This window comes from Rhizorhabdus histidinilytica (genome assembly GCF_900167915.1).
GTDB lineage: Bacteria > Pseudomonadota > Alphaproteobacteria > Sphingomonadales > Sphingomonadaceae > Rhizorhabdus > Rhizorhabdus histidinilytica.
Genome location: NZ_FUYM01000009.1, coordinates 1 through 111,886, shown reverse-complemented (window position 1 = coordinate 111,886; position 111,886 = coordinate 1). Strand labels below are relative to the sequence as shown.

103 protein-coding genes (1 of these 103 cut by a window edge) are annotated in these 111,886 nt (G+C 68.4%); 53 read left to right on the top strand and 50 right to left on the bottom strand.

Features of this window, described 5'->3' with window-relative positions; genetic code table 11:
- On the top strand, window positions 1–1,036 hold the end of the coding sequence (gene metH / locus B5X82_RS18705; protein WP_079649698.1) for a methionine synthase. It extends 1,562 nt beyond the left edge of the window; the window shows 1,036 of its 2,598 coding nt (coding positions 1,563–2,598); its start codon lies beyond the left edge, outside the window; its stop codon occupies window positions 1,034–1,036.
- A gap of 145 nt (window positions 1,037–1,181) precedes the next feature.
- A complete protein-coding gene (locus B5X82_RS18700; RefSeq protein WP_079649697.1) occupies window positions 1,182–2,186 on the top strand; it encodes a right-handed parallel beta-helix repeat-containing protein in 1,005 nt (334 codons plus the stop codon).
- Between the two features lie 3 nt (window positions 2,187–2,189).
- Here B5X82_RS18700 and B5X82_RS18695 read toward each other — a convergent pair whose 3' ends face one another.
- Genes B5X82_RS18695 through B5X82_RS18685 form a run of 3 tightly spaced genes read right to left on the bottom strand, consistent with a single transcriptional unit; the run spans window position 2,190 to window position 6,455 of the window.
- A complete protein-coding gene (locus B5X82_RS18695) occupies window positions 2,190–3,845 on the bottom strand; it encodes an alkaline phosphatase family protein (RefSeq protein ID WP_079649696.1) in 1,656 nt (551 codons plus the stop codon).
- Between the two features lie 49 nt (window positions 3,846–3,894).
- Window positions 3,895–5,589: an amidohydrolase gene (locus B5X82_RS18690; protein ID WP_079649695.1), complete on the bottom strand. Its 1,695-nt coding sequence runs from the start codon at window positions 5,587–5,589 to the stop codon at window positions 3,895–3,897.
- Entirely contained in the window at window positions 5,586–6,455 is an 870-nt protein-coding gene (locus B5X82_RS18685; protein ID WP_079649694.1) for an NAD(P)-dependent oxidoreductase, read from the bottom strand. Before B5X82_RS18685 ends, B5X82_RS18690 begins: the two co-directional genes overlap by 4 nt.
- A gap of 72 nt (window positions 6,456–6,527) precedes the next feature.
- Here B5X82_RS18685 and B5X82_RS18680 point away from each other — a divergent pair, with 72 nt between their 5' ends.
- Together B5X82_RS18680 and B5X82_RS18675 are read left to right on the top strand one after the other, a co-directional pair.
- The gene (locus B5X82_RS18680) at window positions 6,528–7,775 is read left to right on the top strand and encodes a threonine ammonia-lyase (protein ID WP_079649693.1); all 1,248 of its coding nucleotides are present in this window, start codon (window positions 6,528–6,530) and stop codon (window positions 7,773–7,775) included.
- A 346-nt stretch (window positions 7,776–8,121) separates the two neighbouring features.
- Window positions 8,122–8,922, top strand: coding sequence for an arginyltransferase (locus tag B5X82_RS18675; protein WP_079649692.1), 801 nt, complete (start codon window positions 8,122–8,124; stop codon window positions 8,920–8,922).
- A gap of 111 nt (window positions 8,923–9,033) precedes the next feature.
- On the opposite strand, the gene B5X82_RS18670 is transcribed toward B5X82_RS18675, so the two are convergent.
- Complete coding sequence (locus tag B5X82_RS18670) at window positions 9,034–10,383, bottom strand: PQQ-dependent sugar dehydrogenase (RefSeq protein ID WP_079649691.1); 1,350 nt, start codon at window positions 10,381–10,383, stop codon at window positions 9,034–9,036.
- Window positions 10,384–10,486: 103 nt separating this feature from the next.
- Window positions 10,487–11,380 (bottom strand): hemolysin family protein, encoded by an 894-nt coding sequence (locus tag B5X82_RS18665; RefSeq protein WP_176152620.1) that lies wholly within the window; start codon window positions 11,378–11,380, stop codon window positions 10,487–10,489.
- A gap of 216 nt (window positions 11,381–11,596) precedes the next feature.
- On the opposite strand from B5X82_RS18665, the gene B5X82_RS18660 reads away from it, so the two are divergent.
- Window positions 11,597–13,237 (top strand): FAD-dependent oxidoreductase, encoded by a 1,641-nt coding sequence (locus B5X82_RS18660; protein ID WP_079649689.1) that lies wholly within the window; start codon window positions 11,597–11,599, stop codon window positions 13,235–13,237.
- 176 nt (window positions 13,238–13,413) lie between these two features.
- Here the strand turns inward: B5X82_RS18660 and ybeY are convergent, their stop codons facing one another.
- The 10 genes from ybeY to B5X82_RS18610 form a co-directional block, all read right to left on the bottom strand.
- Window positions 13,414–13,923 (bottom strand): rRNA maturation RNase YbeY, encoded by a 510-nt coding sequence (gene ybeY, locus B5X82_RS18655; RefSeq protein ID WP_079649688.1) that lies wholly within the window; start codon window positions 13,921–13,923, stop codon window positions 13,414–13,416.
- Window positions 13,920–14,918 carry a PhoH family protein gene (locus tag B5X82_RS18650; protein ID WP_079649687.1) on the bottom strand — a complete coding sequence of 333 codons (999 nt, stop codon included), beginning with the start codon at window positions 14,916–14,918 and terminating at the stop codon, window positions 13,920–13,922. The genes ybeY and B5X82_RS18650 overlap by 4 nt, the downstream gene beginning before the upstream one ends.
- 371 nt (window positions 14,919–15,289) lie before the next feature.
- On the bottom strand, window positions 15,290–16,651 hold the full coding sequence (miaB, locus tag B5X82_RS18645; protein ID WP_079649686.1) for a tRNA (N6-isopentenyl adenosine(37)-C2)-methylthiotransferase MiaB: 1,362 nt from the start codon (window positions 16,649–16,651) through the stop codon (window positions 15,290–15,292).
- A 32-nt stretch (window positions 16,652–16,683) separates the two neighbouring features.
- On the bottom strand, window positions 16,684–17,409 hold the full coding sequence (locus B5X82_RS18640) for a lysophospholipid acyltransferase family protein (RefSeq protein WP_079649685.1): 726 nt from the start codon (window positions 17,407–17,409) through the stop codon (window positions 16,684–16,686).
- A gap of 7 nt (window positions 17,410–17,416) precedes the next feature.
- Window positions 17,417–17,839: a Fur family transcriptional regulator gene (locus tag B5X82_RS18635; protein WP_079649684.1), complete on the bottom strand. Its 423-nt coding sequence runs from the start codon at window positions 17,837–17,839 to the stop codon at window positions 17,417–17,419.
- A 102-nt stretch (window positions 17,840–17,941) separates the two neighbouring features.
- Complete coding sequence (locus B5X82_RS18630) at window positions 17,942–18,355, bottom strand: MucR family transcriptional regulator (protein WP_047166949.1); 414 nt, start codon at window positions 18,353–18,355, stop codon at window positions 17,942–17,944.
- Window positions 18,356–18,486: 131 nt separating this feature from the next.
- Window positions 18,487–18,948: a GNAT family N-acetyltransferase gene (locus B5X82_RS18625; protein WP_079649683.1), complete on the bottom strand. Its 462-nt coding sequence runs from the start codon at window positions 18,946–18,948 to the stop codon at window positions 18,487–18,489.
- Window positions 18,945–19,565: a tRNA (adenosine(37)-N6)-threonylcarbamoyltransferase complex dimerization subunit type 1 TsaB gene (gene tsaB / locus B5X82_RS18620; protein ID WP_079649682.1), complete on the bottom strand. Its 621-nt coding sequence runs from the start codon at window positions 19,563–19,565 to the stop codon at window positions 18,945–18,947. Before tsaB ends, B5X82_RS18625 begins: the two co-directional genes overlap by 4 nt.
- A gap of 6 nt (window positions 19,566–19,571) precedes the next feature.
- Window positions 19,572–20,177, bottom strand: a complete 606-nt coding sequence (locus tag B5X82_RS18615) for a malonic semialdehyde reductase (RefSeq protein ID WP_079649681.1) — start codon at window positions 20,175–20,177, stop codon at window positions 19,572–19,574.
- A gap of 38 nt (window positions 20,178–20,215) precedes the next feature.
- A complete protein-coding gene (locus B5X82_RS18610; RefSeq protein ID WP_176152619.1) occupies window positions 20,216–20,785 on the bottom strand; it encodes a NifU family protein in 570 nt (189 codons plus the stop codon).
- A 107-nt stretch (window positions 20,786–20,892) separates the two neighbouring features.
- Here B5X82_RS18610 and B5X82_RS18605 point away from each other — a divergent pair, with 107 nt between their 5' ends.
- Window positions 20,893–22,398 (top strand): hypothetical protein, encoded by a 1,506-nt coding sequence (locus B5X82_RS18605; RefSeq protein WP_079649679.1) that lies wholly within the window; start codon window positions 20,893–20,895, stop codon window positions 22,396–22,398.
- A gap of 6 nt (window positions 22,399–22,404) precedes the next feature.
- Here B5X82_RS18605 and B5X82_RS18600 read toward each other — a convergent pair whose 3' ends face one another.
- The gene (locus B5X82_RS18600; RefSeq protein WP_079649678.1) at window positions 22,405–23,856 is read right to left on the bottom strand and encodes an FAD-dependent oxidoreductase; all 1,452 of its coding nucleotides are present in this window, start codon (window positions 23,854–23,856) and stop codon (window positions 22,405–22,407) included.
- Entirely contained in the window at window positions 23,853–24,050 is a 198-nt protein-coding gene (locus B5X82_RS18595) for a hypothetical protein (protein WP_079649677.1), read from the bottom strand. Before B5X82_RS18595 ends, B5X82_RS18600 begins: the two co-directional genes overlap by 4 nt.
- 167 nt (window positions 24,051–24,217) lie before the next feature.
- Between B5X82_RS18595 and B5X82_RS18590 the strand changes: the two genes are divergently transcribed.
- Window positions 24,218–25,546 carry an oligosaccharide flippase family protein gene (locus tag B5X82_RS18590; RefSeq protein WP_235862726.1) on the top strand — a complete coding sequence of 443 codons (1,329 nt, stop codon included), beginning with the start codon at window positions 24,218–24,220 and terminating at the stop codon, window positions 25,544–25,546.
- On the opposite strand, the gene B5X82_RS18585 is transcribed toward B5X82_RS18590, so the two are convergent.
- On the bottom strand, window positions 25,543–26,580 hold the full coding sequence (locus B5X82_RS18585; protein ID WP_235862725.1) for a glycosyltransferase: 1,038 nt from the start codon (window positions 26,578–26,580) through the stop codon (window positions 25,543–25,545). The genes B5X82_RS18590 and B5X82_RS18585 overlap by 4 nt on opposite strands.
- A gap of 64 nt (window positions 26,581–26,644) precedes the next feature.
- On the opposite strand from B5X82_RS18585, the gene B5X82_RS18580 reads away from it, so the two are divergent.
- Window positions 26,645–28,198, top strand: coding sequence for a hypothetical protein (locus B5X82_RS18580; protein WP_079649674.1), 1,554 nt, complete (start codon window positions 26,645–26,647; stop codon window positions 28,196–28,198).
- 98 nt (window positions 28,199–28,296) lie between these two features.
- Here the strand turns inward: B5X82_RS18580 and B5X82_RS18575 are convergent, their stop codons facing one another.
- Together B5X82_RS18575 and B5X82_RS18570 are read right to left on the bottom strand one after the other, a co-directional pair.
- Entirely contained in the window at window positions 28,297–29,439 is a 1,143-nt protein-coding gene (locus tag B5X82_RS18575) for a glycosyltransferase (protein WP_079649673.1), read from the bottom strand.
- Window positions 29,436–30,416 carry a glycosyltransferase family 2 protein gene (locus tag B5X82_RS18570; protein ID WP_079649672.1) on the bottom strand — a complete coding sequence of 327 codons (981 nt, stop codon included), beginning with the start codon at window positions 30,414–30,416 and terminating at the stop codon, window positions 29,436–29,438. The genes B5X82_RS18575 and B5X82_RS18570 overlap by 4 nt, the downstream gene beginning before the upstream one ends.
- Window positions 30,417–30,512: 96 nt before the next feature.
- On the opposite strand from B5X82_RS18570, the gene B5X82_RS18565 reads away from it, so the two are divergent.
- Window positions 30,513–32,102 (top strand): tetratricopeptide repeat protein, encoded by a 1,590-nt coding sequence (locus B5X82_RS18565; RefSeq protein ID WP_235862724.1) that lies wholly within the window; start codon window positions 30,513–30,515, stop codon window positions 32,100–32,102.
- Window positions 32,096–33,562: an undecaprenyl-phosphate glucose phosphotransferase gene (locus B5X82_RS18560; RefSeq protein WP_079649808.1), complete on the top strand. Its 1,467-nt coding sequence runs from the start codon at window positions 32,096–32,098 to the stop codon at window positions 33,560–33,562. Before B5X82_RS18565 ends, B5X82_RS18560 begins: the two co-directional genes overlap by 7 nt.
- Window positions 33,563–33,714: 152 nt before the next feature.
- On the opposite strand, the gene B5X82_RS18555 is transcribed toward B5X82_RS18560, so the two are convergent.
- Window positions 33,715–34,578 (bottom strand): SurA N-terminal domain-containing protein, encoded by an 864-nt coding sequence (locus B5X82_RS18555; RefSeq protein WP_079649671.1) that lies wholly within the window; start codon window positions 34,576–34,578, stop codon window positions 33,715–33,717.
- Window positions 34,579–34,688: 110 nt separating this feature from the next.
- On the opposite strand from B5X82_RS18555, the gene B5X82_RS18550 reads away from it, so the two are divergent.
- The gene (locus tag B5X82_RS18550) at window positions 34,689–34,958 is read left to right on the top strand and encodes an XrtV sorting system accessory protein (RefSeq protein WP_079649670.1); all 270 of its coding nucleotides are present in this window, start codon (window positions 34,689–34,691) and stop codon (window positions 34,956–34,958) included.
- 6 nt (window positions 34,959–34,964) lie between these two features.
- Here B5X82_RS18550 and epsI read toward each other — a convergent pair whose 3' ends face one another.
- Together epsI and xrtV are read right to left on the bottom strand one after the other, a co-directional pair.
- The gene (gene epsI, locus B5X82_RS18545; RefSeq protein WP_079649669.1) at window positions 34,965–35,711 is read right to left on the bottom strand and encodes an exosortase-associated protein EpsI, V-type; all 747 of its coding nucleotides are present in this window, start codon (window positions 35,709–35,711) and stop codon (window positions 34,965–34,967) included.
- Window positions 35,708–36,640, bottom strand: coding sequence for an exosortase V (gene xrtV / locus B5X82_RS18540; RefSeq protein ID WP_223811173.1), 933 nt, complete (start codon window positions 36,638–36,640; stop codon window positions 35,708–35,710). The genes epsI and xrtV overlap by 4 nt, the downstream gene beginning before the upstream one ends.
- A 225-nt stretch (window positions 36,641–36,865) precedes the next feature.
- Between xrtV and B5X82_RS18535 the strand changes: the two genes are divergently transcribed.
- Window positions 36,866–37,366: a PEP-CTERM sorting domain-containing protein gene (locus B5X82_RS18535; RefSeq protein ID WP_079649667.1), complete on the top strand. Its 501-nt coding sequence runs from the start codon at window positions 36,866–36,868 to the stop codon at window positions 37,364–37,366.
- 89 nt (window positions 37,367–37,455) lie between these two features.
- Here the strand turns inward: B5X82_RS18535 and B5X82_RS18530 are convergent, their stop codons facing one another.
- From B5X82_RS18530 to B5X82_RS18520, 3 genes are all read right to left on the bottom strand, one after another.
- Entirely contained in the window at window positions 37,456–37,998 is a 543-nt protein-coding gene (locus B5X82_RS18530; RefSeq protein WP_079649666.1) for a CAP domain-containing protein, read from the bottom strand.
- Between the two features lie 461 nt (window positions 37,999–38,459).
- Entirely contained in the window at window positions 38,460–39,830 is a 1,371-nt protein-coding gene (locus tag B5X82_RS18525) for a glutamate--cysteine ligase (protein WP_079649665.1), read from the bottom strand.
- A 41-nt stretch (window positions 39,831–39,871) separates the two neighbouring features.
- Window positions 39,872–40,618 (bottom strand): 16S rRNA (uracil(1498)-N(3))-methyltransferase, encoded by a 747-nt coding sequence (locus B5X82_RS18520; RefSeq protein ID WP_079649664.1) that lies wholly within the window; start codon window positions 40,616–40,618, stop codon window positions 39,872–39,874.
- Between B5X82_RS18520 and ubiA the strand changes: the two genes are divergently transcribed.
- The 3 genes from ubiA (at window position 40,617) to B5X82_RS18505 (ending at window position 44,015) form a co-directional block, all read left to right on the top strand.
- Window positions 40,617–41,576 (top strand): 4-hydroxybenzoate octaprenyltransferase, encoded by a 960-nt coding sequence (gene ubiA / locus B5X82_RS18515; protein WP_079649663.1) that lies wholly within the window; start codon window positions 40,617–40,619, stop codon window positions 41,574–41,576. The genes B5X82_RS18520 and ubiA overlap by 2 nt on opposite strands.
- 320 nt (window positions 41,577–41,896) lie before the next feature.
- Entirely contained in the window at window positions 41,897–43,243 is a 1,347-nt protein-coding gene (locus B5X82_RS18510) for a TldD/PmbA family protein (protein WP_079649662.1), read from the top strand.
- Window positions 43,236–44,015, top strand: a complete 780-nt coding sequence (locus tag B5X82_RS18505; protein WP_079649661.1) for a 3'(2'),5'-bisphosphate nucleotidase CysQ — start codon at window positions 43,236–43,238, stop codon at window positions 44,013–44,015. Before B5X82_RS18510 ends, B5X82_RS18505 begins: the two co-directional genes overlap by 8 nt.
- A 9-nt stretch (window positions 44,016–44,024) precedes the next feature.
- Here B5X82_RS18505 and B5X82_RS18500 read toward each other — a convergent pair whose 3' ends face one another.
- Together B5X82_RS18500 and B5X82_RS18495 are read right to left on the bottom strand one after the other, a co-directional pair.
- Window positions 44,025–44,441 (bottom strand): CoA-binding protein, encoded by a 417-nt coding sequence (locus B5X82_RS18500; protein ID WP_079649660.1) that lies wholly within the window; start codon window positions 44,439–44,441, stop codon window positions 44,025–44,027.
- Between the two features lie 24 nt (window positions 44,442–44,465).
- Entirely contained in the window at window positions 44,466–45,467 is a 1,002-nt protein-coding gene (locus B5X82_RS18495) for an Mrp/NBP35 family ATP-binding protein (RefSeq protein WP_079649659.1), read from the bottom strand.
- Between the two features lie 71 nt (window positions 45,468–45,538).
- Between B5X82_RS18495 and hflK the strand changes: the two genes are divergently transcribed.
- The 3 genes from hflK (at window position 45,539) to B5X82_RS18480 (ending at window position 49,204) form a co-directional block, all read left to right on the top strand.
- Complete coding sequence (hflK, locus tag B5X82_RS18490; protein WP_377266468.1) at window positions 45,539–46,597, top strand: FtsH protease activity modulator HflK; 1,059 nt, start codon at window positions 45,539–45,541, stop codon at window positions 46,595–46,597.
- Entirely contained in the window at window positions 46,594–47,463 is an 870-nt protein-coding gene (gene hflC / locus B5X82_RS18485) for a protease modulator HflC (RefSeq protein ID WP_047166973.1), read from the top strand. The genes hflK and hflC overlap by 4 nt, the downstream gene beginning before the upstream one ends.
- Before the next feature lie 184 nt (window positions 47,464–47,647).
- Complete coding sequence (locus B5X82_RS18480) at window positions 47,648–49,204, top strand: Do family serine endopeptidase (protein WP_079649807.1); 1,557 nt, start codon at window positions 47,648–47,650, stop codon at window positions 49,202–49,204.
- Between the two features lie 254 nt (window positions 49,205–49,458).
- Here B5X82_RS18480 and B5X82_RS18475 read toward each other — a convergent pair whose 3' ends face one another.
- From B5X82_RS18475 to B5X82_RS18465, 3 genes are all read right to left on the bottom strand, one after another.
- A complete protein-coding gene (locus tag B5X82_RS18475; RefSeq protein WP_079649657.1) occupies window positions 49,459–50,280 on the bottom strand; it encodes an outer membrane protein in 822 nt (273 codons plus the stop codon).
- 144 nt (window positions 50,281–50,424) lie between these two features.
- Complete coding sequence (gene trpE / locus B5X82_RS18470; RefSeq protein WP_079649656.1) at window positions 50,425–51,936, bottom strand: anthranilate synthase component I; 1,512 nt, start codon at window positions 51,934–51,936, stop codon at window positions 50,425–50,427.
- Window positions 51,937–51,949: 13 nt separating this feature from the next.
- On the bottom strand, window positions 51,950–53,887 hold the full coding sequence (locus tag B5X82_RS18465) for a peptidylprolyl isomerase (RefSeq protein ID WP_079649655.1): 1,938 nt from the start codon (window positions 53,885–53,887) through the stop codon (window positions 51,950–51,952).
- Between the two features lie 135 nt (window positions 53,888–54,022).
- On the opposite strand from B5X82_RS18465, the gene tpiA reads away from it, so the two are divergent.
- The 3 genes from tpiA to B5X82_RS18450 all read left to right on the top strand — a co-directional run bounded on the left by tpiA (window position 54,023) and on the right by B5X82_RS18450 (window position 57,002).
- Entirely contained in the window at window positions 54,023–54,775 is a 753-nt protein-coding gene (gene tpiA, locus B5X82_RS18460) for a triose-phosphate isomerase (protein WP_079649654.1), read from the top strand.
- 76 nt (window positions 54,776–54,851) lie between these two features.
- Window positions 54,852–55,226, top strand: coding sequence for a preprotein translocase subunit SecG (gene secG, locus B5X82_RS18455; protein WP_079649653.1), 375 nt, complete (start codon window positions 54,852–54,854; stop codon window positions 55,224–55,226).
- Window positions 55,227–55,367: 141 nt separating this feature from the next.
- Window positions 55,368–57,002 (top strand): CTP synthase, encoded by a 1,635-nt coding sequence (locus B5X82_RS18450; RefSeq protein WP_079649652.1) that lies wholly within the window; start codon window positions 55,368–55,370, stop codon window positions 57,000–57,002.
- Window positions 57,003–57,137: 135 nt separating this feature from the next.
- Here B5X82_RS18450 and B5X82_RS27260 read toward each other — a convergent pair whose 3' ends face one another.
- Window positions 57,138–57,266, bottom strand: a complete 129-nt coding sequence (locus tag B5X82_RS27260) for a hypothetical protein (protein WP_268878247.1) — start codon at window positions 57,264–57,266, stop codon at window positions 57,138–57,140.
- A gap of 451 nt (window positions 57,267–57,717) precedes the next feature.
- On the opposite strand from B5X82_RS27260, the gene proS reads away from it, so the two are divergent.
- The 6 genes from proS (at window position 57,718) to B5X82_RS18420 (ending at window position 63,955) form a co-directional block, all read left to right on the top strand.
- Window positions 57,718–59,031, top strand: coding sequence for a proline--tRNA ligase (gene proS / locus B5X82_RS18445; RefSeq protein ID WP_079649651.1), 1,314 nt, complete (start codon window positions 57,718–57,720; stop codon window positions 59,029–59,031).
- Between the two features lie 163 nt (window positions 59,032–59,194).
- Entirely contained in the window at window positions 59,195–60,445 is a 1,251-nt protein-coding gene (locus tag B5X82_RS18440; RefSeq protein WP_079649650.1) for a lipoprotein-releasing ABC transporter permease subunit, read from the top strand.
- Window positions 60,438–61,109 carry an ABC transporter ATP-binding protein gene (locus B5X82_RS18435; RefSeq protein WP_079649649.1) on the top strand — a complete coding sequence of 224 codons (672 nt, stop codon included), beginning with the start codon at window positions 60,438–60,440 and terminating at the stop codon, window positions 61,107–61,109. The genes B5X82_RS18440 and B5X82_RS18435 overlap by 8 nt, the downstream gene beginning before the upstream one ends.
- A 91-nt stretch (window positions 61,110–61,200) precedes the next feature.
- Window positions 61,201–63,054: a pilus assembly protein TadG-related protein gene (locus tag B5X82_RS18430; protein ID WP_235862723.1), complete on the top strand. Its 1,854-nt coding sequence runs from the start codon at window positions 61,201–61,203 to the stop codon at window positions 63,052–63,054.
- Complete coding sequence (locus tag B5X82_RS18425) at window positions 63,051–63,551, top strand: TadE/TadG family type IV pilus assembly protein (RefSeq protein ID WP_079649647.1); 501 nt, start codon at window positions 63,051–63,053, stop codon at window positions 63,549–63,551. Before B5X82_RS18430 ends, B5X82_RS18425 begins: the two co-directional genes overlap by 4 nt.
- Window positions 63,548–63,955 (top strand): TadE/TadG family type IV pilus assembly protein, encoded by a 408-nt coding sequence (locus tag B5X82_RS18420; protein WP_079649646.1) that lies wholly within the window; start codon window positions 63,548–63,550, stop codon window positions 63,953–63,955. Before B5X82_RS18425 ends, B5X82_RS18420 begins: the two co-directional genes overlap by 4 nt.
- Before the next feature lie 52 nt (window positions 63,956–64,007).
- On the opposite strand, the gene B5X82_RS18415 is transcribed toward B5X82_RS18420, so the two are convergent.
- Window positions 64,008–65,363 carry a cytochrome B6 gene (locus B5X82_RS18415; protein ID WP_079649645.1) on the bottom strand — a complete coding sequence of 452 codons (1,356 nt, stop codon included), beginning with the start codon at window positions 65,361–65,363 and terminating at the stop codon, window positions 64,008–64,010.
- A 211-nt stretch (window positions 65,364–65,574) separates the two neighbouring features.
- Here B5X82_RS18415 and dnaE point away from each other — a divergent pair, with 211 nt between their 5' ends.
- Window positions 65,575–69,042 (top strand): DNA polymerase III subunit alpha, encoded by a 3,468-nt coding sequence (gene dnaE, locus B5X82_RS18410; RefSeq protein ID WP_079649644.1) that lies wholly within the window; start codon window positions 65,575–65,577, stop codon window positions 69,040–69,042.
- A 169-nt stretch (window positions 69,043–69,211) separates the two neighbouring features.
- On the opposite strand, the gene B5X82_RS18405 is transcribed toward dnaE, so the two are convergent.
- The 3 genes from B5X82_RS18405 to B5X82_RS18395 form a co-directional block, all read right to left on the bottom strand.
- Window positions 69,212–69,865, bottom strand: a complete 654-nt coding sequence (locus B5X82_RS18405) for a DUF4136 domain-containing protein (protein ID WP_079649643.1) — start codon at window positions 69,863–69,865, stop codon at window positions 69,212–69,214.
- A 128-nt stretch (window positions 69,866–69,993) separates the two neighbouring features.
- Window positions 69,994–71,313 (bottom strand): dicarboxylate/amino acid:cation symporter, encoded by a 1,320-nt coding sequence (locus tag B5X82_RS18400; RefSeq protein WP_079649642.1) that lies wholly within the window; start codon window positions 71,311–71,313, stop codon window positions 69,994–69,996.
- A 201-nt stretch (window positions 71,314–71,514) separates the two neighbouring features.
- Window positions 71,515–72,816 (bottom strand): glutamate-5-semialdehyde dehydrogenase, encoded by a 1,302-nt coding sequence (locus B5X82_RS18395; protein ID WP_079649641.1) that lies wholly within the window; start codon window positions 72,814–72,816, stop codon window positions 71,515–71,517.
- A 98-nt stretch (window positions 72,817–72,914) separates the two neighbouring features.
- Between B5X82_RS18395 and B5X82_RS18390 the strand changes: the two genes are divergently transcribed.
- Complete coding sequence (locus tag B5X82_RS18390) at window positions 72,915–73,979, top strand: DUF3667 domain-containing protein (protein WP_079649640.1); 1,065 nt, start codon at window positions 72,915–72,917, stop codon at window positions 73,977–73,979.
- 6 nt (window positions 73,980–73,985) lie between these two features.
- Here B5X82_RS18390 and B5X82_RS18385 read toward each other — a convergent pair whose 3' ends face one another.
- The 3 genes from B5X82_RS18385 to B5X82_RS18375 all read right to left on the bottom strand — a co-directional run bounded on the left by B5X82_RS18385 (window position 73,986) and on the right by B5X82_RS18375 (window position 74,947).
- Entirely contained in the window at window positions 73,986–74,336 is a 351-nt protein-coding gene (locus B5X82_RS18385) for a hypothetical protein (RefSeq protein ID WP_079649639.1), read from the bottom strand.
- 75 nt (window positions 74,337–74,411) lie between these two features.
- Entirely contained in the window at window positions 74,412–74,594 is a 183-nt protein-coding gene (locus B5X82_RS18380; RefSeq protein ID WP_079649638.1) for a DUF1328 domain-containing protein, read from the bottom strand.
- Between the two features lie 68 nt (window positions 74,595–74,662).
- The gene (locus tag B5X82_RS18375) at window positions 74,663–74,947 is read right to left on the bottom strand and encodes a BolA family protein (protein WP_079649637.1); all 285 of its coding nucleotides are present in this window, start codon (window positions 74,945–74,947) and stop codon (window positions 74,663–74,665) included.
- Between the two features lie 99 nt (window positions 74,948–75,046).
- On the opposite strand from B5X82_RS18375, the gene B5X82_RS18370 reads away from it, so the two are divergent.
- The 4 genes from B5X82_RS18370 to cobT are packed head-to-tail and all read left to right on the top strand — an operon-like array spanning window position 75,047 to window position 79,296.
- Window positions 75,047–75,649: a J domain-containing protein gene (locus B5X82_RS18370; protein WP_079649636.1), complete on the top strand. Its 603-nt coding sequence runs from the start codon at window positions 75,047–75,049 to the stop codon at window positions 75,647–75,649.
- A 43-nt stretch (window positions 75,650–75,692) separates the two neighbouring features.
- Entirely contained in the window at window positions 75,693–76,697 is a 1,005-nt protein-coding gene (cobS, locus tag B5X82_RS18365) for a cobaltochelatase subunit CobS (protein ID WP_079649635.1), read from the top strand.
- Window positions 76,694–77,458, top strand: a complete 765-nt coding sequence (locus B5X82_RS18360; RefSeq protein WP_079649634.1) for a tyrosine-protein phosphatase — start codon at window positions 76,694–76,696, stop codon at window positions 77,456–77,458. The genes cobS and B5X82_RS18360 overlap by 4 nt, the downstream gene beginning before the upstream one ends.
- A complete protein-coding gene (gene cobT, locus B5X82_RS18355; RefSeq protein ID WP_079649633.1) occupies window positions 77,458–79,296 on the top strand; it encodes a cobaltochelatase subunit CobT in 1,839 nt (612 codons plus the stop codon). The genes B5X82_RS18360 and cobT overlap by 1 nt, the downstream gene beginning before the upstream one ends.
- A 387-nt stretch (window positions 79,297–79,683) precedes the next feature.
- Here cobT and B5X82_RS18350 read toward each other — a convergent pair whose 3' ends face one another.
- Window positions 79,684–80,073 (bottom strand): YMGG-like glycine zipper-containing protein, encoded by a 390-nt coding sequence (locus B5X82_RS18350; RefSeq protein ID WP_079649632.1) that lies wholly within the window; start codon window positions 80,071–80,073, stop codon window positions 79,684–79,686.
- Window positions 80,074–80,287: 214 nt separating this feature from the next.
- Here B5X82_RS18350 and B5X82_RS18345 point away from each other — a divergent pair, with 214 nt between their 5' ends.
- Window positions 80,288–81,235, top strand: coding sequence for an esterase-like activity of phytase family protein (locus tag B5X82_RS18345; RefSeq protein WP_079649631.1), 948 nt, complete (start codon window positions 80,288–80,290; stop codon window positions 81,233–81,235).
- Window positions 81,236–81,466: 231 nt separating this feature from the next.
- Here the strand turns inward: B5X82_RS18345 and rpmB are convergent, their stop codons facing one another.
- On the bottom strand, window positions 81,467–81,757 hold the full coding sequence (rpmB, locus tag B5X82_RS18340; protein WP_079649630.1) for a 50S ribosomal protein L28: 291 nt from the start codon (window positions 81,755–81,757) through the stop codon (window positions 81,467–81,469).
- 151 nt (window positions 81,758–81,908) lie between these two features.
- Between rpmB and B5X82_RS18335 the strand changes: the two genes are divergently transcribed.
- From B5X82_RS18335 to B5X82_RS18325, 3 genes are all read left to right on the top strand, one after another.
- Window positions 81,909–82,229, top strand: coding sequence for a hypothetical protein (locus B5X82_RS18335; protein WP_223811176.1), 321 nt, complete (start codon window positions 81,909–81,911; stop codon window positions 82,227–82,229).
- On the top strand, window positions 82,226–82,438 hold the full coding sequence (locus tag B5X82_RS18330) for a YqaE/Pmp3 family membrane protein (RefSeq protein WP_079649628.1): 213 nt from the start codon (window positions 82,226–82,228) through the stop codon (window positions 82,436–82,438). The genes B5X82_RS18335 and B5X82_RS18330 overlap by 4 nt, the downstream gene beginning before the upstream one ends.
- 192 nt (window positions 82,439–82,630) lie before the next feature.
- Window positions 82,631–83,083, top strand: a complete 453-nt coding sequence (locus B5X82_RS18325; RefSeq protein ID WP_079649627.1) for a nucleoside deaminase — start codon at window positions 82,631–82,633, stop codon at window positions 83,081–83,083.
- Between the two features lie 3 nt (window positions 83,084–83,086).
- Here the strand turns inward: B5X82_RS18325 and B5X82_RS18320 are convergent, their stop codons facing one another.
- On the bottom strand, window positions 83,087–83,755 hold the full coding sequence (locus tag B5X82_RS18320) for an OmpA family protein (RefSeq protein ID WP_079649626.1): 669 nt from the start codon (window positions 83,753–83,755) through the stop codon (window positions 83,087–83,089).
- 112 nt (window positions 83,756–83,867) lie between these two features.
- Between B5X82_RS18320 and B5X82_RS18315 the strand changes: the two genes are divergently transcribed.
- Window positions 83,868–85,208, top strand: a complete 1,341-nt coding sequence (locus B5X82_RS18315) for a hemolysin family protein (RefSeq protein ID WP_079649625.1) — start codon at window positions 83,868–83,870, stop codon at window positions 85,206–85,208.
- Window positions 85,209–85,408: 200 nt separating this feature from the next.
- Window positions 85,409–85,684, top strand: coding sequence for an HU family DNA-binding protein (locus B5X82_RS18310; RefSeq protein WP_047167009.1), 276 nt, complete (start codon window positions 85,409–85,411; stop codon window positions 85,682–85,684).
- Window positions 85,685–85,889: 205 nt separating this feature from the next.
- On the opposite strand, the gene B5X82_RS18305 is transcribed toward B5X82_RS18310, so the two are convergent.
- Window positions 85,890–86,759 (bottom strand): SDR family oxidoreductase, encoded by an 870-nt coding sequence (locus B5X82_RS18305; protein ID WP_079649624.1) that lies wholly within the window; start codon window positions 86,757–86,759, stop codon window positions 85,890–85,892.
- A 195-nt stretch (window positions 86,760–86,954) separates the two neighbouring features.
- On the opposite strand from B5X82_RS18305, the gene B5X82_RS18300 reads away from it, so the two are divergent.
- Window positions 86,955–88,016: an amidohydrolase family protein gene (locus B5X82_RS18300; RefSeq protein WP_079649623.1), complete on the top strand. Its 1,062-nt coding sequence runs from the start codon at window positions 86,955–86,957 to the stop codon at window positions 88,014–88,016.
- Between the two features lie 293 nt (window positions 88,017–88,309).
- On the opposite strand, the gene B5X82_RS18295 is transcribed toward B5X82_RS18300, so the two are convergent.
- The 3 genes from B5X82_RS18295 to B5X82_RS18285 form a co-directional block, all read right to left on the bottom strand.
- Entirely contained in the window at window positions 88,310–89,509 is a 1,200-nt protein-coding gene (locus B5X82_RS18295) for an acyl-CoA dehydrogenase family protein (protein ID WP_125726586.1), read from the bottom strand.
- A gap of 177 nt (window positions 89,510–89,686) precedes the next feature.
- Window positions 89,687–90,691, bottom strand: a complete 1,005-nt coding sequence (locus B5X82_RS18290; protein WP_079649621.1) for a VOC family protein — start codon at window positions 90,689–90,691, stop codon at window positions 89,687–89,689.
- Window positions 90,672–91,760 carry an aromatic ring-hydroxylating dioxygenase subunit alpha gene (locus B5X82_RS18285; RefSeq protein WP_079649620.1) on the bottom strand — a complete coding sequence of 363 codons (1,089 nt, stop codon included), beginning with the start codon at window positions 91,758–91,760 and terminating at the stop codon, window positions 90,672–90,674. Before B5X82_RS18285 ends, B5X82_RS18290 begins: the two co-directional genes overlap by 20 nt.
- Window positions 91,761–91,973: 213 nt before the next feature.
- On the opposite strand from B5X82_RS18285, the gene B5X82_RS18280 reads away from it, so the two are divergent.
- Both B5X82_RS18280 and B5X82_RS18275 read left to right on the top strand, forming a co-directional pair.
- On the top strand, window positions 91,974–92,360 hold the full coding sequence (locus tag B5X82_RS18280; RefSeq protein ID WP_235862722.1) for a nuclear transport factor 2 family protein: 387 nt from the start codon (window positions 91,974–91,976) through the stop codon (window positions 92,358–92,360).
- Window positions 92,361–92,371: 11 nt separating this feature from the next.
- Window positions 92,372–93,436 carry an amidohydrolase family protein gene (locus B5X82_RS18275; RefSeq protein WP_079649619.1) on the top strand — a complete coding sequence of 355 codons (1,065 nt, stop codon included), beginning with the start codon at window positions 92,372–92,374 and terminating at the stop codon, window positions 93,434–93,436.
- 162 nt (window positions 93,437–93,598) lie between these two features.
- On the opposite strand, the gene B5X82_RS18270 is transcribed toward B5X82_RS18275, so the two are convergent.
- Both B5X82_RS18270 and B5X82_RS18265 read right to left on the bottom strand, forming a co-directional pair.
- Window positions 93,599–94,483, bottom strand: a complete 885-nt coding sequence (locus tag B5X82_RS18270; protein ID WP_079649618.1) for an SDR family NAD(P)-dependent oxidoreductase — start codon at window positions 94,481–94,483, stop codon at window positions 93,599–93,601.
- A gap of 25 nt (window positions 94,484–94,508) precedes the next feature.
- Window positions 94,509–95,297 (bottom strand): SDR family oxidoreductase, encoded by a 789-nt coding sequence (locus B5X82_RS18265; RefSeq protein WP_079649617.1) that lies wholly within the window; start codon window positions 95,295–95,297, stop codon window positions 94,509–94,511.
- A gap of 186 nt (window positions 95,298–95,483) precedes the next feature.
- Between B5X82_RS18265 and B5X82_RS18260 the strand changes: the two genes are divergently transcribed.
- From B5X82_RS18260 to B5X82_RS18225, 8 genes are all read left to right on the top strand, one after another.
- Window positions 95,484–96,434, top strand: coding sequence for a LysR family transcriptional regulator (locus tag B5X82_RS18260; RefSeq protein ID WP_079649616.1), 951 nt, complete (start codon window positions 95,484–95,486; stop codon window positions 96,432–96,434).
- Between the two features lie 174 nt (window positions 96,435–96,608).
- On the top strand, window positions 96,609–97,538 hold the full coding sequence (locus tag B5X82_RS18255; protein WP_079649615.1) for a BKACE family enzyme: 930 nt from the start codon (window positions 96,609–96,611) through the stop codon (window positions 97,536–97,538).
- A complete protein-coding gene (locus tag B5X82_RS18250; protein ID WP_079649614.1) occupies window positions 97,535–98,572 on the top strand; it encodes an SMP-30/gluconolactonase/LRE family protein in 1,038 nt (345 codons plus the stop codon). The genes B5X82_RS18255 and B5X82_RS18250 overlap by 4 nt, the downstream gene beginning before the upstream one ends.
- A gap of 38 nt (window positions 98,573–98,610) precedes the next feature.
- Window positions 98,611–99,642, top strand: a complete 1,032-nt coding sequence (locus B5X82_RS18245; protein WP_079649806.1) for a fumarylacetoacetate hydrolase family protein — start codon at window positions 98,611–98,613, stop codon at window positions 99,640–99,642.
- Window positions 99,643–99,987: 345 nt separating this feature from the next.
- Window positions 99,988–102,177, top strand: a complete 2,190-nt coding sequence (locus tag B5X82_RS18240; protein WP_079649613.1) for a TonB-dependent receptor — start codon at window positions 99,988–99,990, stop codon at window positions 102,175–102,177.
- A gap of 340 nt (window positions 102,178–102,517) precedes the next feature.
- Window positions 102,518–104,710: a TonB-dependent receptor gene (locus tag B5X82_RS18235; RefSeq protein ID WP_079649612.1), complete on the top strand. Its 2,193-nt coding sequence runs from the start codon at window positions 102,518–102,520 to the stop codon at window positions 104,708–104,710.
- Window positions 104,710–105,723, top strand: a complete 1,014-nt coding sequence (locus B5X82_RS18230) for an MBL fold metallo-hydrolase (protein WP_079649611.1) — start codon at window positions 104,710–104,712, stop codon at window positions 105,721–105,723. Before B5X82_RS18235 ends, B5X82_RS18230 begins: the two co-directional genes overlap by 1 nt.
- 19 nt (window positions 105,724–105,742) lie before the next feature.
- Complete coding sequence (locus B5X82_RS18225) at window positions 105,743–107,485, top strand: FAD-dependent monooxygenase (protein WP_079649610.1); 1,743 nt, start codon at window positions 105,743–105,745, stop codon at window positions 107,483–107,485.
- Window positions 107,486–107,609: 124 nt separating this feature from the next.
- On the opposite strand, the gene B5X82_RS18220 is transcribed toward B5X82_RS18225, so the two are convergent.
- Complete coding sequence (locus B5X82_RS18220; protein ID WP_223811178.1) at window positions 107,610–108,380, bottom strand: TetR/AcrR family transcriptional regulator; 771 nt, start codon at window positions 108,378–108,380, stop codon at window positions 107,610–107,612.
- 197 nt (window positions 108,381–108,577) lie between these two features.
- Between B5X82_RS18220 and B5X82_RS18215 the strand changes: the two genes are divergently transcribed.
- From B5X82_RS18215 to B5X82_RS18205, 3 genes are read left to right on the top strand one after another with little or no spacing between them, the layout of a single operon-like run.
- Complete coding sequence (locus B5X82_RS18215) at window positions 108,578–109,003, top strand: nuclear transport factor 2 family protein (protein ID WP_176152617.1); 426 nt, start codon at window positions 108,578–108,580, stop codon at window positions 109,001–109,003.
- The gene (locus tag B5X82_RS18210) at window positions 109,000–109,896 is read left to right on the top strand and encodes a fumarylacetoacetate hydrolase family protein (protein WP_079649607.1); all 897 of its coding nucleotides are present in this window, start codon (window positions 109,000–109,002) and stop codon (window positions 109,894–109,896) included. The genes B5X82_RS18215 and B5X82_RS18210 overlap by 4 nt, the downstream gene beginning before the upstream one ends.
- A 37-nt stretch (window positions 109,897–109,933) precedes the next feature.
- Complete coding sequence (locus B5X82_RS18205) at window positions 109,934–110,890, top strand: quinone oxidoreductase family protein (protein ID WP_079649606.1); 957 nt, start codon at window positions 109,934–109,936, stop codon at window positions 110,888–110,890.
- 135 nt (window positions 110,891–111,025) lie between these two features.
- Here the strand turns inward: B5X82_RS18205 and B5X82_RS18200 are convergent, their stop codons facing one another.
- A complete protein-coding gene (locus B5X82_RS18200; protein WP_223811179.1) occupies window positions 111,026–111,694 on the bottom strand; it encodes a GntR family transcriptional regulator in 669 nt (222 codons plus the stop codon).
- Between the last annotated feature and the right edge of the window lie 192 nt (window positions 111,695–111,886).

Below are 111,886 nucleotides of genomic sequence, written 5' to 3'. Positions count from 1 at the left end.
GTTGTCGGACACGCAGCGCGACGATTTCGTGGCGAAGACGGCGGCCGACTACGAGGCGGTTCGCAAGGCCCGCGAGGGCAAGGGGCAGAACGAGCTGGCGACGATCGAGGAGGCGCGCGCCAACGCCTTCGTCGCCGATTTCGCGCTCAAGCCCGACGCCCCGAAGCAGCCCGGCACCCATGTCTTCACCGACTGGCCGCTCGAGGACCTGCGCGAGATCATCGACTGGACACCGTTCTTCCGCGCCTGGGAACTGGCGGGCAACTATCCCGCGATCCTCGACGACGCGGTGGTGGGGGAGAGCGCGCGCAGCCTGTTCGCCGACGCGCAGAAGATGCTCGACCAGATCGTCGCCGAGAAATGGCTGACCGCGAAGGGCGTCGCGGCGCTGTGGCCGGCGCGTGCCGAGGGCGACGACGTGATCGTCCGGGCCGACGGCGGCGAGGTCCGCCTGTCCTTCCTCCGCCAACAGATCAGGAAGCGCGAGGGGCGGGCGAACATGTGCCTGGCCGACTTCGTCGCGCCGGCCGACGACTGGCTGGGCGGCTTCGCGGTCGGCATCCACGGCATCGAGCCGCACATCGCGCGGTTCAAGGCCGACCATGATGACTATCGCGACATCCTGCTCAAGGCGCTCGCCGACCGTCTGGCCGAGGCCTTCGCCGAGCGGCTCCACCTCCACGTCCGCACCACCCTGTGGGGCTATGCCGAGGGCGAGCAGCTCACCAACGAGGCGCTGATCAAGGAGCAGTATCGCGGCATCCGTCCGGCGCCCGGCTATCCGGCCTGCCCCGACCACAGCCAGAAGCCGATCCTGTTCGACCTGCTCAAGGCCGGCGACGCGACCGGCATCACGCTGACCGAGAGCTTCGCTATGCTGCCGACGGCGGCGGTCTCCGGCTTCTATTTCGGCCATCCCGAGGCGAGCTATTTCGGCGTCGCGCGGATCGGCCGTGACCAGCTCGAGGACTATGCCGCGCGCCGCGCGATCGACCTTGCCACGGCGGAGCGCTGGCTGCGGCCGAACCTGGATTAGGCAAAGCCCCGGATTGCCGTCATGCTGAACTTGTTTCAGCATCCACCGCGCCACGAGCCTGGACGGTGCGGATGATGGGTGGATGCTGAAACAAGTTCAGCATGACGATAGGGATTTCATCAGCCTTTCGTGCCTATGGGGACGGATGCGTTTCGCCGTCCCGTTCCTGCTGACCCTGGCCGCCCCGCTCCCGGCCGCGCCGTTCACCGTCGAGGAGACGGGCGCGGGATTCGCGACCCTCGCCGGGGCGGTCGCGGCGGTCGGTGATCGCACCGCCACCATCCGCATCGCCCCCGGCCGCTATGGCGACTGCGTGGTGCAGACGGCGGGACGGATCACCTATCGTGCCGAACGGCCGCTGACCGCGATCTTCGACGGCGGCATCTGCGAGGGCAAGGCGGTGCTGGTGCTGCGCGGGCGCGGCGCGGCGGTCGACGGGCTGGTGTTCCAAAACCTGCGCGTCGCCGACGGCAACGGCGCCGGCATCCGCATCGAGCGGGGGCCGCTGACGGTCGCCAACAGCCTGTTCCGCGATTCGGAGGAGGGCATCCTCGGCGGCGGCGACGATCCGGCGAGCGACATCGTCATCGACCGGTCGACCTTCATCGGGCTCGGCCGCTGCGACCGCGGGCTCGCCTGCGCGCATTCCATCTATCTCAGCGCCTTCCGTTCGGTGACGGTCCGCCGCAGCCGCTTCGAGCAGGGACGTGGCGGCCATTATGTGAAGAGCCGGTCGCCGCGCATCCTGGTCGCCGATTGCAGCTTCGACGATAGCCAGGGACGCGCCACCAACTATATGATCGACCTGCCCGAGGGCGCGGCCGGGCGGATCGAGCGCAACATCTTCGTCCAGGGCGTCGACAAGGACAACCATGCCGCGCTGATCGCGGTCGCGGCCGAAAGCCGCCGCAATCCCTCGGCCGGGCTGGAGGTGGTGCGCAACCGCGCCCAGCAGGTCCCGGCGGCCGCCTGGCCGACCAGCCTGGTCGCCGACTGGAGCGGATCGCCCAAGGCTGTCGAGGGCAATGTGCTGGGCCGGCGGATCGATCCCTATCTGGCGGTCAAGCCCGAGACGCCGTCCTTCGCCGCGCGGGTGAAGCGCCGGCTGCGCGCCTATGCGGTCCGCTTCAAGGATTGGCTGGGCGGCTGACGATCATTGAATGGGGCAGTTGCCGCCCAGGTCGAGGCAATGGCCGTCGACCGGCACCGGCGGCTTGATCCCCGCCACCGCCGCCAGGGTCGGGGCGATGTCGACGACCTGCGCGGGCTGGTCGCGCGAGGCGGCGGCGGCGCCCGGCCACCAGAACAGGATCGGCACCTGCCGGTCATGGTTCCAGGGCGAGCCATGGCCCGCGACCGAGTCGCCCGGCTTGGTCGGAACGCCGAAGCTGGTCCGCTCCGCGAACACGGTCAGGATGTCGCCCGACCGCTCGGGATCGAAGCTCAGCCGCATCCGCTGCGGCAGCGTCAGCATCTCGGGCGGCGTGCCGGCGGGCACCGTCGCCGCCTCGATATCGGCCTGGGTGAAGGTCGCGACCACCTCGGGCTGCTGCTTGATCCAGGCGAGCGCCGCCACGCGGATCCGCTCCGCCAGCGCGGCGTCGTCGCCGGCGCGGACGTAGAGCTGGTCGGCGTCGCCGACCAGCGGGTCGTCGCCTGCGCCGAGGCCCAGCTCGGTCTTGATCGCGGCGTTGAGCCGCTTGACGAAGCCGCGGCTGTCGAGCCGGCTGGCCTTGCCGTCATGCTCGTGCTGGCGCTCGGCGGCGTCGGTCGATCCATGGTCGGCGGTGAGGACGACGACGAACGGCACCTTCTGCGCCTCGACCGCCTTGATCAGCCGGCCGATCGTCGCGTCGAGCGCGGCTTGCTGCGCGCACATCTCGGCGCCGCCATTGCCGAAGCGATGGCCGACATAATCGGTCGCCGACAGGCTGACCGCCAGCACGTCGGTGGCCGGACCATGGCCGAGCTTCTCGCGTGCGATCAGTCGCGTGGCGAAATCGACGGTCAGCGAATCGAACAGTGGCGAGGCGCGCAGCGCCGCCTGGAAGGCGCGGCCGTCGAGATAGTCGCCGGCCTTCATCGCCTCGATCTCGGCTTCGGGCGGGACATTGCCCGAGACGTCGAGCTGGCCGAAGCGATGCGGCTTGCGCAGCGCGGCGCAGCGCTTCGGCAGGGTCGGCCACAGCGTCGGCCGCACCGTCTTCCACCGGCTCAGCAGCGGCGCGTCGAAGGCCGCGGCTGGCTCGGTCACCGCCGGGGTCGCGGGACCGGCGAAGGAGGAGGTGCCGAAGCCCTCGCCGTCGTTCCACCAATAGACGCCGTCGGCGGTCTTGCCCGCCATGGCGATGGCGGCGCGGTCCTTGCCCGACACGGCGAAGCTGCGCGCGCCGGGTTCGGCCGCCTTGATCCAGTCGCCCAGTGTGGTGACGCGGATATTCTGCGGTCCGCGCGCCTTCGGATCGGACTGGGCGGGCACCGAGACGCAATAGACCGACTTGCCCGTCTTGCGATCGATCCAGCTGTTGGCGACGATGCCGGTGCCGGCGGGGAAGCGGCCGGTCAGGATCACCGAATGGCCGGGGCAGGTCTCGGTCGAGGCATGGCTGTGATAGGCGACCGGATAGGCGACCCCGCGCGACAGGGTGGCGAGGCCCGCCCGGTAGCTCGACCGGTAGCGGTTGAACACCTCGCTGGAGAACTGGTCGACCGAGATGGCAAGGATCAGCTTCGGCTTGGGCGGCGGCGCCGCCTGGGCGGCTGCGGCAAGGGCGAGCAGGGCGGCGGCGAACAGCGTCTTCATGGTCATAGGTTGCTTCTTTCGGGCGTGCGGACCATCGCGTTGCCCGCGCTCCATGTCAGTTTGATGATGCCTGCCCGCCCTGGGGAGCAGTCCAGGCGCGCTTGCCGCCGATCCAGGTCTCGAGCGGCCGGGCGGTGCGCAGGTCGGCGATTCCGGCGGTGAAGATGTCGCGATCGAGGATCAGGAAATCGGCCATGTGGCCCGGCGTCAGCGTGCCGATCCGGTCCTCGGCGAAGCCGGCATAGGCGGCGGTCGCGGTGAAGGCGCGGAACGCCTCGGCCAGGGTAACGCTCTGCTGAGGCTGCCAGCCGCCCGGCGGCTGTCCCGCCGCGTCCTGCCGGCTCACCGCCGCCGCGAGCGCGGGGAAGGGGTTGGGGCTTTCGACCGGTGCGTCGGAGCCGAAGGCGAGCGGCACCTTGTTGTCGAGCATCGCCTTCCACGCATAGGCGCCGCCGAGCCGCGCCTGCCCCAGCCGCGCCTCGGCCATCAGCCGGTCCGAGGTCTGGTGGACGGGCTGCATCGAGGCGACGACGCCGTGCTTCGCGAAGCGCGACAGATCGGCTGGATCGATGATCTGAGCATGCTCTATCCGCCAGCGACGGTCGCCCTTGTAGGTGGCGGCGAGCTCGTCGATCGCGTCGAGCACCTGTGCGTTGGCGGCATCGCCGATCGCATGGACAGCGGTCTGGAAGCCGTCCATCGCGGCGCGGCTCATCAGGTTGCGAAGCTTGGTGTCGTCGAGGAAGCTCAGGCCGGTCTGGCCGGGCGCGTCGGCATAGGGCGCCTTGAGCCAGGCGCCGCGCGAGCCGAGCGCGCCGTCGTCGTAGAGCTTGACGCCGATCATCCGCAGCCGGCCGTCATAGAGCCACGGCGTCGGCCCGGTGCCGGCGACGGCGAGCAGCGTCGGGATGCCCCCGGCATAGGAGATGATCCGCACCCGCAACCGGCCGGCGTCGCCGGCGCGGCGCATCACCAGCCAGTCCTCGCCCGACGTGCCCATATCGGCGATCGCGGTGATGCCGAAGCCAAGCAATATCTCCTGCGCCTTGGCGAGCGCGGCGTCACGGTCGCGCGGCAGCATCGGCGGCACGGCCTTGCGGATCAGCTCCTGCGCGGCGTCGACGAACACGCCGGTGGGCTTGCCCTTCGCGTCGCGCTCGATCCGCCCGCCGGCCGGGTCCTTGGTCGCGGCGGTGATCCCGGCGGCCGCCATCGCCGCCGTGTTGGCGAGCAGCGCATGGCCATCTACCCGGTCGAGCACCACCGGCCGGCCGGGCGTGATCGCGTCGATGTCCGCCGCCGTCGGGAAGCGGCCCAGTCCCCAGCGCTCCTGGTTCCAGCCGCGCCCGCGGATCCAGGGCGGGGTGGGGCGATCGGCGGCATAGGCGCGCAGCGCTGCCTGCGCCTCGGCAAGGCTGTTCGTCCCCGACAGGTCGAGCGACAGGGCCGCCTCGCCCAGCCCCATGACATGGCCGTGCGCGTCGATCAGGCCGGGGACGACGGTGCGCCCCCTCGCATCGAGCCGGAAGTCGAGCTTCTCGGGCCGCTTGTCGTCGCGGTCGAGCAGCCTGGCGACCTTGCCCTGATCGTCGATCAGCAGGCCGTTGAAGCGGACGAGCTGGCCCTTGCCGTCGAAGGTGTAGCCGTTGGCGTTGTCGATCAGGCCGTCGGCGAGGGCGGGCGAGGCGAGGAGGGCGAGCGCGAGGGCAAGACCCTTTCCTCTCCCCCACAGGGAGAGGGGGCGGATCATCCCTTGGGCAGCCGCTTCACCACCGAGGAGATGTCCTCCCGGCCGCAGCCGAGCGCCTGGGCGTCGGCGTAGAACTGGTCGGCGAGCGCCGCGAAGGGCAGCGAGGCGCCGTTGGCGCGGGCCTCCTCGATCGCAATGCCGAGGTCCTTGCGCATCCAGTCGACCGCGAAGCCGAAGTCGAAGCTGTCCTCCGCCATCGTCTTCCAGCGGTTGAGCAGATACCAGCTCGCCGCGGCACCGCCCGAAACCGCCTCGAACACACGATCGAGGTCGAGGTCGGCATTCTGGGCGAAGCGCAGCGCCTCGGCCGCGCTCTGCATCGCGCCGGCGATGCAGATCTGATTGACCATCTTGGTGGTCTGCCCCGCGCCGGGGCCGCCGATATGGACGATCCGCGACGAATAGGCCTGCATCAGCGGGATCGCCGCCTCCATCGCCTTGTCGGAACCGCCGCACATGATCGACAGCGTTCCCGCCTCGGCGCCGGACTGGCCGCCCGACACCGGTGCGTCGACGACGAGCAGGCCGCGATCGCGCCCCTCGACCGCGAGCTGGCGGGCGATCTTCGCGGAGGCGGTGGTGTGGTCGACATAGAGCGCGCCCTTCTTCATCGCCGCGAAGCAGCCGTCCTTGCGCAGCGTCACCGCCTCCAGGTCGCCGTCGGCGCCGACGCAGCTCAGCACCGCATCGGCATCCTCGGCCGCCGCCGCGGGGGTCGGCGCCCAGCGCCCGCCGTGCTGCTCGACCCAGGCTTCCGCCTTTGCGCGGGTGCGGTTGTAGACGGTGACGTCGTGGCCGGCTTCGGCCAGATGTCGTGCGATGGGGGCGCCCATCGCGCCCAGCCCCAGGAAGGTCACCTTTGCCATGGCTTTCCGCATAAGGGGGATTTTTCCGTGGCGCTAGGAGTCTGCTGACTAATCGGCTATGGCGCGCCCACTATGGCAAGCGTGCAGATCCAGAACGACGCCGATGGCGTTCCCGTGACGATCGATGATGTCCGTGCGGCCCACGCGCGGATTTCCTCGTCGATCGTGCGTACCCCCGTCCTGAAGAGCCGCACGCTCAGCGCCATTACCGGCGCCAATGTCTGGCTGAAGTTCGAGAATCTCCAGTTCACCGCCGCGTATAAGGAGCGTGGCGCGCTCAACAAGCTGCTCCAGCTCACCGACACCCAGAAGGAGCGCGGCGTGATCGCCGCGTCGGCCGGCAACCATGCACAGGGCCTCGCCTATCATGGCGCCCGGCTCGGCATCCCGGTCACCATCGTCATGCCGAAGCCGACCCCGACGGTAAAGGTGCAGCAGACCGAGGGCCATGGCGCTCGCGTCATCATGGCGGGCGAGCGCTTCGACGACGCCTATGAGGCGGCCCGGCAGCTCGAACAGCGCGAGGGGCTGACCTTCGTCCATCCGTTCGACGATCCCGATGTGATCGCCGGCCAGGGTACGGTCGCGCTCGAAATGCTCGAGGACGCGCCGGAGATCGACACGCTGGTCGTGCCGATCGGCGGCGGCGGGCTGATCTCGGGATCGGCGGTGGTCGCGCGCGCAGCGGCCAGCCCGAAGCGCGTGATCGGCGTCCAAGCCGAACTCTATCCCTCGATGTACGCCAAGATGAAGGGCCTGATCCTGCCCTGCGACGGCGATACGCTGGCGGAGGGCATCGCGGTCAAGCAGCCGGGGGCGGTCACCTCGGGCATCGTCCGTTCGCTGGTCGACGACATCGTGCTGGTCGCCGAGCGCGAGCTGGAGACCGCGGTATCGACGCTGCTCCAGATCGAGAAGACCGTGGTCGAGGGCGCCGGCGCCGCCGGCCTCGCGGCGCTGTTCGCCCATCCCAAGCTGGTGCGCGGCCGCAATGTCGGCATCATCCTGACCGGCGGCAACATCGACACCCGGCTGCTCGCCAACGTGCTGCTGCGCGACCTCGCCCGCTCGGGCCGGCTCGCCCGGCTCAGCATCCGGCTGCAGGATCGGCCGGGCGCGCTGTTCCACGTTGCCCGCGTGTTCGACGAGCAGCAGGTCAACATCGTCGAGGTCTATCACCAGCGCGTCTTCACGACGCTGCCTGCCAAGGGCCTGATCGCCGAGATCGAATGCGAGACCCGCGACGCCGCGCATCTTGAGCGGCTGCTCAAGGCGCTGAACCACGAAGGCTATGAAGTGAAGACCGTGGAAGCGGGATAAAATCCCGCTTCCACGGGTTTTCTGTTTGGCCCTCAGGCGCCGGGCGCGAGGCATCCGCCTCGCTTGGCTATCCTCGCATAAGCTCGGGCGCGCGTTCGCGCTTGCGGAGCCCTGTCGGGCTCCGACGATCAACTCTTGCGATGGAACGGTCCCGCAGGGACCGCAAGGCCGACGGCCGCCCGAGCTTATGCGAGGATAGCCAAGGCCGCGGATGTCCGCGCCGGCGCTTGAGGCCCAAACAATGCGCCGACAAAAGATTCAAGGTTAATGCTCTTTTCATGACGTTCATGCGTAGGCATAGTCATGGACCGGTGGGTTCGGGCAACTTCATGGAGCAGGCTTTCGAATGACGGCGCAGTTCCGATTTCCGCGCTTCTTCGTGACGACTCCCGGCCCGTGCCCTTATCTGGCGGGCCGTACCGAGCGGAAGGTGTTCACCGAATTGTCGGGCCCCAACGCTTCCGAGCTCAACGACGCGCTCGGCCGGATCGGCTTCCGCCGCAGCCAGGGCGTCGCCTACCGCCCGACCTGCGTCGATTGCCAGGCCTGCGTCTCGGTCCGTGTCGTCGCCGGCGAGTTCCGGCCCAATGCCAGCCAGCGCAAGCTGATGCGCCGCCATGCCGATCTCGACATCAGCGTCTGCAAGCCCTGGACCACCGAGGAACAGTTCGCGCTGCTGCGTCGCTATCTCAAGGCCCGTCATCCCGGCGGCGGCATGGCGCAGATGGACGAGCTCGACTTCGCCGACATGGTCGAACAGACCCCGGTCAAGACCCATGTCGTCGAATATCGCGAGCCCGCGGCGAACGGCCGGCCGGGCAAGCTGGTCGGCGCCTGCCTGACCGACACCCAGTCGGACGGGGTGTCGATGGTCTACAGCTTCTTCGAGACCGAGGACGATTCGCGCCCCGGCCTCGGCACTTTCATCATCCTTGAGCATATCCGCCGCGCCGCCGAAAGCGGCCTGCCCTATGTCTATCTCGGCTATTGGGTCGAGGGCTCGGCGCGGATGCAGTACAAGACCCGCTTCCAGCCGCTCGAACGGCTGTCGGCGGGCGGCTGGCACCGCTTCGAAGCGCCGCCGCTCCCGGCCGAGGGAACCGGCGCCGGCTTCCCCGCGCCGTCGAAGCTCGGCCAGCTCATCTGATCGACTAAGGCGGTCATCCTGGCGGAAAGCCAGGACCTCCCTTTTCTTCAATGTCCCGTTGCCGGCCCGAAGGCAGGGAGATCCCGGCTTTCGCCGGGATGACACTGTTCCCTACTTCGCAGGCGCCGCAGCCGTCACCCGCCAGATCTTGCCGCCGACGTCGTCGGTGATCATCAGGCCGCCGCGCTTGCCGATCGCCACCGCCACGGGACGGCCGCGCGCCTCGCCGGCGGGCGAGAGGAAACCGGTCAGCACGTCGCGGGGCTGACCCATCGGCTTGCCCTGCGCGAACGGCACGAACACCAGCTTGTAGCCCGACAGCGGGCGGCGGTTCCACGAGCCGTGCTCGGCGATGAAGGCGCCGCTGGCATAGTCGGGGCCGAGGATCGCCCCCTCGGAGAAGGTCAGGCCCAGCGCGGCGACGTGCGGCCCGAGCGCATAATCGGGGCGGATCACATAGGATTGCAGGTCGTCCTCCGGCTCCGGCACGCGCTTGTCGACGACGCCGCCCCAATAATACCAGGGCCAGCCATAGAAGCCGCCGAGCTGCACCTCGGTCAGATAGTCGGGCACCATGTCCGACCCGAGCATGTCGCGTTCGTTGACGACGGTCCACAGGTCGCCGGTGGTCGGCTCATAGGCCATGCCGTTCGGGTTGCGCAGCCCATAGGCGAAAACGCGGTCCTTGCCCGAAGGCAGCGCGACCTGAAGGATCGCGGCGCGCTTCGTCTCGAGTTCCATGCCGCGCTCGCCGATGTTGGAGGCTGATCCGACCGCGACGTAGAGCGACTTGCCATCGGGCGCGAGCAGCAGGTTGCGCGCCCAATGGTTATAGCCGCCCGGCAGCCGCGTGACGACGACCGGCTTGGCGTCGATCTTCGTCTGGCCAGGCGTGAAGGGCACGCGGACGACCGCGTCGGTGTTGCCGATGTAGAGCTGGCCGTCGGCCCAGGCCATGCCGCTCGGCGAGTTGAGCCCGGCGATCAGCACCGTCTTGAGCTCGGCCTTGCCGTCGCCGTCGGCATCGCGCAGCAGGATGATGCGGTTGGGAGAGGGGATGCCTGCGCCCGCCCGGGCCATCGCCCTGTTCATGATGAAGCCGGTGATGCCGCCGCCGCCATTCTCCGCGTCGCGCGCCGGCGAGTTGCTCTCGCTGACCAGCACGTCGCCATTGGGCAGGACGTAGATCCAGCGCGGGTGGGTGAGGCCCTCGGCGAAGGCCGCGACCGACAGTCCCCGGGCGGCGACCGGCTTCTCGCCCGCCTTCCAGCCGACCGCCTTGGCGACGGCCAGGGTCGGCAGCAGCGTCTCGCGCGGCTCGCTGAGTTCGGGCGTGGGACCGGTCACCTTGGCGAAGGCGATCTCGGCATGCTCGCGCGTCGCCAGCACGTAGAGGGCTGCGACCGCCGCGACGATCAGGACGACGGGCAGGGCGATGAGCAGCTTCTTCTTGGTCGTCACGGGACCTCTCCGACAGACTTCGTTCCGCCCCTATAGCCCATTCGGGACGCGATCGTCATGTCAGGAGAGCGAGAAGCCCCGGAAAAGGTTCCGAAATTATCGCTCAGCTTTCCCGATCAGGCGTCTCGGCCGGCGGGTGGAGCAGCAGCTGCCGCACCCGGCGCTCGTCGGCATCGGTGATCTCGAGCCGCCAGCCGCTCGGATGCTCGACGATCTGCCCCGCCTGCGGCACCTGCCCCGCCAGCGCGGAGGCGAGGCCGCCCAGCGTCTCGACATCGTCGTCGATGTCGGCGAGCCGGGGATCGATCAGCCGGGCGACGTCCTCCAGCTCGGCGCGGGCGTCGGCCGACCAGATCGCATCGTCGAGGGGCACGAGCAGGTCGGCTTCCTTCTCGTCATGCTCGTCCTCGATATCGCCGACGATCTCCTCGACGAGGTCCTCGATCGTCACCAGCCCGTCGGTGCCGCTATATTCGTTGAGCACGATCGCCAGATGGGTCCGCGTCTCGCGCATCTCGGCGAGCAGGTCGATGATCCGCATCGACGAGGGCACGTAGCGCGGCTGGCGGACCAGCCCGGCGATCGTCGCCGGGCGCGGCGCGCCGGTGGCGGTGATCCGGAACACGTCCTTCACATGGACCATGCCGATGACATGGTCGAGATCCTCGCCATAGACGGGCAGGCGGCTGTGCTCGGCCTCGGCGAAGCGGGCGACCAGCTCGTCGAAGCTGATCGTCTCGGGCACGGCGACGATGTCGCCGCGCGGCACGCCAATGTCGCCGACGGTGCGTTCGCCGAAGTGCAGGATGTTGCGGAGCATCTCGCGCTCGGCGGAGGACAGGTCGTCCCCTGCGCCGCCATCGCCCTCATGCTCCTCGATGACTTCCTCGATCTGGTCGCGCAGACTGGGCTCTTGCTCGGGTGCAAAGAGCGAGCGCAGCCCGCGCCACCATCGTCCGCCGCTGTCCGCGGCGCTGCTACTACTGTCGTCGGGCATCGTCTTTCTTGCGCCGTTTTCAAGCGCTGATTCGCTAACCGAAATCGGCCCCGGGGGGCAATCCCATCTTTGCATATGGGGCGGCGCCACGGCTTCCGCCCGAAAAATCCCTTCCGCCGAAGGAATAAAGATCGCTTCTCGGGCGTATTAGGCAGATGTTGTGTGTGCTTTCCCTCTCGCTTCCCGGCCGTCGACGGGCGGGAAGGGCCTGACGCCATGCATATCGACCTCGATCATGGCGGGCCCGACGGGATGACCGCCGACGTCGCCGTCATCGGCGCCGGCGCGGCCGGCATCACCGTGTGCCGCCGCCTGCTGGCGGAGGGGCTGTCGGTCATCCTGCTCGAAAGCGGCGGCTTCGATCACGAACCCGGCCCCTCGGCGCTCAACGCCGGCGAGAATGTCGGCGAGGACTATTACCGGCTGGAGGATGCGCGGCTGCGCTTCTTCGGCGGTACCACCGCGATCTGGGGTGGCCGCTGCGCCGAGTTCGACCCGATCGACTTCGAGCGCCGTCCCTGGATCCCCCATTCGGGCTGGCCGTTCGGTCATGACGAGATCGCACCCTATTATGCCGAGGCGCGCGCCGCCTTCGGCCTGCCCCGCATCCTGCCCGATCTCGCCGAGGCGCTCGATCCGCTGCTGCCGGCTTTCGCGGGCGACGAACTGGCGACGCCGACCTGGCTGTTCGACGAGCGTTTCGACCGGTTCAGCCATGCCAACAGCCGCGACCTGCTCGATCATCCGCGCTGCACCGTGGTCACCCACGCGACGGTGCGCGAGATCATGGCGGCGGGATCGGCGCGGGGCGTCGAACGGTTGCTGGTCCGCAACCTGGCGGGGCGGCGGCTGGCGGTCACCGCGCGGCACTATGTGCTGGCCGCCGGCGGGATCGAGAATCCGCGCCTGCTGCTCGCCTCGCGATCGGTGATGCGCTGCGGGCTTGGCAACGGCCACGATCAGGTCGGCCGTTATTTCATGGAGCATCCGCATGCGCGTGGCGGCAAGGTCGTCGGCGGCGCGACCTGGGCGCTGCTGCGCGCCTTCGGCCGGCACAGGGTCGGCGCGCTGTCGGTCGCGCCGCTGATCGCCGCCGCGCCGGCGCTGCAGGCGCGCGAAGGCCTGCTCAACACCTCGCTGACCCTCGCGGGCCGGCGGCCGGCGGAGGGGCGGCAGGCGCTGCTGCTCGCCGCCTATGAACGGATCAAGCACGACACGGCGCCCACGGCGCGCGGCCGTCATCTGTGGAAGATGATGAAGCGGACGGTGAACAGCCTCCAGAAGGTCGTCGATCCCGCCCGCCCCTGGGCGTTGGAGAAGCTCGGCCTGACCGATCTGGCGCTGGTGGTGCGGGCCGAACAGGCGCCCAATCCGGACAGCCGGGTCAAGCTGGGCGATGCGCTCGACGCCACCGGGATGCCGCGCGCGCAGCTCGACTGGCGGACCAGTGCGATCGACGTCGACAGCGTGCGCGGGCTGGTCGATGCACTGGGCCGCGAGCTGCGGCGTCTCGGCCTCGGCCGGGTCGAGCCTGCGCCCTGGCTGGCCGAGGAGCCGCGCCGCTGGACGACTGATCCGCTGATCAGCACCCACCCGATCGGCGGCTACCACCACATGGGCACGACCCGCATGTCCGACGATCCGCGCCGGGGCGTCACCGACGTGCATGGGCGCGTCCATGGCCTCGACAATCTCCATGTCGCCGGCAGTTCGCTGTTCCCGACCTCGGGCTGGGCCAATCCGACGCTGACGATCGTCGCGCTGGCGATGCGCACCGCCGATCGGCTCGCCGACCGGCTGCGCGCCGCGCCGGCGCCGTCGCTCCACACGCTGAAGCCGCGCATCGCGGCTGGGTAGGTCGGACGCGACAGCTTTCACCCCTGCTCAGGCTGAGGAGGGCTGAGCTTGGCGAAGGCCCATCTCGAAGGATCTCAAGCCTCGAACCCCTTCGAGACGGGCATTTCGGCTTCGCTCAATGCCTCCTCAGGGTGAGCGGGGGGGATGAGCGTGTCATGATCCCGTCGCGATCCGGTTCAATCCTCGGTGATGGCGTAGGGGTCGTCGATCCCGAGCGTGGCGAGCGCCGCACGCTCCATGTCCTCCATCGCCTCCGCCTCGTCGTCCTCGATATGGTCGTAGCCGAGCAGGTGGAGCGTGCCGTGGACGATCAGGTGGGTCGCATGCTCAGCGGCGGGCACGCCTTTCTCGACCGCCTCGCGCACGCATACTCCACGCGCGAGGATGATGTCGCCGAGCAGCACCTCGCCGTCGTCGCTGTTGTCCAACCCCTCGATCAGGTCGTCCTGCACCATCGGGAAGCTCAGCACGTTGGTCGGCTTGTCCTTCTGGCGATATTGGCGGTTGAGCGCGTGGACCTCGTCGTCGTCGGTCAGCCGGATCGACACCTCGGCCATATAGGCGGCGTCGAGCATCGCGGCGTGCGGCGTCGTCCGCATCGCCGCCGTCACCGCCTCGATCGCAAGCCTTTCCCAGTCGGTGCCGTCGTCCCAGTCGGGCTCCGCCTGTACCGCGACCTCGATCATGGATTGTCGGGCCCCTCATAGGCCTCGACGATGCGGCCGACGATCGGGTGGCGGACGACGTCGGCGGCGCCGAAGCGGATCGTCGCGATGCCGTCTATCCCTTCGAGCCGGCCGACTGCGTCGGCGAGGCCCGACTTGCCGATGTCGGGAAGGTCGACCTGGCGCGGGTCGCCGCACACGACCATGCGGCTGTTCTGGCCGAAGCGGGTCAGGAACATCTTCATCTGCGCGGGAGTGGTGTTCTGCGCCTCGTCGAGGATGACGAACGCGTCGCTCAGCGTGCGGCCCCGCATGAAGGCGATCGGCGCGATCTCGATCTCGCCGCTGGCGATGCGGCGCTCGACCTGCTCGGTCGGCAGCATGTCGTAGAGCGCGTCGTAGAGCGGGCGTAGATAGGGATCGACCTTCTCCTTCATGTCGCCGGGGAGGAAGCCGAGCCGCTCGCCTGCCTCGACCGCCGGGCGCGACAGGATCAGCCGGTCGACGGTGCCCTGGATGAGCTGCTGCACCGCCTGCGCCACCGCCAGATAGGTCTTGCCGGTGCCCGCCGGGCCCAGGGCGAAGATGATGTCGGAGCGGTTGAGCGCCTCCATGTAGCGGATCTGGGTGGCGGAGCGGGGGACGATCGTCTTCTTGCGCGTCCGGATCATCACCTTGGGCGGATCGGAGACGTCGTTGCGGATGATGCCGTCCAGCGTCGGCTCGGCCGACATCGCGATCACCGCCTCGACCGCGCCGGTGTCGATGTCCTGGCCCTGGACGATCCGGTTATACAGCCCGGTCAGCACCTCGCGGGCGCGTCCGGCGGCCTCGGCCTCGCCTTCTATCTGCAGCTTGTTCCCTCGGGCCGCTATATAGACCCCCAGCCGGTTCTCGATCGCCACCAGATTCTGGTCGAACTCACCGAACAATCGGCCGAGGAGCTGGGGTTTGTCGAAGAGGATCTCGAGCCGGGCGCGATCTCCGGCCTGCGCGGGAACGGGCTTGCGCGACATAAGGAGCGGCAGTTTCCTTTCCTTTATCGACCCCCTGACGGGGTGTCGTCGGGTGTCAACGATCCTACGCGCATTTCGACCCATGCGAAGAGCAAAAGCGGTGGACCGGCATAGTTATCCACCGCCGATGTGGCAGTTGGGTGACGCTGTTCGCTGTAGCCTCAAGCGCCGGCGTGCGCATCCGCGCACTTGGCTATCCTCGCATAAGCTCGGGCGGCCGTTCGGCCTTGCGGGACGCTATGCGCCCCGTTCCACCGCACGAGTTCTGCGTCGGAGCTCGTCAGGGCTCCGCAAGCGCGAACGCGCGCCCGAGCTTATGCGAGGATAGCCAAGGTCACGGACGTGACCGCCGGTGCCTGAGGCCAAACAAACTACGCGGCCTTTTGTCCGACGATCACGCCGCTCAGGCTGTTCGGCCCGGCCGAGACGATGTCGACCGTCACCAGCGTGCCGATCGCCGGCCCATCCTCGACGATCACGGACTGGAGCCAGGGCGACTTGCCGATCCGCTGGCCGGGCTTCTTGCCGTCGCGCTCGATCAGCACTTCGCAGCTTTGGCCGACCGTCGCGAGATTGAAACGGTGCTGCTGCTCGTTGAGCAGCGCCTGGAGCCGTTGCAGCCGCTCGTCCATCACCGCCGGGGCGACCTGGCCGTCCATCGTCGCGGCGGGGGTGCCGGGGCGCGGGCTGTATTTGAAGCTGAACGCCTGGGCGTGGTCGACCGCGCGGACGATGGCCAGGGTCGCCTCGAAATCCTCGTCGGTCTCGCCGGGGAAGCCGACGATGAAGTCCCCCGAGACCGCGATATCGGGCCGCGCCGCGCGGACCCGCTCGATCAGGCGCAGATAGCCGGCGGCGTCGTGGCTGCGGTTCATCGCCTTGAGGATGCGGTCCGATCCCGCCTGCACCGGCAGATGCAGGAACGGCATCAGCTTCGCCACCTCGCCATGCGCGGCGACCAGGCCGTCGCTCATGTCGTTGGGATGACTGGTGGTGTAGCGGATGCGGGCGAGGCCGGGCAGGGCGTCGAGCGCGCGGATCAGCCCGTCGAGCCCCTGGGCCCGGCCGCGATCGTCCTCGCCCGTCCAGGCGTTGACGTTCTGGCCGAGCAGGGTGATCTCGCGCGCGCCGGCGTCGACCAGCGCCTTCGCCTCGTCGACGATCGCACCCCATGGCCGCGAGATCTCCGCTCCGCGCGTATAGGGGACGACGCAATAGGTGCAGAATTTGTCGCAGCCCTCCTGCACGGTCAGGAAGGCGGTCGGCCCCTGGCGTCGTCGCCTGGGCAGCGCGTCGAACTTCGACGCGGCGGGCATGTCGGTGTCGAGCGCGCGGCGACCCTCGGCGGCGTCGGCGACGAGCTGGGGCAGGTTGTGATAGGCCTGCGGCCCGACGACGATGTCGACTGCGGGTGCCCGGCGCGGAATCTCGGCTCCCTCGGCCTGGGCGACGCAGCCGGCGACGGCGATCATCGGGCGCGACCGGCCCTCCTCGGCGCCGGCGGCCTTCTTCACGATCCGGCCGATGTCCGAATAGACCTTCTCGGCCGCCTTCTCGCGGATGTGGCAGGTGTTGAGCACGACCAGGTCGGCAGCATCGGCGCTGTCGGCGGCGTGCATGCCCTGCGCCTCGAGCAGCTCGGCCATGCGCGCGCCGTCATAGACGTTCATCTGGCAGCCGAACGACTTGACGTGAAAGCTCTTGGGGGCTGGGCGCGACATGCCGCGGCCCATAGCCGAAGCGGCGGCGATGCGAAAGATGCGCGTCAGCTCAGGGGCAGGGCGAGCGCGGCGGCGACGGCGGCCTGGGCCCGCGCCGCCAGCGCCTTGCGGTCGTCCGACGGCGGCAGCGGATCGAGGAAACGGATCGTGCAGCGCAGCCGGCCCGGCCGGCCGAGCACCTTCTTCGCATTGGGGCCGAGGTCCTCGTCGCCAGTCCAGCAGATCTCGCTCGCCGCCGCGTCATAGTCGATCGCGACCGGCTGGACGGCGATGCCGGGCGGCGGCGGCGCGACCGAGGCGAACAGCGCCGGGCGGAACGGGAAGAGCGAGCGGCCGTCGCCGGTCGTCCCCTCCGGGAACAGTGCGACGGGATGGTGGTCGAGCAGCGCCTGGCCGAGCTGGTCGACCTGGCCGTGCGCGGCGCGGCGGCTGGTGCGGTCGATGAAGATCGTGCCCCCGATCCGCGCGAGCATCCCGACCAGCGGCCAGCTGCCGACGTCGTCCTTGGAGATGAACCGGGTCGGCGTGGCCCCGCCGAGCGCCAATATGTCGAGCCAGCTCACATGGTTGGCGACATAGAGCACGTCGCGGCCGAGCGGCCGGCCCTCGACCCGCACGTCGAGGCCCATCGCCTCGCCGAACCATTGCAGGAAGAAGCGAACCCAACCGATCCGCCGGCGCACCGGCCAGGTCAGCGCATAGCCGACCAGGCAGAAGGCGAGGACCGACAGCCCGACGACGACGCGCGCGATCGCTCTCGAACGGCGCACCGGTGGATTATTTCGTGCGGTTGGCCGAGACGCCGTAGAGTTCGAGCCGATGGTCGACCAGGCGGAAGCCCAGCTTCTCGGCGATGCGGCGCTGCAATTCCTCGAGCTCGCCGTCGACGAACTCGATCACCTCGCCGGTCTCGACGTTGATCAGATGGTCGTGATGGGTTTCGGGCGCCGCTTCGTATCGGGCGCGGCCGTCGCCGAAATCGTGGCGCTCGAGGATGCCGGCATCCTCGAACAGGCGGACGGTGCGGTAGACCGTGGCGATCGAGATCCCCGGATCGATCGCGGCGGCACGCTGGTGCAGCAGCTCGACGTCGGGATGATCCTCGGCGTCGGAGAGAACGCGGGCGATCACGCGCCGCTGTTCGGTGATGCGCAGGCCCTTGTCCGCGCAGAGCTGTTCGATGTCGATCTTGCCCGGCATAGGACCGCCTTGTTAGCCGTATTGCACATGCGAAAACAAGATCGGGTTGGTCCGAAAGAGCCCGGGGAGGGATTTTCCCACCCCCGGGCCATGTTTTCGCGATCAGCGGGTCCGGCGCTTGGTGCCGAGGCCGATCTTCTTGGCGAGCGAGCGGCGCTGCTCGGCGTAGTTGGGGGCGACCATCGGATAGTCGGCCGGCAGGTTCCACTTGGCGCGATACTGCTCGGGCGTCATCTGATAATGGGTCATCAGGTGGCGCTTGAGCATCTTCAGCTTCTTGCCGTCCTCCAGGCAGACGATGTAGTCGGGCTTGATCGAGGCGCGGATCGAGACGGCGGGCTCCTGCTTCACTTCCGGCTCCGCCACCTCGTCGCCAAGCGACGCCAGCGCATTGTGGACGTTCTGAATCAGCTGCGGAAGATCGGAAACGGCGACACTATTGTTGCTGACATGCGCGGAAACGATGTCCGCGGTCAAAGCAATCAACGTCTCGGTGAGCCCATTATTGTCCGACATGATGCAATCCTTATTCAAAAATATCACGAGGCTAGTCTTTGAGCACCCCTGCGCCCACTCAATTTCGGGCCTCTGCTCTCATTCGGGCCGAATTGCAACTCGTTTCGCGAGAAATGACCTGTCAAACCAGTTCAAACGGGACAAGATAAGGTTAAGGCGTCGTGCATTTGTCCATCTGTGGCGCGATAATAAGCAGGGCGACGGCCGACGGCGCGGAATCCCGCCTTTTTGTATAGTTCGATTGCTGGATTATTGTGGCGCACTTCAAGGTGAAGACGCACTCCATTACGGAGGCGTAGCAAGTCGAACGATCGCGCGATCAGTGCGGAGGCGATGCCGAGGCGGCGGCTTTCGGGCGCGACCGCGAGCAGCAGCAGCTCGGCTTCGTCGGCGATCAGCCGATTGAGCGCGAAGCCGGCGGGGACGTCCCCGATCCTTGCGAGCGACAGCCAGGTGCCGGGCATCGCCATCATCGACAGGAGCTGGGGCTCGGTCCAGGCCTCGCCATAGCCTGGATCGAACGCGCGGTTCATCACCGTCATCACCGCGTCGATGCCGTCGAAGCCGATCTCCTCGATGACCAGCCCGCTCATGCCGCGGGCTTCGCGTCGGCGCCGCGGCCGTAGATGGGGCTTGGCGGAAGCTGGGCGAGGGCGGGCGGCAGCGCGATCGCCTCGGCCGCGCGGGGCAGCCGGTCATGCGCCACGCCGCTGCCGCGCGCGGCGACGAGCTGGTCGGCGCCCGATCCGAAGATATGGGCATCGGCCACCGCGGCGGCCGCTGCGGCGGGCGGGAGCGAGGCGAGCTCGGACAGCGCGGCGAGCGGTGCGGTCGCATAGCGCTGGACGAACAGCTCGCCATGGCCGCCGATCAGGGCGACGCCGATCGAGGCCTCGCCCTCTGCCTCTGTCGCCCCGGCGGCGGCGATCGCCGCCATCGACGAATAGCCGTGGACCGGAATCCCCCAGCCGAGCGCGAGCGCGCGAGCTGCGGCGAGGCCCACGCGGACGCCGGTGAAGCTGCCCGGGCCGCAATCGACCAGGATCGCATCGGCGCGCCCGCCGCCGGGCAGGGCGGCAATCATCGGCATCAGCCGTTCGGCATGGCCGCGGCCGACGACGTCGTGCGCCTCGGCAACGATCGCGCCATCCTCGATCAGGGCCACCGAACAGGCCGCGGTGGCGGTGTCGATAACGAGCGCGCGCGACATTCCGGGTCAGGCGATCCTGGTGAACTCCTCGAACGCCGGGCGGGGCAGGCGATCGAAGATCGTGGCCGGGTCGCCATAGCCGAGCGTCGAGATGAAGTTGGACTTGACGGTGGTGCCGGCGAAGAAGGCCGCGTCGACCGCGTCGTTGTCGAAGCCCGACATCGGGCCGGTGTCGAGGCCCAGGGCGCGCGCCGCGAAGATGAAATAGGCGCCCTGGAGCGAGCTGTTGCGCATCGCCGTCACCTGGACCAGCGGCGCGTTGGGGGCGCCGTCCGCGTCCATGAACCAGGAGCGGGCGTCCGAGACCGGGAAGAGGCGGGGGGCATGGTCGTAGAAGGCCATGTCCATGCCGATGATCGCCGTCACCGGCGCCGTGCGGATCTTCGCCGCATTGGTGCCCGACGCGAGCCCGGCCAGCTTCTCCTTGGCCTCCTGGCTGACGCACCAGACGATCCGGGCCGGGAACAGGTTGGCGGAGGTCGGGCCGAACTTCATCAGGTCCCAGATCTGGCGGAGCTGGTCCTCGCCGACCGGCTTGTCGAGATAGCCGTTATAGGAGCGCGCCTCGCGGAAGAGCAGGTCGCGTCCCTGCTCGGACAATGGTTCGGCCATGCTTTCAATTCCCCTCTTCATCACTCCACGCCGCGCGATCAGGCGGCGCGGACCTCGGTCACCTCGGGCACATAATGCTTCAGCAGGGTCTCGATGCCCTGCTTGAGCGTCGCGGCCGACGATGGGCAGCCTGAACAGGCGCCCTGCATCGACAGGTAGACAGTGCCCCGCTGGAACCCACGATAGACGATGTCTCCGCCGTCGCGCGCTACTGCCGGGCGGACCCGCGTATCGATCAGATCCTTGATCTGCGCGACGATGTCGGCGTCGGCCGGGTCGTCGGTGAAGTCGCCGTCGTCGATCGCGATCTCGGCTGCGCTGCCGCCGGTGAACAGCGGCGCCTCGGACGAGAAATGATCGAGCAGGACGCCGAGTACCTGCGGCTTGAGCCCGGTCCACTCGACCCCCTCGGCCGCCGTCACCGAAACGAAGTCGCGGCCGAAGAAGACGCCGGTCACATCGCCCAGCGAGAACAGCGCCTCGGCGAGCGGAGAGGCAGACGCCTCGTCCGGATCGGCGAAATCGCGGGTCCCCGTCGTCATCACCGTGCGCCCGGGGAGGAATTTGAGCGTCGCCGGATTGGGGGTCGGTTCGGTTTCGATCAGCATGAGCGCCATTTGGGGTGAGATGGCGGACGGATCAAGCCATTCCTTCTTTACGCGGGACGCGAAGGACGGGATTAGGGAGGTGCATTTCCTCGGGGCGATGGTGATCGATGTTTCTCTGGAAGAACGCCGTCGTGATCTGCGCCCTGCTGGGCCTGGCCACCCTGCCGGCGACGATGCTCGTCCGCGAGCGGTGGGAGAAGGTCTATGCCGCACGGCTGGTGATCGGCGGCGGAGTGATGGCTTGCCTTATGCTGAGCGCCGCGCCGATGGTGCTGACCCAGATCGGCTTCCTGCTGGTCATGGTCGCCAGCTTCGACAAGCGGGTGCCGATGTCGGCCACCTATCTGTTCTTCTTCTTCTGGGCGCCGGCGGCGGGATCGTTGCTCGCGGTGGCGGGCGCCTATATCGCGCCGCTCACTCCCTTCCTGTCCTTCGCCGGCGCGCTGCTCGCCGGCTATCTGCTCCACCCCGAACATCACCAGCGCCGCCGCTTCGTGATGACCGATCTCTACATGCTCGCCTTCCTGCTGACCTTCTGCGTCTGCGTCTCGCTGCGGGCGCCGCCGAGCGGCATCGCGCGCAACGTGGTGAACTATTTCATCCCTTACATGCTGACCTTTCACGTCCTGTCGCGCGTCCGGATCGCTCGCCCCGAACTCGTGTTGCGGTTGCTTCTGTTCGGCGCGGCGGCGGCGAGCTTGCTGTGCATCTTCGAAACCGTGCGGCGCTGGCCGCTCTATGCCGGGATCGCCTGGGTCAAGGGCGACCTGTGGACGATCGACATGCCCACCACCTGGCTCGAGCGGGGCGGCATCGCGCGGGCCTATGGCCCCTATGCCCATCCGCTGACCGGGGGCGCCATGCTCGGCCTCGCGGCGACCGCGGCCTGGGCGCTCTATCAGGCCCGCGGGCGCTCGGGGCCGATGCTCGCGCTGGGCTTCGCCGCCCTTCTCGGGCTCGCCTCGACCCTCTCGCGATCGGGAATGGTCGCGATCGCCGTGGGGATCATGGTCTTCCAGACGCTGCGCGGGCGCTACATGCTCGCGGTGCTGATGCCGCTGGCGGGGCTGGCCGTCATCACCACCCTGCCGATCCTCGGGCATGACGAGGCGCGCCTGTCGACCCTCTACCGGCTCGAGCTTGTCACCGGCGTCCCCCGCGCGCTGGGCCATGGCGTGTGGTTCGGCTATAGGGAAGCGATCCAGCAGGGGTTGCTCGATGCCTTCATCCAGGGGCAGGGCATCGTCGATCTCGTCAACACCTATCTCGCGATCGTCGTCCAGGGCGGTGTGGTGTCGTTGCTCCCCTTCGCCGTCTTCCTGCTCTCCACCTTCCTCCATTATCCGTCGATCCGCCGGATGCGGCCTGACCGCGAGCAATTGCTGCTCGCCCAGGCGTTGGTCGCCATCCAGGCGGCTTTGCTCGTCTCGCTCGCGCTGATGAGCAGCTGGGCCGCGCCGATGCAGATGAGCTTCGTCGTCGCGGCCGTGCTGATCGCGCTGCGCTTCGAAGTCGCCCGCGCGCATGATGCGGCGCGGAGGATCGCTAAGCCCGCCCCGCTGGTCGCGACGTTGCCCGAGGTCGAGGGTGAGAAATTGCCGGCGCTGCGCTGAGGGGCGTCAGGACAATGCCGCCAGATGGTCGGCCAGCCGCAGCGACATCGCCACCAGGGTGAAGGTCGGATTGATCGCGCCACCGGTCGGATAGACGCTCGACCCCGCGACGTAGAGATTGTCGATGCCGTGCACCTTCTGCCGCGCATCGACCACGCCGAAGCGCGGGTCGGCCGACATGCGTGTCGTGCCCATATGGTGCGACTGGACCCCGAAGGAGCTGATCCTGCGGCCGAGCACCTCTGGCGCGATCTTCATCCGGGCGATGTCCATGCGGGCGAGGTCCTTCGCAACCTCGCGCGCCAATATCTCGATCGTGGCGATGTCGTTGCGGTGGATCGACCAGTGGAGGTCGATCCGGCGAAGGCCGAACGCGTCGCGTTCGCCGGTCAGCCGGACCCGGCTCTCCGGATTGGCGATCTGTTCGATCATCGACGTGACGATATTGTCGCCGGGGCAATAGGATCCGGTGATCTTGCGGGTCCAGTCGGGATTGATCCGGCAGCCCGGTCCGCTGATCCACTCGCGCAGGAAGGCCGCCCGGCCGTAATAGCGCGGCTTGATGGACGGCGTCAGCGAGACGATGCCGTTGCTGATCCCATGCTGCCGCATCAGCGCCACCGAGGGATTGAAGCCCACCGGCCCAGCGCGCCAGAAGCGTTCGTCGGTCGTCACGAAGCTGCCGAGATTGACGTCGAGATGCTCCATGAAGCAGCGCCCGACCATGCCGGAGCCGTTGCCGAGACCGGTCGGCATGACGTCGTCCGCATTGAGCAGCATGCGGGCGTTCTCGATCGCCCCCAGCGCCAGGACGTAGCGGCGGGCCCGCAATCGGCGCCGGATGCCGCGATAGTTGCGGACGTCATAGCCGTCGACATGGCCGCCGCTTTGGTTCGCGCCGATCCGGACGAGATTGGCGTTGATATAGCAGTCGATCCGCCGGTCCGCGCGCAGCCGCTCGCGATATTTCCCGAGGAAGCGGGTCGGCGGGCTCATCGCGAATTCGGTCAGGCGGAAATATCTGCTGGGCAGCGGTGTCGGCCGCGCGGCCCGGAACGGCGGCCGGGGCAGGTCGAGTATGGTGCGCGCCTGCGTCGCGAAGCGGTAGACTTCATCGCGCCCGATCGGCCAGCCGGGGAGGATGCGGTTGCGGCGCGGCGCGAAGTCGATCGGATCGAACGCCCCGCACCGGCCCGTCCAGTGGTTCGATGTGCCGCCGAGATAGCGCAGGCGCGTGCCGTCGAGCGGGCCGTAGGCGGCGCCCGACAGGCTGCCCCGGTAGCTCGCCTGCGAAGCTTCGCTGAAGTCGAGCCCGCCGCCTTCGATCAGCGCGACCGAGCGCCCTGCCGCGGCGAGCGCGAGCGCGATGCTGATCCCGGCCGGGCCGCCGCCCGCGATGGCCACGTCGTAGACGCGGTCGTCGAGCCGCTGCGTCTCGCTATTGAAGTCGATGATCATCCGCCGTGACGGACCAGGTCGTCGCGCCGCAGCACCCAGCCGTCGATCGTGACGAATTCCGCGTCGTCCTGCGGCAGGGCGCCGACGGGTTCGGCGGCTGCCGAGCGGTCGAGGGGGAGGGCGACCATCAGCATCGCGCCGGCCAGGGCGAGGCGACGATCCACGGAAAGCGAAGGGCTGTCGTCGTTCGGCATCTTTTCCCACTTTCCAAGCCCGCCCAGCACCCTACACACGATCAAGCCGGCTGCGGGAAGGGGTGAAGCGATGTTAGCCTGCAATCTGCTTTTGCCCATAGCCGATCGTCAACCGCGCCCCGGCGAGGGGTCCGGTGCTTAGGCGTTTCGCTGCCATGGCGCGTCTGATGCGCGACGAGGCAGGGACGACGGTGTTCGTCTTCACCGCCGCGACGCTGGTGCTGCGGCTGGGGGGCAACATCGTCCTCACCCGGCTGCTCGATCCGGACGCGTTCGGCGTCGTCGGCATCATCGTCTCGATCATGGTGACGCTGACGATGATGTCGGACCTGGGCTTCCTCGACTTTGTCGTCCGGCACCGGCGCGGCGGCGATCGCCGCCTGCTCGACGTTCTCTGGACGATCCGGCTCGGCCAGTCGGGACTGTTGACGCTGGCGATGCTGCTCGCCGCCTGGCCGGTCACGCTGTTCCTCGAAAAACCCGAACTGGCGTCGCCGATCGCGGCGATGGCGCCGCTGTTCCTGGTGAATGCGCTCTGTCCGATGACGCTGCTGCTCGCCCAGCGCGAGGGGCGGGTGGGGACCGTCTGCCTGGTCGAGCTCGGCGCGTTGGCGGTGCAGGTCGCCTTCAACCTCGTCCTGTGCCTCATGGTGCCCGATTACCGCGCCCTGCTCGCCGGGCTCTATGTCGGCGCGGCGGCGCGGATGCTGCTCACCCTCCGGATGATCGAGGGCGGGTCGCGGCTCGCCTGGAATCGGGGCGCCGCGACGGAACTGACGCGTTTCTCGCGCTGGGTACTGCCGTCGAGCCTGCTGACCCTGCTGCTCACCCAGTCGGACAAATTCCTGTTCGCGCGGCTGTTCAGCATGGCCGGCTTCGGCGCCTATATCCTGCCGTCGAACCTCGCCCTCGCCGCCCAGCCCTTCGGGCGCAACTATGTCGAGCGCTATTTCTTCCCGCTGGTGTCGCGCGCGTGGCGTGAAGGGCCCGAGCGCCTGGCGGCGGTCTTCTACGCCGCCCGCCGGCGCCAGTTCCTGCTGCTCTTCGCCGGGATCGGCTTCGGGATGGGCGCCGCGCCGGCGTTGTTCGGGATATTGTTCGACCATCGCTACGAATATGGCTGGATCTACTTCACGGTGCTGCTGCTGCGGGTCGGTTTCGATCTCGACAGCTTCGCCAACATCCAGACCGTGGTCGCGATGGGGCGGACCGCGCCGATCCTGCACGCGAACCTGCTGCGGTTCGGGCTGTTCGTCCTGTGGATCATCGCCTTCTTCCGGCCGCTCGGCGCATTGGCGCTGCCGCTCGCGCTGACCGTAGCCGAGCTCGGCGCGCTGCTCTACAGCATCGCACTGCTGCGCCGGCAGGGACTTTTCCGGCTGCGCCAGCACGGGCTCTATTATGCGGCGCTGACCGCCGCTCTGGTGCCGGGCGCCGTGCTAAGCTGGTTCCTGGCTCGCAACGTCGTCGCGGCTGGATTGGCGGCTATCGGTTAGCCCTGACGGCGCGTTGCGACCGCGTCGAGGATGCGGACGAGGGCTGCTGCCGCGGCTTCGTCGGACAGGTTGTCCTCGGCGAAGCGCCGGGCTCCGGAGGAGAGGCGCGATCGCAGCGCCGCGTCGTCCCATAGCCGCTGCATCGCCGCCGCCAGCGCTGCCGGATCGCGCGGCGGGACCAGCAGGCCGGTCGCATCGTCGACGACATAGTCTCGGCTGCCGATCGTGTCGGTGACGATCAGCGGACGGCCCATCCGCATCGCCTCGACCATCGTGATCTGACCCGAAGCGGCCGCGACGTCGGCGAGCGGGACGATCGAGAGGCGCGCCTGCTGGGCAAGGCGCAGGCAGGCGACGGGATCGAGATTGGCGTGCAGCGTGACGTTCGGCGGCGGCTGCTCGGCCGGTAGCGCGCGGCGCGCGGCGACCAGCGCCAGCGGCAGCCCGGTGCGCCGGCACGCTTCGTATAGCGTCGCATAGTCGCGGTTGGCCGATCCCATGGCGAGCGCGAACGGCGCCTCCGTCTGCTCTTCGGCGAGGACGGGAATGGCGGCGCGCTGTAGCGGGACGAAGCAGACCCGCGCCTCGTCGATCATCAACCTGTCGCGCAGCAGCGCTACCTCGCCCCGGCTGTGGACGACGAACATGTCGATCGACCGCAGCAAGAAGCTCGCGAGGCGCTGTTTCCACCCCGTCGGAAAGCGGCCGACGTTGAAGCACCAGGCGACGATCGGCGTGTCGCGTCGCCCGATCCGGCGCTGGATCGCGGCGGTCAGGGCGAGCTGGGGGAAGACGGTCACCACGCCTTCGCCGCGATCGAGCGCCCGCGCCGACTGACGCCAATGCCGCAGCCATTGCCCGACCGGCGTCGCCCGCGTCGCGCGCCGGTGCCAGTCGCCGCCGTGCGACGGCGCGGCGGGAATCTTCAGAAATCGGTGGGCGGGGGCGTCGACCAGATCGTCGAGCCAGCGGTCGCCTTCGTCGCCGCCGGTGAAGAAGGGGGCCGCCACCGTCCATAGCATGAGAGTCTGCACTTTCCTTTTGGGCACCCCGCCCATAAAGCCCAGGGATCGGAGGCGGGGACGGGCACGGTTGACGATGAAGCAGTGGATCGTCCGAACTATTGTTCCGGTTGCGGCGATCATGCTGTGTGTCCTGATCGCGAAGGTCAACCATCCAGAAGAGGGCAATTCGTTCACGGCACCGGCGCGCGCCGCGACGCAGGCCGCGCCGGTGCCGCACCGGCCGACCGCCTTCGGCCTCAATCTCAGCTATCCGGCCTATTGGAGCAACGAGCGCGCCTTCATGAACCTCGCCGCGGGCGGGATATGGCAGGCCCCGCACAACGGCTGGAAGGACTTCGATCCCGCGCGGATCGACCAGGAGAGCACGATCCGGTCGCTGGCACCCGGCGAGATCGCCGCAATGGCGCTCGTCCGGCCCGCCGCGGCCTATCGGAGCGACGTCGCGATCACCTGCTTCTACGACGGCAAGGGGGTTCTCGGCGGAATCGGGGTCAAGGACGGCAAGGCGTCGCCGGGCCGCTTCGACTTCACCTGGCCGGCCGGGACCAAGGCGCTGATCCGCCTCGATATGACCGATCCTGCCGATCCGGTACGCCACATCGATTGCCGCGAGGCGGGGGCCGACCGCAAGGCCGTGTTCGACCGCGCCTTCGTCGATGGCCTGCGCCCGTACAAGGCGATCCGCTATCTCGACTGGCAGGCGGCGAACGGCAATGTCGCGGGGAACTGGGCGCAACGCACCCTGCCGACCTCGACGATCCAGGGCGGCCCGCAGGGCGTCGCCGTCGAATATCTCGTCCTGCTTGCGAACCAGGCCAAGGTCGATCCCTGGTTCGTGATGCCGTGGAACACCGACGACGAATCGATGGAGCGGTTCGCGACCTATGTCCGCGACCATCTCGATCCGGGCCGGACCGCCTATGTCGAGATCGGCAACGAGATCTGGAACATGAGCTTCCCAGCCGCGCGGCAGGCGCTGGCGGAAGGCGAACTCGCCAAGCTCGGCAGCAACCGCGACGAGGCGCGGATGCGGCGCTACGCCCAGAAGGTCACCCAGTCCTTCAGGATCTGGGAGAGGGTCTTTGCCGGACAGATGCCGCGCATCGTCCGGATATTGTCGGGCCAGAACGCCTGGCCCGAGTTGATGACGATCGCGCTCGACTATCAGGATACCGCGTCGCACCTCGATGCCCTCGCCATGGCGCCCTATTTCGGGCAGGCGCTGCTGCTCGAACCGCCGGCCGACACCAGCGATCTGGGGCCACTCTTCGCGAAGCTCGACGAGATGGTCCAGGAAACCTTCGTGCCTGCGCTCCGGGCCAAGCAGATGGCCGATGCGCGCGGCCTGCGCTTCCTCGGCTATGAGGGCGGCCAGCACATCACCTATTCGGGCAAGGACGCGACCCTCATCCCGCGCCTCAACCGCGACCCGCGCATGGCCGACAGCTATCGCAAATATCTCGACGTCTGGGATCGCCAGTTCGGCGACATGCTGATGCTGCTCGCATCGAGCGGCGCGGCGGGAAGCAACGCCGCCTTCGGCATGACCGAATATAGCGGACAGCCGCTCAGCGAGACGCCGAAGCGCCGGGCGGTGCTCGAGGCGATCGAGCGGCTGAAGCGCTGATGGCTTAGAGTATCGTGCGGTTGATTGACGTGCCCGTATCCGCTCATCCTGAGGAGGGCCTTTGCTCAATGGCTCCTAAGGATGAGCGGTTCGATGTTTTAGTCCCGCTCGGTCCTGATCCAGCGCCGCTCGGGCCGCAGCGCGGCGGCGAGATAGAGCGGCAGCTTCCACAGCACATAGACCGGGATCAGTAGCAGCCGGCCCGCCGAAAGCTGGTCGCGACCGAATCTCCACCAGCAGAGCAGCAGCAGTGCGCCCGTCACACCGAGCAGCGCCGCCAGCAGCGCGAAGGGGGCGGGGGATGCAAGCAGGGCGAGCAGCGCCAGCACTGCGCCGTCGACGATGAGGAGCAGGGCGAGCGGCGGCACCAGCAGGTGCAGGCCGAGCCAGACGAGCGGCCGGCGCCCGGTGGCGATCAGGGGTAGGGTGGTGGCGCGTGCGGTGCGCAGGAAGCCCTGTTCCCAGCGCCCGCGCTGGGCGCGGGTGGCGCCGCGCCGCGCCGGATCGGACCAGGTCGCGACCTGCGGCACGAAGACCGGAGGATGGCCTTGCCGCGCCAGCGCGATGCCGATCGCCAGGTCCTCGGCGAGGTCGTCGGTGGCGAGCGGGGCGGCGGCGAAGGCAGCCCAGGGGAAGGCCATGCCCGATCCGGTCAGCAACGCCGGTGCGCCGAGCCGGGCGAGCCCCCGCTGCCGGACGAGATTGCGGACGAGGAAGGCGAAGCCCGACAGCGCGACCAGGGCGCCCCGTTCGGGCGCGGGCCGCATCAGATAGGCCGACTGGACCGGCCGGCCCTGGGCATGGGCGGCCGCCGCGAGCCGGGCGATGCCATCGCCCGCGACCGCACAGTCGGCGTCGACGACGACGACGACATCGGGCGGGTCGGCGGCCAGATGGTCGCGCGCGAAGGCGAGCGCGAAGCCCTTGCCGCGCCGGGCGACATCGTCGCGCGCGATCGCCTCGGCCCCGGCGGCACGAGCACGGCCGGCGGTGCCGTCGGTGCAATTGTCGGCGACGACCAGCAGCCGGGCGCCGGACGGCGCGGCGGCGCGCGCGGCGGCGACGGCGGCGGCAATCGCTGCCTCTTCGTCATGCGCGGGGATGACGACGGCGATGCGCGGATCGCCGCGCGGTGCCGGTGGCGGGCGGACGGGCCATTGCCCTGCCGCCAGCTCGATCGCCAGCATCAGCGTCGCGACCGCCGGCAGCGCGACGATCAGCCAGGCCGCGACCTCGGTCATCGCCTTCGCCCGCGCAGCCGGTCGCAGTGATGGCGCAGCAGCCCGATCATCTCGGCATATTTGCCGATGGTCAGGAACAGCGACAGAGCGAAAGCGCGCAGCGGCGCGTGGCGGCGGCTTTCGCGTGCCGTCACCCGGATGGTCTGCGCCGCGACGACCAGCAGCGCGGCGAGCGCCAGCAACAGCCAGCGGCGATCGATCGCGATCCCCAGTGCCAGCCCGGCAACCGCCACGAGAGGGAGCACACCGGCCCAGAACAGGATACGGGCCCGGCTGCGCGCATAGCCAGGGGCCGCCACCGCAGGGTGCAGCGCCGCCAGCGCGGCGAAACCACGGCCCGCCCGGATCGTCCGCCGCCACCAGAGGCCGAAGCAGTCGATCCCCGAATCATGGATGCCCATCGGCACGGCGAGCGACAGGATGCGCCAGCCGCGCGCTCGCATGCGCAGCGCGTAATCGGGATCCTCCCCCGCGATCAGGTCCGCCCGGTAGAGGCCGGTGTCGCGCAGCGCCGCCGCGCGGGCCAGCACATTGCCGCCGAACGCATCGGCCAGGCCGGACGGGACGGCCCATTCCAGATCGCACATCCAGCGGTAGATCGATCCGTCGGCATCCTGTTCGCGCAGCCGCCCGAACACGGCGCCCAGCGCAGGATCGGCGTCGAGCGCCGCCTTCCCCGCCGCCAGCCAGCCCGGATCGAGCCGGGTGTCGCCGTCGAGCAGCTGGACATGGATGATCGCCGGATCGGCGAGCAGCCGCTCGATCCCGGCATTGCGTCCGCGCGCCGCCGAGAAGCCGCCGGCCGCGTCGAGCTCGATCACCTCGGCTCCCGCCGCCCGCGCGCGATCGGCGCTGCCGTCGCTCGATCCGGAATCGACATAGACCGTTCGCATGCCCTCCACCGATCGCAGGCAGTGGGCCAGCCGGTCCCCCTCGTTGCGGCCGATCACCACCACGGCGATATCGGGAAAGGTCATGTTTTACACTTTGCCCTATTGATCGCGCGACCCCGATGGGTTCTGGCTGCCCGTCATCGGGCGGAAAGGGACGGCTGGCAAGTGATCGCTTCGGGCTTGGCACGCTTCATCGCGGCGGCTGCGCTGCTGATGCTGGTCGCCTGCGGCTCGGCCGAGGAGAAGGCTTCGAAGGCGGCGGCGCGTTACGACGTCTATTATGCCCGGCGCGACTTCTATTCCGCGCGGGTGGAGATCAAGCGCGCGCTGGCGGCCCAGGACGACATTCCCGAATATTGGGCGCGACTGGCGCGGGTCGAGCTGGCGACCGGACGGCTGCTCGAAGCCTATGAGGCCTATGCGAGGCTCGTCGAGCTCGATCCGAACGATGCAGAGGCGATCCAGGCGATGGCCGAGCTGTCCTATTCCGGCGGCTCCTATGACGATGCCGAGCGGCTGGCCGACCAGATGCTCGGAAAGCAGCCGCGCTCGCTGCGCATGCTGCTCGTCAAGGGTTCGGTCGCGGCCGTGCGCCATGACCTGCCCGCCGCGCGCGCGATCGCCGAGCGGATGCTGGCGATCGATCCGAGCAATGAGGGCGGCAAGATATTGCGCGCCCGCGTCCTCAACCTCGAGGGCAATCGCGACGGGGCTATCGCCGAGCTCGAAAAGGCCATCGCGGCCGACGGCGAATCGGTCGCCAAGCTGCTGACCCTGCTCGATCTCTACGGCACGAAAGACGATTTCCCTCGCGTGGCGCGCACCTTCGCCAAGCTGTTCGCGCTGCAACCCGACAATGCCGACCTGCGCTTCGAATATGCCCGGATGCTCTACGAGCACGGCCGGCCCGGCCGCGCGCTCGAACTGCTCGCGCGGCTGTTGCGGGCGCATCGCGGCGACGCTGCGATCCAGCAGCGGATCGTCGACCTGTGGAACGAGGTCGGCAGCGACCGGATCGACGTCGACGGGGCCCGGCGCTTTGTCGACCGGACTGGCGACCGGCCGATGAAGATCGCACTCGGCCATCTGTTGCTCGACCAGCGGCGTTTCGCCGAGGCCGAGGCGGTGCTGCGCCCCTTCGTCGACATGGGGGACATCACTGCCGGGCGGGTCGAGGCCGACGTCCTCTATGCCGGCGCGCTGTCCGGGCTCGGCCGGGGCAGGGAGGCGAAGGCGCTGGTCGACCGCATCCTGCGCTTCGACGAGAGCAATCCCCGCGCGCTGCTGATGCGGGTGCGGGTGGCGACGGCGGCAGGCGATCTCGCCGGCGCGTTGCGCGATGCGCAGCTTCTCGCCAGCGACAACCCGCGCATGGTCGAGGGCCGCGTCGCGCTCGCCGACATCTATGTCCGTCGGGGCGAGCCGGTGCTCGCCGACGGGGCCTATGCCAATGCGATGAAGGAGTTGTCGGACGACGGGGACATGCTGCAGGCCTATGTCGACCATCTGCTGCGGACGCGGCGCGGGCCGATGGCGCTCGACGTGGCCCGCCGCTTCACCCGCGAGAATCCCCTGTCGCGCGAAGGGTGGCGGATTCGGGGCGAGCTGTGCCTGTCGCTCGACGACGCCGCCTGCGTCGAGGAAGTGATGGAGGGAATCGAACAGGTGCCGGGTGGGCTGAAGCTGCGCCGGATACTCGAAAGCCGGCGCGCCGCTCGTGCCGCTGGGCAAGCCGCCTCGACTTGTGGCAGGACGGGCGCGGCATGCTGAACGTAAGCGAGGGGCAGGCGCCGCCGACGGAACTCCGGTCGCGCAAATATCGCTTCACCTCCAACGTGATCGCGACGATCATCCTGGGGGTCGACCTGCTGTGCCTGGTGCTCGGCTCGCTGCTCGCGCCGCTCGCCTATGAACTGATCCTCGGCCCGCGCTATTTCATCGAGCAGCACGTCAACGTGGCGGTGCTGGTCGGGGTCAATTTCTTCCTGATCCGCCTGTCGCGGAACAGCTATGCGCATCCGATGGGCCGGGGCGGCGACAGCGACCAGGCGGTGGCGTTCGAGTTCCTCCTCGCCGCACTGCTGGTGTTCGCGACGATCTGGCAGCTCGGCCAGGCCAAGCCCTTCTCGTCCGGCCTCGCGCTCTGCTATCTGGGCCTCACCGCCGCGCTGCTGTTCGTCAGCCGCTTCGTCGTCCGCAAGCTGGTCTGGTACCTGGTGCAGGCGGGCCATATCGGTCAGCGCATCGCCATCTACGGCGCCGACCTCGCCAGTTCGGAACGGGTGCTGCGCCTGCTCGAGCTCGAACGGCTGCCTTATGTCACGGTGGTCGGCATCGCCGACGACCGGACCACGCGGATCGAGCGCGAGGCGCCCTGGACGGTGCCCTTCATCGGATCGCTCGACGCGCTGGTCTATCGCATCGCCCAGGGAGACGTCGACATGGTTATCATCGCCCTGCCGATGATCAGCCAGGCCCGGCTCGACCAGATCACCGAGGCGCTGCAGCGCGTGTCGGTCGACATCTGCCTGATGCCGCGGGAGGCGCTCGACCTGTCGCAGCAATATTCGATGCGCTTCATCGGATCGCTGCCTCTGTTCGCGCTGTGGCAGCGGCCGATGCGCGATTTCAACCGCATCCTCAAGGCGATCGAGGACCGGGCGGTGGCGATCCTGGGCCTGATCCTCTTCTCGCCCCTGATGCTGCTGACCGCGATCGCGATCAAGCTCACCAGCCGGGGGCCGGTGCTGTTCCGGCAGGAGCGGTTCGGCTTCAACAACGTCAAGATCAGCGTGCTGAAATTCCGGTCGATGTACGTCGACCGACAGGACGAGAGCGGCGCCGAGCGGACGGTGCGCGGCGACAGCCGGGTGACGCCGGTGGGCCGCATCATCCGCCGGCTGTCGATCGACGAGCTGCCCCAGCTGTTCAATGTCGTGACCGGCGAGATGTCGATCGTCGGCCCGCGCGCGCACGCGACCCGGATGAAGGTCGGCGACGATTATTATTTCGAGGCGGTGCGCGGTTATGCGGCACGCCACCGGGTCAAGCCCGGCATTACCGGCCTGGCGCAGGTGCGCGGCCTGCGCGGCGAGATCGCGACGGTCGAACGCGCCAAGCGGCGGGTCGAATATGACATGTACTATATCGAGAACTGGTCGCTGATGCTCGACCTCCGGATCATCCTGGAGACGGTGTGGCGGCTGATCTGGGACAGGGATGTGTATTGAGGGGCGGGCGAGAACCACGGCTCTCCCCCTTCGTCATTCCCGCGAAAGCGGAAATCCACGGACATGGGACACTGTTCGACGCGAGGTGCCGCCGTCCATGGATTCCCGCTTCGCGGGAATGACGATGAAGAAGTGGGCCGACGCTCCGGCCGTTACTTCTTCTTCTCTTCCTTCGCCTGGCTCGCCTTGATCGCCGACTTGTCGGGCTCGTAGCCCGGCTGATACTGGATCTCGGCGCTCGAACGGGCACGGGCGACCTGGGCCTTGCTCTCGGCGACCAACTCCTTGCGGCGGACCATCTCGGCGGCGGCCTGGCGCGCGATCGGGGTCGGCGTCGGCGTCGCGTCGCGGCCAACGATGACGCTGGCGACATATTGGCCGTTCGACGGCAGCACGAACGGCTCGCCCGGCGGAAGCTCGTTGATCACCTTGACGAGCGCCGGATCGAGCCGGCCGGTGTCGATCACGCCCTTGCCGCGCGACATGCCGAGGCCGAGCTTCTGGATGCCCGCCGCCAAGGCTTCGAGCGTATGCGCGTCGCGCAGCGTCAGCAGCTGCTTGGGGTCCTTCGGCGCCGCGAACTGAATCTGGTCGAGCAGCAGCCGCTGGCGCCCTGCGAACTGCGTCGGGTTGTCGGCGATGTACTGGGTGATGTCGCGATCGTCGGGCATCGGCACCGTCGACGCGATCTTCTGCCCCAACATGGTGACGAGGAGATTCTCCTCGAGCCGGCGCTGCTGGGTGACGAACTCGGGTGTCTTGTCGAGACCTTGCTCGCGCGCCTTCTGGACGATCAGCTTACGATCGATCAGCCGCTGCAGCACCTGCTTGCGAAGCTTGTCACGGTCGACCGAATCCGGAATGCGCGTGCCCTGAAGCTCGGCATTGAGTTCCTGCAGCGAGATTTCCTCGCCGTTGACGATGGCCAATATCTGGCCCTTCGGCTCCTTGTGGCAGCCGGAAACCAGCAGGGCCGCGACCATCGCGCCGCCCAAAAGTGCAGCTTTAACCTTCACTTCCAATTCCCCCGACGCCTGTGGAACACCGATCGTCATTCCCGTGCTACATGATTGCCAGCCCCGGCGACAAGCCTGTATGGCTCCTCGATCGCGGGAGGGCAGCATAGTTGGAAACAGTTTACGATTGGGTCACCGTCGCGATCTTCGCCGGCCTGGTGGTGCTTTTCCTGCAACGGTCGACCGGTGACGAGCCCCCTCGGGATTCGATGCTGCATTATCTCATGGCGTCGGCGGGCTGCGCGGTGGCCAATTATTTCGGCAACAAGGCGGTCGCCGGCGGCGGAATCGTCTATCACCTCATCGCGGTCGCGGTGATCCTGGGCACGCTCGCCTTCGTCCATGTCGTGCTGCGGCCGCTCGACAAGCCCCGGCGCTAGGCAGGGTTAGCGTTTCGGCTGGCTGGACAGGATCTGGTCCTTCAACCCGGGCGCCCCCGCCTCGCCCAGCACCAGCCGCCGCGCGGTGGGGGAGAGGGAGGCGAAGAAGGGCTCCAGGAAGCGCCTGAGCGTCAGGATCGCGGTCTTGTCGTCCGGGGCCGCGGTCGAGAAGCGGATCAGCATGCCGTCGGGCACCCGGCCCTTCAGGTTCTCCTTCGCTACTGCCCAATGCTGCTGCCACCACTGGGTGGGGAAGTCGTTGCCGATCCGCGTCCAATAGATGAGCTGCTCGTGCCGGCTGACGCTGCGCGCGGCAAGATAGTGGCCGGGCACCTCGACCCCGCCCCCCGCGTCGAGCCCGATCAGCCGCTCATGCTCGATTGCATAGCCTGCCGCCGGATAGCAGACTTCGGGCCGATGGACCTGCAGCATGCCGTCCTGGATGCCGTTATAGGCGATCAGGAACATGACCGGCAGCTGGGTCGGCGAGGCATAATAGCGCGTGATGATGGCGTTATAGAGCCTGTCGCTCATCTGGTCCGGCGGCGGAAGCACCAGGCCGCTGCTCGTCTGATATTCCCAGTCGCCGATCTTCCAGGGGAAGAGCGGGTTGAGCTTCGCTTCCTTGATCATGCGGAACGGGACGTCGGGCCGGCGCGCATTGGCGACGACGCCCGCGCCGGTCAGCAGCCCGCCGGCGATCAGCGCGCGCCGCGACAGCAGGCGGCGGTCGTCGGTGTCGCCGCCGCTCATCGTCCGCCGCCTCCGCGCGCCAGCCGGCGGCGCAGCGGCGACGCCAGCGCGTCGACCGCGAAGATGCCGAGGACCGAGAACAGGAACATGGTGATGCCCGAGAAGGTGTGGAGGAAGCCCTGCGCCGCCTCGTCGCCGAGATAATGGGTGATGAGGATCAGCGCGAGCACCCGGATGAAGTTGGCGAGGATCGCCACCGGCACGATCGCCAGCATCAGCAGCAGCGCGTAGCGCCAGTTCGCATTATGCCGGATGTAGACGTAGAACAGGCCGATCGCCGACAGGCTGATCAGCGAGTTGAGGCCCGCGCAGGCCGCCGCGATCAGCAACTGGTACTGGCCGATGATGATCATCACCCCCGATCCGGCGATCGGGTAGCCGAGCCCATGGAGCAGGTCGATCGCCGTCTGCGAGATGCCGATCTTGAGCGGCTGGGTGACCATCGCCACCACCGTGTCGGGCGGCGGGAAGATGAACAGCATGTAGAAGACCGGGAACCACATTGCGCGCAGCGGCTGCCAGCCGATCAGCCAATAGGCGGTGATCAGCAGCAGGCCGTACATCATGAAGCCTTCGACCTCGATGACGTTGATGATCCGCGCGACCATGTAGAGCGGCGCGACCACCAGATAGGCAAGCGCCGCGAGCCGCGTATCGCCGGGGCGGGCGAGCGAGCGCACCTCGCCCCAGCGGCGCCAGAACAGCCACAGCGCGGTCGCCAGCACGATCGGGCCGTGCGCGCCTTGCTCGGTGGTCCAGTTCTGGGTGGCGACGCCGTAGAGCGTCGGCACGACCACCGCCGCGACGCCGATCGCGAGCGGCCAGAAGCGGCGCACGAAGGCGAGCAGCGGCAGCAGATCGGCCAGTCCGTAGCGGCCATGGTCCCCCACCGGCCGGCTCTCCGCCATGTCCCCCACCGATCTGCTCAAGGATTCACGCCATCTCAACCATGTTCCGGGCATCGACCCCGCCAATGCACCGCAACTGCCCATAGCGGATCGTCGCGTGGCGGAACAGTCGTCGGATGGCGCGGGGTGGGCTTGGTCGGGCGGAAGTTGCAGATGTTTACCACCCCGATTTTGGACTTGATCCGAAAATATGCTATTGGAAGCGATGCGCTTTGTGGCGCCGGGGGAGTGTCGGGGTAGTTCTGCATGTTGAAGGAAGCTGTTGCGTCCAAGGCGGCCAAGCTGCTGATGACCTGTGTCTGTCCGGTGGCGGGAACCACCGCATTGAGCCTGGGCGTTCCCCAGGTCCGCGACGCGGTCCACAAGGCAACCCAGCCGCGCCAATATGCCAAGCCCAAGACCCGCGTCCGCGCCACGCCCGAAGAAGGCGTCCAGGTCGCGTCGGCCGAGACGCCGTGCCCGACGGTCACTCCCTTCGCGCTGTCGGACCTGCCGGCGGTGACCCCGGTCCCGGTCGAGACGACCCCGCTGCAGGTGGCCGAGGCGCCGCCGCCCGACGTTGCGGTCCCGCTGACGCCGCGAATCTTCGTGCCGCCGAGCACCGGCAATCCCAATCCCCCTTCGCCGGGCGTTCCCGAACCGTCGACCTGGGTCCAGCTCATGCTCGGCTTCGCACTGATCGGCGGAGTCGCGCGGGTGACCTATCGGAAGAATGGGACGGCGCCGGAAGGGGAGCCGCAGGCTTAGTCTGACGGGTCTCGACCCAAGCCGTCATCCCGGCCTCCGCCGGCATGACGGTTGCTTCGCCGGGATGACGTCGTCTTCGAACCTGGTCTTCAGAACGGCACTTCACCGATGACGTTGCCGCCTTCGCTGTAGCGGCAGACCAGAAAATCGTCGACGCGGCCATGCGCCAGTGCGCAGCCGACCGCGCGCGAGGAGCGCCAGACGACCTGCGTGTAATGCGCGACATTCTCCAGATCGCCGCTCCGGCTGTTGTTCGGGAAGATGCCCGCCTGGAAATCCTTCTTCTCGTCGACCCACAGGCCGACCATCTGCTCGGGGCCGTAATAGCCGCGCGTGCCGGCCCATAGATTCTCGCCCTGCGGATCGGTTTCGGCGGGGTCGTCCTCGCTGTGGACGAGATAGCCGATCCGGGTCAGCTCGGCGGCATAGAGGCGGGCGTCGCGCGCCAGCAGCTCGTTCCAGGCGAGAGGCGGAATGCCCAGGCTCGCCCGCTCCCGGTTGTGGACGGCGAGCAGACGTTGCTCGAAATGATTGTCGATGCCGGTCGCGCCCTGCACGAACGGAGTCGCGGCCGCCAGGGCGAGCGCGCCCGCCAGCTTCGCCGCCTTCGTCCTGCCCCAGCCGAAACCCATATCGATCCTCCGGTTGATCCGATCGGCGCGATGGTGGCGCGGCAGGTCTTGCCGGCGGGTTGGGGAGATTGGTGATCGCGATCTTCAGCATCCCGCGCCGCGGTCGCTGGGCGTTTTTCGCGGAAACGCTTGGGATTCGCGACAGGGTTGACGCGATCTTCACCAGTTCGAAAAGGGGATGGGGCGGTGGAGCTGCGGGCCGGATCCCCCGGCTCGGGACAGGCAAGGCCTTGCCCTCGATTTTACCGCAGCCACCACGTCTTGCACGCCGTACCGGACTTTCACCGGTGCATTTCTCTCCCGCGACGAGCCCCGTTGTGCGGGTGTCTCCTGCCGACGCAGCAGGTGTTTTCTATCGCAACATTTTCCGATGTGCCAGCGCGCTCGCGCCGCCGCGGCGAAAAGGGGACGGACGGTGGCTTTATTGCGCCGACTGTTGCAGCGACGTCACGCTCTGGCGGTCAGAAGCGGGCGTCCTGATAGACCCGGCCGATGTCGCCGCCCCAGGCGCCGTGATAGAGATCGAGCAACCGTTCGGCCGGAGTCTTGCCGCTCGCGACGATCTCGCGCAGCGGAGCGAGGAAACCGCGTTCGTCGTCGCCCGCGCCGTTGATCCGCGCGCGCGCCTTCAGCCCCTCCGCCGCGATGTCGAGCACGATCTCCGCAAGGTCGCGCAGGCTGCGCCCGCGCGGACCGGTCGCGCGCAGTCCGAGCTTCGGCACCTCCGCGCGGATGCGATGATGGTCCTCGATCGTCCAGTGCTTGACCAGGTCCCAGGCGGCGTCGAGCGCGCTGTCGTCGTAGAGCAGGCCGACCCAGAAGGCGGGCAAAGCGCAGATCCGGTCGTGCGGTCCGCCGTCGGCGCCGCGCATCTCCAGGAAGCTCTTGAGCCGCACCTCGGGGAAGGCGGTCGACAGATGGTCGTGCCAGTCGCCGATCGTCGGCCGCTCGCCCGGCAGCACCGGCAGCTTGCCGTCCATGAAGTCGCGGAAGCTGAGCCCCGCCGCGTCGACATAGCCGTCGCGGAAGGCGAAATACATCGGCACGTCGAGCATATAATCGGCGTAGCGCTCATAGCCGAAGCCGTCCTCGAAGACGAAGGGCAGCATGCCGGTGCGATGCGGATCGGTGTCGGTCCAGATGTGGCTGCGATAGCTGAGGAAGCCGTTGGGCTTGCCCTCCAGGAAGGGCGAATTGGCGAACAGCGCGGTCGCCAGCGGCTGCAGCGCCAGGCTGAGGCGGAACTTGCGCACCATGTCCGCCTCGCTCGCATAGTCGAGGTTGGTCTGGACGGTGCAGGTGCGGAGCATCATGTCGAGCCCCATCGTGCCGACGCGCGGCATGTGGCGCAGCATGATGTCGTAGCGGCCCTTGGGCATGATCGGCAGCTCGTCGCGCCGCTTGTCGGGCCACAGGCCGAGCCCGAGATAGCCGATGCCGAGCTTCTCGCCGATCGCCTTCACCTGTTCGAGATGGCGGCCGGTCTCCGCGCAGGTCTGGTGGAGATTGTCGAGCGGCGCGCCCGACAGCTCGAACTGGCCCGCCGGCTCTAGGCTGACATTGCCGTCCTCGCCTTCGAGCGCGATGATGTTCTCACCCTCGTAGACCGGACGCCAGCCATATTTGGTCAGCCCGATCAGCAGCGCGTGGATGCCGCCGCGCTCCTCATAGGAGGGGGCCCGGTGCGAATCCTCGAAGAACACGAATTTCTCGTGCTCGGTGCCGATCCGCCACCGATCCTTCGGCTTCTCGCCGCCGACGAAGACCGACAGCAGGTCCTCGCGGGATTCGATCAGGGGATCTTCGCCATCGGAGGCCTTGCGCGTGCTCATCGCGCGCCCATAGCGGACCGATCGGTACGTTGCTAGTTTGTTTATTCGGAACGCCAGTCGCCGGCCAGCCCCATCCACAGCGCGACCGCCGCCGCCATCGCCGTGTCGGCGCGCAGGATGCGCGGGCCCAGCGACACGCCGGTCGCCTGCGGGACGGCCCGGATCGCGGCGCGCTCCTCGTCGGTGAAGCCGCCTTCGGGGCCGATGAGGATGGCGGCCGGGCCCGGCTTCACCGCCTCGACCATCGGCACGCCGCCTTCCTCGTCGGCGAAGATCAGCGCCCGGTCGGCAGGCCAGTCGCGCAGCATCGAGGCCAGCTTCACCGGCTCGTCGAGGATCGGCAGCGCGGTGCGCTCGCACTGCTCGGCAGCCTCGATCATGTGGGCGCGCAGCCGGTCGAGGTTCAACCTGTCGACGATGGTGCGGCCGGTGATCACCGGCCGCCAGCGCGCGACGCCGAGCTCGCATGCCTTTTCCGCGACCCAGTCGATCCGGCCCTTCTTGATCGGCGCCGCGACCAGCCACAGGTCGGGTACCGCCTCGCGCTCGCGCATCCGTTCCTCGACGCGGACGGCGACGGCACGCTTGCCGACCTGTTCGATCACAGCGCGCCATTCGCCGCTCATATCGTCGAACAGCGCGATCGCATCGCCCGCCTTCAGCCGCATCACCGTGGACAGATAATGCGCCTGCCCGCCGTCGATGGTCAGCGCCAGGCCGGCGGCGAGCTGGGTTTCGACGAACAGGCGAGTCAGGCTGGCGGGGGGCCAGGCGGGGGTTTGGGCCATGGGACTTCCGAAGGCGTGGCTTTTCCCCTACCTGCCGCCCATGGCCGACGAAGTCGAGGAAATCGTGCCCGACAGCGAGCTGCGCGGGATCGCCCGCCGGCTGCCGCCGGGCCTGCGCCCCTATTGGTTGCTCGCCCGGTTCGACCGGCCGATCGGAAGCTGGCTGCTGTTCTGGCCCGGCGCCTGGGCGATCGCGCTGGCGGGAAGCGCGATCTCGCGCTGGGACCTGATCCTGTGGTTCGCGCTCGGCGCGGTCGCGATGCGCGGTGCGGGCTGCGTCTACAACGACATCGTCGACCGCGACCTCGATCGCAAGGTGGCGCGCACCGCCCTGCGTCCGCTGGCCAGCGGACGGGTCGGCCTCAAGGCGGCCTGGGTCTGGCTGGGTCTGCTCTGCCTGATCGGGCTGGTCGTGCTCGTCCAGCTCAACCTGGTCGCGGCGCTGACCGCGCTCGCCAGCCTCGGCGCGGTGGCCGCCTATCCTTTCATGAAACGGATCACCTGGTGGCCGCAGGCCTGGCTCGGCCTCGTCTTTTCCTGGGCCGCGCTGGTCGGCTGGCCGGCGGTGACGGGCGGCTTCTCGCCGGTGCAGGGGCTGCTCTACGCCGGATCGATCTTCTGGGTGATCGGCTACGACACCATCTACGCGCTGCAGGATATCGAGGACGATGCGCTCGCGGGGGTCAAATCCTCGGCCCGCGCGCTCGGCGCCCATGCGCGGGCGGGCATCGGGTTGTTCTACGCGATTGCGATCGGCTGCTGGATCGGAGCCTTCTGGCTGCTCCGGCCGCAGCTGCTGGGAACGCTGGCGCTGCTGCCGATGGCGCTGCACCTGGGCTGGCAGGTGGCGGGGTTGCGCATCGACGACCCCGCCGACGCGCTCGCCCGCTTCCGCGCGAACCGCTTCGCCGGGCTGCTGATGTTCCTCGCCTGCCTCGTGGTCGGCGCCACGGCCTAGGACGGATTCGGTCTCCTCCCGTCATTCCCGTGAAAACGGGAATCCACGGTCACCGAACGCTATTTGATGCGAGGTGCCGCCGTCCATGGATTCCCGCTTTCGCGGGAATGACGAGGGAGAAGATGCTCACCGGCGATAGAAGCCCGGAACCCCTTTACCCTTTGACGTTCGGGGCCGGCATACCTCGACCTTGATCGTTTCAGGCTGATCAGCCTGAAACGTGAATCAAGGTCTCAGCCATCTGAAGAGAGCCTGATTCACGCCATCGGCGGAAGCGCAAAGCGCTTCCACCTCAGACGATCAGGCTCTATGTCGCCGACATGCTCAGCCTCTCCGAAGCCGAAAGCCGTACCGCCGACCTCGCCGCCGCCGCGCGCAAGGCCGGGGCCGACGCCGCCGACGTGATCTACGTCTGCAACAATTCGACCCAGATTTCGGTGCGCCTCGGCGCGCTTGAGGATGTCGAGCGATCGGAGGGCGAGGAGATCGGCCTGCGGCTGTTCGTCGGCCGCCGCTCGGCGAGCGTCTCGTCGTCGGACCTGTCGCAGTCGGCACTCGACGCGTTGGTCGAGCGCGCGGTGGCGATGGCGCGCGAGGCGCCCGAGGATCCCTATGCCGGCCTCGCGCCCGAGGACCGGCTGCTGCGCGGCGCGCTGCCCGACGTCGACGGCGACGACGGCGCCGATCCGTCGCCCGCCGAGCTGCGCGAGCGCGCCGAGGCGGCCGAGGCGGCGGCCCGTGCGGTCGAGGGCGTCACCAACAGCGAGGGCGCGGGGGCCTCGGCCAGCCGCACCGTCATCGCGCTCGCCACCAGCACCGGCTTCGCGCGCGGCTATTCGAACAGCGGCTATGGCTGCTCGGCCAGCGTCATCGCCGGCGAGGGCGGCGGCATGCAGCGCGACTATGCCTATCATTCGGCGCGGCACCTCGCCGACCTGGAGGATGCGGCGGCGATCGGCGCCCGCGCCGGCGATCGCGCGGTCAGGCGGCTCAACCCCGGCAAGCTGTCGAGCGGCGCGATGCCGGTGGTCTACGATCCGCGCGTCGGTTCGGGGCTGCTCGGCCATCTCGCCGGGGCGATCACCGGCTCGGCGGTCGCGCGGCGGACCAGCTTCCTCCTCGACAGGCTGGGCGAGCAGGTGTTCGCCAAGGGCATCGTCGTGCGCGACGATCCTCTCCGCAAGCGCGGCCTGCGCTCCAAGCCGTTCGACGGGGAGGGGCTGCCGACCAGGGCATGCGATATCATCGCCGATGGCGTACTGACCGGCTGGATCATGGATTCGGCCTCGGCCCGCCAGCTGGGGCTCGAGCCGACCGGCCATGCGACGCGCGGCGTCGGCGGCCCGCCGGGATCGGGGCTCACCAATCTCTATCTGGAGGCGGGCACGCTCTCGCCCGAGGAACTGATCGCCGACGTCAAGCTGGGCGTCTACGTCACCGAACTGATCGGGCAGGGCGTCAACGGCGTCACCGGCGACTATAGCCGCGGCGCGTCGGGCTTCGTGATCCGCGACGGCGGCCTCTGCGAGCCGGTGGCCGAGATCACTGTCGCCGGCAATCTCAAGGACATGTTCCGTGAGTTGACGCCGGCTTCGGATCTTGTGTTCCGCCGCGCCGTTGATGTTCCGACGATCAGGATCGAAGGGATGACGGTGGCCGGTGCCTGAAGGGCTCCTAGATGCGGTAAGCGCGGTCGCGGCCGAGGTGGGCGCGATGGCGCACGCCTCGTGGCGGGGCGATTTCAAATATTGGGACAAGACGCCGGGCAGTCCGGTCTGCGATATCGACCTCGCCGCCGACGCGCTGCTGCGCGAGCGGCTGATGGCGATCGATCCCGAAGCGGGCTGGCTGTCGGAGGAGACCGCCGACAGCGCCGAGCGGCTCAACTGCGTCCGGGTCTGGGTGGTCGATCCGATCGACGGCACCCGCGACTATGTGCGCGGTCGCGAGGGCTGGGCGGTGTCGATCGCGCTGGTCGAAGGCGGCCGGCCGGTGATCGGCGTGCTCGACGCGCCGGCCCGCGGCGAGCATTGGCGTGCGCAGGCCGGTCGCGGCGCCACTCGCAACGGTGAATGGGTGCGCGCCTCGGACCGGATCGAACTCTCCGGCGCACGGGTGCCGGCTGACGTCCTGCCGCGCGGCGACGCCGACCTGGTGACCGTCGCCAAGCCAAATTCGATCGCGCTGCGCATCGCGATGGTCGCGGCCGGCGAGGCGGACCTGCTGGCGACGCTCCGCTGGGGCCATGAATGGGACATCGCCGCCGCCGCGCTGATCGCGCAGGAGGCGGGGGCGACCGTCACCGACGCGCTCGGCCGGCCGCTACGCTACAACAGCACCAAGGGCGAACAGTTCGGCGTGCTGGCGACCGCGCCGGCGATCCACGCCGACGCCGTCGCCCGACTGGCGCGGCGCGCGGCGAAGGCCGTCATTCGCTAACGATCTCCCTTAGAGACCCAGGCGCGGAATCTCGATCGCGGGGCAGCGATTGACGACAGCCTTTAGCCCGGCCGCCTCGGCGCGGGCGACGGCCTCGTCGTTGAACACGCCCAGCTGGGTCCACACCGCCTTCGCGCCGGCGGCGATCGCGGCGTCGATCACCGGCCCGGCGGCGGTCGAGTTGCGGAAGATGTCGACGATGTCGATCGGCGCGCGGATTTCCTCGATAGAGGCGAGCACCGGCCGATCGTGGATGCGCTGCCCGGCGAGTTGCGGGTTGACCGGGATCACGTCGTAGCCGCGCGACAGCAGGAAGCGCATCACGCCGTGGCTCGGCCGGTCGGGCCGGTCGCTGGCGCCGACCATGGCGATGGTCTTCGCGCTGCGGAGGAGGTCGGCGATATCCTGGTCGGCGGTCAGCGGCATGGTGGGCTCCCGGCTATGGCATTCCTAAAATGATGCCGGTCTCGTCGGGTTCAACCAGTCGGCGATCTTCGCGGCGAGCGGTGCGAAGATCGTGTCGCCGTCCTGGGTGGCCGGAGGCAGGCCCGCGTCGGATGCGGTGCGGATGCCGATGTCGAGCGGGACGCGACCGAGGAAGGGCAGGTTCATCGACATCGCCGCCGCCTGCGCCCCGCCCTGGCCGAACGGATCGGAGACCTCGCCGCAATGCGGGCAGGCATAGCCGGCCATGTTCTCGACCATGCCGATCACCGGCACATGCGCCTGGTTGAAGAAGTCGATCGCGCGGGTCGCGTCGATCAGCGCCAGGTCCTGCGGGGTCGACACGATGATCGCGCCGGCCGGCTTGTATTTCTGCACCATGGTGAGCTGGACGTCGCCGGTGCCGGGCGGCAGGTCGAGGATCAGCAGGTCGACGTCGCCCCATTCGGCGTCGATCAGCTGCCCCAGCGCATTGGCCGCCATCGGCCCGCGCCAGGCGATCGCCTGCCCCGGCTTGACGAGCTGCGCCATCGACAGCATCGGCACGCCGTGTGGCGACATAACCGGGTCCATCTTCTGGCCCTGCGCTGTCGGGCGCATCCCTTCGGTCGACAGCAGCCGAGCCTGCGACGGGCCGTAGATGTCGGCGTCGACCAGCCCCACCTTGCGCCCCATCCGCTTCAGCGCGACGGCGAGGTTTGCCGACAGCGTGGACTTGCCGACCCCGCCCTTGCCCGATCCGATCGCGATGATCTTGCGGCCGCGCTTCTCGGCGGTCATCGCTACCCGCACCGTTTCCACCCCCGGCACCGCGATCAGCGCCTGCTTCACTGCGGTTTCGAGCTTGGAGCGGGCGTCGCCCGACAGGCCGGTGACGTCGACGACGACGCTGACGGTGCCGTCCTCGAAGCGCGGCGGAGCGGCGCGCCCGCTGGCGATCAGGCCCTTGCCGCTGATCGGATCGGCCACGCCGTCGAGCGCGGCGGGGAGCGAGTCTGTCATGTCCATGGGGCGTGCAAATAAGGACTCCGTCAGGAAAGGGCACTGTTTTTCCGCCGATCCGCACCTATAATGATCGGATGAACGACAGCGACAGCAGCGGAATGGCGTCGCGGCCGATGCTCAACGAGGGCGGGCCGTGGGGCGGAGGAGGATCGGGCGGCGGCGGGGGCGGCGATGACGGCAACCCCTGGAACCAGCCGCCGCGCGGACGGCCCGGCCGGGGCCCGGTGGGCCGTTCGGCCATCGACGAGCTGCTGCGGCGCGGCCGCGCCCGCTTCGGCGGTCGGGGCGGGCCGGAGCCCGACGCCGGGCGCATCGCGCTCTGGGCGGTCGGCGGGCTGCTGCTTGTCTGGATCCTGTGGACCAGCAGCCACCGGATCGACCCGCAGGAACGCGGCGTCGTCACCCGTCTCGGCTCCTATGCCACCACGCTCGAACCCGGCATGCGCTTCTCCTTCCCGGCGCCGATCGACATCGTCACCAAGGTCGACATCGAGGATATCCGCGTGAAGGACATCCCCGAAGGCGGCGGCAACAGCCAGAACCTGATGCTGACCGGCGACCAGAACATCATCGACCTGGCCTATTCGGTGCGCTGGAACATCCGCGATCCCGAGCTCTATCTCTACGAGCTGGCCGAGCCCGACGAGACCGTCGCCGAGGTCGCCGAGAGCGCGATGCGCGCGGAGATCGCCCGGGTCGCGCTCAACGACGCGATGGGTCCGCAGCGCAGCCAGATCGAGGCCCGCGTCCAGCAGCGGATGCAGGAGATCCTCGACAGCTACCGCGCCGGCATCACCGTGCAGGGCGTCGCGATCAAGCAGGCCGATCCCCCCTCGGCGGTGGTTGAGGCGTTCAAGTCGGTGTCGGCCGCGCAACAGCAGGCCCAGGCCTATCTCAACGAAGCGCGCGCCTATGCCCAGCAGCTCGGCGCCAAGGCCGAGGGCGAGGCGGCGGCGTTCGACAAGGTCTATGCCGAGTACAAGCTGGCGCCCGAGGTGACCCGCCGGCGCATGTATTACGAGACGATGGAACGCGTCCTCGCCAAGACCGACAAGACGGTGATCGAGGCGCCGAACGTCATGCCCTATCTCCCGCTGCCCCCCCAGCAGCCCAAGCCGGCTCAGCAACAATGAACGTCAGCGACAATTTCGCCAGCCGCAACGTGATCGGATGGGCGATCGCCGCCATCGCGCTGGTGCTCGTGCTCAGCAGCGTCGTCGCGGTGGTGCCCGAGACCAAGCAGGCGCTGGTCGTGCGTTTCGGCAAGCCCGAGAAGGTCTACAACGCCTATCGGCCCAACGAGGATTTCGGCGCGACCGGCGCCGGCCTGCTGTGGAAGATCCCGTTCATCGACCAGATCCACTGGATCGACAAACGGGTCCGCGACTTCGACATGGAGCGCCAGTCGGTGCTGTCGACGGACCAGCTCCGGCTCGAGGTCGACGCCTATGCCCGCTACCGGATCGTCGATCCGCTGCGCATGGCGATCACCGCCGGCAGCGAGCGCCGGGTCGAGGAGGCGCTGCGGCCGATCCTCGGCTCCTCGCTCCGCAACGAGCTCGGCAAGCGCCCCTTCGCGTCGCTGCTCAGCCCCGAGCGCGGGCAGGTGATGGACAATATCCAGACCCGGCTGAACCGGGTCGCGCGCCAGTACGGCGCCGAGATCGTCGACGTCCGTATCAAGCGCGCCGACCTGCCCGACGGCACGCCGCTCGATTCCGCCTTCAACCGGATGCGGACGGCGCGCGAGCAGGAGGCACGTTCGATCCTCGCGGAGGGCCGCAAGCAGGCGCAGATCATCACCGCCGAGGCCGACGCGCAGGCGGCCGGCACCTATGCCGAAAGCTTCAACAAGGACCCCGATTTCTACAATTTCTACCGGGCGATGCAGTCCTATCGGATGACCTTCGGCACCGACGGCACCGAGGCGCCCGGATCGTCCAACGTGATCCTGTCGCCCGACAACGAATATCTGCGGGAGTTCCGCGGGCGGCGCTAGCCGGGGAGCCCGGTCGTGACGGGACGGGCCCTTGATTCGCGCGGCCGGCTGGTTCAGCCTGCGGCGATCAGGGTCCGGGCCCGAAAGGAACAGCGCCGTTCAAGCGGGGTTCAGCGATCGGGAAAGAGATAAGACGCCCGGAATTCGGCAACGGCAGGACAGGAGATTTAAGGAGTTGGCCAAAGTGCGTTATGCCTATGGGATCACCGCGGCCTTGCTGGCGGGCGGTGCGGCCGCAACCCTGACCTTGCAGCAACCGGTCGGCGCCCAGGTGGCGCAGAACGCACCGGGTTCGATCAACGCGACCGCACCCCGACCAGGCGCGCCGATGAGCTTCGCCGATCTCGCGGCCAAGCTCCAGCCGGCGGTCGTCAACATCTCGACCACGCAGAAGATCCAGGTCCGCAGCGGCGGCAACGCCTTCTCCGGCACCCCGTTCGAGGAGCTGTTCCGGCGCTTCGGCGGCGGCCAGGGCGACGATGGCCGGCCGATCACGCGCGAGGCGACCTCGCTCGGCTCTGGCTTCATCATCTCGCCCGACGGCTATGTCGTCACCAACAACCACGTCATTTCCGCCTCGCCCGAGGGCGGCAGCGGCGCGGTGGTCAGCTCGATCACCGTCACGCTGCCCGACCGCAAGGAATATAAGGCGACGATCGTCGGCCGCGACCAGACGTCGGACCTTGCCCTGCTCAAGATCGACGCGAAGAACCTGCCCTTCGTCCAGTTCGGCGATTCGACCCGCACCCGGGTCGGCGACTGGGTGGTGGCGATCGGCAATCCGTTCGGCCTGGGCGGTACGGTGACGGCGGGCATCGTTTCGGCGCTGCACCGCTCGATCGGCATCAACGGTCCCTATGACCGCTACATCCAGACCGACGCCTCGATCAACCAGGGCAACTCGGGCGGTCCGATGTTCGATCTCCAGGGCAACGTCATCGGCATCAACACGGCGATCTTCTCGCCGACCGGCGGCAATGTCGGCATCGGCTTCGCCATCCCGGCCGAGGAGGCCAAGCCGATCATCGACCAGCTTCGCACCGGCCAGCGGGTGCGTCGCGGCTATCTGGGCGTCGGCATCCAGCCGATGACCGAGGATATCGCCAGCAGCCTGGGCCTGCCCAAGGACCGTGGCGAGATCGTCGCCCGGGTCGAGCCGGGTGAGGCGGCGGCGCGTGCCGGCATCCGCCAGGGCGACGTCATCGTCCGCGTCGACAATCAGGAGATCACCCCCGACAACACGCTGTCCTACATCGTCGGCAAGGCCGCGGTGGGCGCGCGCCTGCCGATCGAGCTGATCCGCGAGGGCCAGCGCAAGACGGTGACGGTGACGTTGGGCGAACGCCCGCCCGAGGACCAGCTCGCCAGCGCCGGCAACCTCGACGAGGACCAGGGCGACGACGCACCCGGCGCGGTGCAGGGCGCACCGGACCAGTCGAGCCGTTCCGCGATCGGCCTCGGTCTGCAGACGCTGACGCCCGACATCGCCCGGCGGCTGGGCGTTTCGTCGACGCTGCGCGGCGTGGTGGTCAACTATGTCGATCCGTCGAGCGACGCCGCGGCCAACGGCTTCCAGCCGCGCGACATCATCCTGCAGATCAACAATGTGCCGGTGGCGACGGTCCAGGCGGCGGCGGCGAAGATCGCCGAGGCGCAGAAGGCCAAGCGGCCGACCGTGCTGCTGTTCGTCCAGCGCGGCAACAACCCGCCGCGCTATGTGGGCGTGCAGATCCGCAACTGATCGATGGTTAGGGCGGTTGACGATCTGATCGGATCGGACGCCCTCTCCTCCGTTCATCCTGAGTAGGGACTGAGCTTTGGCGAAGGCCCGTATCGAAGGATATTTCGAGCCTCGAACGTCCCTTCGAGACAGCATTTCGACTAGGCTCAATGCTTCCTCAGGGCGAGCGGCCGGGTAAGCCGAAATCGCTCTGACATGAGAAAAGGGCCGGAAGCGCGAGCTTCCGGCCCTTCTCCGTTACGCTTGCGCTGCGATCAGAAGTGGTAGCTGACCGTCGCGAGCAGCGAGTGGTAGCCGAACTTGCTGAAGCTCCGCTTGAAGTCGGTGCCCGACGCGTTCTGCGCCGTGAACGGGCCGCCGGCGGGGCCGCCCGACGCGCGCACCGTGCTGTCGTTGTTCTTCAGCGAGGTGAACAGGTAGAGCGCGCCGACCGAGAAGCGGCCGACCTTCTGCTCGATGCCGCCGCCATAATTATAGCCCCAGGCGTCCTTGCTGGCGCCGTCGACGGTGAAGCTGTTGACGCCGTTCGAGGTCGAGAAGCTGTTGCGGATCTTGCCATAGGCGAGGCCGCCGGTGCCGTAGATCAGCGTGCCGGTGTCGAACGAGTAGCCGCCGCGGGCGCGGAGCGCACCGCCGCTGCGCACCTTCGCCTGCATCTTGTAGACCGCGGGCGTGGTGCTGAAGGCGGTGACATTGTCGTAGAGGTAGGTCTTGCCATATTCGACGACCGCGCCGACCACCGGCCCGCTCGTCTCGCCGAACTGATAGTCGTAACCGGCATGGACCTTCCAGGTGGTGCCGTCATTGTCCTTGGCGCAACCGGTGGTGGGGGAGGCCGACGTGGGCGCACCGCCGCAGCTGCCCGGCGCGAAATTGGGGAAGGCGTCGCCGAAGGTGCCGTCGAGGTTGCGATCGAACAGGACCTGCTCGTCGCCGTCGCGCGGCTGCCAGGCATAGCCAAGCTGGCCACCCACGTAGAAACCGGTCCAGTTGCTGGACGGGCTCTGTGCCGAGGCGGCGCCGGCGCTCATGGCTGCCAGTGCGATCGCGGCCGTGGTGGAAATCAATACTCGCATGTCTACTAACCCTTTCTGTTGCCTTGTGGGCATGACAGGAACGGTTCTCGACGGCGGTTTGATCCAGCGACCGGGCCGCTTTAGCGCGACTGATGCAATATTGTCACATTCGCGGGGGCGAGCCTAAGCTGCTGACAATGTTGTCTATTGCCCGAAGTCGGCTTCGCCTGCCCGGGCCAGCGCCTCGCGCGCCGCAGCGATCAGCGCGCCGGCCTTGGCCTCGCATTCGCGCTGCTCATAGGCGGGGTCGCTGTCGGCAACGATGCCGGCCCCGGCCTGGACGTGCATCCGCCCGTCCTTGACCACCGCGGTGCGCAGGACGATGCAGCTGTCCATCGATCCGTCGGGGGAGAAATAGCCGACGCCGCCCGCATAGGCGCCGCGCGTCTCGGGCTCGAGCTCGGCGATGATCTCGCAGGCGCGGACCTTGGGCGCGCCCGACACGGTGCCAGCCGGGAAGCCCGCGAACAGCGCGTCGAGCGCATCCTTCGCCGGGTCGAGCCGGCCGACCACGTTCGACACGATGTGCATGACGTGGCTGTAATGCTCGACCGTGTAGCTATCGGTGACCTCGACCGTGCCCGCCTGCGCGACCCGGCCGACATCGTTGCGGCCGAGATCGAGCAGCATCAGATGCTCGGCGCGCTCCTTGGGATCGGCGAGCAGGCTCTCGCGGTTGGCGGCATCCTCGAGCGCGGTCCTGCCGCGCGGGCGGGTGCCGGCGATCGGGCGGATCGTCACCTCCCCGTCGCGCGCACGCACCAGTATCTCGGGCGAGGAGCCGGTCAGCGCGAAGCCGGGCAGGTCGAGGAAATAGAGGAAGGGCGACGGGTTGATCCGCCGCAGCGCCCGATAGAGGTCGATCGCCGGCAGCGGGAAATCGACGGTGAAGCGCTGCGCCAGCACCACCTGGAAGATATCGCCGGCGGCGATATAGTCCTTCGCGCGCGCCACCATCTCGGCATAGCGGCCCGGCGCCATCTGCGGCGCGAGGCCGAGCCCGGCGGGATCGACGTCGCTGCGGCTGCGCGCGGGCAGCGGGCCCGCCAGCATCGCCGCATGCGCCTCGATCCGCTCGACCGCCTGGGCGACCTTGGCGGCGGGATCGCCGTCGGTGTCGGGCCAGATCGGCGCGACCAGGTAGAGCTGGTCGGCGAGCCGGTCGAAGACGAGGATCAGCGTCGGCCGCGCGAACAGCATGTCGGGCAGGTCGAGCGGATTGGCCGGCGGACGCGGTAGCGTTTCGACCAGGCCGATCGTCTCATAGGCGAAATAGCCGACCAGGCAGGCGAGCGCGCGGGGCAGCCCCTCGGGCACTGTCATCCGGCAGGCGGTGACGAGCTTGCGCATCGCGGTGAGCGCGTCGTCCTCAAGCGGTTCGAAGGCGTCGCGGTCGCTCGCCCAGCGCCGGTTGACCTCGGCTGCGCCGCCGCGCGCGCGGAACAGCAGGTCGGGGGCGAGGCCGAGCAGCGAATAGCGCCCGCGCACCGCGCCGCCCTCGACCGATTCGAGCAGGAAGTCGCCGCGTCCCGGCCGGATCAGCTTGAGCGCGGCGGCGACGGGCGTCTCGGTGTCGGCAACCTGCGTGCGCCATACCAGCGCGGGTTCCCCCCGCGACAAGGCGTCCAGGGCGGCTTGGTCCTGCGCGAAACCCATCCCCCGCCGGAACCTATTGACCGACCGAGCCGAACTGGCGCTTCGCGGCGGCAATCGCCTCCGGATAGCGCTTGACGTCGACGTCCTGGCTGACGGCGCGGATGAACTGGTCGCCCAGTTCGGCCTTCGACGCGCGGGCCAGCTCTTCCTGGGTCGCGCCAATCAGGCCTGGCGCCTTTGTGAGGTCCCCGGGGACGACCTGGTCGAGGACGGTGACGAACAACGCTTCGCCCTGCGCGCTCGGGACCAGCTTCGCCTTGCCCTTCTGCAGCGCGAACAGTGCGCTGACCGGTTCGGGGATCTGCGCCCCGCTCTGCTGCGCGCGCGCGATGTCGATCTGGCGGGCACGGGCGGGCCGCGCCGGGGGCAGGGTGACGCCGCTGTCGGCGATCGCCTTGGCCAGCGGCACGCCGCGATTGACCGCCGCGACCATCTTGTCGCCGACCGCCTTGGCGCGCTGGGCGGCGCGCTTGGTCACGATGTCGCGGATCACCATCGGGCGGACCTGCGCCAGCGGCAGCGGCGTCGGCGGGATCACCTTGGCGACGCCGAGCAGCGCATATTGCTGGTCGGCGACCACGGTCTCGACCGTCGGCCGGTCGTCCGGCGATCCGGCGAAGCCGCTCTTGAGCAGCGCGCCGAGTTCAGCCGGGGCCTTCCAGTCGGGCCGGTCGATTGGCTGGCCGCCGGCGAGCACCGCCGGGGTCTCGACCACGGTCAGCTTGTTGTTGGCGGCGACCTCGGCGAAGCTCGCGCCGTCGGCGATCGCGTCCTCGACCTTGCCGGCGAGCTCGGACAACGCCTCCTGCGCCTTCTGGCGGGTCAGGAGTGTGACGATCTCGGGTTTTACCTGGGCCAGCGGACGGCCCGGCGTGGCGGTCACCGCATCGACCTTCACGACATACCAGCCGAACGATCCCTTGGCCGGGCCGGCGATGTTGCCGGCGGCGGCGGCAAAGACCTGGTCCGCGACCGCCGCCCCGGCCGAGCCGCCATAAGCGGCCTTGCTCTGGCCGGTCAGCGCCGACGCCTCCAGCCCCGCCTTGGCGGCGGCGGCGGCGAGCGTCTGCCCGCTCCTGGCGGCGGCGGCGATGCTGCGCGCCAGCGTTTCGTTGGGCGTGACGACCTGGGTCAGGTTGCGCACCTCGCGAGCCGCATAGCTGTCCGCATTCTCGCGATAATAGGTGGCGATCTCGGCCTCGGTCGGCGTTGCCCGCGCGGCGACCTGATCGGCGCCGAACAGCGCGTAGCGCAGCACGCGCGCCTCGGGCCGGGTGAAGGCGGCGATGTTCGCCTTATAGGCGGCGGCGATCTCGGCCTCGCTCGGCTGGCGCGGATCGACGAAAGCGGCGAGCGGGATGATCCCGACCTGGCCGATCCGTTCCTCGAGCAGCAGCGCCGCATAGGGGCGGGCCAGCTTTGCCGGGGTGGGCGCCAGCGCGACGGCCGGCGTCAGGATCTGGTTGCGCATCAGCTCGCCAGCGATGTCGGCGCGCAGCTCGCGCTCGCTGATCCGCGCCTGGGCAAGGCGATTGCGCATCACCGTCTCGTCGAAGGCGCCGGTGATCCCGCGAAACGCATCCATGCCCGCGATCTGCGCGTCGACCAGCCGCTTGCCGATCGCGAATCCCTGTTCCTTGCCCCAGGCGTCGAGCGCGCGGGCGTCGATCAGCCCGTTGGTGACGCCCTCGAAGCCGCCGGCGGCGATGAAGCCCTTATGGTCGAGCTCGGGCCGTTCGCGGCGGAGCGCATCGAACTGGTTCTGCACGCGGCGCAGCAGATCGTTCGTGCTGATCTTGGAGCCGTCGATCTTCGCGACCGTGGCGCCGTTGCTTGTTCCTCCGATCGAACCGGGGCTTTCGACCCCGGTGATGATGAAGGCGACGAGGACCAGGGCGAGGATGCCGAGGACGATCCAGGAGGAAAGCGCGCGGCGGAAGAAGGAGATCATCAGGCGTTCCGTCTGAAACCGGGAAGTGGTTGCGCTGCCATAAGGCCGCCGGCCGATGGCCGCAATGGCGGGGATGGTTGCGACGCGCCGGATTGCCCCCTAAGGCCGGACGCTCAACAGCCAGAGAGGGTCGAAATGGGACTGCGCAAGCTCGTCGCCGGCAACTGGAAGATGAACGGATCGCTCGGCAGCCTCGCCGAGCTCGATGCGATCGCCGCGGCGGCGAAGGCGCAGGCCTCGGTCGACGTGGCGGTCTGCCCGCCCTTCACGCTGATCGCCCCGGCGGCGGCGCGCCAGCCCGGGCTCGCGATCGGCGCGCAGGATTGCCATGCCGAGCCCAAGGGCGCCCATACCGGCTGCGTCAGCGCAGCGATGCTGGTCGAGGCCGGCGCCCGGCTGGCGATCGTCGGCCATAGCGAGCGCCGCGCCGACCAGCACGAGACCGATGCAGAGGTGCAGGCCAAGGCGGCCGCGGTGATCGCCGCCGGGCTGACCGCGATCGTCTGCGTCGGCGAGACCGAGGCCGAGCGCGACGCCGGTCGTGCGGTCGCGGTGGTCGAAGGGCAGCTCGACGGATCGATCCCGCGCGACGGCACCGCCGCGACGCTGGTCGTCGCCTATGAGCCGGTCTGGGCGATCGGCACCGGCCGGACCCCGTCGACCGCCGACGTCGCCGAGATGCATGCGGCGATTCGCACGAAGCTGGGCGCGCTGCTCGGCGGCGAGGGCGCTGGGGTGCGGATCCTCTACGGCGGCTCGGTGAAGCCCGACAATGCGGCCGAGCTGCTCGCGGTCGCCGACGTCGATGGCGCGCTGGTCGGCGGCGCCAGCCTGACCGCCGCGCAGTTCGTGCCGATCATCGAGGGCGCCGCGGCCGCGTCGCGTTGATCGGATGGGTCGCCAAGGTTGAACCTTGGGCCCCGATCGACTAGATGCGCCCGATATTCGAAATCGAAAGCCGGCAATGCTCTTCACCTTCCTGCTCGTGGTCCACATCATCGTCGCGACGGCCCTCGTCGCGATCATCCTCGTGCAGCGGTCGGAAGGCGGCGGGCTGACCTCGGGCGGTAGCCCCGGCGGGCTGATGAGCGCGCGCGGCGCGGCCGACTTCCTGACCCGGACCACCGCGATCCTCGCCGGCGTCTTCGTGCTGCTCAGCATCGCGCTGGCCGCGCTCGCCTCGGTCGAGCGTGCGCCGAGCACGATCGACACTTCGCTGGTCGGCAAGACCGCCGCCCCCGCGAGCGCGCCGGCCCCGGCGCCGGTCAGCGACGATCCGCTCGCCGCGGCGGCGGCCCAGGGCGGCGGCATCGCCTCGAACGGCGCCGCGCCGCAATAAAATCTTCCCATTTCCGCGGATAACAGGCGCGCCCCGGTTCCGGGGCGCGACCCTTTTCGCGGTCGTCCACAATTTTTTGTCGATATCGAGGAGTCCCCCACCTTGCCCTTCGCCCCCCTGCGCGGCTAAACCCATTCTCCCATGGCGCGGTTCATATTCATCACCGGCGGCGTGGTCTCCTCGCTTGGCAAGGGTCTCATGGCGGCAAGCCTTGCCGCCCTCCTCCAGGCGCGTGGATACAAGGTCCGCATCCGTAAGTTCGATCCTTATCTGAACGTCGATCCGGGCACGATGTCGCCCTATCAGCACGGCGAGGTCTATGTGACCGACGACGGGGCCGAGACCGACCTCGACCTTGGCCATTACGAGCGCTTCACCGGCGTTCCGGGCCGCCAGTCGGACAACGTCACCTCGGGGCGGATCTACCAGACGATCATCCAGAAGGAGCGGCGCGGCGACTATCTGGGCGCTACCGTCCAGGTGATTCCGCACGTCACCGACGCCATCAAGGAATTCGCGCGCGCCGACACCGACGACCTCGACTTCGTCCTGTGCGAGATAGGCGGCACGGTCGGCGACATCGAATCGCTGCCCTTCATGGAGGCGATCCGCCAGCTCCGGAACGATCTCGGCCGCGGCAACTCGATCTTCGTCCACCTGACGCTGGTGCCCTATATCGCGGCGGCGGGGGAACTGAAGACCAAGCCGACCCAGCACAGCGTCCGCGATCTCACCTCGCTCGGCATCCAGCCGGACGTGCTGGTCTGCCGCTGCGACCGGCCGCTGCCCGAAGGCGAGCGCGCCAAGATCGCGCTGTTCTGCAATGTGCCGACCGAAGCCGTGATCCCGGCGCTCGATGCGAGCAGCATCTACGGTGTGCCGCTGCAATATCATGAGGAAGGGCTGGACGAGGCGGTTCTCTCCGCCTTCGGCATCGAGGCCAAGGACGAGCCCGACCTCACGCGCTGGACCGAGATCATCGACCGGCTGGAGAATCCCGAGGGCGAGGTGACGATCGGCGTGGTCGGCAAATATGTCGGCCTGCTCGACGCCTACAAGTCGCTGCACGAGGCGCTGGTCCATGGCGGCATCGCCAACCGGGTGAAGGTCAACATCCGCTGGATCGATGCCGAGCTGTTCGAGCAGGAAGAAGGCGGCATCGCCGCCCAGCTCGAGCCGATGCACGCGATCCTGGTGCCGGGTGGCTTCGGCGAGCGCGGGTCGGAAGGCAAGATCGCCGCGGTCCGATTCGCGCGCGAGCGCAAGGTGCCTTATTTCGGCATCTGCCTCGGCATGCAGATGGCCTGCATCGAAGGCGCCCGCAACACCGCCGGCATCGCCGCGGCCTCGACCACCGAATTCGGCCCCACCGATGAGCCCGTCGTCGGCATGATCACCGAATGGATGAGCGAGGACGGCCTGCAGAAGCGCGAGGCGGGCGGCGACCTGGGCGGCACGATGCGGCTCGGCGCCTATGACGCCAAGCTGTCGGGCAACAGCCATGCCGCCTCGATCTATGGCACGACCGACATCTCGGAGCGGCATCGTCACCGCTACGAGGTCAACGTCCATTATCGCGAATCACTCGAACGCGGCGGTCTCGTCTTTTCGGGCATGTCGCCCGACGGCGAACTGCCCGAAGTGGTCGAGCGGCCCGACCATCCCTGGTTCGTCGGGGTGCAGTTCCATCCCGAGCTGAAGAGCAAGCCGTTCGATCCGCATCCGCTCTTCGCCAGCTTCATCGCTGCCGCGCTCCAGCAGAGCCGGCTGGTCTAGAGTCGAGCTGGCGCCCCGCCGCCGTTCGTCCTGAGGAGGGATCGAGCTTCGGCGAAATGGCTCCTCAGGATGTGCGGGTCAGGGATGACCCTTCTCGGCGTGATTCGCGAAGGCGGTGACGGCCTCTGGCACGCTTCACCCCGGCAGGTCGGGAATCACGGGGTCGGTGGGGGCGCCCGGATCGGGATCGGTCGGCGACGGCACCGGGATGTCGACCGGGGCGTCGCTCGGCACCTCGTCGGGCGGCGGCGGCTGGCTGGCCATGGCGATTCTCCTCTCGGCGAGGAAACGCTCCGGTCCCGGCTGCTATCCGTGCGACCGACGGGACGGGGCGGAAGCACGGCGGTTGGCGGCGGCATGTCCTGAAATAGCAAACGCCGGGATCGTTCCCGATCCCGGCGCCGCGTGACGATATTCGCCAACCCCCTTAGTAGGCTCTACACCTGCCACCCCTTTAAATGGCGGCGGAGCCTCACTTTTTCCCCGAACCATGGCCGTTTTTTCTGCTCATGTTCCGTGACACTTCTCCTACAGCCGCCCCGGTGCCTTGTCATTGGCTTTCAAGGTTTCCGGACTCGAAAGACGGGGAGTGTGTTTTCTAGGCAACAGAGACCGATCGGTACCGGCCGGCATTTTAGGACGCGAGGCGGTTGCTCCGCGTGTCGCGTCCGCATAGACAGCGGCAGGCCCGATTTTACTGCGAGTAACCCGTTTCATGCGCCTCTCCCGCCATTTCCTCCCCGTGATGAAGGAATCGCCCGCCGACGCCCAGATCGTCAGCCACAAGCTGATGCTCCGCGCGGGCATGATCCGGCAGACCGCCGCCGGCATCTACGCCTGGCTGCCGCTCGGCCATCGGGTGCTCCGCAAGATCGAGCAGATCGTCCGCGAGGAGCAGGATCGCGCGGGCGCGATCGAGCTGCTGATGCCGACCATGCAGTCGGCCGACCTGTGGCGCGAATCCGGCCGCTACGACGCCTATGGGCCGGAGATGCTACGCATCAAGGACCGGCACGACCGGGAGATGCTGTTCGGCCCGACCAACGAGGAAATGATCACCGCGATCTTCCGCGACAATGCGCGCAGCTATCGCGACCTGCCGCGCATCCTCTACCATATCCAGTGGAAGTTCCGCGACGAGGTCCGCCCCCGCTTCGGCGTGATGCGCGGGCGCGAGTTCCTGATGAAGGACGCCTATAGCTTCGATCTCGACATCGAAGGCGCGCGCCACAGCTACAACCGCATGTTCGTCGCCTATCTGCGCACCTTCCGGCGGATGGGCCTGTCGGCGATCCCGATGCAGGCCGACACCGGTCCGATCGGCGGCGACCTCAGCCACGAGTTCATCGTGCTGGCGCCGACCGGCGAGAGCGAGGTCTTCTACCACACCAACTGGGAGGTCGAGCGCGCGCTCGACGTCGATGTCGACGACGTCGCGGCGCTGCAAGGCTTCGTCAACGGCCTGACCGCCGACTATGCCGCGACCGACGAGAAGCGCGATCCGGCGCGCGAAGCTGCGGCCGGCGACAAGCTCAAGCAGTCGCGCGGCATCGAGGTCGGCCACATCTTCTATTTCGGCACCAAATATTCGGCGGCGATGGGGATGACCGTGCAGGGCCCCGACGGCCAGCCGGTGACGCCGCAGATGGGCAGCTACGGCATCGGCGTGTCGCGCCTGATGGGCGCGATCATCGAGGCGAGCCACGACGATGCCGGCATCGTCTGGCCCGACGCGGTCGCCCCCTATACGGTCGGCCTGATCAACATGCGAGCCGACGACGCCCGCTGCGCGGCGGCGGCCGACGACCTCTACGCGAAGCTCGAAGCGGCCGGGATCGAGACGCTCTACGACGATCGCGACGAGCGCGGCGGCGCCAAGTTCGCGACGATGGACCTGATCGGGCTGCCCTGGCAGATCGTCGTCGGCCCGAAGGGCCTCGACAAGGGCGTCGTCGAGCTCAAGCGCCGCGCCACCGGCGAAAAGGTCGAGCTGTCGGTCGAGGACGCGATCGCGAAGGTGAGGGGGTGATATTGGCCTCCTCCGTCACCCCGGCGGAGGCCGGGGTCTCAGGAGATTCGAGCTCCGTCCTTGCCGCCCGAGATCCCGGCCTTCAGCCCTTGGCTGAAGTTTATCCCGAGCGCCTGCCTTGCAGGCAGCCGAGGGGCCGGGATGACGGCCTGTCGGGGCCGTCATGATCCTCAACCGCTACGAACGGATGATCGCCAAGCGCTACCTGCTGCCGGGCAGGGGGGAGGCGTTCATCTTCCTCGTCGCGTCGATCAGCCTGGTCGCGGTCGCGCTCGGCGTCGCCGCGCTGATCGTGGTGATGAGCGTGATGAACGGCTTCCGCGCGGAGCTGTTCGACAAGATCGTCGGCCTCAACGGCCATGCCGTTGTGCAAGGCTATGACGGCAAGCTCGACGACTGGCGCCGGATCGCCGCCGATGCGCGCAAGCTGCCGGGCGTCGTATCGGCGACACCGCTGATCGAGCAGCCGCTGATGGCGAGCTTCGGCGGCCGGGTCGAAGGTGTGCTGGTGCGTGGCATGACGCTCGAGGATATCCGCCGCAACCCGGTGATCCAGGGCAAGGTGGTGCGCGGCTCGCTCGACGCGCTGACCCCCGGTTCGGGCCGGGTCGCGATCGGCGCGCGGCTCGCCGAGCAGCTCGGGGCCGACCTCGGCAGCCAGATCAGCCTGATCAGCCCGCAAGGGCAGACGACGCCGTTCGGCACCGTGCCGCGCATCGTCTCCTATCAGGTCGCCGCGATCTTCGAAGTCGGTGTCTACGACTATGACAAGGCGTTCGTGGTGATGCCGATGTCGGACGCGCAGACGCTGCTGATGCTCGACGACGCGGTCGGAATGATCGAGATCCAGACAGTCGATGCCGACCGGGTCGGCGACATATTGGCGCCGCTCAAGCCGCTCATCGCCAGGCAGGGAGAGGTCCGCGACTGGCGGGCGCTCAACAGCTCGCTGTTCGAGGCGCTGGCCGTCGAGCGGGTGACGATGTTCGTCGTCCTGTCGCTGATCATCCTCGTCGCGGTGTTCAACATATTGTCGTCGCTGATCATGCTGGTCCGCGCCAAGCGGCGCGACATCGCGATCCTGCGGACGATGGGTGCCTCGCGCGCCGCGCTGATGAAGATCTTCATGACGGTGGGCACGGTGATCGGCGTGCTCGGCACCGGCGCCGGCATCGCGCTTGGCGCGGTCTTTCTCTTCTACCGGCAGGCGGTGGTCAATTTCGTCCAGTTCGTCACCGGCCAGAATCTGTGGGACCCGTCGATCCGCTTCCTGACCGAGCTCCCCGCCAAGAGCGACCCGGTCGAGGTGACCGCGATCATCGTCATGGCGCTGGGCTTCAGCTTCCTGTCGACGCTCTATCCGGCATGGAAGGCGGCGAGCACCGATCCCGTCGAGGTGCTCCGCTATGAGTGACGTTCTTGCCGTCCGTGCGCTCAGCCGTACCTTCCACCAGGCCGACGTCGCGATCCATGTGCTGCGCCAGGTCGACCTGGCGATCGCGCCCGGCGAGATCGTCGCGCTGCTCGGCCCATCGGGATCGGGCAAGTCGACGCTGTTGCAGGCGGTCGGCCTGCTCGAAGGCGGGTTCGAGGGATCGATCCGGATCGCGGGGGAGGAAGCCGCGAAGCTCGATTCGGCCGGGCGCACCCGCCTGCGCCGCGATCGGCTCGGTTTCGTTTACCAGTTCCACCACCTGCTGCCCGATTTCACCGCGGTCGAGAATGTCATGCTGCCGCAACTCATCCACGGCGCCGACGCCGCGCCTGCGCGCGAACGGGCGGAGGGCCTGCTCACCGCGCTCGGCCTCGCGCAGCGGCTCGGCCATCGCCCGTCGCAGCTTTCGGGCGGCGAGCAGCAGCGTGTCGCGGTCGCGCGCGCGCTCGCGAACCGGCCCGCGCTCGTGCTCGCCGACGAGCCGACCGGCAATCTCGACGAGGCCACCGCCGCCGTCGTCCTCGCCGAGTTCCTGCGGCTGGTGCGACAGGAGGGATCGGCGGCGCTGGTCGCCACCCACAACGAGCGGCTGGCGGCGCGGATGGACCGGGTGGTGCGGCTTCACGAAGGCCGCCTCGACTGATCGCATCGCCGCCCGTTAACCATCGCGTCTCACCGCTTTGTTAAGCATTCCGTCCTAGACGGGACGGATGGCCCGGGCCTGGATTTTCTCGATGGCGGCGCATGGCGCCGGCCTGGCGCGCGCGACGCGCGGCGCGGTCGCGGTGATCGGCGCGCTGTCGCTCACCGTGCTCGTCGGCATGGGCGCCTTCGCGGTCGAGATCAGCCGCGGCTATGCCGCCGACACCGCCAACCAGCGGATCGCCGACATGGCGGCGCTGGCCGGCGCGCTCGCCTACAACGTCAACAACAATAGCAGCGAGATGACGGCGACCGCCAAGGCTGTGGTCGTCGCGCAGGGCCTCCCCGCCAGCGCGGCGACGGTCGCGCTCGTCACCGATGCGGCGACCTCGAAGCAGCTCGTCCAAGTGTCGGTCACCACCTCGGTTCCGATCGCGCTCGGCCGGGTCTTCTCCTCGGCGCTTGCCTATGACGTGACCGCGGTGGGGTCGGCGACGACCACGGCGATGACGACGACCGCGCCGCCCTGCATCGCCGCGCTGTCGTCGACGCCGACCTACGGCATCACCCTCAGCGGCGGCGTCAGCATCTCCTCGCCGGGCTGCGCGGTGAACACCAATGCCGGGGTGACCGTGCCCTGGGGCACCTATATCACCGCCAAGCAGGTCAATGCGGGCAAGAGCGTCGACAATCCGGGCAAGGGTATCACCACCTCGCCGACCGCGAACGACATCGTCCAGAACAAGGCGGGCGCGGCCACCGACTGGATGAAGGACGACAGCACGCTGAAGGGCCTGTTGTGCAAGGTCAACCAGCTCAGCGGCTATAGCGACCCGGACTATGCCGACGGCAACCGGAGCTGCACGACGGCGCTGGTGACGCCGACGGCCCAGACCAGCTCGTCGACGGAGGATTATATCCTCAACTACAGCCCGGCGGCGAACGTCGCGCCCTATTGGAACAGCAGCACCAAGACCTACACCTTCCCGGCCAAGTCCTACGATGTCCGCGACATCGTCATGTCGGGCGGAATCACCGCGGTGTTCGAAGGGCCGCTGACCCTGAAGGCGCGGTCGATCAGCATGGGCGGCACCGGCATGACGATCGGCAATGGCGACGTCACCGTCACCGGCCTGTTCGATTTCAACAATGGCAGCGTGGTCACGATCGGCAATGGCGATCACAGCTTCGGCTCGCTCAACGTCTCCGGCGGGCGCACGCTGAACGTCGGCAGCGGCAGCTTCACGCTGGGCGGCGGCATCGTGATATCCGGCGGCACGACGATCCGGATCGGCATCGGCGTCGGCGATGCGGTGACGATCGGCAATGCCTCGGGCACCGCGATCAACCTCGGCAACGGCAGCATATTGTGCTTCACGCCGAGTTGCGCGAGCCCGACCGCCGCCGGAGGCACGTTCAGCGTCAACGGCCTGATCACCACGGGCGGCGGCAGCACGCTGATCTTCCCGAAGGCGGCGACCCACGTCATCAACGGCAGCCTGAGCAGCAGCGGATCGATGACCTTCGGGTCGGGCGTCTACATCCTCAACGGCAACTTCACCAACGGCACCGGCGGCGTGATGACCGGCACCGACGTGACCTTCGCGATGAGCGGGACCTACAGTCTCGCCGGCGGCACCACGCTCGATCTCGCCGCGCCCAACGCGCTGGCCAGCTATGGCGTGCCCGGCGTCCTGTTCGCCACCAAGACTTCGGCGGCCTCGACGATGGGCGGCGGGGCGAACGGCAAATATGCCGGACTGGTCTATGCGCCGAAGTCCGACGTGACGCTCACCGGCGGCGCGTCGATGTCGGGCAACGGATCGAACTGCCTGATGATGATCGTCAACACGCTCAACCTGTCGGGCGGCACCAACGTCGCCAGCGCCTGCTCCGGCCTGTCGGGGACGTCGAGCAGCGTGGCCAATGTGGCGCTGTTCAAATGATCCGGCCCTTCCTCCATCGCCTGCGCGACGACCACCGTGGCGTGGCGACGATCGAGTTCGCCCTGCTCTCGGTCCTGTTCTTCTTCGTGATGACCGCCGGTCTCGACATCGCCATGTGGTATCAGCAGCGGCTGCGCCTCGACAGCGCGGTCGAACAGGGGGCGATGATCGCTTTCAACAGCCGTGCCAGCGTCGACCAGAGCGCGATCGGCACCTATGTCGCGGCGGCGGCGAAGCTGTCGAGCGCGCCGACCGTCTCGATCAGCTGCAACGGCAACGCGACCTGCGCCAATAGCGGCCGGACCTGCGCCTGCATCAGTGGCGCCGCGCCGACCTACAGCGCGCTCGGCTGCGACAAGACCTGCTCGGACGGCAGCCTGCCCGGCTATTACATGCGGATCAGCGCGAGTGCGACGGCGAGCACCCTGCTGGTGCCGGCGGCGATGCTGGGGGGCACGATGACGCAGACCCGCACCGCGATGGTGCGGCTGCAATGACCAGGCTATTGCGCGACGCGAGGGGCGTGACCGCGGTCGAATTCGCGCTGGTCGCGCCTGCCTTCCTGATGTTCATGTTCCTGACCATCGACGGCGCGCGGATGGCGTGGACCTACCAGGCGCTGCAGGAGGTCGCGGTCAACAGCGCGCGCTGCGCCGCGCTCGGCGTCACCGGCTGCAAGACCGCCGGGGAGGTGCAGAGCTACGCCGTCGCCCGCGCGGCGGCAGAGGGCGTGAAGCTGACCGCCTCGGCAGTGACGCTGACCCCGGCCGCGACCTGTTCGTCGGTGGCGGGCATGACCAAGGTCGCGATCTCGTCAACCTATCAGGGTGCGTCGACCAAGCTGCTGCCAAGCACGCTGACGGCGCTCAGCACCGAAAGCTGTTTCCCGACCGCGAGCTAGCCTCCGACGAAAGAAAGGAGGAAGCGTCGCGCGCCTCCCCGTCCTTTTCGCATCACAAGGTGTAGAGGAAGGCCACCAGGTCCTTCTTCTCGTCGGCGGTCAGGCCGGTGCCCAGCACGATGTTGAAGAACTCGACCACGTCGTCGAGCGTCATCAGCCGGTCGTCGTGCAGATAGGGCGGCGAGTCCTTGATGCCGCGCAGGGTGAAGGTCTTGATCGGGCCGTCCGCCGAGGCGAAGCGGCCGTTGATCATCTTCGGCTTGAAGAAGCGCTCCGTGCGCAGGTTGTGCATCAGATTGTCGGTGAAATAGGGTCCGCTGTGGCACGCCGCGCACTGGCCCTTGCCGTGGAAGATAGCCTCGCCGCGCAGTTCGGCGGCGGTGGCCTTCTTCGGATCGAGCCGGCCCAGCGGCGTCAGCTTCGGCGCCGGCGGGAAATCGAGCAGTTCCTGGAACTCGGCCATCGCATGGACCTGGTCGGCGCGGTTCAGCGTGTTGACGCCCTTTTTCGCAGCGGTCGTCGGGTCGCCGTCGAAATAGGCGGCGCGCTGCTCGAACTCGGTGAAGTCCTCGACCGTCTTGAGCGCCCGCTGCGACCCGAACAGCCGCTGGATGTTGACGCCGCGCAGTGACGGCGTGTCGATCCGGTGGCGGAATTCGTTGGGCCGGATGTCGCCGACCGTGTGCGTCGCGGCGTTGGTGTGGCCGTTGGCGTGGCAGTCGAAGCAGGCGACGCCAAGGCTGGGGGCCAGGCTGCGCCGGTCGTCGGTGGCGTTGAACTGCTGCTGCGGAAAGGGCGTGAGCAGCAGCCGGAGGCCGTCGAGCTGCTTGGGATTGAGCGCGTCTTTGAACAGCATCCAGTAATTCTGGGTGGTGACGAGCTGGCCCTTCGACACATCGCCCAGATCGGGCCGGGTGGTCAGGAAGATCGGCGCCGGGAATTTCGGCAGCATGTGATCGGGCAGGTCATAATCCAGATCGAAGCGCGCGATGTCGCGGCCCGTCTGGCGGCGGGTTTCGTCGATCGCGAATTTGGGGAACACCATGCCCCCAGCCTCGTGATGCGGATGCGGCAGCGGATAGAAACCGGCCGGCCACAGGCCCTTCGCCTGGATCTCCTCGGGCGACATGGCGGCAAGCTGGTCCCAGGTGACGCCGTTCGGCAGCCGGACGCGGACGCCGCCCTGCACGGCCTTGCCGCCCGCCATCTCGACGCCGGCCACCGGCCGGTTCGACAGGTCGTAGCGCGCGGCGAGCAGATCCTGCTGTCGCTTGGCGAACTGGGGTTTTTCCTTCTGGGTCGACTGGACGAGCTGGGAAAAGTCCATGTCGTCGGCAGCGATCGTCGCTGCCCCCGCAAACAAGGCGGTGACGAGGACGAATAGGCGCTTTCGATGGATCTTGAGCACGGCAACCTCCCTAGCAGTTGTTCCGTAGCTTTGCCCCTCGCGAAGGCTATGGAAGGCGGGCCGAAGATCAATCCGGTATCGTACCGACTGTCGCAGGATTATCTCGATGACAGATATTCAGATTCTCGATCGATGACGGTTCCGCGACGAAGATGTGGATAAGCCGCGCGAGGGGGCTGGCGAATCCGACGTGGCGGCATAGATTGGGATCATGCCTTACCAGTCGTTCGTGCCGCTGCGGATATTCTCCGCCTATACGATGCTCGAAGGCGCGATCGACCCGAAGGCGATCGCGAAGCATGCGAAGAAGCTCGGCTTCCCGGCGGCGGCGCTCACCGACCGCAACGGCCTCTATGCCGCGATGGCCTTTTCCGACGGCGCGAAGAAGGAGGGCGTCCAGCCGATCATCGGGACGATGCTGGCGATCCGGCGACCCGGCATCGATCAGCTCATCATCGACTGGCTGGCGCTCTACGCGCAGGACGCGACGGGCTATGACAATCTCTGCGCGCTGGTCTCGGCGGCGCATCTCGAGCGGCCGGTGCATGAGGACGCGCATGTGCCGCTGTCGGCACTCGAAGGGCGGACCGACGGGCTGATCGCGCTGACCGCGGGCGGCGAGGGCGCGCTGACCCGGCTGCTGGCCGCCGAGCAGGCGGATGCGGCGGCGAACTATGCCGACAAGCTGGAGGCCCTGTTCCCCGGCCGGCTCTATGTCGAGCTGGTCCGGCGCGGCAATGCCGAGGAGGAAGCGGCGGAGGAGGCGCTGATCGACCTCGCTTATGCGCGGAACCTGCCGCTGGTCGCGACCAACCCGGCCTGTTTCGCCGAGCCCGAATTCCATGCCGCGCACGATGCGATGCTGTGCATCGCCAGCTCCTCCTACATCGACACCGCCGAACGGCCGCGCAGCTCGCCCGATCTGTGGATGAAGCCTGCCGCAGAGATGGCGAAGCTGTTCGAGGACGTTCCCGAGGCGCTGGCGAACACGCTGGTGGTGGCGCAGCGCTGCGCCGTCGCCGCGCCCTATCGCAAGCCGATCCTGCCCAGCCTCGCCGGCGACCGCGAGGGCGAGGCCGAGGCGCTGCGCCGCGACGCGCGCGAGGGGCTGGAGATGCGGCTGGAGAAGCTGGGCGTCACCGATGCCGAGCAGCGCCAGGCCTATTTCGACCGGCTCGAATTCGAGACGGAAATCATCATCAAGATGGGGTTTCCCGGCTACTTCCTGATCGTCGCCGACTTCATCAAATGGGCGAAGGAACATGGCATCCCGGTCGGCCCGGGGCGCGGATCGGGCGCCGGGTCGGTGGTCGCCTGGGCGTTGACCATCACCAATCTCGATCCGTTGCGGCTGGGCCTGCTGTTCGAACGCTTCCTCAACCCGGAACGCGTGTCGATGCCCGACTTCGACATCGACTTCTGCGAAACCCGGCGTGGCGAGGTGATCCGCTACGTCCAGGAGAAATATGGCCGCGACCAGGTCGCGCAGATCATCACCTTCGGTAAGCTGAAGGCGCGCGCCGTGCTCAAGGACACCGGCCGCGTGCTGCAGATGAGCTACGGCCAGGTCGACCGGCTCGCCAAGCTCGTACCCAACCACCCGACCGACCCCTGGACGCTGGACCGTGCGCTCAACGGCGTGCCCGAGCTCGCCGCCGAATATAAGGGCGACGTCGAGGTCCGCCGCCTGCTCGACCTGGCGATGAAGCTGGAGGGCCTGCCGCGCCACAGCTCGACCCATGCGGCCGGCGTGGTGATCGGCGACCGGCGGCTCGACGCGCTGGTGCCGCTCTACCGCGATCCGCGCTCGGACATGCCCGTCACCCAGTTCGACATGAAGTTCGTCGAGGGCGCGGGGCTGGTGAAGTTCGACTTCCTCGGCCTCAAGACGCTGTCGGTGCTGCAGAAGGCGGTGCAGTTCCTCAACCAGCGCGGGATCGAGGTCGACCTCGACGCGCTGCCCTGGGACGATCCCGAGGTCTATGCCCTGCTCCAGCGCGGCGACACGGTCGGCGTGTTCCAGCTCGAATCGGAAGGCATGCGCCGCACGCTGGCAGCCGTCCGCCCGACCTGCTTCGAGGACATCATCGCGCTGGTGTCGCTCTACCGGCCGGGCCCGATGGACAATATCCCGACCTTCGGCGCCCGCAAGAACGGGCGCGAGGAGATCGAATATCCGCACCCGCTGCTCGAAGGCATATTGAAGGAGACCTACGGGATCTTCGTCTACCAGGAGCAGGTGATGCAGGCGGCGCAGATCCTCGCCGGCTATTCGCTTGGCGACGCTGACCTGTTGCGCCGCGCGATGGGCAAGAAGATCAAGGCGGAGATGGACGCCCAGCGCAGCCGCTTCGTCGAGGGCTGCGCCGCGAACGACATCAGCGCGGACAAGGCCAACGAGCTGTTCGACTTGATCGACAAATTCGCGGGCTATGGCTTCAACAAGAGCCACGCAGCGGCCTATGCGCTCGTCGCCTATCACACCGCCTGGCTGAAGGCGCACCACAAGGCCGAATTCTACGCCGCGTCGATGTGCTACGACATGGCGCAGACCGACAAGCTCGCCATCTTCATCGACGACATGCGCCGCATGGGCGTCCAGTGCCTCGGTCCCTGCATCAACCATAGCGAGGCGGAGTTCGCCGTCGAGCAGCAGGGCGAGGAACTGTTCGTCCGCTATGCGCTGGGCGCACTCAAGGGCGTCGGCGAGAAGGCGATGGAGCAGCTCGTCGAGGCGCGCAAGGCGAAGGGGCCATTCAAAAGCCTCGAGGATTTCGCCGATCGGATCGACCCGCGCCAGCTCAATCGCCGCCAGCTCGAAAGCCTCGCCGGCGGCGGCGCCTTCGACGAGCTGGAGAAGGAGCGTGCCGGCATCTTCGCCTCGGCCGAGCTGATCCTCGCCCATGCGTCGAGCGCCTCCGAGCAGCGCGAGAGTGGACAGGGCGGCCTGTTCGGGGACAGCCCCGCCGCGCTCGCGCCGATCCGCATCGATCGTGGGCTGCACTGGACGCTGGCCGACCGGATGGCGGCGGAGAAGGAGAGCTTCGGCTTCTATTTCTCCTCGCACCCGACCGACCAGGTGCGTCACCTCGCCGAAGCGAACGGCGCGCGCAGCTTCGCCGCCTTGTGCGCGCTGCCGGCGCCGGTCGACGGCGGGCGGGTCAATTCGGTGATGTCGGCGTTGATCGAGGACGCCCGCTGGCGGACCTCGGCCAAGGGCAAGCGCTACATGATGGCGACCTGCTCCGATTCGAGCGGGCAGTTCATCGCCACCTGCTTCGAGGAGAATGCCTCGGCCGAGCTTGAGGCCGCGGCGCGGTCGGGCGCGTGCGCGCTGCTGCGGGTCGAGCTCGACTGGCGCGCGGGCGAGGAGACGCCGCGGGTCACGGTGCGCGGGCTGCAGAGCTATGAGTCGATGCAGCAGATCAAGCTGCGCGTCGATGTCGAGACCGCCGATCCGGCGGCGATCCCGGCGCTCGCCGCGCTGATGGCCGACGAACGCGGCGGCCGCGGCGAGATGTACCTCAAGGCGATCCTGCCCGACGGCAGCCAGGTGCAGATGCTGCTCGGCCGCGACTTCCAGCTCGATGCCGAGCTGGTCGCCCGCATCGAGCGCCTGCCCGGCATGACCGCCCGGATCGGCACGGCCGGCCGCCCGCAACTGTCGGTGGTGGGGTAAGGGCGGTCGTCATGCTGAACTTGTTTCAGCATCCACCCTGTCGCGCAGCCTTGTCCGGGCAGAACGGGCGCTGATCGCCGAACAAGCGATGCAGCGCCCGTTTCCTGGTGGATCCTGAAACAAGTTCAGGATGACGATGGGGCGAGCGGCGTGCCGGGCACGCCGGCCCTTACCTCTTCTTGTCCGGCGCGATCGTGATGCGCACTTCCTCGCCCGACTGGCCGGGGAAGTTGGTGAACATCGCCTCGACCAGATTGGGCACCAGCTTGGGCAGAGCGTCGTCGAGCGAGCGGGCGCGAGCCTTGCCCTCGAACACATGCTTCCCGTCGGCGGTGCGCTCGATCACCATCTCGGCATGGCTGGTGTAGACGGTGTAGGTGTCGATCTGCTGGTACCAGGGATCGTACCAGAAAGGGTCCCAGCCATAATAGAAGGCGGAGCCGTAGCCCCAGCGGCGGCCATAGGGGCCGCCCCAGCCGCCCCACGGGCCGAAGGCCGGGCCGGGCGCCGGGCGCGAGACCGTCTTGGGCTGGCCCTGGTCGACGCCATAGCCGAACTTGACGATCAGCTCGGGCTTGGCGCCACCCTCGACCGGGCGATAGCCATAAGCGGCGAGCCGCTGGGTGACGAGGCCGGCATATTGGGCGAACTCCAGCCCGCCCTCGTTGCGCGCGTCGGCGGCGACCACCGCGAAGGTCTGGCCTTCGGGCACGGGCAGCGCCTGGAAGCGCGACACCTTGGCCTCGAAGGGCTGGGTGCAGGCGGAAACCGCCAGCAGCGCGAGCGGCGCGGCGGCGGCGAGGACTTTGCGGAGGATCGGCATATTAGGAGCGCCTTGTCTTTCTTCCGGATGCCCGCGGTCGGGCGGGCGTTCAACCTAGTTCGACCACAGTTTATCGCAAGCAGAGCGTGAACAAGGGTTGAACGTTCGGGATATGCAAAGGGTTTCGATCAGGCTTCGGCCGGCAGCAGGCCTTCGGGGACCGGCTCATCCAATATGCCCTCGCGCCGGGCGACGATCATCGGCACGAGGATCTGGCCGGCGACGTTGATCGCGGTGCGGCCCATGTCGAGGATCGGGTCGATCGCCAGCAGCAGGCCGGCGCCTTCGAGCGGCAGGCCGAGCGTCGACAGCGTCAGGGTCAGCATCACCGTGGCGCCGGTCAGCCCGGCGGTCGCGGCCGAACCGAGCACCGAGGTCAGCACGATCAGCCCATAGTCGGTCAGCCCGAGCGGCAGGCCATAGAATTGCGCGACGAAGATCGCCGAGATCGCCGGATAGAGCGCGGCGCAGCCGTCCATCTTGGTGGTCGAGGCGAGCGGCACCGCGAAGGCGGCATAGCTGCGCGGCACGCCGAGCACCTCCGCCGAGCGTTCGGTGACGGGCAGGGTGCCGACCGAGGAGCGCGACACGAAGCCGAGCTGGATCGCCGGCCAGGCGCCCTTGAAGAAGCGGCGCGGGCTGATCCCGTTGAGCAGCAGCAGCATCGGGTAGACCAGCAGCAGGATGATCGCGAGGCCGACATAGATGGCGATGGCAAAAGCGCTGAGCCCGGCCAGCGCGTCCCAGCCATATTTGACGATCGCGGTGCCGATCAGCCCGGCGCTGCCGATCGGGGTCAGCCGGATCACCCACCAGAGCAGCCGCCGCATGATCGCGAGCAGGCCGCGGACGAAGCCGATGAACGGCTCGGCCGCTTCCCCCGCGCGCAACGCCGCCGCGCCGACCGCGATCGAGATGACGATGATCTGGAGGGCGTTGAAGCCGAGCGTGACGGTGATGCCGCCGTCGTCGGCCGCCTTGCCGGTGGCGGCGATGCCGAGCGCGTTGGCGGGGACGAGGCCCTTGAGGAAGTCGAGCCAGCTGCCCACCGTCTTGGGCGTCGCCGCTTCGGCCGGGACCGCGCCCGAACCGACGCCGGGCTGGATCAGCAGGCCAAGCGCGATGCCGATCGTCACCGCGATCAGCGCGGTGATCGCGAACCACAGCAGCGTCTGCCCGACCAGCCGCGCGGCATTGTTGATGTCGCGCAGGTTGACGATCGAGCTGACGATCGCCGCGAAGATCAGCGGCGGCACCAGCGCCTTGAGCAGGTCGACGAAGATCGTCCCGACCAGATCGAGCGCCTGTGCCAGTCCGTTGGGCGCCTCGCCAACCGGGCCGATCGACCGCGCGAGCAGGCCGAGCAGCAGCCCGACCGCCATGCCGGCGAGGACCTGCAGACCGAAGCTGCTGACATAACGCGATGCGGGCTTGGGGGCTGCGGCCATGGCGGGAAAGTGGGGGCGGGGCCCATTCCCTACAAACGAGATAAACTTATCGATCGTACAGCGCCGCTATGGCGTGCTCACCAAGTCCGTCATGCCGGCGGAGGCCGGCATCTCCGGAGGGAGGAGAAGAGGTAGAGGCAGGAGCCGCCTGAGATGCCGGCCTCCGCCGGCATGACGATTGGGGCTTGTGAGGGCGTGAAGTTACGGTCGCAACTGTCCCTCGCCGCGCACCAGCCATTTGTAGGTGGTGAGACCTTCGAGCGCGACCGGGCCGCGCGCGTGGAGGCGGCCGGTCGAGATGCCGATCTCGGCGCCAAGGCCGAACTCGCCGCCGTCGGCGAACTGGGTCGAGGCATTGTGCATCACGATCGCGCTGTCGACTCCGGCGAGGAAGCGGTCTGCGGTGGGCTGGTCGTCGGTGACGATCGCGTCGGTGTGGTGCGAGCTGTGACGGGCGATGTGGGCCATCGCACCCTCGACTCCGTCGACGATCGCCACGGAGACGATGCTGTCGAGATATTCGCAGTCCCAGTCGCCGTCGGTCGCGGGCAGCACCCGGCTGTCGAGCGCGCGGGCGCCGGCGTCGCCGCGCACCTCGCAGCCAGCATCGATCAGCGCCCCGATGATCGTGGCGCCGTCGCCATAGGCGCGGTCGATCAGCAGCGTCTCGGCGGCGCCGCAGACGCCGGTACGGCGCATCTTGGCGTTGACCGCGAGCGGCACCGCCTTGGCGGGATCGGCGGCGCGGTCGATGTAGAGATGGACGATGCCGTCGAGATGGGCGAGCACCGGCACCCGCGCTTCGTCCTGCACCCGCGCGACCAGGCTCTTGCCGCCGCGCGGCACGATGATGTCGATCAGCCCCTGCGCCGCCAGCATCGCGCCGACCGCGGCGCGATCGGTGGTCGGGACGAGCTGGATCGCGTCCTCCGGCAGGCCGGCGGCGCGGATGCCGTCGAGCAGCGCGGCGTGGATCGCGCGGTTGCTGGCGGTCGCTTCCGATCCGCCGCGCAGGATGCAGGCATTGCCCGACATCAGCGACAGCGCGCCGGCGTCGGCTGTGACATTGGGGCGGCTTTCGTAGATGATCCCGATCACGCCCAGCGGCACGCGGACCCGCTGGAGGAGCAGGCCGTTGGGGCGGCGCGTCTCGTCGATCCGCTGGCCGACCGGATCAGGCAGCGCAGCGACCGCTTCCAGCCCGGCGGCGACGCCTTCAAGCCGGGCGGGATCGAGCGTCAGCCGGTCGATCATCGCGGCGGTCAGGCCGTTGGCCCTGGCGCGCGCCACGTCCTCGGCGTTGGCGGCGAGGATCGCGGGCGCCTGGGCGCGGATCGCCTTGGCGGCCTCGGTCAGCGCCTTCGCCTTGTCGGCGGTCGGCGCTCCGGCCAGCCGGACGGCGGCGGCGCGCGCGCGCGCGCCCATGTCCGCGATCAGGGCGCCAGAATCCTTGACGGCATCCTTGGGCGCGTCGGCGGGGCGGATGGCGAGGGTCTCGGTCATGCGCGGCTCCCTAGCATGGGCCCGCCGCCAGCCAAAGCCCACTCGCGCTTGGCCACGGGCAATGCTAGCTTTCATCCATGTCAGGGGAATTCGAAGCGATGGCCGATGTCGCGACGGGGGCGGTCGTCGCGCGCGCCGTCGACGGCGCCGGCCCGGCGGGGCATGGCGCGCATGGCGGCGCCTGCCGGAACTGCGGTACGGCGCTGATCGGCGCGCATTGCCATGCCTGCGGGCAGGCGGGGCACATCCACCGTACCGCCGGCGCGCTGTTCCACGACATCCTCCACGGCGTGTTCCATTTCGAAGGGCGCACCTGGCACACCCTGCCGCTGCTGTTCCGCCGCCCGGGCGAGGTGACGCGTCGCTATATCGAAGGAGAGCGGGTCAAGTTCGTCTCGCCGATGGCGCTGTTCCTCTTCTCGGTGTTCCTGATGGTCGCGGTGTTCGGGCTGCTCGGCGGGCCGTTCGGGCCGCTGAGCGCGGAGGATGCCGCGTCGGTGGCGAAGGCGCGGAGCGACGCCGCCAACCAGCTCGTCAAGGTCGAGGCCGACCTCAAGGCGCTCCGCGCGCAGAAGGCGGCGCTCAAGGCGAAGGGACAGAAGGACCCCGACCTCAACGAGCGGCTGGGCGACCTCGTCTCGCAGGAGGCCGAGCTGCGGCTGGTGACCAAGGGCGTGCTCAAGCCCGATATCAAGAGCGAGCCGATCGACGTCGAAAAGGCGGGACTCAAGACCGGCGTGCCCGGGGTCGACCACGTCATCCGCCACGCCGCCGCCAATCCCGAGTTGGCCGTCTACAAGCTCCAGTCGAGCGCCTATAAATTCTCCTGGGCGCTGATCCCGATCTCGCTGCCCTTCATCTGGCTGCTGTTCCTGTTCCGGCGCGACGTCGGCCTGTACGACCATGCCGTCTTCGCGACCTATTCGCTGTCGGCGATGACGCTGATGGTGGTGGCGCTCAGCATCGCGGCGGCGGTCGGCGCGCCGGACGGGCTGATCGTGCTCGTGCTGCTGCTGTTCCCGCCCTGGCACATGTACCGGCAGCTCAAGGGCGCCTACGGCCTCGGTCGGTTCGGCGCGCTCTGGCGGACCATCGCGCTGATCGTCTCGGCCTATACCGCTGCGCTGATCTTCTTCATCTTCCTGGTCGCGATGGGCGCCTGAGCGGGGTCACTTCCTCGCCGGAGCCGGCTTCGGCAGGCGGCATGTCGGCAGCTTGAGCGAGGCGAGGTCCGCGCAGGGGCGCACCTGGACCGAACCGTCCTGGCCGATGAATGCGGCATAGGCGGCGTCGCGGTCGCACTGGACCGTCCACATCTCGAGGTTCTTGTAGGGGCCCTGATAAGCGACCGGGCCGATCCGCCGGCAATATTTGCCCTCGTCAAGCACGGCGCGCCGCAGGGTCGCACGCTGCTGGAGCGGCGACAGCTTCTTGAGCTGGTCGCTGAAGCTGTTGGCGGCGAAAGCCGGGGCGGCGGCGGCGATCAGGGCGGCGAGGACGGCGGCGGTGACGATCTTCATGGGGGAATGATAATCCAAGCGGGCCGCCACGCACAGGGGCATGCGCGGCGGCCCTGCCGAATTCGCGACCGTGCGCTATATCGAGTCGCTGATCTTCTTGCCCGCGAACAGCGCGAGCAGCGCGAAGATGATGAACAGCGCGATCGCGATGAAGAACAGGATCTTGGCGATGCCGACGAAGGCACCGCCGATGCCGCCGAAGCCCAGCGCACCGAGGACCAGGCCGACGACGAGGAAGATAAGCGCCCATTTCAACATTGGAGTCCCTCCATCCCAGCGGATTGGGTGGAGAACGGAAGGCCGGAACGGAAAGTTCCCGCGCGCCGCTATTCGCCCGGCGCCTTCGCCCGGATCGCCAGGGCATGGATCCGGTCGCGCAGCAGGTCGCCGAGCGCGGCGTTGACGGCACGCTGGCGCGCCACCCGGCTCTGGCCGGCGAAGGCGGGGCTCTCGATCTCGACGGTGAAATGGCTTTCACCCGATCCGTCGTGCCCGGCATGGCCGCGATGGCTCTCGCTGTCGTCGATCACGGCGAGTCGAGTGGGGGCGAGCGCGGCGGTGAGGCGGCGGCTGATCTCGGCGGCGACGGGGCCGGTGGGAAGTTCGCTCATCCGTCCTATATAGAAGGATTTCGAGGCGGATGAGAACATCCGCCGACTCGGAAATCCTGGATAAGCAGGAACCTGGGATTGCATGACGAGAGGCGAGCGTTGAGCGAAGAATCCACGGCCAGGAAGACACGGACCCGTTTCCATGGCCGTATCGAGAGCGGGGCGCGGCCATGCGCCGAACCCGGTTGCGAAGGCGCGGGCGAGTTCCGCGCGCCCGCGCGGGGTGGGCGGACGTCGGGCTTCGATGGGCCGGGGGACTGGCGCTATCTGTGCCTCGATCATGTCCGCGCGTTCAACAGCGGCTATAATTTCTTCGAGGGCATGAGCACCGAGGAGATCGAGGCGCAGCAGACCCCCTATGGCGGCTGGGATCGCGAGACGCGGGCCTTCTCGCCCAATGCGGGAGCCGGTCCGCGCTGGTCCGACTTCACTGATCCGCTCGATGCGATCGGTGCCCGATTCGCCCGCCGCGCGGAGCAGGAGCGCACCGATGGCCGCCCGCTGTCGGAAGGCGATCGCAAGGCGCTCAAGGTCCTGGGACTTGGCAAGGATGCGGACCGGCGCGCCTTGCGCAGCCGCTATGCCGAGCTGGTCCGCCGCTACCATCCGGACAAAAATGGCGGCGACCGGACCCACGAGAAGGCTTTGCAGGACGTGATTTCGGCTTATACGCAGCTCAAAGGCCGTCCCGCCTTCGCATAAGCAGCAAAGTTTGATCCCAAGGCTATCCCCAAAGGCTTACCCCATGACCGACCTGCCCAACGTCCAGCCCGACAGCCGCACCGACACGGTGCTTTCGGCCCCCGACCGGATGGTGAAGGTGCGTGACCTGTTCGGGATCGACAGCGATCTCGAAGTGCCGGCCTTCTCCGAGGCCGACGAGCGGGTTCCCGATCTCGATCCCGCCTATGTGTTCGATCCGGACACCACCCTGGCGATCGTCGCGGGCTTCGCGCACAACCGCCGCGTGATGGTCCAGGGCTATCACGGCACCGGCAAGTCGAGCCATATCGAGCAGGTCGCGGCGCGGCTCAAATGGCCGTGCATCCGCATCAACCTCGACGCGCACATCAGCCGCATCGACCTGATCGGCCGCGACGCGATCGTGCTGCGCGACGGCCAGCAGATCACCGAGTTCCGCGAAGGCCTGCTGCCCTGGGCGCTGCAGACCCCGACCGCGCTCGTCTTCGACGAATATGACGCGGGCCGCCCGGACGTGATGTTCGTGATCCAGCGCGTGCTGGAGACCGAGGGCAAGCTGACCCTGCTCGACCAGAACCGGGTGATTCGCCCGAACCCCTGGTTCCGCCTGTTCTCGACCGCCAACACCGTCGGCCTCGGCGACACGAGCGGTCTCTATCACGGCACTCAGCAGATCAACCAGGGCCAGATGGACCGCTGGAACATCGTCGTCACGCTCAACTATCTGCCCGCCGCGACCGAGGCGCAGATCGTGCTCGCCAAGTCGGGCGAATATGACAAGCCCGACGGCAAGAAGGTGGTCGAGGATATGGTCAAGGTCGCCGACATGACCCGCCAGGGCTTCATGGCGGGCGACATTTCGACCGTGATGAGCCCGCGCACCGTCATCAGCTGGGCGCAGAACGCGCTGATCTTCAACGATGTGGGCTTCGCCTTCCGCCTGTCCTTCCTCAACAAGTGCGACGAGAGCGAGCGGCCGCTGGTCGCCGAATATTATCAGCGCGTGTTCGGGAAGGACCTGCCGGAGAGCGTCGTCGGAAAAGCATGACGACGACGGCCGAGCTCTCGCCGCTGCTGCCGCTCGAAGGCGGGTTCAACCTGCGCGACATGGGCGGCTACGCGACGGCGGACGGCCGCATCGTCCGGCGCGGGATGCTGTTCCGCTCGGGCGTCATGTCGATGCTGACCGAGGCGGACGAGCGCTATCTGGCCGGGCTCGGCATCGCCACGGTGTGCGACCTGCGCCGGCCCGGCGAGCGGCGCCGCGATCCGACCCGCTGGTGCGAGCCGGCCGGCGTCTTCTACTGGTCGCGGGACTTCACCGAATCGAGCGGGGTGCTGGGCGAGCTGCTGCGCGGCAATGCCGGTTCGGCGGAGGACGTGCGCGCCCGGATGATCCATCTCTATGGTGAGATACTGGTCGACCACGCCCCCTCCTACCGTTTCCTGTTCGAACGGATCGCGGCCGGGCACGTCCCGCTGCTGTTCAACTGCTCGGCGGGCAAGGATCGCACCGGCATCGGCGCGATGCTGATCCTGTCGGCGCTCGGCGTCCCGCGCGAGACGATCGTCGAGGATTATCTGCTGACCAATCGCTACGCCGATTTCTCGCGGCTGATGGATCGGGCCGATGCCGGCTTCGCCGCCGACGCGGCGGTGATGCGGCCGCTGCTCGCCGCCGACGCCGATTATCTCGCCGCAGCGTTCGACAGCCTCGACCGCGACCATGGCGGGATCGACGCCTATCTTGGCTCGATAGGCGTCGACGCGCCGGTTCGGGCGCGCCTCCAGGAAATGTTGCTCGACTGATGGCCGACCAATCCCCCATCGAAAGCTTTCGGCTCGTCCTGGGCGGCACCGCCCGGGCGATGGCGCGCGATCCCGAGCTGGAGTTGAGCTTCACCGCCGAAGCGCCGTCCTTCTCGCTCAAGCAGCTTCGCGTGCCGATGCCGTCGCGTAACCTGCCGGCACAGGCGGTGGCCGAGGCGCGGGGTTTCGCCGACGGCTTCGCGCTGCGGGCGCGCTATCACGACACGCGCATCCACGAGCGCGCCGCGCCGGCCGAGCCGATCGCGCGCGCCGTCCATGACGCGGTCGAGCAGGCGCGGGTCGAGGCGATCGGATCGCGCGCGATGGCCGGCGTCCGCGACAATCTCACCAAGGCGCTCGAGGTGCGGCTCCGCTCCGATCCGCTGGTGCGGGCACGGGTGCGCGAGGAAGTGCCGCTGTCGACCGCGATCGGCTTGCTGGTGCGCGAGCGGCTGACCGGCCAGGCTTCGCCCGCGATCGCCGCGCCGGGCCTCGCGCTGGTGCGCGACTGGATCGAGGAGAAGGCCGGCAAGGACCTCGACGCGCTCCAGCTCGCCTTCGACGACCAGGCGGCCTTCGCCCGGCTGATCGGCCGGCTGCTCGAGGATCTCGAGCTGACCGAGGGCGAGCAGCTTCCCGAGACCGATCCCGAAGCCGGCGAGAACGACGAGGGCGAGGAGCAGGAAGAAGGCCAGGACCAGCAGGACGAGGGCGAGGATTCGGGCGGGTCGAGCGACTCCGAGGTCGAGATGCGCGCCGAGCGGTCCGAGGGCGGCGAGGAGGAAGGCGAGCAGCGCGAGCTCGACCAGGACAGCGAGTCCGAGATGGACAGCGACATGGGGGAGGACGGCGAGGAGGGCATGATGCCCGTCCGCCCGAACCGCCCGATGTCCGATCTGCCGCCGGGCTTCGACTATCACGCCTATACGACGCAGTTCGACGAGGAGGTCGCCGCAACCGAGCTGTGCGACGACGAGGAGCTGACGCGGCTGCGCGCCTATCTCGACCAGCAGCTCGTCCATCTCCAGGGCGCGGTCACCAAGCTCGCCAACCGGCTCCAGCGCCGGCTGATGGCGCAGCAGAACCGGAGCTGGGACTTCGACCAGGAGGAAGGGATGCTCGACGCCGCGCGGCTCGCCCGCGTCGTCGTCAACCCGGCCCATTCGCTGAGCTACAAGATCGAGCGCGACACCGATTTCCGCGACACCGTCGTCACCCTGCTGATCGACAATTCGGGATCGATGCGCGGCCGGCCGATCTCGATCGCGGCGATCTGCGGCGACATCCTGGCGCGCACGCTCGAACGCTGCGCGGTCAAGACCGAGATATTGGGCTTCACGACCCGCGCCTGGAAGGGCGGCCAGTCGCGCGAGGCCTGGCTGGCGGCGGGCCGCCCGCCCGCGCCGGGCCGGCTCAACGATCTGCGCCACATCATCTACAAGAAGGCCGACGACCCCTGGCGCCGCGCGCGCAAGTCGCTCGGCCTGATGATGCGCGAGGGGCTGCTCAAGGAGAATATCGACGGCGAGGCGCTGCTGTGGGCGCACAACCGGCTGATCGCGCGGCGCGAGGAGCGCAAGATCCTGATGGTGATCTCCGACGGCGCGCCGGTCGACGATTCGACCCTGTCGGTCAACAACGGCTCCTATCTGGAGCGGCACCTGCGCCAGATGATCGGCTGGATCGAGAACCGCTCGCCGGTCGAGCTGATCGCGATCGGCATCGGCCACGACGTGACCCGCTATTACCAGCGTGCGGTGACGATCATGGATGTCGAGCAGCTCGGCGGCACGATGGTCGAACAGCTTGCGGGGTTGTTTGATATCGAGACGAGGTGAACCTCGTCTCGCCCTCAGGCGCCGGGCGCGAGGCATCCGCCTCGCTTGGCTATCCTCGCATAAGCTCGGGCGCGCGTTCGCGCTTGCGGAGCCTTGGCTGGCTCCGACGATCAGCCCGGCGCCGGGATGCGTCAGCATTCCGCAAGGCCGAATGGCCGCCCGAGCTTATGCGAGGATAGCCGAGGTCGCGGATGCGACCGCCGGCGCCTGAGGCAAAAACAAACAACCCCTCCACTGTTGTGCTCCGCACAACAGTGGAGGGCCGCCGACTCCTCCAGCGAGACCGACGACCCTCCTCCCCACAACGCCACGCGGGGAACCGGTTGGTTGGAAATGGATGGGGCGTCGCCATCGGCGGGAGCGGGGCCCCCGCCGTGGCGTCAGCCTTTAGCAGTCGCGGTCGATCGCCCGGCCGGCGAGGGCGCCGATGCCCGCGCCGAGGATGGCGCCGGTGGTGCCGTCGCCACGATCGTAACGGCCATTGCCGATCTCGTTGCCGAGCAGGCCGCCGGCGATCGCGCCGATGATGGTGCCGCCGGTGCCCTTGTCGCGGCAGCGGCCCCGATAATAGCCACGGTCGCGATAATAGCCGCGATCCCGGTAATAGCCGCGGTCGCCGCGATAATAGCCGCGATCGCGATGATAGCCGCGGTCACGCCAGTCGCGGACCTGCTCGTAGCGACCGCCGCCGAAATACTGGGCCTGGGCGGCCACCGGGGCCACCGCCGTGAACAGCGCGGCCGAAGCTGCCGCGGCCGCGATAAACTTGCGCAACATAACAACCTCCTTGTCTCAACCGCGCGTCCCGCAGAGCGGAACCCCTTGGCAGGGCCGGATGGGCCCGATCGATGAGACGCTTATTCCATGATTCGCGTGAGCCGATGCTGAACGCGCCTGTTGGCCCCCGTTCAGCTTCGTTCCGCGCTCGGCCGGGCCTGCGAGCGGTGCGAAAGCCTTTGGGAATCGGCTGTCTGGCGGTATCGGCGGCGGCATGAGGAAGCTGCTGGTCGCATTGCTGTTCTGCCTGGTGCCGGGATCGGCCGGCTTCCCGCAGGCGGAGGTCAAGGTGGTGGCGACGCCGGTTCCGCTCGACCCGGACGATCCGGCGCGGACGACGGTCGGCCGGCTGCGCTATCTGGGCGGCTGGCAACTCACCAGCCGGCAACGCGACTTCGGCGGCTATTCGTCGCTGTCCGTGCAGGGCGACCGCTTCCTCGCCCTGTCCGACACCGGCCGCTACCTGCGCTTCCGCATGGCCGCTCCCGGCGTCGTCAGCGATATCCGCTTCGGGGAACTGCCGGCCTTTCCCGCCTATGACGGGCGCAAGGGGGATCGCGATTCGGAATCGATGACGATCGGCCCCCAAGGCGACGTCTGGGTCGGCTTCGAATATCACAACGCGATCCTGCGCTATTCGCCCGACCTGACCCTTCTCCAGGCGATCGCCTTCCCGCCCGCGATGAAGGACTGGTCCAGCAATTCGGGACCCGAGGCGATGGTACGGCTGGCCGGCGGCCGTTTCGTCGTGTTCGCCGAGGGGCGGGCGATCGCGCCGCACGTCCACGCTGCGCTGATGTTCCCCGGCGATCCGACCAAGGCCCGCAACGCACCCTATCAGTTCGGCTATCGCGCGCCGCGCGACGGCTATGTCCCGACCGATGCGGCGCAGCTGCCCGACGGACGCCTCGTCATCCTCCACCGGCGCTTCGGGTTGCTCGACGGCTTCTCCGCCATCGTGGGCGTCGCCGACCCGGCGCGAATCGCCCCGGGTGCGACCCTGACCAGCGAGCTGGTCGCCGAGCTCAAGCCGCCGCTCACCGTCGACAATATGGAGGGAATCGCCGCCACCCGGGACGGCGATCGCACCATCCTGTGGATCATCTCCGACGACAACCGGGTGCCGATCGAGCGGACATTGCTGCTGAAGTTCGCGTTGTAGAACGACCTACTCCGGCATGACATCTGCTTCATTGGGAAAGGACACGGAGCCCGACGGGGCTCCGCAAGCGCGAACGCGCGCCCGAGCTACTGCGAGGATAGCCAGGGCCGCGGATGCGACCGCCGGCGCCTGAGGGCAAACCAAAAACACCCAATCAAACGACAAAAACCGGACCGCGCTAGCGATCCGGTTTCCTATCCATCCGTCCCGCCGGAGCGGGCATCGGGCGAATCAGGCGGCGGCCTGCTGCTTCTTGGCGATGTCGCGCTTCAGGCGACGGGCGCGCAGCGACAGGAGATCGTCCGAGGTCTTGAGCAGCCAGTTGTCGAGGCCGCCGACATGCTCGACCGAACGCAGGCCGTGCGTCGAGACGCGCAGCTTGACGCCCTTGCCCAGCGAATCGGAGATCAGCGTGACGTTCTGCAGGTTCGGCAGAAAGGTCCGCTTGGTCTTGTTGTTGGCATGGGACACGTTGTGGCCCACTTGGCGGCCCTTGCCGGTCAGCTCGCAGATGCGCGACATTGTTCTTCGTCCTGATGTTCGGGTTGCCCGGAAAGTCGCGGCCGATAGCCCCGTTCCAGGGATTCGTCAAGCTGGATGGACCCGACCGATGCAACCCTCGCCCGGTATGATCGTTGTCGTTGCTCCATCGAATCAGCGAGGAGTGCCGGACGTGAATACGACGCACGAACATTATGAGGAATATCCCGCGCGCGGCCGCAGCGGCGCCCGGGTCGGCATCATCATCGGCATTGTCGCCGTGCTCGCGATCATCGCGGCATTCGCCTTCGGGCTGATCGACATCAACCAGACACGCGAGATGAAGGCGCCCGACGTGCGCGTCTCGGGCGGCCAGGCGCCGGCCTTCGACGTCGATACCGCCAAGGTCAACGTGGGTACCAAGACCACCGACGTAACCGTGCCCAAGGTCGATGTCGGCACCACCAAGGAACAGGTCAAGCTGCCCACCGTCGACGTCGACAAGGCAAAATGACCCTCATGGCGCAGCAGGATCTTCGGCGACCGGTCACCCCCTGGACCGTGATCGCGGCGATCCTGCTGCCGCCGCTCGGCATATTTCTGTCGCGCGGCCTGACCCCGGCCTTCTGGCTCACGGTCGTCCTGACCCTGATCGGCTGGGTGCCGGGGATGATCTTCGCCCTGGCCTTGCTGTTCGTCCCCGAACAGATTCCCATCCGCTAGAAGCGCTTCGGGCTTCGAGCGAAGCCGGCCGGTGTCTCCTAATCCCGTCATTCCCGCGAAAGCGGCAATCCATGGACGGCGGCCCGCAAGAGAATGCGCCGCGACCGTGGACTCCCGCTTTCGCGGGAATGACGATGGAAGTGGGTGTGGCGAAAGGTTCCATCCGCCTCGAAATCGCTCTAGCGCTGGGCGATGGGCTTTCCGCTTCCCTATCCGATGCGCCTTGCGCTCGATCTCGCCGCCGAGGCCGCGGCCGCCGGGGAAGTGCCGGTCGGCGCGGTGATCGTGCGGGGGGACGAGGTCGTCGCCGCGGCCGCCAATGCGATGTGCGGGGGGACCGATCCCACCGCTCATGCGGAGATCGAGGCGATTCGGGCGGCGAGCGCGCGGCTGGGGGCGCAGCGGCTCGACGATTGCGACCTCTATGTCACGCTGGAGCCCTGCGCGATGTGCGCCGGGGCGATCTCGCACGCGCGTCTGCGCCGGCTCTATTATGGCGCCGACGATCCGAAGGGCGGCGCGGTCGCCAACGGGCCGCGCTTCTTCACCCAGGCGACCTGCCACCACCGCCCCGAAACCTATGGCGGGATCGGGGAGGGGGAGGCGTCGGCGTTGCTCAGGGACTTCTTCGCCGCGCGGCGATAAGGCTCAGATATCGCCTTCCTTGATGGGCACGATCTTGATCTCGACCCGGCGGTTCGCCTGGCGTCCCTCGGGCGTCGCGTTCGAGGCGATCGGCTGGCGCGATCCGAAGCCCTGCGTGCCGATCCGCGCGGCGGCGACGCCGTGGCTCGACAGATAGTTGGCGACCGCTTCGGCCCGGTTGCGCGACAGCGGCTCGTTGATCGCATCGCTGCCGGTCGAATCGGTGTGGCCGTACACGTCGACATAGGTCTTGCCATATTCGGACAGCGTCGACGCCACCTTGTCGAGCGTGGTGCGGAACTGCGGCTGCACCTCGTAGCTGTTGGTCGCGAAGGTGATGCCGGCCGGCATGTTGAGCAGCAGCTCGTCGCCCTGCCGCTCGACCTCGACGCCGGTGCCGGCGGTCTGCTCGCGCAGCTTGGCCTCCTGCCGGTCCATATAGGCGCCGATCGCGCCGCCAGCGATCGCGCCGATCCCGGCGCCGACGATAGCTTCGGTCCGGTTGTGCCGGCCGCCGACCAGCGCGCCCGCACCAGCGCCCAGCGCGGTCCCCGCGAGCGCGCCGATTCCGGCTTTCGACAGGCGCCGCTGGCCGGTCTCCGGATCGGTGACGCAACCGGCCAGCAGGGTCGAGGCGGCGAGCATCGCCGCCATCATCTTCGTCTTGTGCATGCTCTCTCTCCGATCGTTACGCTTGACGATGGACGGTGAACCATCGGCCGCCGCTTTTGTTTCGGAACCGTCCGGCCGCCGATGATGGTTGTGCGAAGACGAAATCCACGGCATGAACGTCGCCAGCGCCATGCCGCACCCTGTTCCCCTGGCCCCTTTCCCCTGGTTCGACCTGGTGATGATCGTCGCCCTGGTCGCGTTGAACGGCGTCTTCGCGATGTCCGAGCTCGCGATCGTGTCGGCCCGCAAGGCACGGATGGAAGCGATGGCGCGTGCCGGGCGCAGGGGCGCGCGCACCGCGATTGAACTCGCCGCCGATCCCGGCAAATTCCTGTCGACGGTCCAGATCGGTATCACCCTGATCGGCATCCTGGCCGGCGCCTATTCGGGCGCGAGCCTGGGTGGCCCGGTGGGGGAACGGCTGGCCCTGCTCGGCGTTCCTGCCGCCAGCGCGCCCGAAATCGGCTTCGCGCTGGTCATCGCGCTCACCACCTTCCTGTCGTTGATCGTCGGCGAACTGGTGCCCAAGCAGTTCGCGCTGCGCGCACCCGAGCCGATCGCGGCGCTGGTCGCGGTGCCGATGCTGTGGCTGTCGCGGCTGACCGCGCCCTTCGTCTGGCTGCTCGACCGGACCAGCGCCCTGATCTTCCGCCTGCTCGGCCTGACCCGCGAATCCGAGAACCACGTCACCGCCGAGGAGCTTCATCTGATCGTCGCCGAGGCCTCCTCGGCCGGCGTGATCGAGGAGAGCGAGCGCGCGATCATCTCCGGCGTGGTGCGGCTCGCCGACCGGCCGGTGCGCGAGGTGATGACGCCGCGCACCGAAGTCGAATGGATCGACATCAACGCGACCCCCGACCAGCTGCTGGCGCAGCTCGCCGAAATTCCGCACACCCGCATGCCGGTGGCCGACGGATCGGTCGACCAGATGCTCGGCGTCATCCATGCCCGCGACCTGGTCCGCCGCCTGGTGAAGGGGGAGCCGATCGACCTCGCGGCGATCCTGCGCAAGGCGATCGTCATGCCCGACCATGTCGAGGCGATGGACGCGCTGAAGGCGTTGCGCGAGGCGGAGGTGCCAATGGCCTTCGTCCACGACGAATATGGCCATTTCGAAGGACTGGTCGCGCCCGCCAACCTGCTGGCGGCGATCGCGGGCGAATTCGCGTCGGACCAGGACGAGCATACCGATCCGCCGATCGTCGAGCGGGAGGACGGGAGCTGGTTGATCTCGGGCACGCTCGCCGCCGACACCATGGCCGACCGGCTCGGCATCGACCTGCCCGAAGACCGCGATTTCGCTACGGCAGCGGGCTTTGCGCTGTGGCGGCTGAAGCATCTGCCCACCACCGGCGAATCATTCGACCATCGCGGATGGCGTTTCGAAGTGGTCGACATGGACGGTCGGCGCATCGACAAGCTGCTCGCGGCGGTGATTCCCGGTGCCGAATAGCGGCTGTCGGTTCCTCGAAACGGCGCACGTAAAGGGCGTCCCGTCGAAAATTCGTCCCTAATTTGCCGATGAATGTAATTTTTCGCGCTTTCAGGCGACTTTCCAATTGCTCCGGCCGAAAGAGCCGAGCACAAGGGGCGCCTTGCGCCGCTCAGGCGGGGCAATAGGGTTTCTTTACACAAGCAAGACCAGGAGTGATCATGAACACTGCCGACATCGCAGGCGTCGTCGCCGCCGAACAGGGAATCGACAAGGCTGCCGCCAAGCGCGTCATCGACGCCGCCCTGAAGGCGATCACGGACGCCGCCAAGAAGGGTGAGGAAGTTTCGCTGCCGGGCTTCGGCAAGTTCAAGGTCGCCGACCGTCCGGCGCGCGAAGGCCGCAACCCGGCGACCGGCGCGACCCTGACGATCGCGGCGTCGAAGAAGGTCTCGTTCACCGCCGCCAAGGCGCTGAAGGATGCGCTGAACGGCTGATCCCGTCCGGGGGCCATCCCCCGGCGGACGCTATTGGCGAGGGGCGGCAGTGATGCCGCCCCTTTTCATTTGGGGTTCTTTCGACGGTTCGGCCCCGAAGCAGGGCTGACCTTTCCGGAGGCAAGGGCGGCTTGCCGGAAACGGCACGGACGCTCGCGCCGCGCGGCCGCCAGATGCCGCGATGACCCCGCCACTCCCCTTGCGCTCAGCTCAGGCAGCGGCGCGCATAGTCGGCAAAGCCGTTGGGCTTGCGGCCGAGCAGCCAGGACAGGACATTGGCGTTCCCGCGCAGCCCGAACCGGTCATAATAGGTGAACAGCCGCTCGATCGCGCTGGCGGTCCAGTCGACGCCGCCGGGTTCCGACGCGAGCATCGGCGCCAGCATCGCGACGATCTGGTCGAGCGGCAGGCGGAACGCCTCTATCGGCGTGCCGGTCAGGTCGGTCAGGATGGCCGCAAGCTCGACGCCGCTATGGTCGTCGCTCGCCAGGTCGTAGGCGGCATGGTCGTGGCCGGGCTCGATCGCGACCTTGGCGACGATCTCGCCGACATCGGCCATGTCGACGAAGCCGAGCGGCCGGTCCACCGAATAGGTCAGCGCCATCCGCCCCGAGGCGACCGCCGCCGCCACGTCGATATTCTGGTAATAATGCATCGGGCGGACGATCGTGTAGTTGAGCCCCGATCCGATCAGATAATCCTCGACCGCCAGCTTGGCGCGGTGGTTCATCAGATAGTCGATCTGCGGGTTGATCACCGAGACGTAGACGAACCGATCGACCCCGGCGCGGCGGGCGGCGTCGATCGCGAACTGCCCCATCGCGACCTCCTTGTCCTGGAGCGCGGGCGCCATGTGGATCACCGTGCCGCACCCGTCCATCGCGGCGGCGAGCGCGTCGATGTCGAGCAGCCCGCCCTGGCGGGTGTCGGCGACTCCGGCCGCCTTCATCGCGGCGGCGTCGAGCGTCCGGCCATAGGTGCGCATCGGCCGGCCCTGCCGCGCCAGCACGTCGCGCACCTCGCGCTGCGTCCTGCTGCCCGCGCAGTTGAGGAAAATCGTCGGCTGGACGGTCATCTGGCACTCGCTCCCGGATCGTTTCGGGCAAACTAGCCGACGCCGGGGCGGGCCGGAAAGCAGCAACCATGATGGGATTCATCGGCGGCGATGATGGGAACGCATCATCGAGTCCTATGCGGATCATCGCGACATCTGATTTGATGCGGGCCGGCGGGTCCCCAAGCTGGGGGCGATGCCCCAACAGGAGAGACGATGATGAGCTGCCCCCGCTGCCGGATGGCGAGACGATCCTTCCTCAAGGCCGCGGCGGGCGGGGCGGCCGCCGCGCTCGCCGCGGGCCTGCCCGGATCGGCGCTGCTTGCCGCCGGCGGCACCGCCGGGGCGATCGACTTCCACACCCACATGATCGATCCGGACCTGCCCAACCTGATCACCGGGCAGATGGTGAGCACCGACCTCGCCGCCTGGATGCAGGGCTTCGCCTCGCCCGAGGTCCATGTCGCGCACATGGACAAATATGGCGTGCAGGCCCACGTCGTCGGCCATTCCAATGCGACCCAGGGGATCAGCTGGGGCGATGCCCGGCACGACCTGGGCGTCCACCAGCGGGTCAACGACCGGATCGCGCGCGACTGGGTGAAGGCGCATCCCGGCCGCTTTCACGGCGCGTTCGGCCTGCCGACCCAGGACCTTAAGCTCGCCATCCCCGAGCTCGAGCGCGCGGTGACGCAGCTCGGCATGAAGGTGCTGCAGCTCTCCTCGCAATCGCCCGACGGCGCCTATTTCGGCGATCCCCGCTTCGACCCGCTGTGGGAGGCGATCCAGCATTTCGGCGTCACCGTGTTCATCCACCCGCACGGCCAGGGCAAGGAGCCGCCGCTCGACGGCTTCGCGCTCGCCAATTCGGTCGGGCAGGGGGTCGAGGAGATCAAGGTGATGACCTCGATCATCTACAATGGCGTGTTCGACAAATTCCCGCGCGCCAAGATCGTCATCGCGCATGGCGGCGGCTTCCTGCCGCATTATTACGGCCGGCTCGACCGCAACGCGCATGAGCGGCCTGACACCAGCCGCAACATCAGCAAGCTGCCCAGCGCCTATCTCAAGGACTTCTACTACGATAGCTGCGTGTACGGGCCCGAGATCCTCGCGGCGCTGATCCGGGTGGTCGGTGTCGACCGGATCGTGCTCGGCAGCGATTTCCCGGTGGGCGAGGCCGACGGCCTGTCGGCGCTGCGCGCGACGCCGAACCTCTCGGCCGCCGACGTGACGCGGATCGCGCGGACCACCCCCGCCGCGTTGCTCGGCCTCTGATCCGGAATCAAAGCCTGACCCGCACATCCTGAGAGTCTGACCGGAAAGTGCCTTACCGCTCATCCTGAGGAGGGACTGAGCCTGGCGAAGGCCCATCTCGAAGGATATTTCCAGCCTCGAACGTCCCTTCGAGACAGCATTTCGCCTACGCTCAATGCTTCCTCAGGGCGAGCGGGGACTTTTGAGCCAGACTCTCAGGATGAGCGGGGATGGGTGCATCATATTGATCGCACGATGTTCTGAAGGGCGGCCGCCGATCCCGGCGACCACCCTTCCTTTCTGCCTGCCGGCCGTCAGCCGACGCGGGCGAGCGCTGCCTGGCCGAGGCCCTGGAACATCACCTCATATTTGAGCGCGGCATGGTTGGTGATCGCGTGCAGGTCGCGCCAGTGGCGGCTGAGCGGCTTGCGGCTGTCGAGCCCGCGCCCACCGCTCAGGTAGAAGAGCCGTTCCGATGCGGTGGTGATCGTCTTGGCGACGAAGCCCATCCCCGCCCGGAAGCGTGCGATCCCGTCGGGGGTGCGCATCTCGCCGGCCGTGATCGCGTCGTCGAGCTTGCTCATCGCCGCATAGGCCGCCGCCAGTTCGGCCTCGGACTCGCCGAGCCCGGCCTGGAGGAAGGGATCGTCGGCGATCTTGCCGGGGATCAGCAGGCCCTGCCGCCCGGCGTTGAAGCGCAGCACCTCCGCGTGCAGCGCCATCGCGATCCCGATCATCGGTGCGACCAGCCCATATTGGAACTGTCCGGCCGGTGGGGTGGTGAAGCGGATGCCGCCATTGCCGCTGCGCGCGCTCATGTCGTCGTTGCCGAAGGGATCGGCGCGCACCCAATGATCCTCGTCGATCAACGCGTCGCGGACCACGACATTGTTCGATCCGGTGCCGCTCAGCCCGACCGCGTGCCAGGTGTCGCGCACCTCGAACTGGCCGGGCTTGAGCAGGAACCAGCCATTGACCGGCGGCTCGCCCGGGGCGACCTCGGCGAAGCCGCCCAGCATCACCCAATCGCAATTGTCGATGCCGGAGGAGAAGGACCATTCGCCGTTGAGACGCAGCTTGCTCCCCTCCGCCTTCGCCCGGCCGGACGGGGCGAACATGGACGCGATGCACGGATCGGCGGCCTGGCTGTAGACTTCGTCCTGGGTCGCCTGCGGGAAGAAGCCGAGCGCCCATTGGTGATGGAGCAGGAAGCCCAGCACCCAGGCGAGCGATCCCGATTGCCGCGCGATCGGGGCGAGAACGTCGGCATAGGCCATCCAGCCATGCTCATAGCCGCCATGGCGGGCCGGGCGCACCAGCGGCATCAGCCCCGATGCGATCAGTGCGTCGGCCGCGCCCTTGGGCACCCGCCGCGACCGCTCGGCCTCGTCGACGAACGGCGCCAGCCGGGGGGCCAGTTCTTCCGCCATGGCGACGCAGTCGGCGTGGGACGGGACGCCCCCGGCCCCGGCCTCGCCGCTGGTCTCGCTCTTCATCTGCGCCTCTGGAGACATGCTTTCCTGATCCTCGTTTCTGTCCGCCGGCCCGTTCGATCGGGCCGGATTCACGGTGCAGGACGATTATGTTGGCTCGGGAAAGCCGTCGGAAATCTTCATTCGCGATGCGCCGCATAAGCGCGGACAATGCGTCTTCCGGGAATGCGCCGACAGGCGCATTTCCAACCAAGCTTCTCAGAGATCAGAGTGAGGTTGGATGCCGCCCTTGGTGGGCACGCCGTCGGCCGCGAAGGTCACGTCCCACTCGGCGCCGTCGCGCAGGAAGCCGGGCAGGTCGTGCATCCAGTGGGCGATGCCGAACATCGGGCTGAAGTCGCGCGGAATCCAGTTGTCGTCGAGCGCGTCCGAATCCGCGCCATATTCGGCCTCGCCGCCCGCCGGGCAGGGGAAGTAGCAGAACAGCGCCGATGCGATGCGGTGGCGGCCGATCCCCCATTCGGACTTCGGCCAGCCGCGCCGTTCGAGGTGGTTCTTGCCCGCCATCATCTCGTCGAGGTCGGTGACGACATAGTTGACGTGGTGGAAGCGCAGCGTGCCGTCCATCCCGGGCAGACCGGCATTGGCGTTGAGGATTGCCAGATTATGGTGGTCGTTGACCCCGTCGGCGCGGACATAGACCGCGAAGCTGCGCTGCCGGTCGCTCAGGCGGAAGTCGAGCCGCTCGCGCAGGAAAGTGGCGAGGCCCTCGATGTCGGGCGAGATCACGCCGATATGGCTGATCCCCTTCGGTCGGGCGCGGGCGATCCAGCGGCGGTGGACGTTCATCCGCTGCAGGTTGCCGGGCGAGTTGACCGGCTCGGTCGGCGCGAAGATCTGCCGCTTCTCGGGCCAGTGGCGCAGCCCCATCGCGATGCCGCCGTCGGCGACGAAATGGCAGATGCCGTCGGCGTCGCGGCGCACTTCGCGGTCGGTGGCGAGGCGGGCGACCAGCCGTTCGAGATTCTCGGCGGTGTCGACGCCCCAGACGATCTCATGGACGCCGATGCCGACGATCTGCGATCCCGGCACTGGATCGGTCGCGATCGCGCGGATGTCGACCCGCGCATTGTCGGGCAGGCGGAAACAGGCGCCGCCCTCGTCGCGGTCGAGCAGCGGCAGGCCGAAATCCTCGAAGAAGCGGATCGACCGGTCGACGTCGTCGACGCGGTAGAGGATGCGTTCAATTCCGATGATGGCCATGTTGGGTTCCTTCGATGGCGGGGATGCGGGTGGCGTCGGGTGTGGCGGGCGTGGCCCCCTCCGCGCGGATCATTTGCGCCAGGATGCGGCGGGCGCGGACGGCGGCGGCGTCACCGGCCAGGATCATCGGCCGCAGCGACCAGAAATCGGCGCCGTCCATATTCTCGGCGACCCGCGCGATCATCGGCTCGTCCTCCTCGGCGAAGGCGCGGGCGATACCGGCATGGATCCTCTCGCCGATTGCGGCGTCCGCCTGCCCGCGATTGCGCCCGACCATCCAGAAATAATGGGTCGAGCCCTCGGTCTCGGGGGTCAGCAGATGCGCGCTCGGCAAGGCGGGGCTGTCGTCGGGGTCGATGCCGTCCGGCGTCATCCCGACGTCGAGATAGAGGCTCGACGGCGCCGTCCAGCGCATGTGCGAGCGCATCTCGGCCTGGTCGTCGGGATGGTCCCACACCAGCCGGAACAGCGGCGTGACCGGCTCGCGCTCGATCCAGAGCTGCGACCAGACCGTGTTGCCCTCCTGCCGGACGCCGGTGCGCGTGCGGTCGGCCGCGTCGGGGGAGGCGAGGAAGGGATGGAGAAAGGCGGCGTGGCTGAGGTCGAGCAGATTGTCGGTCACCAGCTCATAGGGCGCGGTCACCTTGAGATAGCCGCGCGAGACGGCGAGCGCGGGATCGTCGAAGCGGGCGAAGTCGGGGATAGCGGCCGGGTCGGCGCGTCCGGGCTCGCCGGTCCAGATCCACAGCGCGCCGTGCCGCTCGACCAGCGGATAGGACCGCACCCCGCTACCGGCCGGGACGCTGCCGTCGCCGTGCGGGTTGTGGACGCAGCGCCCGTCGCGGTCGAAGCGCAGGCCGTGATAGGGGCATTGCAGGCTGTCACCGACCAGCTTGCCGTCGCCGAGCGAGGCGAAGCGGTGGGGGCAGCGGTCGCCGATCGCCGCGGCGGTGCCGTCGGCCAGCCGGAACAGGGCGATCCATTCGCCGAGGACCCGGATGCGCCGCGGCGCGGTCCCCAGATCGCCGGACCACCCGGCGACATACCAGGCGTTGCGCAGGAAACTCATCTCTCCCTCCCGGCCCGGTCATGGTCGCGGGCTCGGCGCGGGATCGTAGAGAGCTTGGCGATCGGCCGGAAATCAGCGTTGGCGATCCGTTGCATCGCTGCCGCATATGGGTGCGTATCGACCGCGATGATGGATGCCATCGGCACTTTCGATTGGGGTGCGGCGCATGGTCTTCCTATGGCCTGTCCGAAGTGATGGGAGGAGCGGACGGCGATGGACGAGGGCGAGCGCGGAATAGCTGGGGTGATCGCGGCCGAGCAACGGCGCGGCGAGGCGCTGGTGGCGCGGGATTTCGCGACGCTGCGCACGATCGTCGCGCCTGATGTCACCCACACCCACACGCGCGGCGTCACCGATGATTTCGACGCCTATTTCCGCTTCGTCGAGCAGGAGCTCGCCTTCCTGGAGGCATCGCGCGGCCCGCTCGACGTCCGCATCATCGGCGACGTCGCGGTGATGACCGGGACGATGGACAATCTGGTCCTGCCGCGCGGCCGCGAGGAGCCGATCCGCACCCGCGCCCAGGCGCTCCAGGTCTGGGCCTGGCGCGACGGCGGCTGGCGGATGATCGCCTTCCAGTCCACCAACCTGCCCGCCTGAGGAGCCCTGCGATGACCGACGCGATGCTGCACCGCTGCTCGCCGCAGACCGTCCCGGTGGCACTGGGCACGCCGGTCGCGCGGCTGCCCTTCCGGACGATCGACCTGCACTGTCACCTCGCCGCCCCCGAGGTCGAGGCGCTGGTCGCGGGCCATCCGCTGCTCGCCGAACGCGCGGGTGCGGAGGCAGCGGCGATCGGGGCGGCCTCGCTCGCGGTCAACCGCGAACGGATCGGCGCGTTGATGCCGCGCCTGACCGGCGCCGACGAGCGATTGCGCGACATGGATGCGATGGGGGTCGACGTGCAGGCGATCAGCCCGTCGCCGACCCAATATCATTATTGGGCCGAGCCCGACCTCGCCGATCGCATCGTCCAGCGGATGAACGATGCGATCGCCACGGTCTGCGCCGCGCATCCCGACCGCTTCGTCGGCCTCGGCACCGTCGCGCTCCAGCATCCCGAGCGCGCCGCCGCGCAGCTCCAGACGGCGATGCACGACCATGGCTTCAAGGGGGTCGAGATATCGTCGCTGGTCGACGGCGTCGACATCGCCGACCGCCGCTTCGATCCCTTCTGGGCCAAGGCCGACGAACTGGGCGCGGTGGTGCTGATCCACCCCTGGGGCACGACGCTGGGCGAACGGCTGGCCGACCATTATCTGATGAACATCGTCGGCCAGCCGTTCGAGACCGCGCTGTGCCTGTCGAAGCTGATCTTCGGCGGGACGCTCGACCGGCATCGCCGGTTGAAGATCGTCACCGTCCATGGCGGCGGCTATCTGCCGACCTATGTCGGCCGGTCGGACCATGGCCATGCGGTCCGGCCCGAGGCGGACGGCTGCTCCTGCGCCCCGTCCGAGCAGCTCAAGCGAATCTGGTTCGACAGCCTCGTCTACGAGCCGCGCCACCTCGCCCGGCTGATCGACGAGGTCGGCGTCGGACGGGTCGTGCTCGGCACCGACTATCCGTTCGACATGGGTCATTATGATCCGGCGTCGGTCGTCGCCGGACTCGACGAGGACAGCCAGCGCCGCATCCTCGGCGGCAATGCGGCGGAACTGCTCGGGATCGACTGACGACGTGCTTCAGCGCGCTTAAGCCGTTCGTGTCGAGCGAAGTCGAGACACGTTCCGAGAGCCGCCGTCCCTCGACTTCGGCCAAAGGCCGAAGTTCATCCCGAGCGCCTGCCTTGCAGGCAGCCGAGGGGCTCGGGACGAACGGAGCGTCTGACGAGGATGTCAGGCCCCCACCGTCACGCTCGCCGCCGCGACCTCGTGGCGGCATTGGTCGAAGCCGGTTCCGGGCACAAGCTCGCCCGTACGATCGGCAACGCCGTCGAGCCGGTCGAGCAACGCGCCCGCGACATCGTCCTCGGCGCCGAGGAACAGGCCCTGCGTCATCGTGATGTTGGCCTGCTCGAAGCTGCCCGCCCCGGCCAGGATCACCCGCCGGGTCGGCGCCGCGTCGGACGCGAGCATGACGATCGCCGGGCTCACCCGGTCCGGGGTCAGCCGGGCGAGGGTGGCCTCATCGAAGATGTCCGCCGTCATCGCGGTCGCGGCGGTGGGGGCGATGCAGTTGACGTGGATGCCGTTCTTCGCCCCCTCGATCGCCAGCGTCTGCATCAGTCCGACCAGCGCCATCTTGGCGGCGCCGTAATTGGCCTGTCCGAAATTGCCGTAGAGCCCGGATGAGGAGGTGGTGAAGACGATCCGGCCGTGGTTGCGGGCGCGCATATGGTCCCACACCGCCTTGGTGCAGTGGACGGCGCCCATCAGGTGGACGTCGACGACCAGCCGGAAGTCGGCGAGATCCATCTTGGCGAAGCTCTTGTCGCGCAGGATGCCGGCATTGTTGATGAGGATGTCGATCGCTCCCCATTCGTCGATCGTCCGCTCGACCATCGCCGCGACCTGCCCGGCGTCGGTGACGCTCGCGGCCATGCCGATTGCCTCGCCGCCCGCAGCGCGGATCTCGGCAGCGACGCGTTCGGCGTCGGCCTCCATCAGATCGTTGACGACGACGCGGGCCCCGTGCGCAGCGAGCGCCCTGGCGTGCGCGCGGCCGAGGCCGTTGCCGGCGCCGGTGACGACGGCCACCCGGCCGCGAAGCGAGATCGACATGCTGTGCTCCTGTTTCGAAGGATGTTCAGATGATGCTGGCGCCGCCGTCAACGACGATCGTCTGACCGGTGATGTGCCGGCCGGCGTCGGAGGCCAGCAGCAGCGCCGGGCCCATCAGGTCGCTGGGGCCGCCGAGCCGCCCGAGCGGTGTCTGGTCGATCAGCTCCTGGCCATGGTCGGCGAGGATCTTGCCGGTCATCTTCGACGGGAAATAGCCGGGTGCGATCGTGTTGACGCGGATGTTGCGGCGGCCCCATTCGGCGGCGAGTGCACGGGTCATGTTGACGACCCCGCCCTTGGCCGCGTTGTAGGCAACCGTTCCGGGCCGGCGATGATGATGGCCGAGCAGCCCTTCGACCGAGGCGACGTTGACGATCGCGCCGCCGCCCTGCGGCAGGAAGGCGGCCTTCGCCACCGCCTGGCTGAGCAGGAAGACGCTGCTCAGGCTGACGTCGATCACCCGGGTCCAGGCCTCGGCGGGATAATCCTCGGCGGGCGCGCCCCAGGTGGCGCCGGCATTGTTGACGAGGATGTCGATCCGGCCGAACCTCTCGAGCACCTGGCGGGCGAGCGTCGCCGGCGCCGCGCCGTCGGCCAGGTCGGCGGGGAAGGCGACGGCCTCGATGCCATCCGCCGTGAGTTCGGCCACCGCTTCGTCGAGCTCGGCCTGCTTGCGCGCGGCCAGCGCCAGCCGGGCACCGTTCGTGCCCAGCGCGCGGGCGATCTGCAGCCCCAGCCCGCGCGACCCGCCGGTGACGATCGCGACCCGCCCCGACAGGTCGAACAGCCGGGTCGGATCGATCGGCCTGTCCATATGTCCTTCCTCCCCAAGAGCCGCGCGGCGCGGCGGGCGGCCCTTATTCCCGCAGCTGGCGGCTGCTGGAAATCGCTATTGTTGATCGGTCCCATCAATCTTCGCGATGGCAATGCCGGGCACTTGTCCTGTAGGTCTCGCCGCATCGGGCCCGGGACGAGGCCGGGGCGAGGGGAGGACAGGGCGATGGCGCTCAGCCTTACGCAATTCGATCTCAATCTGCTCGTCGTGCTCGATGCGCTGCTGACCGAGAAGAGCGTGACCCGCGCCGCCGAGCGATTGTTCGTCACCCAGCCGGCGGTGAGCGGATCGCTCGCCCGGCTGCGCGACATCTTCGAGGACCCGCTGCTCGTCCGCGTCGGACGCGAGATGGAGTTGACCGTGCGGGCGCGGGCGCTGGCCGGGCCGGTGCGCGAGGCGTTGCTGATGGTCAAGGCCGCGCTCGGCAGCGAGGAGCGCTTCGACCCGTCCGAGACGAAATGCGAATTCCGCATCGCCATGACCGACTATTGTTCGATGACGATCCTGCCCCGGATCGTGCGGGAGCTTGCGGTGCGCGCGCCAGGGATCGAGCTGGCGGTCGAGGGGTTGGTGAACAAGAGCTTCGACCGGCTCGAAACCGGCGAGATCGATTTCCTGCTCACGGTGGTCGAGCGCACTTTGCTGATGCATTCGCGCCATCCCGACATGCTGCGCGGCGCCGACGCCTTCGAGGATTGCTACACCTGTGTCGTCGCCGCCGACCACCCGTTCGACGGCATGCTGACTCCCGAGGATTTCCGCGCCTATCCCAACGCCACCGTCTCGTTTGGCGAACACACCTTCACCACCGACCGCGCGGCCTATGAGCATGGCGGGCTCGACCAGTCCCCCGCGCTGATCGCATCGAGCTTCTCGTCGCTCCTGTTCCAGCTCCAGGGCACCAGGCTGATCGGTACCGTACCGTACCGGCTCGCCGAGATCTTCGCGCCGATGCTCGGTCTGCGCCTGCTCGAACCGCCGATCCGCCTGCCGTCGCTCACCGAACGGCTCAATTGGCACGTCCGCAACGACGCCGACCCCGGCCATAGCTGGATGCGAAACCTGATCCTCGACGTCGGCCGGTCGATGGGGCCGCGCAAGGGCGCGCCGGACTGACGTACCGATGAGGGGCACCTCCTCCCTTCGATCCATAGGCGGGACGGATGCAACCCATTATGCTTGCCGATTTCCCGCCGTGCGCGCGCCTTCCTAAGACCCTCCCATAGAATTTCAGACCGGTCCGATCGTCGCGTCCGACGCGGCGGCGGACCCGACCATTGGGAGAGCTCCATGCGAAAGGTGATCGTGACCTGCGCCGTCACGGGGGCGGTGCATACGCCGTCCATGTCCCCCCATCTGCCTAAGACGCCCGACGAGATCGCCGCGGCGGCGATCGAGGCGGCGGCGGCGGGTGCCTCGGTCGTCCATCTCCACGCGCGCGATCCCGAGGACGGCCGGCCGAGCCAGGACCCGGCGCTGTTCCGCCGCTTCCTGCCCCGGATCGCCGAGGCCTGCGACATCGTCATCAATATCACCACCGGCGGCGCGCCGACGATGGGGATCGAGGAGCGGCTTCAGCCCGCGCTCACCTTCCAGCCCGAGATCGCCTCGCTCAACATGGGAACGATGAACTTCGGCCTGTACGAGATGCTCGGCCGCTTCCGCGAGTTCCGCTACGACTGGGAGGAGCCCTATCTGCGCAACAGCGACGCGAACATCTTCCGCAACACCTTCCGCGACATCGAGCATATCCTGAAGAGCTGCGGCGCCAACGGCACCCGCTTCGAGATCGAGTGCTACGACGTCGCCCATCTCTACACCGCCGCGCATTTCCGCGACCGCGGCCTGCTCGAAGGGCCGCTGTTCATCCAGACCGTGTTCGGCATCCGCGGCGGCATCGGCGTCCATTACGAGGACATCGCGATGATGAAGCGCACCGCCGACCGGCTGTTCGGCGACGACTATGTCTGGTCGGTGCTCGGCGGCGGCCGCCACCAGATGCCGATCGCGACGATGTCGGCCGCGATGGGCGGCAATGTCCGCGTCGGGCTGGAGGACAGCCTGTGGGGTGCCCCCGGCCAGCTCGCCACCAGCAATGTCGAGCAGGTGCGCCGTATCCGCACGGTGCTCGAGGCGCTCTCGCTCGAGGTCGCGACTCCCGACGAGGCGCGCGCCATGCTCAAGCTAAAGGACCGGGCATCGGTGAAGGTGTCGGGATGACCCTGATCCGCACCGGACGCGGCCCCAATCCGCTCAAGGGCTGGCAGGTCGACCCCGCCGCCATCCGCCATGTCGGGCGTGACCTGCAGCGCCCCGAATGCATCCTCGCCGAACGCGACGGCAGCCTGTGGTCGGCCGACGCGCGCGGCGGCGTGATGCACATCGCCCCCGACGGCGCGCAGACGCTGATCACTCAGACGGTCGACGGCCATTTCGACCTGGCCGGCGACGCGGCGGCGAGCCTGCTGACCGGCACCCTGCCCAACGGCCTCGCCTTCGCCCGCGACGGCGACATCATCATCTCCAACTTCGGCACCGACCGGCTGGAGATCATGGACCGCAGCGGCGACACGCGGGTGCTCGCCGACAGCATCGACGGCCGGCCGCTCGGCAAGGTCAACTTCGTGCTGCGCGACAGCCGCGACCGGCTGTGGATCACCGTCTCGACCATGGTCAATCCGTGGAGCGACGCGGTGACGCCCAACATCGCCGACGGATCGATCTACCTGCTCGACGCGCGCGGGCTGCGGATGGTCGCCGACGGCTTCATGTTCACCAACGAGATCCGCTTCGACGCGGAGGAGGAGTGGCTCTACGTCGCCGAGACCACCGGCAAGCGGGTCAGCCGGCTGCGCGTCCGCCACGATGGATCGCTCACCGACCGCGAGGTCTACGGCCCGTCCAACCTCGGTGCCGGGGCGATCGATGGCATCGCCTTCGACGCCTACGGCAATCTCTGGGCGACGATGATCATGGCCGACCGCCTGGTCGCGATCACCCCGGACGGGGAGCTGCTCGAACTGCTCGACGACGGCGACCGCCAAGCGACCGCGCGGTTCGAGGCCGAGTTCGCCTCGGGCAAGCCGGTCAGCTTCGAGACGATGATGGCCTGCGGCGGCGACGTCGCCCGCTGGATGGCCAGCGTCACCTTCGCCGGGCCCGACCTGCGCACCGCCTGCCTGGGCAGCCTGCGCGGCATCAGCATCGCCTGTTTCGACTCCCCGGTGGCGGGCCTGCCGATGGTCCATTGGTGACCGCCGGCCTTCGACCAGACAGCAAGGACGACATCCGCATGAACACCCCATCCTTCGCCCTCGGCAGCTTCGTCGGAGACGGCGACACGCCCTTTCCCGCGCTTGTCATCGGCGAGCTCGTCCATCCGCTCGCCGGCCTTGCCGGCTTCGAGGGGATCCGGTCGATGCTCGACCTGTTCGACGATTGGGACCGTCTGTGGCCGCTGCTGCGCGAGCAGGCCGAGCGGCGCGCCGCCGATCCGGGCCCGCGCGCGCTCACGGCCGGCATGCTGCAGGCGGTCGCGCCGATCGTGCCGCGCCAGATCATCTGCTCGGGCGCCAATTACCGCAAGCACGTCATCGACATCATGATCGACCAGGACCACGGCCTCAACGTCGGCCGCTCGCGCGAGGAGCGGCGGATCGAGGCGGTGCGGGTGATGGACCATCGCGCGGCCAAGGGGCAGCCCTTCGCCTTCCTCAAGCCCTTCTCGTCGATCCTCGGCCCGTTCGACGATCTGGCGGTGCCCGCCGACAGCGAGCAGCTCGACTGGGAGCTCGAGCTGGGCGTGGTGATCGGCAAGCCGGCCCGCCGCGTCGGCCGCGACCGCGCGCTCGACCATGTCGCCGGCTATGTCGTCGTCAACGACATCAGCGTCCGCGACCATCTCTACCGCCCCGACGTGCCGCAGCTCGGGCTCGACTGGGTGTCGGGCAAGAGCGGGCCCGGCATGCTGCCGATGGGGCCGCTGATCGTGCCGGCCGCCTTCGTCGCCGATCCGCAGGACCTGATGATCACGCTCAAGCTCAACGGCGAGGTGATGCAGCATGAATCGACCGCCGACATGATCTTCCCGATCGCGCGGCTGATCGAGGCCTTCTCGGTGCACATGCAGCTCCTGCCCGGCGACATCATCTGCACCGGCTCGCCCTCCGGCAACGGCACCCATTTCGGCCGCTTCCTCCGTCCCGGCGACGTCATGGAGGGGACGATCGAAGGGCTGGGCACGCAGCGCAATCGCTGCGTCGCCGAACGGCTCGCCGAGGGGGCGGTGCTGCACCGGCCGTTCGTCCCGCTCGAGCCGGCCTGACCGCCGACGATCCATCGCGCTGGCCCGCTCCTCCTGAGGAGGGACTGAGCCTGGCGAAGGCCCATCTCGAAGGATATTTCCAGCCTCGAACGTCCCTTCGAGACAGCATTTCGCCTACGCTCAATGCTTCCTCAGGGCGAGCGGGGACTTTTGAGTCAGACTCTCGGGATGAGCGGAAGTGGGGAATTGATCCAATGGTTTGACGGGCCGCTCTTCCCTCGGATGGGCGGCCCGATCCGCATCAGCGGCGCTAATGGAGTTCATTTCCATATACGATTTTCACAATGTCATGGTCTGGCGGAATATCGATCGCGAGGACGCAAGATCCAGATCATGGGGGAGTGAATGCGACTATATCACCTGTTCGCCGCCGCGGCCGTCGCGGCCATCGCCACCGGTTCCGCCCAGGCCCAGACGGCGCCCGCCGCCGCCGACAATGGCGGCCTGGAGGAGATCGTCGTCACCGCGCAGAAGCGCAGCGAGAAGCTCCAGGACATTCCGGTGACCGTCACCGCGCTCGGCGCCGAGGCGCTCGAACGGCGGCAGGTGCTCTCGGTCTCGGACCTCCAGTCGATCGCCCCCGGCGTGTCGGTCGGCCAGCATGCCGGCTACAACCGGCTGTTCATCCGCGGCATCGGCCTGACCTCGATCTCTTCGGGCCAGGACCCAAGCGTCTCCTTCCAGGTCGACGGCGTCGTCATCGGCCGGCCCTCGGCGCAGCTCGCCTCCTTCTTCGACCTCGAACGGGTCGAGGTGCTGCGCGGCCCGCAGGGCACGCTCTACGGCCGCAACGCGACCGGCGGCAGCGTCAACCTGATCACCCGCAAGCCGACCCGCGACCTCAGCGGCTATCTCGACCTGACCTATGGCAATTACGACCGCATCCAGCTCGACGGCGCGATCAGCGGGCCGCTCGACGCCAAGGGCGACGTGCGCGCCCGCATCGCCTTCCAGAAGGTCAAGCATGACGGCTATGGCCGCAACGTGACCCTCAACGAGGACGTCAGCGATCAGGATAGCTGGGCGGTGCGCGGCATCCTCCAGGTCGATCCCGCCGCCAATGTCGATATCACCCTCTCCGCCGACTATGCGCGCGAGGACGACCATAATTATCCGTTCAACGGCTTCGGTCCCTATCGCTCCGACGTGCCGATGCCGGGCCTGCTGCTCGGCGGCACGCTGCTGCCCAACAGCCGCGACGTGACGACCGAGGTGCCGACCCGCAACGACCGCACCTTCTGGGGTCTGTCGGGCACGATCGGCGTCGACCTGGGCGGCGGCCTGCGCTTCCAGTTGATCACCGGCTATCGCAAGTCGCGCCGCGCCAACATCAACGATCCCGAGACCACCTCCTATGCGGTGTTCTCGCCGACGCTGACCGCGGAGAACGCCCGGCAATTCTCGCAGGAGCTCCAGCTCCTCTACACCGGCGACCGGCTCAACGGCGTCGCCGGCCTGTTCTACTATGACGAATCGCTCAGGGCCGAGCTCGATCTCGGCTTCCCGGTGATCGGCGCCGCCCTCGGCTTTCCGGCCGCCGACTATCATGAGGACGGCCGGATCGACATCAAGGCCTATGCCGCCTTCACCCAATGGACCTATGAGGTCGTCGACCATCTCCGGCTGACCGCCGGCATCCGCTACAGCGACGAGAAGCGCCGTTCGAACGGCACCTTCACCATCTTCAGCTTCATGCCGCCGCCGAACGCCACCAATGTCGTCGTGCCCGTCCATGTCGACAAGAGCTGGCACGCGCTGACGCCGAAGTTCAGCATCGACTACAAGCCGGTCGAGAATGTGATGCTCTATGCGTCGGCGACGCGCGGCTTCAAGAGCGGCGTGCTGTTGAGCGGCAACCCCAATCCGCCGGTCAATCCCGAATATATCTGGTCCTATGAGGCGGGCATCAAGTCGAGCTTCCTCGACAACCGGGTGCAGCTCAACGCCGCGGCTTTCTACTACGACTTCAAGGACCTCCAGGTTAACCGGATCGTCAATGTCTCGATCGTCACCGAGAATGCGGCGGCGGCGCGGGTCAAGGGGGCCGAGGTCGAGCTGCGCGCGCGGCCGGTCGAAGGCGTCACGCTCAACGCCGACGCGACCTATCTCGACGCGACCTTCCGCAAATATTCGACCAAGCATCCGGCGCGGCAGGAGCTCGGGTTGCTCGACCTGTCGGGCAACCGGCTGGCCAACGCGCCGAAATGGTCGCTCAACGCCGGCGCCGAGTTCGACCTGCCGATCGGCGTGCCCGGCCGGCTGTCGGCGCGCGGCGACGTCGCCTGGACCGGCAAGGTCTATTTCACCGAGTTCAACGAGAATCTCCTCTCGCAGGACGCGGTGGCGACGGTCGACGCCTCGCTGCAATATGAGAGCGAGGACGGCCACTGGCGCGCCAGCCTGTTCGGCAAGAACCTGACCAACCGCAAGATCGTCGCGAACAAATTCATCGCCGCGCAGACGACCGGCTTCGCGCTCAACGGCGGTTTCAAGCCGCCGCGCACCTATGGCCTGCGGGTCGGCTATCGGCTGTAGCGCCGCCTTCCCGTCCCGCCGGGCCCCGCCGTGGGACCCCAACCATCGCCGGATCGAAGCCTGTCTTCGGTCCGGCGTTTTCGTGTCGGCACCGCTTCACGCAATATAGTCTGATTCGTCAAATAGGCTGACCGGCCTGCGCGCGGAGGGAGCGGAGTTCCCGCGCCGATCCCTGCCCCTGTCAGCCCGAATTCTCCATTTTCCGGCAGCGACCGATAGCCGTTCCAGCGTTAGATCGTTATATGACATTCTTGTTCAAATCATATTGACCGTTTTCGGGTGCCGCTATAATTTGGACAAATAAGTCATTTCGAAAACAGAAAGCTGGGAGGGGCTGACAATGGCAATCGAAATTCGTGCTGTCCGGATCATGTCCGCGCTGGCGGCGGGCGCGGCGCTCTGGCAGGTGCCGGCGCTGGCGGCCGCGCAGACCGCCGCCGCCGTCGACGATTCGGGCATCGCCGAGATCATCGTGACCGCGCAGCGCCGTTCCGAAAGCCTGGAGAACGTGCCGATCTCGATCACCGCCGCGACCGCCGACATGCTAACGGCGCGCGGCGTCAATTCGATGCGCGACATGATCGCCGCCGCGCCCAGCGTCACCCTCGTCACCGTCGCCGGTTATCTGCAGCCGCGTATCCGCGGCATCGGCAACGCGGCGGTCGGGCCGGGTTTCGAGGGCGGCGTCGCGGTCTATGTCGACGGCGTCTACCAGGCGGCGCCGCAGGCCAATCTGTTCTCGCTCGCCAATATCGAGCGGGTCGAGATTTTGAAGGGGCCGCAGGGCACGCTGTTCGGCCGCAACACGACCGGCGGCCTGATCCAGGTGATCACCCGCCAGCCGAGCCATGACTTCGGCGGCACCGCGTCGGTGACCGCGGCCAACTACCAGGACTTCACCGGCGACCTCTACGTCACCGGCGGCCTGTCCGACACGGTGGCGATGAACTTCGCCGGCCATGCCGAGGTGCAGGGCAAGGGCTGGGGCGACAATATCGTCACCGGCAAGGACGCTTATCGCACCTATCACGACGTCGCCCTCCGCTCGTCGCTGCTGTTCGAGCCGAGCGACGCCACCAGGATCCGCGTCACCGCCGACTATCTCGACAACCGCAACAACATCAGCCCGTCGACCGTGCTGGCGCCGGGAACCGGCTTTCCCTTCCCGGGGCTGATCCTGCCGACCAGGATCTGGGACACGGCGAGCGACGTGCAGCCGAACAGCCGGGTCAAGAGCGGCGGCGTCACCGCGCAGATCACCCAGGACCTGGGCTTCGCGTCGCTGGTCAGCATCAGCGCTTATCGCAAGGCGCGCTATCATCTCGTCTTCGACGGCGACGTCAGCAACCTCAAGCTGGTGTCGATCGACATCGGCCAGTCGGATCGCCAGTTCAGCCAGGAGGTGCAGCTCACCTCCAACCCGGACTCGAGGATCAGCTGGGTGCTCGGCGCCTTCTACTTCAACGCGGCGGGCCGCTTCGATCCCAACGGCGTGGCGCTGGACGGCTTCGTCCGGCCATCGAGCCCGCTGGGCCCGGTCACCGGCAGCATCATCAACGATCGGCTGGGGACGCGATCTCTGGCCGGCTATGCCCAGGCGACCGCGCCGATCACCGATGCGACCAAGCTGACCCTCGGCATCCGCTATACCCGCGAGCGCAAGAGCCTCACCGATATCGAGAGCTTCACCACCTTCGCCGCGCTGCCGGCGCCGGTGCCTGGCGCGCCGGTGGCGGATCGCAGCGTCCGCTACAACCGGCCGACCTGGCGGGTCGCGGTCGATCATCGCTTCTCGCCGCAACTGCTGGTCTATGCCTCCTATAATCGCGGCTTCAAGAGCGGCGGCTTCAACGGCCAGTTCCCGACCGACGCGCCCTATCTCCCGGAGCGGCTCGACGCCTATGAGGTCGGCGCCAAGGCCAATCTGTTCGACCGCCACCTGCGGATCGACGTCGCCGGCTTCTACTACGACTACAGCAACATCCAGGTATCGAAGTTCATCGGATCGCAGCAGAGCTTCTACAACGGCGCGGCGGCGCGGGTGTACGGCCTCGACGTCGATTTCGAGGCGAAGCTGAGCAGCCGGCTGTCGCTGTCGGGCGGCATGACCCTGCTCCACGACCGCTTCACCCGCTTCCCCAATGCGGTGATCTCGACCCAGGTGCCGACCGGCATCGTCATCACCACCGGATCGGCCAAGGGCAATCGCCTGCCGGTGACCGCCGACTTCAGCGCGACGCTGACCGCGACCCACCGCACGCCGCTGAGCTTCGCCGACCTGCTGGTCGACCTCAGCTACACCTATAATGACGGCTATTTCACCCAGCCCGACAACATCCTGCGCCAGCCGTCCTACAACCTGCTGGCGGCGGGGGCGCGGCTCGACTTCCCCAACGGGGTCAACGCCCGGCTGTGGATGCGCAACATCCTGAACGAGAAGATATTCAACACGCTGCAGGCGGGTACGTTCGACAGCAACGCCTCCTATCAGGCGCCCCGCACCTACGGCATCACCCTCGGAGTGAAATTCTGATGACGGCGCAGCGCGTCAGCCGTCGTTCGATGCTGGGGGGCATCGGGCTGGCGGCGGCCCTCGCCGCCGGCGGCGCACCGGCCGTCCGGGCGGCGGCGACGGCGTCGTCTGCCGCGACGAAGCTCTATCTGCTCGGCACCGGCGGCGGGCCGATGCTGGGTGGCGAGCGCGGCATGGCGGCGAGCGCGCTGGTCGTCGGCGATGCGGTCTACCTGATCGATTGCGGCTATGGCGCGTGCGAGCGCATATCGCGCGCGGGCCTGTCGGTCGCGGCGATCGGATCGGTGTTCATCACCCACAACCATGCCGATCATCTGCTCGACTATGGCTCCTTCCTGTTCTTCTCCTGGCTGCAGGGGCGGCGCGAGGAACTGCGCGTCTACGGGCCGCCGCCACTCCGCAAGATCACCGACGACCTGCTGTCGGCCAACGCGCTGCCGCTGCACTATTACAAGGAGGACATGCACTCGCCGCCGATGCCGCCGGTGCGGATCGACGAGATCTCCGGCGCGGGCCCGGTCATGCAGGACGCGCGCGTCCGCGTCCGGTCGGTCGTGGTCCACCATCCGCCGGTCGAGCCGGCACTCGCCTATCGCTTCGACACGGCCGACCGCTCGGTCGTCTTCTCCGGCGATACCTCGCCCTCCGACGCGCTGATCGGCCTCGCCAGGGGCGCCGACATATTGGTCCACGAGGCCTGCGACGTGGCGCGGACGATCGAGATGATGAAGGGCGCGCCGCCGCCCGCCGATGCCGACGCCCGGATCAACGGCGCCGGCAGCTCGGCGCCGCAGGGCTATGATCCCGCCAAGTTCGCCGAGCATGTCCTCAAGGCGCATACGTCGGTGGCCGATGCCGCCAGGGTCGCCGCCGCGGCCGGGGTCAAGACGCTTGTCCTCCACCATCTCTCGCCGGGCAGCTCGAAGATCGTCCCCGACGCGGCCTGGATCGCCCAGGCGCGGCCGCATTTCGCGGGCGAGATCGTCGTCGCCCATGACGGCGCCATCCTCTGACCAACGGCAAGAAGCTTCCATGGAAACGATCAGAACCGGCGTCCTCGTCGTCGGCGCCGGCCCGGCCGGGCTCGCCGCGAGCCTGCTGCTGAAGCGCCGGGGCTGCGACGCGCTCACCATCACCCGCTATGGCTGGACCGCGCACACGCCGCGCGCCCACCACATCAATCCGCGCGCGATGGAGCTGCTGCGCGGCCTGGGGCTGGAGGAGGCCGTCCGCCGCCGGGCCTTCCCACGCGATGCGGTCAGGAACGTCGTCTGGTGCGTCAGCCTTGCCGGGCGCGAGATCGGCCGGCTGGAGCATTATCATGCGTCGGGGCCGGGCGGCTATCATGACAGCTCGCCCTGCGATCCCGCCAATATCGCGCAGCACAATCTCGAGCCGATCCTCGCCGGGGAATTGCTGCGCCGGGGCGGCAAGCTGCTGTTCAACATGGACTGCCTCGCCGTCGAGCAGGACGCGGACGGCGTCCGCGCGACGGTCCGCAACCGCACGACCGGCGAGACGGTCCGCATCGAGGCCGACTATCTGATCGGCGCGGACGGCGCCAACAGCCTGGTCGCGCGCGACATCGGCCTCGAACTGGACGGGCCGGCCGGCTGGGGCGCGGCGATCAACGTCTGGATCCGCGCCGATCTCGGCCGTTACGTCGCGCACCGCCCCGGCGCGCTGTTCTGGACCAACCAGCCGGGCAGCCCCTTCTGGATCGGATCGGGCGTGTTCGTCGCGGTCGAGCCGTGGGACCAGTGGATGGTAACCTTCATGTACGACCCCGCCACCGGCGAGCCCGACCTCGACCATGACGTGCTGGTCGATCGCATCCGCCACATCGTCGGGGATCCCGACATCGCGATCGAGATCCTCCACGCCGGCACCTGGCTGATGAACGCGCAGGTCGCCCGCAGCTATTCGCGCGGCCGGGTCTTCTGCATCGGCGATGCGGTCCATCGCCATTCGCCCGCCAACGGGCTCGGCGCCAACACCTCGATGCTCGACGCCTATAATCTGGCGTGGAAGCTCGACCTCGTTCAGCGCGGCGTCGCCGATCCCGCCCTGCTCGAAACCTATGGGGTCGAGCGCCAGCCGATCGGCGCGGCGGTGGTCGCGCGCTCGATGAAGAGCGTCGGCGAATTCCCGGCCGTCGCGGCGGCGCTCGGCTATGCGCCGGGCCAGAGCGTAGCGGAGGGGCAGGCCTGCCTCGACCTGCTCGCGGCACCGGGCGAGGCGGGGGAGCGGATGCGCGAACAGCTCGCCGAGGCCCTCGCCCTGCAGGCTTATCAGTTCAGCGCCGCCGGCTTCGAGCTCGGCTATCATTATCCCGAGGGCGCGGTCGTCGATTGCGGCGTCGCCTACCGGCCGAGCGCCGATCCCGACCTGATCCACCGGCCGCAGGTCTGCCCCGGCGCGGTGCTGCCGCACGCCCGGCTGGTCGGGCGCGACGGGGCCGAGCGGTCGACGCTCGACATCGTCTCCGATGGCGGCTTCCACCTGCTCACCGGTCCGGGCGGCGAGGGATGGCGCGACGTCAGCCGCGCCATCGCCGACCGGTTCGGGCTCGACATCGCGGTGAGCCTGATCGGGCCCGGCGGCGGCCATGAGGACAGCTACCAGGCGTGGCGCAGCCTGCGCGAGGTCGGCGATTCGGGAGCGATCCTCGTCCGGCCCGACACCCATGTCGCCTGGGTGGCGCCGGCCTTCTCGACCGAAGCGGCGGAGGAGCTGGTGCGCGGGGTGGCGGTCTTGCTGGGGCGTTCGTCCTAGACGCGTTTCGGGGTCAGATCGAGGGATGCCGTCCACCCCCCATCGTCATTCCCGCTTTCGCGGGAATGACGAAAAGATGAGGAAAATCGGCAGACTTCGATCCGATCCGCAACGGATGTCTGGATCAGCCCTTCTCGACCGGGAAGGAATAGGCCTGCGCCGCTGCGGCCCGCGCATCGTCCTCCTCGATCGGGATGGAGGCCAGCGTCCGCGCCTCGGCCGGGTCGAGGCCCAAAGCCACCGCCATCTCCCCGGCGGCGAGGTCGATATGATCGTTGCCGACCTTTTCGACCAGCACCCGGTGGATCGTCATGATCTGCATGCCCAGTCCCATGTCGATCGCGACGGCCATCGGCATCTCGCGCAGCCGGCCGGTCCCGAACGCCGCCTCGAACTCGGCGGCGATGAACTCCTTGGCGCCGGCGTTGAGCGGCCCGGCGAGCGGCATGGTGCGCAGGAGGATCCAGCCGCGCGCCGCATCGGACACGGCGAAGCGGATGAACAGCCGGAACGCCAGGATGATCCGCTCGATCGGGTCCTCCATCTCGTCGATCGCGCCGGAGATGACCGAGTTGATCGCGAAGGAGACGTCGTTGCCGACCGCGCGGAACAGTTCGTCGCGCGACTTGAAATGATTGTAGAAGGTGCCGCGCGCCACCTTCGCCTCGGCGATCACGTCGTCGATCGTCGGCGCCTCGGCGCCATGCACCGCGAACAGGCGATAGGCCGCCTGCATCAACTTGCTGCGCGACTTGGCGCGCCGCTGCTCGCCCACCTCGACCCGACGGGCGAGCTGGACCGGGTTCAGCCGCGAGGTGCGGGGGGCGGTCCGCACCTTGCGCCGGGCCGGCTTGGCGGTTTCGACCGGTTCCGGGCGCGGCACTCCGTCGTCCAAGATGATGCTCTCCACAGGATGCGGGGCCGGAATGACCCCATTCGGATTGACGATGTAGTTCATCGGGAATGTGAACGCCACCCGCAACGGTCGGAAATCCGGACGATCCGTCCGCCATGACCATTTTGTCCGAACCGTATATTGCAATATGGTCGACAATCATACAAGATGTCATCATCAATTCGGAAGGATGTCGAATGGATCTGGAGAAGCGGGCTATCGCCGCCGATTTGCTGCACGAATTCTGCTGGCATGCCGACATGGGGGCGGGCGACCGCATCGCGGCGCTGTTCACCGACGACGCTACCGTCGTGACCCCCCATTTCCAGCTCGCCGGCCGGGCCGAGATTCACGACTGGTTCAGCGCCCGCGCTCGCCCCGGCGAACGCCAGGTGCGGCACATCCTGTCGAACCTGCGCTTCGACGAGCGCGACGACGGGACGATGGGCGTCACCGCCTACACCATGGTCACGATGCTGCTGCCGACCGGCGAGGCCGCCAAGGTCGCGGTCGGCACCTCGACCGACGAGCTGCGCTTCGACGGGCGGCGCGCCCTGTTCGCCGCCCGCCGGCTCGACATCGCCTTTGAAGGCCGCTTCGCGGTCGAGGGAGGGGCGGCATGAAGCTCGCGACGATCGCGCTCGACGGCGCGGCGGTGCCGGCGCTCGTCCGTGACGGGGCTGTCCTTCCCTTCGCCTCGCTGGCGCCGGACCTGCCGGCCTCGATCGAGGCGCTGCTCGCCGGGGGCGACGAGGCTATGGCGCGGGTCCGCCGCGCCGCCGACAGGGCGGGCCAGGGCATCGCGCTGGCCGACGCCCGGTTGCTCGCGCCGCTGACCCGGCCGTCCAAGCTGCTCGGGATCGGCTTCAACTATTCGAGCCATGTCGAGGAGGTCCGCGCCAAGGGCATTCCGATCCCCGACCTCTCAAACCAGATCTGGTTCAACAAGCAGGTCAGCGCGATCGCCGGTCCGTTCGACCCGATCCACCTGCCCGCCTCGTCCGAGCAGCTCGACTATGAATGCGAGCTGGGCATCGTCATCGGCCGGCGCTGCCGCCATGTCGTCGCGGCCGATGCGCGCAAGGTGATCGCCGGCTATCTGGTCGCCAACGATGTCAGCGTCCGCGACTGGCAGCTCAAGGCGCCGACCGCGACGCTCGGCAAGTCGTTCGACACCCATGCACCGATCGGCCCCTGGATCACGACGGCCGACGAGGTCGCCACCCCCGACGACCTCGCGATCCGGACGCTGGTCGATGGGACGGTGGTGCAGGACGGTCGGACCAGCGAGCTGGTCAACGGCATCGACGCGATGGTCGCCTATCTGACCCAGGTGATGACGCTCGAGCCTGGCGACATATTGCTCACCGGCACACCGAGCGGCGTTGCGGCGGGCCGCAACCCGCCGACCTGGCTGCGCGAGGGGCAGGTCGTCCGTGTCGAGATCGAGGGCCTCGGCCATATCGAGAACCGGGTCGTGGCCGAACCGCTCGACCAGACGAGCTTCATCCGGTGAGCCAGGACGCGACGCGGTGCGGCGGTGAGGTGGTGGAATGAAGGCTGCGGTCCTCGATCGGCTGGGCGGGCTGCCCCGTCCCGCCGACTTCGCCGAGCCCGACCTCCAGGGGGCGGAGACGCTCGTGCGGGTGTCGGCCGCGGCGATCAAGCCGATCGACCGCGCGATCGCGGCGGGCACCCATTATGCCAGCCCGAAGGCGCTGCCGGTGGTCTGCGGCATGGACGGCGTCGGTACGGACGCGGCGGGTGAGCGGGTCTATTTCATGGCGACGCGGCGGCCCTATGGGGCGATGGCCGAACGCGCGCCCGCGGCCTGGACCGTACCGGTGCCGGGCGCGCTCGACACTGCCGCCGCCGCCGCGGTGGTGAATCCGGCGATCGCGGCCTGGCTTCCGCTCGAATGGCGTGGCGGGCTCCGGCCCGGCCAGTCGGTGCTGATCCTCGGCGCCACCGGCAATGCTGGGCGGATGGCGGTGACGGTCGCCCGGCTGCTGGGCGCGGGGCGGATCGTCGCCGCCGGACGCAACCGTGACGTGCTCGCCGGCCTCGGTGCCGACGCGATCGTTGACCTGTCGCTGCCGCGCGAGGATATCGTCGCGCGCTTCTCGGCGGTGATCGGCGAGGGGGTCGACGTCGTCGTCGACTATCTCTGGGGCATGCCCGCCGAGGCGTTGCTGGAAAGCCTCACCAGGGGCGACCTCCACGCCGCCGGGCAGGCGACGCCGATCCGCTTCGTGTCGGTCGGGGAGATGGCGGGGCGCGACATCGCTCTGCCGTCGTCGCTGCTGCGCGGATCGCGGATCGAACTGCTCGGCAGCGGCACCGCCAACATGCCGCCGCTCGACCGGATGAAGCGGATCACCGCCGACATCCTCGCGCTCGCCGCCGAGGGGCGGCTCGATGTCGGGATCGAGCGCTATCCGCTCGCCGACGTCGCACGGGCCTGGGAGCGGGCGGCGACCGCCGACCGGCGGCCCGTGGTGATGATCTGATCGAGTCCCTCTCGTCATTCCCGCGCAAGCGGGAATCCATGGACGGCGGCCCGCAAGAGGCCGGATGTCCCGTGACCGTGGATTCCCGCTTGCGCGGGAATGACGGATGAGGTGGCAAGGGTGCGCGCGACCCGTTCAGGCGGGCTCGAATTCCCGGAGCCGGCTGCGCAGATTCTCCTCGACCGTGTCGAGATGCTCCTCGAACAGCCGGACGGCGCGCTCCTCGTCGCGGGCGACCAGCGCGGCGATGATCTCGTCATGCTGATGCATGCCCTCGCTGGCGCGATGGGTCAGCGGGCCGTCGAGATTCTGCACCCGGATGATCTGGCGCGAGGTCACCAGGTGGACGTCGGCCAGTGGTTCGTTGCCGCTCGCCAGCACGATCGCGCGATGGACGGCGTTGTTGAGCTTGAGGAAGTCGTGGATGTCGTTGCGCGCCATGGTGTCGCGCATCTGCTCGTCGAGATCGGCGATACCGCGCAGATCCTCTTCTTTCGCGCTACGACAGGCGAGCCGGACGGCAAGCACCTCGAGCGCCCGGAGCAGCTCGAAATTCTGCATCGTCTTCTCGGGCGTCGGCGCCGTGACCACCGCGCCGCGGTTCGGCGTCACCTCGATCAGTCCTTCGGCGACGAGGCTCTGGTAGGATTCCCGCAGCGGCGATCGCGAAATGCCGTAGCGCTCGCACAGCAGGCGCTCCTGCAACCGCGTGCCGGGCCGCCACACCCCGTCGATGATCTCCTGTCGCAGGCGGTTGCAGACTTCCGACTGGAGCGAGGAGCGCTGGATCCGGGTGTCGTTCATGCTGGCTGGGTATCGCATCCGGTATCATGTCGACAAGATGCCATCGCCTCATTCGCGATGCATGTCCCAGGGGGACATGCCCGTGGGGAGGGTTGGGCGGCGTGTGATCTGGTCGAGGGGTGTACCGGCCTCATAGGCGGCGATCATCTCCTCGGGATCGAAGACGATGCCCATGAAGTTCTCCTCATAGGC

Excerpts from the sequence above, each read along its gene's own strand:
- B5X82_RS18700 (WP_079649697.1), top strand. The coding sequence starts at position 1,182 with ATGCGTTTCGCCGTCCCGTTCCTGCTGACCCTGGCCGCCCCGCTCCCG.
- B5X82_RS18695 (WP_079649696.1), bottom strand. The coding sequence starts at position 3,845 with ATGACCATGAAGACGCTGTTCGCCGCCGCCCTGCTCGCCCTTGCCGCA.
- B5X82_RS18690 (WP_079649695.1), bottom strand. The coding sequence starts at position 5,589 with ATGATCCGCCCCCTCTCCCTGTGGGGGAGAGGAAAGGGTCTTGCCCTC.
- B5X82_RS18685 (WP_079649694.1), bottom strand. The coding sequence starts at position 6,455 with ATGGCAAAGGTGACCTTCCTGGGGCTGGGCGCGATGGGCGCCCCCATC.
- B5X82_RS18680 (WP_079649693.1), top strand. The coding sequence starts at position 6,528 with ATGGCAAGCGTGCAGATCCAGAACGACGCCGATGGCGTTCCCGTGACG.
- B5X82_RS18675 (WP_079649692.1), top strand. The coding sequence starts at position 8,122 with ATGACGGCGCAGTTCCGATTTCCGCGCTTCTTCGTGACGACTCCCGGC.
- B5X82_RS18665 (WP_176152620.1), bottom strand. The coding sequence starts at position 11,380 with ATGCCCGACGACAGTAGTAGCAGCGCCGCGGACAGCGGCGGACGATGG.
- B5X82_RS18660 (WP_079649689.1), top strand. The coding sequence starts at position 11,597 with ATGCATATCGACCTCGATCATGGCGGGCCCGACGGGATGACCGCCGAC.
- ybeY (WP_079649688.1), bottom strand. The coding sequence starts at position 13,923 with ATGATCGAGGTCGCGGTACAGGCGGAGCCCGACTGGGACGACGGCACC.
- B5X82_RS18650 (WP_079649687.1), bottom strand. The coding sequence starts at position 14,918 with ATGTCGCGCAAGCCCGTTCCCGCGCAGGCCGGAGATCGCGCCCGGCTC.
- miaB (WP_079649686.1), bottom strand. The coding sequence starts at position 16,651 with ATGGGCCGCGGCATGTCGCGCCCAGCCCCCAAGAGCTTTCACGTCAAG.
- B5X82_RS18635 (WP_079649684.1), bottom strand. The coding sequence starts at position 17,839 with ATGCCGGGCAAGATCGACATCGAACAGCTCTGCGCGGACAAGGGCCTG.
- B5X82_RS18630 (WP_047166949.1), bottom strand. The coding sequence starts at position 18,355 with ATGTCGGACAATAATGGGCTCACCGAGACGTTGATTGCTTTGACCGCG.
- B5X82_RS18625 (WP_079649683.1), bottom strand. The coding sequence starts at position 18,948 with ATGAGCGGGCTGGTCATCGAGGAGATCGGCTTCGACGGCATCGACGCG.
- tsaB (WP_079649682.1), bottom strand. The coding sequence starts at position 19,565 with ATGTCGCGCGCGCTCGTTATCGACACCGCCACCGCGGCCTGTTCGGTG.
- B5X82_RS18615 (WP_079649681.1), bottom strand. The coding sequence starts at position 20,177 with ATGGCCGAACCATTGTCCGAGCAGGGACGCGACCTGCTCTTCCGCGAG.
- B5X82_RS18610 (WP_176152619.1), bottom strand. The coding sequence starts at position 20,785 with ATGCTGATCGAAACCGAACCGACCCCCAATCCGGCGACGCTCAAATTC.
- B5X82_RS18605 (WP_079649679.1), top strand. The coding sequence starts at position 20,893 with ATGTTTCTCTGGAAGAACGCCGTCGTGATCTGCGCCCTGCTGGGCCTG.
- B5X82_RS18600 (WP_079649678.1), bottom strand. The coding sequence starts at position 23,856 with ATGATCATCGACTTCAATAGCGAGACGCAGCGGCTCGACGACCGCGTC.
- B5X82_RS18595 (WP_079649677.1), bottom strand. The coding sequence starts at position 24,050 with ATGCCGAACGACGACAGCCCTTCGCTTTCCGTGGATCGTCGCCTCGCC.
- B5X82_RS18590 (WP_235862726.1), top strand. The coding sequence starts at position 24,218 with ATGCGCGACGAGGCAGGGACGACGGTGTTCGTCTTCACCGCCGCGACG.
- B5X82_RS18580 (WP_079649674.1), top strand. The coding sequence starts at position 26,645 with ATGAAGCAGTGGATCGTCCGAACTATTGTTCCGGTTGCGGCGATCATG.
- B5X82_RS18575 (WP_079649673.1), bottom strand. The coding sequence starts at position 29,439 with ATGACCGAGGTCGCGGCCTGGCTGATCGTCGCGCTGCCGGCGGTCGCG.
- B5X82_RS18570 (WP_079649672.1), bottom strand. The coding sequence starts at position 30,416 with ATGACCTTTCCCGATATCGCCGTGGTGGTGATCGGCCGCAACGAGGGG.
- B5X82_RS18560 (WP_079649808.1), top strand. The coding sequence starts at position 32,096 with ATGCTGAACGTAAGCGAGGGGCAGGCGCCGCCGACGGAACTCCGGTCG.
- epsI (WP_079649669.1), bottom strand. The coding sequence starts at position 35,711 with ATGAGCGGCGGCGACACCGACGACCGCCGCCTGCTGTCGCGGCGCGCG.
- B5X82_RS18535 (WP_079649667.1), top strand. The coding sequence starts at position 36,866 with ATGTTGAAGGAAGCTGTTGCGTCCAAGGCGGCCAAGCTGCTGATGACC.
- B5X82_RS18530 (WP_079649666.1), bottom strand. The coding sequence starts at position 37,998 with ATGGGTTTCGGCTGGGGCAGGACGAAGGCGGCGAAGCTGGCGGGCGCG.
- B5X82_RS18525 (WP_079649665.1), bottom strand. The coding sequence starts at position 39,830 with ATGAGCACGCGCAAGGCCTCCGATGGCGAAGATCCCCTGATCGAATCC.
- ubiA (WP_079649663.1), top strand. The coding sequence starts at position 40,617 with ATGGGACTTCCGAAGGCGTGGCTTTTCCCCTACCTGCCGCCCATGGCC.
- B5X82_RS18520 (WP_079649664.1), bottom strand. The coding sequence starts at position 40,618 with ATGGCCCAAACCCCCGCCTGGCCCCCCGCCAGCCTGACTCGCCTGTTC.
- B5X82_RS18510 (WP_079649662.1), top strand. The coding sequence starts at position 41,897 with ATGCTCAGCCTCTCCGAAGCCGAAAGCCGTACCGCCGACCTCGCCGCC.
- B5X82_RS18500 (WP_079649660.1), bottom strand. The coding sequence starts at position 44,441 with ATGCCGCTGACCGCCGACCAGGATATCGCCGACCTCCTCCGCAGCGCG.
- B5X82_RS18495 (WP_079649659.1), bottom strand. The coding sequence starts at position 45,467 with ATGGACATGACAGACTCGCTCCCCGCCGCGCTCGACGGCGTGGCCGAT.
- hflK (WP_377266468.1), top strand. The coding sequence starts at position 45,539 with ATGAACGACAGCGACAGCAGCGGAATGGCGTCGCGGCCGATGCTCAAC.
- hflC (WP_047166973.1), top strand. The coding sequence starts at position 46,594 with ATGAACGTCAGCGACAATTTCGCCAGCCGCAACGTGATCGGATGGGCG.
- B5X82_RS18475 (WP_079649657.1), bottom strand. The coding sequence starts at position 50,280 with ATGCGAGTATTGATTTCCACCACGGCCGCGATCGCACTGGCAGCCATG.
- trpE (WP_079649656.1), bottom strand. The coding sequence starts at position 51,936 with ATGGGTTTCGCGCAGGACCAAGCCGCCCTGGACGCCTTGTCGCGGGGG.
- B5X82_RS18465 (WP_079649655.1), bottom strand. The coding sequence starts at position 53,887 with ATGATCTCCTTCTTCCGCCGCGCGCTTTCCTCCTGGATCGTCCTCGGC.
- tpiA (WP_079649654.1), top strand. The coding sequence starts at position 54,023 with ATGGGACTGCGCAAGCTCGTCGCCGGCAACTGGAAGATGAACGGATCG.
- secG (WP_079649653.1), top strand. The coding sequence starts at position 54,852 with ATGCTCTTCACCTTCCTGCTCGTGGTCCACATCATCGTCGCGACGGCC.
- B5X82_RS18450 (WP_079649652.1), top strand. The coding sequence starts at position 55,368 with ATGGCGCGGTTCATATTCATCACCGGCGGCGTGGTCTCCTCGCTTGGC.
- B5X82_RS27260 (WP_268878247.1), bottom strand. The coding sequence starts at position 57,266 with ATGGCCAGCCAGCCGCCGCCGCCCGACGAGGTGCCGAGCGACGCCCCG.
- proS (WP_079649651.1), top strand. The coding sequence starts at position 57,718 with ATGCGCCTCTCCCGCCATTTCCTCCCCGTGATGAAGGAATCGCCCGCC.
- B5X82_RS18440 (WP_079649650.1), top strand. The coding sequence starts at position 59,195 with ATGATCCTCAACCGCTACGAACGGATGATCGCCAAGCGCTACCTGCTG.
- B5X82_RS18435 (WP_079649649.1), top strand. The coding sequence starts at position 60,438 with ATGAGTGACGTTCTTGCCGTCCGTGCGCTCAGCCGTACCTTCCACCAG.
- B5X82_RS18430 (WP_235862723.1), top strand. The coding sequence starts at position 61,201 with ATGGCGGCGCATGGCGCCGGCCTGGCGCGCGCGACGCGCGGCGCGGTC.
- B5X82_RS18425 (WP_079649647.1), top strand. The coding sequence starts at position 63,051 with ATGATCCGGCCCTTCCTCCATCGCCTGCGCGACGACCACCGTGGCGTG.
- B5X82_RS18420 (WP_079649646.1), top strand. The coding sequence starts at position 63,548 with ATGACCAGGCTATTGCGCGACGCGAGGGGCGTGACCGCGGTCGAATTC.
- dnaE (WP_079649644.1), top strand. The coding sequence starts at position 65,575 with ATGCCTTACCAGTCGTTCGTGCCGCTGCGGATATTCTCCGCCTATACG.
- B5X82_RS18405 (WP_079649643.1), bottom strand. The coding sequence starts at position 69,865 with ATGCCGATCCTCCGCAAAGTCCTCGCCGCCGCCGCGCCGCTCGCGCTG.
- B5X82_RS18400 (WP_079649642.1), bottom strand. The coding sequence starts at position 71,313 with ATGGCCGCAGCCCCCAAGCCCGCATCGCGTTATGTCAGCAGCTTCGGT.
- B5X82_RS18395 (WP_079649641.1), bottom strand. The coding sequence starts at position 72,816 with ATGACCGAGACCCTCGCCATCCGCCCCGCCGACGCGCCCAAGGATGCC.
- B5X82_RS18390 (WP_079649640.1), top strand. The coding sequence starts at position 72,915 with ATGGCCGATGTCGCGACGGGGGCGGTCGTCGCGCGCGCCGTCGACGGC.
- B5X82_RS18385 (WP_079649639.1), bottom strand. The coding sequence starts at position 74,336 with ATGAAGATCGTCACCGCCGCCGTCCTCGCCGCCCTGATCGCCGCCGCC.
- B5X82_RS18380 (WP_079649638.1), bottom strand. The coding sequence starts at position 74,594 with ATGTTGAAATGGGCGCTTATCTTCCTCGTCGTCGGCCTGGTCCTCGGT.
- B5X82_RS18375 (WP_079649637.1), bottom strand. The coding sequence starts at position 74,947 with ATGAGCGAACTTCCCACCGGCCCCGTCGCCGCCGAGATCAGCCGCCGC.
- cobS (WP_079649635.1), top strand. The coding sequence starts at position 75,693 with ATGACCGACCTGCCCAACGTCCAGCCCGACAGCCGCACCGACACGGTG.
- B5X82_RS18360 (WP_079649634.1), top strand. The coding sequence starts at position 76,694 with ATGACGACGACGGCCGAGCTCTCGCCGCTGCTGCCGCTCGAAGGCGGG.
- cobT (WP_079649633.1), top strand. The coding sequence starts at position 77,458 with ATGGCCGACCAATCCCCCATCGAAAGCTTTCGGCTCGTCCTGGGCGGC.
- B5X82_RS18350 (WP_079649632.1), bottom strand. The coding sequence starts at position 80,073 with ATGTTGCGCAAGTTTATCGCGGCCGCGGCAGCTTCGGCCGCGCTGTTC.
- B5X82_RS18345 (WP_079649631.1), top strand. The coding sequence starts at position 80,288 with ATGAGGAAGCTGCTGGTCGCATTGCTGTTCTGCCTGGTGCCGGGATCG.
- rpmB (WP_079649630.1), bottom strand. The coding sequence starts at position 81,757 with ATGTCGCGCATCTGCGAGCTGACCGGCAAGGGCCGCCAAGTGGGCCAC.
- B5X82_RS18330 (WP_079649628.1), top strand. The coding sequence starts at position 82,226 with ATGACCCTCATGGCGCAGCAGGATCTTCGGCGACCGGTCACCCCCTGG.
- B5X82_RS18325 (WP_079649627.1), top strand. The coding sequence starts at position 82,631 with ATGGGCTTTCCGCTTCCCTATCCGATGCGCCTTGCGCTCGATCTCGCC.
- B5X82_RS18320 (WP_079649626.1), bottom strand. The coding sequence starts at position 83,755 with ATGCACAAGACGAAGATGATGGCGGCGATGCTCGCCGCCTCGACCCTG.
- B5X82_RS18315 (WP_079649625.1), top strand. The coding sequence starts at position 83,868 with ATGAACGTCGCCAGCGCCATGCCGCACCCTGTTCCCCTGGCCCCTTTC.
- B5X82_RS18310 (WP_047167009.1), top strand. The coding sequence starts at position 85,409 with ATGAACACTGCCGACATCGCAGGCGTCGTCGCCGCCGAACAGGGAATC.
- B5X82_RS18305 (WP_079649624.1), bottom strand. The coding sequence starts at position 86,759 with ATGACCGTCCAGCCGACGATTTTCCTCAACTGCGCGGGCAGCAGGACG.
- B5X82_RS18300 (WP_079649623.1), top strand. The coding sequence starts at position 86,955 with ATGATGAGCTGCCCCCGCTGCCGGATGGCGAGACGATCCTTCCTCAAG.
- B5X82_RS18295 (WP_125726586.1), bottom strand. The coding sequence starts at position 89,509 with ATGTCTCCAGAGGCGCAGATGAAGAGCGAGACCAGCGGCGAGGCCGGG.
- B5X82_RS18290 (WP_079649621.1), bottom strand. The coding sequence starts at position 90,691 with ATGGCCATCATCGGAATTGAACGCATCCTCTACCGCGTCGACGACGTC.
- B5X82_RS18285 (WP_079649620.1), bottom strand. The coding sequence starts at position 91,760 with ATGAGTTTCCTGCGCAACGCCTGGTATGTCGCCGGGTGGTCCGGCGAT.
- B5X82_RS18280 (WP_235862722.1), top strand. The coding sequence starts at position 91,974 with ATGGACGAGGGCGAGCGCGGAATAGCTGGGGTGATCGCGGCCGAGCAA.
- B5X82_RS18275 (WP_079649619.1), top strand. The coding sequence starts at position 92,372 with ATGACCGACGCGATGCTGCACCGCTGCTCGCCGCAGACCGTCCCGGTG.
- B5X82_RS18270 (WP_079649618.1), bottom strand. The coding sequence starts at position 94,483 with ATGTCGATCTCGCTTCGCGGCCGGGTGGCCGTCGTCACCGGCGCCGGC.
- B5X82_RS18265 (WP_079649617.1), bottom strand. The coding sequence starts at position 95,297 with ATGGACAGGCCGATCGATCCGACCCGGCTGTTCGACCTGTCGGGGCGG.
- B5X82_RS18260 (WP_079649616.1), top strand. The coding sequence starts at position 95,484 with ATGGCGCTCAGCCTTACGCAATTCGATCTCAATCTGCTCGTCGTGCTC.
- B5X82_RS18255 (WP_079649615.1), top strand. The coding sequence starts at position 96,609 with ATGCGAAAGGTGATCGTGACCTGCGCCGTCACGGGGGCGGTGCATACG.
- B5X82_RS18250 (WP_079649614.1), top strand. The coding sequence starts at position 97,535 with ATGACCCTGATCCGCACCGGACGCGGCCCCAATCCGCTCAAGGGCTGG.
- B5X82_RS18245 (WP_079649806.1), top strand. The coding sequence starts at position 98,611 with ATGAACACCCCATCCTTCGCCCTCGGCAGCTTCGTCGGAGACGGCGAC.
- B5X82_RS18240 (WP_079649613.1), top strand. The coding sequence starts at position 99,988 with ATGCGACTATATCACCTGTTCGCCGCCGCGGCCGTCGCGGCCATCGCC.
- B5X82_RS18235 (WP_079649612.1), top strand. The coding sequence starts at position 102,518 with ATGGCAATCGAAATTCGTGCTGTCCGGATCATGTCCGCGCTGGCGGCG.
- B5X82_RS18230 (WP_079649611.1), top strand. The coding sequence starts at position 104,710 with ATGACGGCGCAGCGCGTCAGCCGTCGTTCGATGCTGGGGGGCATCGGG.
- B5X82_RS18225 (WP_079649610.1), top strand. The coding sequence starts at position 105,743 with ATGGAAACGATCAGAACCGGCGTCCTCGTCGTCGGCGCCGGCCCGGCC.
- B5X82_RS18215 (WP_176152617.1), top strand. The coding sequence starts at position 108,578 with ATGGATCTGGAGAAGCGGGCTATCGCCGCCGATTTGCTGCACGAATTC.
- B5X82_RS18210 (WP_079649607.1), top strand. The coding sequence starts at position 109,000 with ATGAAGCTCGCGACGATCGCGCTCGACGGCGCGGCGGTGCCGGCGCTC.
- B5X82_RS18205 (WP_079649606.1), top strand. The coding sequence starts at position 109,934 with ATGAAGGCTGCGGTCCTCGATCGGCTGGGCGGGCTGCCCCGTCCCGCC.
- B5X82_RS18200 (WP_223811179.1), bottom strand. The coding sequence starts at position 111,694 with ATGAACGACACCCGGATCCAGCGCTCCTCGCTCCAGTCGGAAGTCTGC.